This is a genomic window from Kitasatospora phosalacinea, from assembly GCF_000717185.1.
Lineage (GTDB): Bacteria > Actinomycetota > Actinomycetes > Streptomycetales > Streptomycetaceae > Kitasatospora > Kitasatospora phosalacinea_A.
The window spans coordinates 55,102-139,319 of record NZ_JNYE01000004.1 but is presented as its reverse complement, the minus strand read 5'-3'; the positions used below and the strand labels follow the sequence as shown (position 1 = coordinate 139,319).

Sequence of the window (84,218 nt, the reverse complement as noted above, 5' to 3'; positions counted from 1 at the left end):
CGGCCTGCGCGCCCTGGCCCCCGCCCACCTCAAGCACCCGCAGCCCGCCGCGGACGGCCCGCTGCTGGACGAGGGCACCAGCGCCTACGACGACGACCGGAACCAGGGGTGACCGAGCCCGGCCCGGAGCGCCCGGCAGGGGTCGGTCGGCCGTCGTCCCGGTGACGGGCCCGGCGGCCCGCCGGGCGGGGGTGCCGCGGCCGGACGGGGTGCCGCGGCCGGACGGGTGAGCGGAGTGCGGCGGACCGGGGTTCCGGGGGCGGTGCGACGGAGACTGATCGGATGATCAGTTCGGTGCGGGAGTGGGTGCTGCCGGAGCGGCAGCGGCGGTCGGTGGAGGAGCTGCGGGCGGACCTCGACCTGTCGGCCGGTGAGGTGCGGGCCAAGCGGTCGGCGTTCTGGACGATGCTGGTGCTCTCCTCGGTGATCGCCGCGTGCGGGGTGCTGACGGACTCCACCGCGACCGTGATCGGGGCGATGATCATCGCCCCGCTGTCCACCCCGATCATGGGGATCGCGCTCGGTGCGGTGCGGCGCCGGATCGGCGGCGCCGGGTGGTTCGTCCTCGGGGGCGTCGCGCTGGTGGTGGCCGTCGGGGCGCTGGCCTCGCTGGTCGTCCCGTCCGGCTACGACCTGCTGGCGGACAGCCAGATCGCCGGGCGCACCTCGCCCGGCCTGCTCGACCTCGCGGCCGCCCTCGCCACCGGCTTCGCGGGCGCGGTCGCACTGGCCCGCCGGGACGTGGCCGCGGTGCTGCCGGGCGTGGCGATCGCGATCTCGCTGGTGCCGCCGCTGGTGGTGGTCGGCGTCTGTGCCGGGCAGGGCGCGTGGTGGCTGGCGCTGGGCGCGCTGGTGCTGTTCGTCTCCAACCTGCTGGCACTGGTCTTCGCCGGGATGGTGGTCTTCGCCGCGATCGGTGCAGGCGCGGCCGACCGGGGACCGCGCCGCGCCTACGCCACCCTGGGCGTGCTGTTCGCCGCCGTCGGCCTGCTGCTGGCCGCCAGCACCACCGGCACCGTCCTGGTGCACGTGTGGACCAACCGCACCTCGGACGCCGCCACCGCCTGGCTCGCCGCGACCCCCGGCGCGCAGGTGGTCGACGTCCGGGCGCAGTCCCGCACCCTGCACGTCGCCGTCCGCACCCCCGCCGAACTCCCGCCCGTCGCCGACCTGTTGGACGCGCTGCGCGGCCGGGTCCCGGACGGCGTGCCGGTGGTGGTCACCACCACCGAGGGCCGCCGCATCGAAGCCGGACGGGTGGGCGCCGGTCAGTGACCCGGCAGACCGGGCGGCAGACCGGGCAGGCCGGTCAGCGGCCCGCCCGACGCGCCCGGCCCGCCCGACGCGCCCGGCCCGCCCGTCCGAACCCCTGCCTGACGCCCCGCCGGACGGCGGCGACGAGCGCTGCCGCGGTGGCGCTCGCCACCAGGAACAGCAGCCAGTTGCGCAGGTAGGGCAGCGGCAGCAGGGTCGGGTTGCCGTGGTCGTCCCCGGCCCGCAGCACCGCCGGGACGGCCACCGCGCCCACGGCCGCCGTGACCACCAGCCAGCCGCGCAGCACCGGCCGCCCCGTCGCGGCCGCGCCGAGCGCGCACACCAGCGGCAGCCACAGCCCGTCGTGCAGCGCCACCAACCCGGCCGCCCACAGCAGCACGCCGAGCGGCCCGGTCACGTACGGGTCGGTCAGCAGGCCCACCAGGCCGCAGGCGAGCAGGGCGAGACCGCCGAGCAGCAGGGCACCGCGCAGGATCCGCACCTCAGACCGCCTCGATCCGGGCGACCCACTTGGTCTGCAGCACCCCGGGCCGGTTCGGCGCGACGACCCGGGCCGGGAAGCCGTGGTCGGGCGTCAGCGGACGGCCGTCGAGCGCGAGGGCCAGCAGGGTGAGCGGGTCGTCGGCGTACGCGGCGGGCATCTCGGTGACCCGGTACGGGCCGTCGGCCTCCAGCGAGGTGATCCGGACGGTGGAGCCGGCCGGGACCCCGGCGCGGCGCAGCAGGTCGGCCAGGCGCACGCCCGTCCAGCGGGCGTCCGCGCTCCAGCCCTCGACGCAGGCGATCGGCAGGACGGCGGTGGTCTGCGGCAGGGCGCGCAGCTCGGCGAGGCCGATCCGGTAGCCGCCCGGGCCGTCGACGGCCAGCAGCCAGTCGGCGGGGACGGCGGTGGTCCCCGCCTGCGCGGCGGTGCGGTTGACCGGGAGGGAGTCGGTGCCGGTGCCGGAACCGGAACCGGGACGGCGCGGGGCGAACAGGTCGAGGCTCCGCAGCCAGGGCACGGACTGGCCCGCGGTGGTGAGGGTGACCGCCCCGACGGCGGCGGCCGTCGCCGCGAGCACGGCCCGCCGCTCGGTCGGCCGCTCGGTCGGCCGCCCGGTCGGTCGCCCGGGCAGCGGGGCGGGCAGCGGGGCGGAGCGGGTGCGGCGCCAGTGCGCGGCGATCTCCGGTGCCTTGACGGCCAGGTGGACCAGCAGCGCGCCGACGGCCGTCCACGCCGTCCAGTAGTGGGTCTGCCGGAACGGGAACGGCCACGGGTACCACTGCAGGGTGTTCAGCAGCCCGGTGAACAGCTCCAGCAGCACCGCCGCGACCAGCAGCGCGATCGACAGCCGCTCCAGCAGGTGCAGCACGCTGCGCGCGGGCGGCCACGCGAACAGCCGCGGGTACACCGTCCACAACTTCGCGCCCGCCAGCGGGATCGCGGCCAACCCGGCCACCACGTGCAGGCCCTGGGAGAGCCGGTAGCCGTTCACCGGACGGGACGGCAACCGGCCCGCCAGCCAGGACGGCGGGTCCTGGAGCAGGTGGCTGACCAGGCCGGTCGCGAAGCACAGCAGCAGCGCCGCGCCCAGCCACCGGCCGAGCACCACCGCGGTGCGCGGCCCGTGCGCGGGGGAGCGGAACGCGCCGGGACGGAACGGGCCGCGTCGCAGCGCGGCGGGCGGGGCGGGCAGCGGCGGGTCGAGGCGCCGCCGGGCGGGGGAGGGGTCGGGGTCCACGGGCCCATCGAAGCGCGCCCGGCGGCCGCGGCGGCGCTACGACGTGCTTACGGAATCCGAACGGGCGCCGGGGCGGGTCCGGTGTGCTGACGGAATCCGAACGGGCGCCGGGCGGGCCCGGAGTGCTTACGGAACCCGTACGGCCCACCGCGCCACGGCCGTGCGGGCGACCGGCGGTGCGAGGGTGGACCGGTGACCGCACGCCCCGTCCCGCTCTGCGCCCTCGCCGTCACCGCCCTGGCCGGCTGCCTCGCGCTGACCCTCACCACCGGCGGCACCCTCGGCAACCGCCCCCCGCTGTACGGCTGGTACGCCGCCGACGCCGTCCTGTTCGGGCTGTCCCTGCTCGCGCTGCGCCGGGTGCCGCAGCGGCAGGTGGCGCGGCTGGTGCTGGCCGGAGGCGTGCTGGTCGCCGCGGCCGGACTGCTGGCCCCGCCGCGGACCAGCGACGACGCCCACCGCTACGGCTGGGACGGCAAGGTGCAGGCGGCGGGCGTCTCCCCCTACGCGCACGCCCCCGAGGACCCGGCACTGGCCCGACTGCGCGACCCGGGCCGGTTCCCGGTCGGCGACGGCTGCACGGGGTGGGACGAGCGGCGCACCGCCGACGGGGCCTGCACCCGGATCAACCGGCCCGCCGTGCACACGGTCTACCCGCCGCTGGCGGAGGCGTGGTTCCTCGCCCAGCACCCGTTCGGCGACGGCGTCCGGGTCGCCCAGGCCGCCGGGGCGGTGCTGGCGGTGGCGACCACCGGCGTGCTGCTGGCCGTGACGGGCGGACGGCGGCGGGCCGCGCTGTGGGCCTGGTGCCCGGGGGTCGCGGTGTGGGCGGTCAACGACGCGCACGTCGACACCCTGGGCGCCCTGCTGACGGTGGCCGGCCTCGGCTGGGCGGCCCGCGGCCGGTCCGCGGCGGGCGGCGCCGCGCTGGGCGCGGCGACGGCGGTGAAACTGCTGCCCGCGCTGGCCCTGCCGGGCGCGCTCTCCGGTGCGCTCTCCCGCCGCCCGGCCCGCGCCGACCTGGTGCTGCCCGCCACCGCCGCCGGGGTGTTCGTCCTCTCCTACCTGCCGTACGTGGCGGCCTCCGGCACCGGGGTGCTCGGCTACCTGCCCGGCTACCTGCGCGAGGAGGGCTACCGGCAGGGCCACCTGGAGCGGTTCGGCCTGCTGCGCCTGGTCCTGCCCGACCGGCTCGCCCCGTGGGCCGGGGCGGCACTGCTCGCCGCCCTGGTGTGGCGGGTGCTGCGGCACGGCGACCCGGCACGACCGTGGCACGGCGCGCTGACGGTGACCGGCGGGGCGCTGCTGCTGGCCGCCCCCGCCTACCCCTGGTACGGACTGCTGGTGGTGGCCCTGGCGGCGCTGGACGGCCGCTGGGAGTGGCTGGCGGTGCCCGCGGCCGGGCAGCTGCTGTACCTGGCGGGCGGCAGCCGGGTGCAGCAACTCGCCTACGGCGCCGCCCTGCTGGTGATCACGGCGGCGTCCCTCCGGCGGGTCGGCCGGTGGCCGCGACCGGTCGGCGCGCGGATGACGGAAGTCTGACGGATCGCCCGCGCCCCTGGGCAGCGGCGGCTCGGGCTGGTCGAATCCTCCCGTGGACGACGACAACGAGGGCAATGGCAGCGGCACCGGCGGCAGCCGTGGTGACGGCGGCGGTGAAAGCAGCGGCAGCAGCAGCGGCGACCGTGGCAACAGCAGCGGCGGTGAAGGCAACGGCGGTAGCGGCAACCGCGGCAGCGGTGAAAGCAGCGACGGCAGCGGCGGCAGCAGTGGCGACGGCGACGAGGCCCGTGGCGCTCCGGTCGGCCGTCGGGTGGTGCTCGGGCTGCTGGGGCTGGGCGCGGCCGGGGTCGTGGCGGGGCCGTGGTTGCAGCGGGCGCAGGACGCGGTGGCGCGCAACGATCCGACGGGGCTGAGCCAGGCGCTGCCCGGCGGGGGAGGGTTCCGGTACTACTCGGTGACCGCGTCGGTGCCCGAGCGCGGGGAGGCCGACTACACCCTCGCCGTCGACGGCCTGGTGGAGCGGCCCGCCACCCTGCGGCTGGCCGACCTGCGGGCGCTCGCCCAGCGCCGGATCGTCCACGACGTGCAGCGCGTCACCGGGTGGCGGGTGCCCGCCACGCCCTTCGAGGGCGTTCCGCTGTCCGCGCTGCTGGACGCGGCCGGGGTCCGGCCGGAGGGGCGCGCGGTGCGCTTCGGCTGCTTCGACGGCGCCTACACCGAGAGCCTGACGCTGGAACAGGCCCGCCGCGACGACGTCCTGGTGGCGCTGCGGATGCAGGACCGGCCGATCGGCCACGAGCACGGCGGGCCGGTGCGCCTGTACGTCGCCCCGATGTACTTCTACAAGTCCGCCAAGTGGCTGTCCTCGATCACCGTCACCGACACCGTCCGCCCCGGGTACTGGGAGCGGCTGGGCTACGACGTGGACGCCTGGGTCGGCCGATCGAACGGACGCGACGATGCACCCACCAGCTGACCGCCGCCCCCGTTTCGCCCCCGCGCAGCGCCGGGCCCACCGCGTCACCGCGGTGCTGATGCTCACCTGCCTGGCCACCGCGGCCTGCCTCTACCTGCCGCCGCTGGCACAACTCGTGGGCCGCCGAAGGCTGGTGGCCACCGTGCACGAGTGGTGCGGCCTGCTGCTGCCGGTGCCGCTGCTGCTGGCCCTGGCCACCCGGGCGATGCGCCGGGACGCGGTGCGCCTGGGCCGGTTCACCGCCGCCGACCGCACCTGGCTGCGCACCGTGCGCCGCCGCCGGGCCGGGCCCCGGCCGGCCGGGAAGTTCAACGCCGGGCAGAAGCTGTACGCGCAGTGGACGCTCGGCACGATGCTGGTGATGCTCGGCACCGGCCTGCTGATGTGGTTCACCGGTCTCGCGCCCGCGGTGTGGCGCACCGGCGCGACCTTCGTCCACGACTGGTTCGCGTTCGCGGTCGCCGCCGTGGTGCTCGGCCACCTGCGGATGGCCTACCTGGACCCGGAGGCGCGGCGCGGCATGCGCACCGGCGCCGTCGAGCGCGAGTGGGCCGAGCGCGAGCACCCGCAGTGGGCGGAACCGGACTGACCCGCCGTCAGGAACGGGTCAGTGTCAGGAACGAGCGGCCGTGCGAGTCCCAGCGCTCCGCCCGTTCCAGGCCGACGGCCCGGGCCCGCCGCAGCGCCGCGGCGGGCCCGCAGCGCGCCCAGCGGAACGGTGGCCCGGCGCCGTCCGGGCCCTCCACCCGGACGTCCGCCACCTCGTCCACCTCCTGCGTCGCGGTCTCCACCAGCAGCAGGCCGCCCGGGGCGAGCAGCGCGCCCGCCCGGGCCAGCAGGGCGTCCGGGTCGCCGCCGATGCCGAGGTTGCCGTCGGCGAGCAGCACGCCGCCCCAGCGGCCCTCGGCGGGCAGCCGGTCGAAGACCGAGCGGCGCAGCGCGAGACCGCCCAGGCGGGCGGTGTGCTCCACCGAGGCCGCGCAGACGTCCACCCCGAGCGCGGGCACGCCCGCCGCCAGCAGCGCCGCCACCAGCCGACCGGGGCCGCAGCCCAGGTCCAGCACCGGCGCGGACAGGCCCAGGCAGCGCAGCACCAGCCCGTGGTCCGCCCCGGCGGCCGGGGCGCACCAGCGCTCCACCTCCAGCGCCAGCCGCGAACCGTCCGCCCGGCGCAGCCACAGCGGGCCCCGCCCGGCCCGCACCGCCCGCCCGAACGGGTCGTCGACCCACGGCTCGGCGGTGCCGCTGCGCAGGGCGGTGCGAGGGCTCACGCGTCCACCTGCCGGGGAGCGGGGCGCCCGTCCGTCCGGTGTCCGTCCGTCCGGGGCCTGTCCGTCCGGGGCCTGTCCGTCCGGGGCCTGTCCGTCCGGGGGCACGGCGGGCGCACGTGCGCGGTGTCGGCCCGCGGGTGCGGCCGCCGCGGGGCGGTGCCGCTCACCGGGCCGGGCCGGGTGCCGCGGCGAGCTCCCGCAGCCGGGCGGCGAAGCGCGTGCCGGGGGCCAGCGCGGCGACCCGGGCGGCGTCGTCCGGCCCGTCCACGTCCAGCAGCGTCGGCAGCTCGCGGACCGCCAGGCCGTCCGCCGCCAGCCGGTCCAGGACGTGGCGGCCGGTGGCGGCGGTCGACATCGGTACGCCGTGCAGCAGCCGCTCGGCCAGGCGGGCGTCCGGGCGGGCCAGTCCGAGGGCCCAGAAGCCGCCGTCCTCGGCGGGCCCGAACCAGGCGTCGGCGCCCGGGCGCTGCGCCGCGGACAGTGGCGCGGCGAGGACGGCCGGGTCGAGCTGCGGGGTGTCCGAGCCGACCAGCAGGGCCGGGGCGCGCGGGGCGAGCCGGGCGGCGTGGGCGAAGGCGGCGGCGATCCGGCGGTCCAGGCCGCCCCCGCACTGCGGCACCACCTCCCAGCCCGGCGGCAGCCACCGGCCGGGCTCGCCGTCCAGCACCAGCAGGCGGCGGCCGGCCGGGACGAGGGCGAGCGCGGCCAGGGTGTCGGCGAGGGCCGCCTCGGCCAGGTCGGCGGCCTGCTCGAAGGTGAAGGCCGGGGTCAGCCGGGTCTTCGACCGGCCCGGCTGCGGCGCCTTGGAGAGCAGCAGCAGCGTCGGCGGCGGGGCCGCGAGCACCCCGCGCATGTCGCGCACCGCCTGCCGGGTGCCGCGCACCGTCCCGGTCACCTTCGAGCGGCCCGCCCGCGGCCGGTAGTCCACCGGCACCTCGGCGATCCGCATGCCCGCCGCCGACGCCGACAGCACCGCCTCCAGCGGGTAGCCCGAGCGCCGGTCGCCCAGGCCCAGCGCCAGCAGTCGCTCCCGGCGCGCCGCCCGCATCGGCCCGAGGTCGTGCAGGTCGGCGCCCGTCAGCGCGCGCAGCCGACCGGCCAGCACCAGGTTCGCCAGCCTGGCGTGCGGCGGCCACGCCCCGAACGAGACCGGCCGCCGCCGCCCCAGCACCAGGTCGGCCGTGCCCGCCGCGACCGGGCCGACCACCCGGGGCAGCTGCGCCGGGTCCAACGACCCGTCGCAGTCCAGGAAGCAGACGAACTCGGCGTCGGCCGCCAGCAGCCCGGCGTGGCAGGCCGCGCCGAACCCCCGGCGCGGCTCCGCCACCACCGTCGCGCCCAGCTCGGCCGCGAGCTGCGCCGAGCCGTCCCGCGAACCGTTGTCGACCACGATCGCCCGCCAGCCGGCCGGCACCCGGCCCAGCACCCAGGGCAGCGCCCGCGCCTCGTCCAGGCAGGGCAGTACCACGTCCACCGAGGACGGGAGAAGAGGAGGAGTCACGACCGCCACGCTAACCACGCCCGACCCCGCCGCGGCCGAGCCGCGCCCTTACGGAAGTCGTACGGCGCACCCGCCCGGACGGCGGGCCTGCCCGGACGGTGCACCCGCCCGGACGGCGGACCTTACGGAACCCGAACGCCGGTCCGGTGCGGGCCCGCGGGCGCGCCCGCACTCGTATCCTCGGGCGGGTGAACCACAGCCCCGCCCCCGCCGGACCGCCGCAACCCGCGCGCGTCCTGGTCGTCGACGACGACCCGACCGTCGGCGAGGTCGTGGCCGGCTACCTCACCCGGGCCGGCCACCTGGTCGAGCGCGCCGAGGACGGGCAGCGCGGCCTCGACCTGGCCGAACGCCACCGCCCCGACCTGCTCGTCCTCGACCTGATGCTGCCCGGCCTCGACGGCCTCGAAGTGCTGCGCCGCCTGCGCGCCCGCCCCGACCGCGCGGACCGCGCGGACCTGCCGGTGGTGCTGCTCACCGCCAGGGGCGACGAGGCCGACCGCGTCCTGGGCCTCGAACTCGGCGCGGACGACTACGTCACCAAGCCGTTCAGCCCGCGCGAACTCGTCCTGCGCGTCCAGTCGATCCTGCGCCGCGCCCGCACCGCCCCGGCCGACGGTGCCGCCCCGCTGCGCTCCGGCGACCTCGCGCTCGACCCCCGGGCCCGCCGCGCCCACCGAGGAGGACGCGAACTCACTCTCACCGCGCGCGAGTTCGACCTGCTCGCGTTCCTCCTCCGGCATCCCGGGACGGTGTTCTCCCGGCAGGAGCTGATGCAGCGCGTCTGGGGCTGGGACTTCGGCGACCTCTCCACCGTCACCGTCCACGTCCGCCGCCTGCGCGAGAAGATCGAGGACGACCCCGGCGCGCCCGAACTGATCAGCACCGTCTGGGGCGTCGGCTACCGCTACGACCCGGCCGGTGCGGCACCGGACGGTCCGGCACAGGGCGGTGCGGCGTGAAGGACCTGCTGCTGATCGCCCTGTTCGCCGCGCTCGGCGCCGCCGCCGCCGGACTGCTCGGCCTGGCCGCGCTGCGGCTGCTGCGCCGCCGCTCGCTGGCGCTCGGCCTGTTCGCCGTCGCCGTGGTCAGCGTCCTCGCCGTCACCTCCGGGACGTTCGCGGTCGCCCGGGCGATGTTCCTCTCCCCCCACGACCTCGGCGTGGTCGGCACCGTCCTGGTGATGGCCTCGGTGGTCGCGCTGCTCACCGCCGCGCTGCTGGGCCGCCAGGTCACCGCGGGCGGCCGGGCGCTGGCGGTGGCCGCCCGCACCGTCGGCGGCGACGCCGGGTTCGCCCCGCCCGACCGGCCGCTCGGCCGGGAACTGGCCGCCGTCAGCGCCGAACTCGCCGCCACCAGCGCCCGGCTCGCCGAATCCCGGGACCGCGAACGGGCCCTGGACGCCTCCCGGCGCGAACTCGTCGCCTGGATCTCGCACGACCTGCGCACCCCGCTGGCCGGGCTGCGCGCGATGGCCGAGGCGCTGGAGGACGGCGTCGCCGAGGAACCCGAGCGCTACCTCGCCCGCATCCGCACCGAGGTGGAGCGGCTCACCGCCATGGTCGACGACCTGTTCGAGCTCTCCCGGATCCAGGCCGGAGCGCTCTCGCTCAGCCTCTCCCGGGTCTCCCTGCACGACCTGGTCGACGACGCGCTGGCCGGCGCCCACCCGCTGGCCCGGCAGCGCGGCGTCCGCCTGGAGGGCCGCCGCGTCGAGCCCGCCCCGGTCGAGGCCGACCCCCGGGAGATCACCCGGGTGATCGGCAACCTGCTGGTCAACGCGATCCGCGCCACCCCGCCCGACGGTGTCGTCGCCGTCTCCACCCGCCGGGAGGACGACGCCGTCGTGCTCGCCGTCACCGACGGCTGCGGCGGCATCCCCGAACCCGACCTCCCCCGCCTCTTCGAGACCGGCTGGCGCGGCACCGCCGCCCGCACCCCCCGCCCGACCGGCCCCGCGGCCCCCGGCACCCCCGACACGGCCGACAGCGGCGCCGGCCTCGGCCTCGCCATCGTCCGCGGCATCGTGGAGGCGCACGCCGGACGGGCCCGCGTCCGCAACGTCGACGGCGGCTGCTGCTTCGAGATCACCCTCCCCACGGCCCGCCGCGCCTGACACCCCCGCCGGGCGGGGCCGGGGAGGGGCGGTGCTGCGGTGGGGGCGAGGGGGCCCCGGTGGCGGTGGGGCGCGGTGTCCGGTCGGCGGCCGTTCCGTCGTCGCAGGACCGTGCTCCGCGCTGCCGCGTCCCGCCCGGCTGTTCGGGGCGTTCGGCGGGTCCGGTCCGGTCCGGTCGGCGTCGGTGGCCGGGGAGGGGCGGTGCTGCTGCGGGGCGAGGGGACCGGTGGCGTCCGGGCGGCAGTCGTTCCGCCGTCCGTCAGGTGCGTTGCGGGGCCGCTGCGAACTCGGCCATCCCCGCCCCGAACGCGACCCGGGGACGCCAGCCCAGTTCCGTGCGCAGGCGTCCGGAGTCCGCCGTCACGTGCCGGACGTCGCCCAGCCGGTACTCGCCCGTCACCACCGGGGCCGGGCCGTCGCACGCCGCCGCCAGCGCTCCCGCCAGGTCGCCCACGGTGCGGACCTCCCCGCTGCCCACGTTGTACGCCCGGGTGCTGCCCGCCGGTCGGTCGGGCAGTGCCGCCAGTGCCGCCGCGTTGGCGGCGGCCACGTCCGCGACGTGCACGAAGTCGCGGCGCTGGCCGCCGTCCTCGAACACCCGCGGGGCCTCGCCGCGCGCCAGCGCCGAGCGGAACAGCGAGGCCACCCCCGCGTACGGGGTGTCCCGGGGCATCCCCGGCCCGTACACGTTGTGGTAGCGGAGCGTCAGGACCCGGCCGCCGCAGGCCCGGGCCCAGGCGGACGCCAGGTGCTCCTGGGCGAGCTTGGTCGCCGCGTACACGTTGCGCGGGTCGGCGGGGGCGTCCTCCGCGACCAGCCCGGGCAGCAGGGGTTCGCCGCACACCGGGCACGGCGGTTCGAAGCGCCCCGCGTCCAGGTCCGCGGCCCGGCGCGGCCCGGGGGCCACCGGGCCGTGCGCCCCGCAGCGGTACGCGCCCTCGCCGTAGACCACCATCGACCCGGCCAGCACCAGCTCCCGCACCCCGCGCCGGGCCATCGCCGCCAGCAGCACCGCCGTGCCCAGGTCGTTGCACCCGGCGTACGCGGGGGCGTCGTCGAGGTCCACGCCCAGCCCGACCATCGCCGCCTGGTGGCAGACCGCCGACACCCCGTCCAGGGCGGCCTCCACCGCGGCCGCGTCCCGCACGTCGGCGTGCCGGAACTCCGCGCCCGCCGGGACCGCCGACGGCAGCCCCGACGGGTGCACCGCCGGGAGCAGCGCGTCCAGCACCCGCACCTCGTGGCCGCCCGCGAGCAGCTCTCCGACCACCGCCGAGCCGATGAAACCGGCCCCGCCCGTCACCAGGATCCTCATGCCGGCGACGCTACCCGCGCCCGCGCCCGGAAGGCCCCGGCCGCGCCCGGCCGTCAGCGACCGGTAAGGAGCCGCCGGTGCTCAGGACCGCCGGGGCCCAGGACAGTGGGCGCTCAGGACGGTGGGCGCTCAGGACGGCGGGGCGGCCGCCCGGACGGCCTCGCCGACCCGGGCCGGGGAGGTGCGCCAGGGGGCGCCGTGGCCGGGCAGGATCCAGGACGCGGGCAGGTGGGCGATCCGGTCGAGGGAGGCGAGGGCGGCGGCCGGGTCGTCGGTGAAGGGGGCGGGCTGGGGGCCGCGGCGCCCGGTGAGGACGTGGCGGGTGGTCAGCGCGTCGCCGACGAAGAGCGCGTCGGCGAGCGGGACGTGCACGGCGACGCTGCCGGGGGAGTGCCCCGGCAGGCCCACGATCACCGGGCTGCCGGGCAGGTCCAGCACGTCGCCGTCGCCGACCTCGGTGACGGCGCCGAGGTGGCGGGTGCGCAGGCCGTTCTTCCGGACGGCGTAGCCGAGGAAGCCGAGCGCCGGTCCGGGCCGCCAGGGGCCGGTCGCGACGGGCGGCTTCTCGCCGGTGCGGGCGCGGGCGGCGTCGGCGGCGTGCACGAACACCGGGACGCCGTGGGCGCTGCGCAGGCGTTCGGCGAAGCCGAGGTGGTCGGAGTCGCCGTGGGTCAGGACCAGGCCGCGGACGTCGTCGACGGACTTGCCCAGGGAGCGCAGTTCGCGCTGCAGGTCCCGCCAGTGGCCGGGCAGTCCGGCGTCGACGAGGGTGATGCCCTCGGCGGTGTCGACGAGGTAGCAGGCCACGGTGTCGTTGCCGAGGCGGTGCAGGTGGGGTGCGAGTCTCACGGGGCTTCCTCTCCGGGGGAGTTCAGGCCAGCAGGTCGTGCAGCGCGGTGATGACCTCGCGGCCGGCGGGGTCGGTGAAGTCGCGCACCAGGTCGGTGGCGAAGGACGCGACGGAGGTCACGGTGCCGCCCGCGGCCCGGATCTGCTCGTGGGCGGCGTCCTCCGTGCGCTGCGACATGCCGCCGCCCGCGTCGACCAGGACGACCACCCGGTGGCCGTCGGCCAGGGCGTCGAGCGCGGTGTGCAGGACCACGATCTCCGAGACCACGCCGCACAGGGCCAGGGTCGGGCGGGCGTGGGCGGCGACCCGGGCGCGCCAGGCCGGGTCGTCCCAGCAGGACGGCCCGCTGCGCACGAACGGCGTCGCGGCGGGGAGTTCGGCGATGACGCCGGGCCCGCCGGGCCGGGGCGCGGCGGAGACGGTGAACGGGATCTCCAGCGTCCGGGCGATCCGGCCGAGCACTCCGGCGGAGCGCCGGACGGTGTCCGGGGGGTTGGTGCGGCTCAGGGCCACGATGCTGTCCTGCAGGTCGGCGAAGACGATCTGCACGGTGCGGGGGTCAAGCACTGTTCCCACTCCAAATCATTCATGGCTAGAACGGTTTGGTGAAGGTAGCATGCCTCTCGTGAACGATGTCAAGTGGGTCGAGACGCTCACCTTCCGGTTCGGCGTACTGGGCGCGCTGGTCGCCGACCGGTACGCCCGGGCGCTGGCCGAGCACGACCTGAAGCCCAAGCACGTCGGCCTGCTGAGCGTCCTCGACGCGGGGCTCGGCGCCTCCCAGCTGGAGATCGCCAAGCTGATGCGGGTGGCGCCCAGCCTGGTGGTCTCGCTCGCCGACCACCTGGAGGCCGCGGGCGCGGTCGAGCGGCTGCGCGACCCGGCCGACCGCCGCCGCCAGATCCTGCGCCTCACCGACCGCGGGCACGACCTCCTCGCCCGCTGCACGGCCCGGGCGACCGCCCTCGACGCGGAGCTCACCGCCGGCCTCACCCCCGCCCAGCAGGCCGCCCTCGGCGCGGCGTTCGACCGCCTGGCGGCCGCCCACGGCCTCCCGCTGCACGAGGACCCGGACGCGACCCCCCGGTAGCCGCATGCGGACGCGACGGCGTGGGGAGACTCGTACCCGGCGGCAGGTCGGATCCGGGCGGGAGCCCGTACGGGGACGGAGTCGATGCGCGGTGGAACGACGCTTGTCGGTCGCGACGCACTGGGGCAGTTTCACCGCGGTGGTCGACTCCGGCCGCCTGCTGCGGATCGAACCGAAGGAGGACGACCCCGCGCCCTCGCCGATCGGCCCCGGCATGGTCCGGGCCGCCGAGGACGGCGCCCGGGTGCTGCGCCCCGCCGTGCGCAGGGGGTGGCTGGACGGGCGGCCGCGGGAGGGCGGCAGCGCCCGCGGCGCGGACTCCTTCGTCGAGGTCGGCTGGGACGAGGCGCTCACGCTGGTGGGCGACGAACTGCGCCGGGTGCGGGAGCGGTACGGGGACGCCGCGGTGTTCGGCGGCTCCTACGGCTGGGCGAGCGCGGGCGCCCTCCACCACGCGCAGGGGCAGCTCCAGCGGTTCCTGGCGCTCGGCGGCGGCTACACCGACTCCCGCAACACGTACAGCACCGCGGCCCTGGAGGTGATCCTGCCGCACGTGATCGGCGGGCACCCGTGGAGCTACCAGTCCCGGATGCCGATGTGGGACGAGATAGCCGAGGGCTGCGAACTCGTGGTCGCGTTCGGCGGGCTGGCCCTCAAGAACAGCCAGGTCAACCCCGGCGGCCTGGCCCGGCACCGCACCCGCGACCTGCAGCGCCGGTGCCGCGACGCCGGGGTGCGGTTCGTGAACGTCAGCCCGATCCGCAGCGACACCGCCGACTTCCTCGGCGCCCGGTGGCTGCCCGTCGTCCCCAACACCGACACCGCCGCGATGCTCGGCATCGCGCACACCATGCTGGTCAACGGCTGGCACGACGAGGACTTCCTGCGCCGCTGCTGCACCGGGTTCGACCGCTTCGCCGCCTACCTGCTCGGCGAGGCCGACGGCGTCCCCAAGGACGCCGCCTGGGCCGCGGCGATCACCGGCATCGACCGCGGCACGCTCACCGACCTGGCCCGCCGCCTCACCGCGCAGCGCTCCCTCGTCGTGGTCAACTACGCGGTGCAGCGGGCGGACCACGGCGAACAGCCGATCTGGATGTCCGTCGTGCTGGCCGCGATGGCGGGCTCGATGGGGCGGCCCGGCTGCGGCTGGGGCGCGGGCTACGCGACGATGGACGCGACCGGCGTCGCCCCCGGCCGCCCCTCCGTGGCGTCCGTCCCCGCCGTCCCCAACCCCGTCCCGGACTTCATCCCGGTCGCCCGGATCGCCGACGCCCTGCTGCACCCCGGCCGGAGCATCGACTACGACGGCCGGCGCCTCACCCTGCCCGAACTCCGCCTGGTCTACTGGTGCGGCGGCAACCCGTTCCACCACCACCAGGACCTGCACCGGCTCGCCCGGGCCTGGCAGGCCCCCGACACGGTGGTGGTCCACGAGGCCTGGTGGAACACCACCGCCAAGTTCGCGGACGTCGTCCTGCCCGTCGCCACCGGCCTGGAGCGCGACGACTTCACCGCCGGGTTCTGCGACCCGCACCTCACCGCGATGCCGAAGGTCCGCGAACCGGCCGGCGAGTCGCGCACCGACCACCGGATCTTCGCCGACCTGGCCGCCCGGCTCGGCTACGGGCGGGAGTTCACGGACTCGCGCACCGAGGCCGAGTGGCTCCGGCACCTGTACGAGCAGACCAGGGCCGCCCTCGGCGACCCCGCCGCGCTGCCGGACTTCGACGCGTTCTGGCGCCGCACCACCGTCGAACTGCCCGCCCTGACCGGCCCGTTCCCCGGCAGCTTCGCGGCGCTCCGGGCGGACCCGCAGCGCTTCCCGCTGGCGACGCCCTCGGGCCGGATCGAGGTCTTCTCCGCCGAGATCGACTCCTACGGCTACGACGACTGCGCCGGGCACCCCACCTGGTACGAACCGGCCGAGTGGCTCGGCGGCGACCTGGCGGAGCGCTTCCCGCTGCACCTGGTCTCCAACCAGCCCGCCTCCCGGCTGCACAGCCAGTACGACAACGGCGGCCGCAGCCTCGACTCGAAGATCCGCGGCCGCGAGCCCGTGACGCTCAACCCGGCGGACGCCGCGGCGCGCGGCATCGTGGACGGCGCGGTCGTGCGGGTCTTCAACGACCGCGGCAGCTGCCTGGCCGGCGCGGTCCTGTCGGACGACGTCATGCCGGGCGTCGTCCAACTCCCCACCGGCGCCTGGTGGGACCCGGAGGAGCCGGGGGCGGGCGGCACCCTGGACCGCCACGGCAACCCGAACTCCCTCACCGCGGACCGGCCGTGCTCGCGCCTGTCCCAGGGGCCGAGCGCCCTCAGCGCGCTGGTCGACGTCGAACGCCATGACGGGCCGCTGCCCGATGTGCTCGCCTTCGTCCCCCCGCCGCTCGAACGCTGACGCGAACCCCGCGGGCCCACCGGCCCGCGGAATTGCCCCTGCGTGAGCGGACCGGTACGGTGCGCAACCGTGACTGCACTTCGCGACCTCAAGTACGGCCAGTGGTTCAGGGGCGCCGACGTCGACGGCGACGGCTTCATCACCCGGCGGGACGTCCGGATGATGAGCGAGCGCTACGTCGCCGCCCGCGGCGCCGCCCCGGACTCCGCGACCGCCCGGCTGCTCACCGAACGGATGGACGGCTTCTGGGCGAACGTGATCGCCCCGATGGACCAGGACGGCGACGGCCGGGTCGACCTGCGGGAGATGACCGAGGGGTTCCGCCGCGTCCTGACCGACCCCGCCCTGTACCCGCAGCAGGTCGAGCCGGTCACCGAGTGCTTCTTCGAGCTGGTCGACCTCGACGGGGACGGCCGGATCGACCGCTCCGAGTTCCAGCTGATGTTCGACGCGGTCGCGGCCGTCCCCGGCGAGGACTGTGCCGCGGTCTTCGCCGCCCTGGACCTGGACGGCTCCGGCGGCCTGGACCGCGCCGAGTTCCACCGGGCCGTCACCGAGTTCTTCTACGGCGACGACCCGGCCGCCCCCGCCAACCACCTGTTCGGCCGGATCGACGCCTGACGGGGCCGGGCGGGTGGTCGGGCCGCCGGGGTGGGTGGCACCGCCGGCCGGACCGGCCGCCGCAGGCCCGCAGGCGGTAGCCGCCGCGGCCGGTCCGGTCAGACGGCGACGAGCGCCCAGTCCTGGGAGGGGGCGCCGCCGGCCGCGGCCTGGACGGCGGCCGCGCCGTCGTCCGTCGAGCCGCCCGCGGTGTCCAGGCACAGGCCGCTGGAGACGTTGACCAGGCGGACGTACCCGGCCGCGGCCGGGAGCACGGTCCACCACTGGTTGGGGCTGCGGGTGTCCGTCCACTGGTCCAGGGCCTGCCCGGGGGCGGGGGAGGAGCCCGGGTCGTCGAGGACCTTGCCGCTGCGGGCGTTGACCAGCCGGAACGAGCCGTCGTAGCCGGGCAGCAGCCGCCACTGCTGGTTGGCACCGCCGTTCCACGGCCACTGGACGACCGCGGCGCCGTCCCAGGTCGCCTGGTTCGCCACGTCGAGGACCTTGCCGCTGGCCCGGTTGACCAGGCGGTAACTGCCCGCGAGGGTGCCCACGGTGACGGTGGTGCGGGTGCCCGCGGTCAGCGTCAGCGCCCTGGCGTGGCCGCCGAGCGGGGAGGCGGCGACGGGCGCGGCGGTGGAGAGCGAGGCGATGCCGCGGCGGCAGACGAAGGTCAGCGTCTGGGTGGTGTCGGAGGTCAGCACCAGGGTGGCGGTGCGGGCCGCGGTGTCCCAGGCCAGGCTCTCCACCAGGACGCGGCACCGGCCCCGGACGCCCCGGACCGTGCCCCTGACGATCTGCTCGGGCAGCGCGGGCAGGATCTCCAGCACGCCCGGGCGGGTGTACAGCAGGGCCTCGGCCAGGACGCCCGGCAGCGCGTGGGCGGCGTCGCAGTTGTAGGTGGTCAGGTCGGGGTTGTGCGAGGTCACCAGGGAACGCCAGACCATGTTGCTGCCGAGGATCTTGCGGAGGTTGTCGTAGACGCCCGCGCCGTCCTTGAGGCGGGCCCGGGCCAGCGCCCGGTGCAGGCTGCCGTGCGCCGAGTGGTTCTCGTCGCCGCGCAGGTCCAGGGCGCGCCCGGCCGCCCGGACCAGGTCGGGCCGCTCCTCCGGGTTGATCTCGTGCAGCGGCCAGGCCCCGTACAGGTGCTGGACGTGCCGGTGGTTGTAGCGGTCCTGCAGCCCGGGCCAGGACCACTCGGCGAGCGCCCCGTCCCCGTTGACGGTGTACTCGGGCAGCCTGCCGAGCAGCGCCGTCCAGCGGGCCACGCCCTGCCCGGCGCCCTGCTCGACGCCGAGGGCGTTCGCCGCGTCGATCGCGGAGCGCAGGGCGTGCCGGCCGGCCGCGATGTCGCCGGTGGCGTTGACCGAGAGCATCTGGCCGGTGTTCGACGGGGAGTTCTCCATCGAGAAGGACGGGACGAACACCGCCTTGCCGCCGCCGTCCGTGCGGGTCAGGAAGTCCTCGTAGAACAGCGCGAGCTCCATCAGCGCCGGGCCCAGCCGGTCGCGCAGGAACGCGGTGTCGCCGGTGACCTGGTAGTGCTCCAGCAGCGGGTACAGCAGCCAGTCGGCGCCGCCGGTCCAGCACTGGCCGGGGAAGTCGCTGCCGTTGAAGTGCAGCATGCGGCCGTGCTCGCCGTCGGTGCGGGTCGGGGCGAGGAAGCCGCGGGCGCCGTACAGGTTCGCGGCGTTGGTGCGCCAGTCGGCGAGCTGGCCGAGGACCAGCTCGAAGTAGGCGTTCATGGCGTCGCCGGGGTGGAGCAGGTTGCCGCCCGCGACCTGCAGGTTGATGTTGGCGTCGGTGGTGATGTCGTCCGCCCAGGCACCGTCCCAGGAGCCGGTCCACAGGCCGGTCAGCCGGGGCGGCAGCAGGCCGCTGGAGCTGACGAACAGGTAGCGGCCGGAGTCGTACATCCGCTCCAGCAGGGCCAGGTCGACCGTCGAGCGGTCGCCGTTCTGCCGGGCGAGCAGCTCGCCGGTGGACAGCTGCCGGTCGGCGGCGGACACCCCGAGGTCGAGGCCGGAGCCGTCGAACAGCGCCTGGTGCAGCGGCGCGTGCCGCCCGAGCAGGGCGGCGTAGTCGGCGGGCAGCGCGGACAGCGCGGCCTGCAAAGGCTTGGCGTTCCACCCGGTGGCGCCCTCGTACCGGCCGAGCTTGGTCAGCAGCACCACCTTCGCGGCCTTGGCGACCACCAGGCCGCCGCCGCCGACCGTCACGGTGGCCTTGCTGCCGCTGACCACGACCCGGGTGACGCCCTCGAAGCCGTACGCGCCCTGCCCGGCCGGGTAGGTGCCGCGCACGTCCAGGGTGCCCTCGGTGGCGGAGACCCGGGCGGCGGACACTGCGAAGGCCACGTCCGCGGGGAGGCCGTCGAGCGCGGTGTACGCGGTGACGGTGGTGTCGACCGTCCGGCCGGTGGCGGGCAGCAGCTCGTGCACGATCACGTCGTCGGCCCGGGAGGCGAAGACGTGCCGCTTCCAGGTGCCGGCGCTGTCGGTCCAGGTGTGGGTGACCTCGCCGGTGCGGTAGTCGACGATCCGGGCGTAGTTGTTGGCGGTGGTCATCGCCGGGCTGCTCAGCCGCAGCTCGTAGCCGGGGTGGAAGGTCTGCGTCCAGCGCAGCGACCAGCCCTCGGCGAAGGTGCCGGCGGCGCCCCAGTGGTCGCCGGACAGCGCCTGGTCGCGGACGGTGTCGAGGCGGTCGGCGAGGACCGGCGGGGCGAGGTCGCGGGTGCCGTTGGGGAGCACGAAGGAGTGGTGGTTGAGGACGACCCGCTCCAGCAGCGGGCTCCCGAACGGCACCGCGCCGTGGGTGCCGTTGCCGGTGACGAAGCCGTCGGTCCAGGCGGTGGCCTGCGCGGTGTCGTAGCTGCCCCGCTGCGGGAGCGTGACCTGCGGGGGGACGGCCGCGGCGGCGCGGGCGGCGGGGAGCAGTGCGCCGCCGAGGGCGGCGGCCCCGGCGGTCAGGGCGGCGGCCGCGACGAACCGGCGGCGGTCCAGGGAGGGGGGGTTCGGGGGCATGGCGGTCTCTCCTGCTCGGGGTGGGGGCGCCGGGGAGGGGCCCGGAGGAGGACGGGCGTCTGCGGCCCGGCCCCGGGGAGGGGCCGGGCCGGGGGGTTACTCCTCGGTCGGGCCGAGGTCCGGGTGGGGGAGCAGCCGGGCGGTGCGGTGGGACGGGGCGGCGTGCAGCTCCAGCACCGTCAGTTCGTTCGGCCCGGGGCGCAGGGCCGGGCCGGGGACGTACAGCGAGCGCTGGGGGCCGCGGGACCAGTGGCGGCCGAGCGGGAAGCCGTTGACCCAGGCGTTGCCCTTGGTCCAGCCGGGCAGGTGCAGGAAGGTGTCGGCGGGCTCGTCGACGTGGAAGGTGCCGCGGTGGAAGACCGGGCCGGGGACGGGGCCCGCGGTGCCGGTGAAGGAGAGTTCGCCGAGGTCGTCCAGCGGCAGCGGCAGGCTGCTCCAGCCGGTCAGCTCCGCGCCGTTGAGGAGCACCGGCCCGTGCAGGCCCTTGCGGTCGTGCAGGCCCTCGCCGTAGTTGACCCGCCCCTGGTTCTCCACCAGCAGCCGCAGCACGGCGCCGGCCCGCGGCACGTGGAAGGCGATCGCCCGCTCGTGGTCCTCGCGTTCCAGCGCGCCCACGGGCTGGCCGTCGACGAACACCTGGGCGCGGTCGGCGACGGCGCCGACCTCCAGCAGGGCGGGGCCCGCGGCGGGCAGGACCGCCTTGTAGAGGACGAAGCCGAAGTCCTGGCCGAGCTCCTCCATGCGGAGCGGGCGCAGCGCGGGCACCGGTGTGCCGAGGACGGGCAGGTCGGCGAGGAGCGGGGCGCTCTCGGTGAGCTGGACGGCGGCCGCGGGCAGCTTGGGCGCGGCGGCGGGGGCCGGTTCGGCCACCGGCGGCCCGTACTTGGCGAGCACCTCGCGGAAGGCGTGGTACTTGGCGGTGGGGTCGCCGGCCTCGTCGAGGGGCGCGTCGTAGTCGTAGCCGGTGACGGTGGGCCGGTAGGTGTGCTTGTCGTTGGCGCCGTTGGTGAAGCCGAAGTTGGTGCCGCCGTGGAACATGTACAGGTTGACGGAGGCCCCGGCGGCCAGCAGCTCGTCGAGCTCGCGGGCGGCGTCCTCCGGGTCGCGCACCACGTGCCGCCCGCCCCACCGGTCGAACCAGCCGATCCAGAACTCGGCGCACAGCTTGGGCTCCCCGGGCCGCAGCGCGTCCAGCGCGGCGAGGCCCTGGCGGGCGCGGCTGCCGAAGTTGACGGTGGCCAGGGTGCCGGGCAGGGCGCCGCGGGCCAGGTCGCCGGGCTGGTCGCAGGTGAACAGCGGCACGTCCACGCCGTACCGGCGCAGCAGCTCGGCGAGGTGGGCCAGGTGGGAGGTGTCGTCGCCGTACGCGCCGTACTCGTTCTCCACCTGGACGGCCAGCACCGGGCCGCCGCGGGTGGCGAGCTTGTCGGCGACCTTCGGGAGCAGCGCGGAGAACCAGCCCTCGACGGCGTGCAGGTAGCCGGGGTGGTTGCTGCGCAGCCGCACGTCCGGGTCGGTGAGCAGCCAGGACGGCAGGCCGCCGCCCTCCCACTCGGCGCAGATGTACGGGCCGGGGCGGAGCAGCACGTGCAGGCCCTCGGCGGCGGCGAGGTCGAGGAAGGCCGGCAGGTCGAGTCCGCCGTCGAAGCGCAGCTCGCCGGGCCGGGGCTGGTGGAGGTTCCACGGGACGTACGTCTCGACCGTGTTGAGGCCCATCAGGCGGGCCTTGCGCAGGCGGTCGGCCCAGTGGTCGGGGTGGATCCGGAAGTAGTGCAGTCCGCCGGAGAGGATGCGGAACGGGGCGCCGTCGAGGGTGAACTCGCCGCCGTCGGTGTCGAGGACGGGCATGGTGTCGCTGCTCCTGGGGTGCTGGAGGGAGGGGGCCGGTGCCCGCCCGGCCGCGGCGGGCGCGGGCGGGCACCGGCCGGGGGTCACGGCGTGGTGACCTTGAAGCCCTGCTGGTTGCCGTAGTCGGCGATCCGCTTCTGCCAGGCGCTCAGGCCGGCGTTCAGGTCGCCGCTGTTCGCGGACTGGCCGACGGTGTCCTTGAAGACCGAGTTGGCGTACACCTGGTAGGGCAGGTACTGCCAGCCGGTGCCGACGGTGGCGGAGGAGTCGGCGAAGATCCGGTTGGCCTGCTGGCCGCCGAGCGCCTCCAGCGGCTCGTCCAGGAAGCCCGGGTCGGTGAGCAGGCCGGTGGTGGCCGGGAAGAGGCCGTTCTCGTTGAGCGAGCGGACGGCCTCCGGGTCGGAGTTCAGCCAGATCGCGAACGCCGCGGCGGCGGCCTGGTGCTTGCTGGAGGTGGGCACCGCGACGGCCGAACCGCCGTTCTCCGCCGAGACCTTGTCGCCCTTCGACCACTGCGGCATCGGCGCGACCCGCCAGTCCTTGGCGGTGTTCGGGATGGTGGAGGCGATGTTGCCGGGCGCCCACGCGCCGATCAGCCACATCGCGTAGCGGCCGCTGTCCATGCTCTGCCACCACTCGTTGGTCCAGCCGGGCGCGGCGTCGACCAGCTTGCGCTGCAGCAGCGAGGACCACAGGTCGGCGACCTTCTTGCTGCCCGGGTCCTGGAGGTCGACGGCGACGTTCGTGGCGTCCTTCTGCTGGAAGGGGCGGCCGCCGGCCTGCCAGACGAAGCTGTCCAGGCCGCCCGCGTCACCGGGGTCGATGGAGGTGATGAAGCGGTTCGGGTCGGACGCCTTGATCTTCACCGCGGCCTCCTCGAACTCGGCCCAGGTGGTGGGCGGCTGCAGGCCGAGCTCGTCGAAGACCTTCTTGTTGTAGAACATCGCCATCGGGCCGGTGTCCTGCGGGACGGCCCAGACGCCGCCGTTCAGCGCGACCTGCGACCAGGCGGACGGGGTGAACTTCGACTCCAGGCCGGCCGCCCCGTACTGCTTGAGGTCCACCAGCCGCTTGGAGAGCGCGAACTCGGGCAGGGCGAAGTACTCGACCTGGGCGACGTCCGGGCCGCCGCTGCCGGCCTTGATCGCGGTCTGCATCTTGGTGTACTCGGTCGCGGACTGGCCCGCGTTGACCACCTCGACCTTGATCTTCGGGTACTTCTGCTCGAACAGCGCGACGGTCTTGTCGATGTTCGGCGCCCACGTCCAGAAGGTCAGCGTGGTGGGGGTGTCCAGCGCCGCGGCGGGGTCGGTGACCGCGGGGGAGGCGGAGCCGTCCGAGCCGCAGGCGGTCAGGCCGAGCAGCAGGGCCGCGGCCGGGACGAGGGCCGCGAGTCTGCGGCGGCGGGAGGGGGCGGGAGACATGGCGGTTCCTTGCTGTGGAGGGGCGGAGGGTAGGGGGGTGCCGTCATTCCTTGACGGAGCCGGCCGACAGGCCGGACTGCCAGTAGCGCTGCAGGAAGAGGAAGGCGACCACCAGCGGGACGATCGCCAGCAGGCTGCCGGTGACGACCAGCGGGTAGAAGTCGGTGGTGGTGGCGCCGCTGCCCGCGGCGCCGGTGGCCAGGGAGTTCCACTGGTTGAGGCCGACGGTCAGCGGGAACCACTTCGGGTCGCTGAGCACGATCAGCGGCAGGAAGTAGTTGTTCCAGGTCGCGACCAGGGCGAACAGCAGGACGGTGACGAAGCCGGGGGCGAGCAGCCGCAGCGAGACGGTGAAGAAGGTGCGCAGTTCGCCCGCGCCGTCGATCCGGGCGGCCTCCAGCATCGAGTCCGGCACCGCCTCGGCGGCGTACACCCGCATCAGGTAGACGCCGAACGGGCTGACCAGCGAGGGCAGCAGCACCGCCCACGGGGTGTCGACGATCCCGGCCTTGCTGAACAGCAGGTAGGTGGGGACGGCCAGCGCGGTGCCGGGGATGGCGATCGCGCCGAGCACGGTGGCGGCCAGCGCGGTGCGGCCGCGGAAGCGGTACTTGGCCAGGCCGTACCCGGCGGCGGTGGCGATGAACGCCGCGCCGCCCGCGCCGACCACCGCGTACAGCAGGGTGTTGCCGAACCAGCGCAGGTAGATGCCGTCGTCGTAGCTCAGCACGTCGCCGATGTTGCCGAACAGGTGGAAGCCGTGGCCGAACCACAGGCCGAAGCTGTCCATCAGCGAGGCGGTGTCCTTGGTGGCGGCCATGAACAGCCACACCAGCGGGAGCAGCGCGTAGCCCAGCATCAGCGCCATCGCCAGCGTCAGCGCGTTGCTGGCCCGGCCGCGGCGCGGACGCCGCCTCGTGGTGGGGGTCCTCATGCGCCCTGTCCCTTCCGCATCGACCGGAGCTGGACGGCGTAGGCGATCACGGCGGTGACCCCGCCGAGGACCACGGCGACGGCTGCCGAGTAGTTGAACTGCTGGCCGTTGAAGGCCAGGTTGTAGGCGTACATGTTGGGCGTGTAGCTGGTGGAGACCACGTTCGGCGCCAGCGACTGCATCACGTTGGGCTCGTTGAACAGCTGGAAGGTGCCGATGATCGAGAACACCGTGGCCAGCACCAGGGCCGGGCGGACGGCGGGCAGCTTGATGCTCCACGCCTTGCGGAACTCGCCCGCGCCGTCCAGCGCCGCGGCCTCGTACAGCTCGGTGGGCACGGTGCGCAGCGCCGCGTACAGGATCAGCATGTTGTAGCCGGTGTACTGCCAGGTCACCACGTTGCCGATGGACGCGAGCATCCAGTCCGGGCCGAGCAGGTCGGGCAGCCGGGTGCCGAAGAAGTCGCCGATCTGCCCGGCCAGGCCGAACCGGTCGCCGTACAGGTAGCCCCACATCAGCGAGGCGACCACGGCGGGCACCGCGTACGGGACGAAGACGCCGATCCGGAACAGGCCGGGGCGGCGCAGCCGGCCGCTGTCGACGGCCAGCGCCGCCAGCAGGGCCAGGCCCAGCATCACCGGGACCTGCACCAGCAGGAACAGCAGCACCCGCCACAGGCCCGCCCGGAACAGCTCGTCGCCCAGCGCACGCCGGTAGTTCTCCAGCCCGACGAAGACCGTGCCGCCGATCAGCCGGTCCTGGAACAGGCTCAGGTACGCGGCGTAGCCGAGCGGCGCGGCGACTCCGACCACGAACACCACCAGGAACGGTGCGAAGAACGCGAAGCCCCAACCGCCGTGCCGGGCACCGCGGTTGCGGCGGCGCCGGGCGGCGGGGGCGGAGCGGGACCGGACGGTACTGGAGGTGGTGCTCTGCGACGTGCTCACGGAGAAGTGCCCTTCGGCGGATGTTTACGCCAACATGGCGTTGGCGACGAGTGTTGACCCGGTGTTGCCGGGGCGTCAAGCCGTTGTTGCCCCGCGATGCCGCTTCGTGATCGGACAGCGACCCCTCCGCTTCGAGAAATCGGCAGGTCACGGCAGTTACGGCGGGGACGGAGACGGGGGCGGCGCCGGTTTCGGGCGATCGCGGGGCCAGGTCACGACCCGGTATCGGCGGGTCGCCCGGCTTGACTCGGGCCCGTCCCCACCCCTCTCATTGTTGCATCACGTTGAATCGTGTTCGGTTGTCTGTTGACTTCAGTGCGCAGTCTCGCGCCGGTCCGGACTCCTGCGCCAAGGAGCGTCTCCATGCCTCGAACCGCCCCCTCCTCCCGCACCGCCTCGGCCGCGGCCCTGCTGCTCGCCCTCGGGCTCGCCGCCACCGCCTGCTCGACCGGACAGCAGTCCGCGTCCGGCGACGGCGGCGTCGCCAAGGTCGACGGGAAGATCTCGATCACCTACCTGCAGAAGCAGGGCGACCAGGAGTACTTCGTCGGCGAGGCGGCCGGGGCCAAGGCCAAGGCCGCCGAGCTGGGCGTCGACCTGAAGGTCGTCAACCTCGGCAGCGACGCCAACAAGACGGTCAGCGAGGTGCAGTCCGCGCTCGCCCAGAAGTCCAACGGCCTGATCGTGGTCGTCCCCGACCCCGCCGTCGGCCCGCAGGTCGTCCAGGCCGCCCGGGACGCCAAGGTCGCCCTCCTCACCTCCGACGACCAGATCTGCACCGACGGCCCCGACCCGTCCGCCTGCGCCGCGGAGCACCTGGTGCCGCGGATCGGCTTCTCCGGCGCCCAGATGGGCGGCGAGGTCGGCAAGCGCGCCGCCGAGGAGTTCACCAAGGCCGGCTGGAGCGCCGCCGACACCCGGGTGATCTCCGCCTGGAAGCAGGACGTCACGGTCTGCGGCGACCGGGTCAAGGCCGCCCGGCAGGCCTTCGACGCGGCCGTCCCCGGCGTCAAGGCCGTCGACGTCGCCACCGACAACACCCCCACCGGCGCCCAGGACAAGGTCGCCGCCACCGTCACCGCCAACCCCGGCGTCAAGCACTGGGTGGTGTGGGGCTGCAACGACGAGAACGTGCAGGGCGGCGTCACCGCGCTCGCCAACGCCGGGTTCAAGGCCGAGGACGTGATCGGCGTCGGCCTCGGCGCCTACCTGGCCTGCAAGGACTGGAAGAGCGGACAGCCCACCGGCATGAAGGCCGCCCTGTTCATCAACGGCAAGGACGTCGGCGCGCTCGCCGTCCAGACCATGTACGACAAGCTCAAGAACGGCAAGGACTTCCCCGCCGAGGCCTTCGCACCGACCCGGATGGTGGACGCCGCCAGCTGGCAGGACGCCGGCGTCACCTGCGGCTGACCGGACCCGCCGGCCCCGCCCGCCCTGACCGGGGCCGGCGCCCGGACGCCCCCGGCCCGGACCACGACCCCCTCCGGGCCGGGGCCGTCCCCCTTCCCCTCTCCCTCCCCGCGCCGCCCGCCCGCCCGCACGCCCCGAGGTGACCCGCCATGACCACCGCCCCGCCCGACCACTCCCCGCCACCGCCACCGCTCCCGCCCGGCACGGCCGGCGTCGTCGCCGTCAGCAAGCGCTTCGGCGCCGTCCGGGCGCTCGGCGGCGTCACCCTCGACTTCCCCGCCGGGCAGGTCACCGCGCTGATGGGCGAGAACGGCGCCGGGAAGTCCACCCTGCTGAAGATCCTCACCGGCGACCACCGGCCCACCGAGGGCCACCTGCACCTGGACGGCCGCCGCCTCGACCTGCGCTCCCCGGCCGACGCGCACGCCGCCGGGATCCGGATCATCCCGCAGGAACCGGAGATCATCCCGCACGTCACCGTCGCCGAGAACGTCTACGCGGGCGCGCTGCCCCGCCGGGCGGGCCGCCTGCTCGACCGGGCCGAACTGCGCCGCCGCACCACCGCGGACCTGGAGCGCCTCGGCTTCGCCGGGGTCCTCGACCCCGACCTGCTCGGCTCACAACTCACCCCCGCCCAGCGGCAGTTGGTGGAGATCCTGCGGGCGCTGACCGGCGAGGCCAAGGTCATCGCGTTCGACGAGCCGACCTCCTCGCTCTCCGAGCAGGAGGTGGAGGCGCTGTTCGCCCTCATCCGCCGCCTGCGCGCCGACGGCGTCGCCGTCGTCTACGTCTCGCACCGGATGAAGGAGATCTTCCAACTCGCCGACCGGATCGCGGTGCTGCGCGACGGCGAGCTCGCGGGCGTCCAGGACGCCGCCGCCACCGACGAGGGCGCCCTCGTCCGCCTGATGGTCGGCCGCGACCTGTCCGCGGTGTTCACCCGCGCACGCGTCGCCACCGACCGGGTGGTGCTGGAGGTCAAGGGCCTCACCACCGACCACGTCCGCGACATCGACCTGACGGTCCGCGCGGGCGAGGTGGTCGGCCTGGCCGGGCTGATCGGCGCCGGGCGCTCCGAACTCGCCCTCGCGCTCGCCGGTGACCTGCCGATCCGCTCCGGCACCGCCATGCTCAACGGCAAACCGCTGGGCGGCAACCCCGGCCGGGCGATCCGCGCCGGACTGGGCCTCGCCCCCGAGGAGCGCAAGGCGCAGGCGCTGTTCCTGCACCGCTCGATCCGCGACAACACCTCGGTGGCCGTGCTGGAGCGCCTGCGCCGCTTCCGCTTCGTGCGGCGCGGCGCGGAGAAGCAGCTGGCCCGCGAGTACACCGAGCGGCTGCGGGTGCGCACCCCCTCCATCGAGCACGAGGTGCGCAAGCTCTCCGGCGGCAACCAGCAGAAGGTCGTCCTCGCCCGCTGGCTGGCCCGCAAACCCGAGGTGCTGATCCTGGACGAGCCGACCCGCGGCATCGACGTCGGCGCCAAGGCCGAGATCTACCGGATCGTCGCCGACCTCGCCGAACAGGGCGTCGCCCTGCTCGTCATCTCCTCCGAACTGCCCGAACTGCTCGGCCTCGCCGACCGGATCGTCGTCATGCAGGGCGGCCGGACCACCGGCGAACTCGACCGCGCCGACGCCACCGAGGAAGCCGTCCTGCACCTCGCCATGGCCGACGACCTCACGCCCCGCCACCCCTCTCCTGGAGCCACCTCATGACCGCCCTGACCAGCCCGCCCGCCCGGGGCTCCGCCCTCCCCTCGCTGATCGCCCGGCTCGGCGCCCAGCACCTCAGCCTGATCGGCGCCCTGGTCGCGGTGCTCGCCGTGTTCGGCACGCTCAACGACAACTACCTCAGCCTGGACAACCTCCAGGTCATCGCCGAGGCCGCCACCATCACCGGCCTGCTGGCCGTCGTGCAGACCGTCGTCATCATCTGCGGCGGCCTGGACATCTCGGTCGGCTCCCAGGCGGGCGTCGCCTCCGTGGTCTCCGCGATGGCCTTCACCTCCACCGGCTCCCACGCCTACGCCGGGATCGCCGCCGCCGTCGCCGTCGGCCTGCTGATCGGCCTGCTCAACGGCGTCGTCATCGTGCACGGCCGGGTCAACCCCACCATCGCCACCCTGGCCGGGCTGGCCGCCTACAAGGGCCTGGCCCAGCTGCTCTCCGACGGCCGCGCCCAGGGCTACGTGCTCGGCGACCCGGTGTTCGTCTTCCTCGGCCGCGGCAAGATCGCCGGACTGCCCGTCATGGTCTGGCTACTGGTCCTGGTCGCCCTCGCCGTGCACGTCCTGCTGGCTCGCACCGACCTGGGCCGCAACCTCTACGCCATCGGCGGCAACGACACCGCCGCCCGCCTGGCCGGCATCAACATCAACAAGTACCTGATCGCGGTCTACGGCCTGATCGGCGCCGTCGCCGCCCTCGCGGGCATCCTGCTCACCGCCCGCACCGGTTCCGGCCAGCCCACCTCCGGCAGCGAGGGCCTGGAGCTCAAGGCCATCACCGCCGCCGCGCTCGGCGGCTGCGCCCTCAAGGGCGGCAAGGGCGGCGTCGGCGGCACCCTGCTCGCCGTCGCCCTGCTCGGCTGCCTGGAGAACGGCCTCACCGTCCAGGGCATCAACTCCTTCTGGCAGAACGTCGCCCAGGGCGCCCTGCTGGTCGTCGCCGTCGTCGTCCAGCAGCGCCGCAGCGGCGAACGCGCCGTCGGCCTACCCGCCTGAGGCCCCGACAGGCTTCCGTCCCCCCGACCCCGGGCCCTGGTGGGCCGCTCCACGGGCGTGGCGGTCCGGCCCCGGGCCGGGGGACGGAACGGCGGGCCGGCCGTTGAGGGTCGGCCGTGCCCGCCAGGTCACCGCCCCGACTGCTGCGGCAGCCGGGGCGGTGGCTTTCCCCGTTCCCCCGCAGCGCTACCATGTTTACGCAGACATGGAGGAGGAGCGCATGGAGCAGGGCCCGGCGACGGACGGCACCGCCCGCGGCAGGTCGCGGCCGCCGTCCCAGGCCGACGTCGCGGCGCTCGCCGGGGTCTCCTCGCAGACCGTCTCCCGGGTCGCCAACAACCGCAGCAACGTCGAACCCGAGACCCGCGAACGGGTGCTCTCCGCGATGCGGGTGCTCGGCTACCAGCGCAACAGCGCCGCCCGGGCGCTCACCCTCGGCCGCTTCCACGTCCTCGGCGTGGTCACCTTCGACGTCACCGCCCAGGGCAACGCCCGCACCCTGGCCGCGATCTCGCGCGCCGCCCAGCGGGCCGGGTACTCGCTGAACGTGGTCTGCGTCGAGGACCAGACCGAACGCGCCGTGCAGCGGGCCGTCCGCCAGCTCACCGACCAGGCGGTGGACGGGCTGGTGGTGATCGAGGCGCAGATCCTCGACCGGCCCGGCTTCTCCGTCACCTCCGGCGTCCCCGTGGTGGTCGCCGACGGCGACCCGGAACGCCGCTTCCCCTCCGTCGACACCGACCAGGCCGCCGGGGCCACCGCCGCCACCCGCCACCTGCTCGGCCTCGGCCACCGCACCGTCTGGCACCTCGGCGGCCCGCAGGACTCCTACGCCGCCCGCCGCCGCGCCGCCGCCTGGCACGCCGCGCTGAAGGCCGCCGGGGCGCCCGTCCCCCCGCTGCGCTACGGCGACTGGACGGCCGAGGCCGGCTACCGGATCGGCCGCGAACTGGCCGCCCGCCCCGACGTCACCGCCGTGTTCGCCGCCAACGACCACCTGGCGCTCGGCCTGGTCCGCGCCCTGCACGAGGCCGGGCGCCGCGTCCCCGAGGACGTCAGCGTGGTCGGCTTCGACGACCTGCCCGAGGCCGCCTACTACCTGCCGCCGCTCACCACCGTCCGGCAGGACTTCGAGGAGGTCGGCCGCCAGTGCGTGGCCCGGCTGCTCGACCGGATCGACGCCCCCGACGGGGCCGGGGACGCGCCGGTCGTGGTGCCCCCCGAGCTGGTGGTGCGGGCCAGCACCGCGCCGCCGACCCCCCGCGGCTGAACGCTTCCGGCGGGCCGCTTCCGGCTGGACGACGGCTGGACGACGACGGCTGGACGACGACGGCTGGACGACGACGGCGGGCACCACCTGAGGGTGGTGCCCGCCGTCGTGCGCTTCCCGTCGTGCGCTTCCCGTCGTGCGCTTCCCGTCGTGCGCTTCCCGCCGGAGGCTCAGCCGACCAGCAGCTGCTGCCCCGGCGCGGCCGTGCAGGGCCGCTGCACCAGCGCCGCCCCGTCAGCCGTCGAGGAGCCGTCCACGTCCAGGCACTTGCCGCTGTGCCGGGCCAGCAGCGTCACGTACCCGGAGCCGGTGTCGCGCACCGACCACTGTTGGTTCGTCCCGCCGTTGCACGGGTACTGCACCAGCGGCGCGCCGTCCGCGGTGGCCGCGCCCGACACGTCCAGGCACTGGCCGGTGGCGCGCACCACCACGTTGACCTGCCCCGGGCTGCCGCTCGGCCGCAGCGCCCACTGCTGGTCGGTGGCGTTGGCGCAGGTGTGCTGCACCACGGCCGCGCCCGCGGCCGTGGAGCCGCCCGCGACCTCCGCGCAGCGCCCGCTGAGCCGGACCTTCAGCGACCTGTACGCGTCGGCCGCGGCGGAGCCGACCGCCCAGGACTGGTTGGCGCCGCCGGTGGGCGTCCAGGCGCCGACCGGCGCGCCGTCCGCGGTGGACTCGCCGGTGACGTCCAGCAGCAGGCCGCTCGCCCGGTTGACCAGGGTGGCGTGCCCGTCGCCGGTGGTGGACAGCAGCCACTGCTGCTGGGTGGAGCTGCCCGCCGCGACCAGCGAGAGGACGCCGCCGCCGACGCTCAGCGCCTTGCCGCTCTTGACGTTGGTGATCCGGTACGCGGCGGTGGAGTCGTACGTGCCGGCGAGCCGGGTGAAGTTCCACTGCTGGGTGGTGTCGGCGGCGTTGACGGTGCGCTGCACCGCGGCGGTGCCGGAGGCGGCCAGCGCCAGGCCGCTGCGGTCGCTGACCAGCCGGCGGACCTGGCCGGTGGGGACGGTGGCGGCGGCGGTGGCCGTGCCGGTGGCGCCGGGCAGCACGAAGGTGGTCACCGAGCCGGGGCCGACGGTGGCGGTCAGGGTCCTGGCGGCGGTCGCGGCCAGGTCGGGCTCCCGGACGAGGTCCTTGCCGCCGTCGGTGGTCCACCGCTGCACCGGCACCGAGGTGTCGACGCTCTGGAAGCCCGCCAGGTCGAGGGTGACGGTCTGCGCGGCGCCGGTGGAGTTGGTGTACACCGCGACCGCGCCGGTGCCGTTGGGCCGCAGCGCGGCCAGCGTGTCGGTCGAGTCGGTGGCGATCACCCGGGCGCCGGGCCGGACGAAGCGGCTGTAGTTGGCCATCGCCCAGTACTTCTTGTTGCGCCGCAGCGGCTCGTCCGCCGGGTCGGCGGAGTCCAGGTCGACCTGGACCAGGCCCCAGTTGGAGTCCTCGTGGGCGGGCGTCATGTTGGTGTAGTCCTCGACGGCCTGCCACATCACCCAGGCTCCCGGCTCCAGCTCCCGGACGTCGTCGGTGATCCGGTGCGCGAAGTCGAGCGCGGGCGACATGTCGGTGAAGCTCTGCGGCACCGAGCCGCCGAGGTCCACCTCGGACATCCAGGCGGGCAGCCCGGCGCCCTTGGCGAGGTCGCGGACGGCGCCGCGGCCGCCGGTGGAGTAGGTGTGCGTGTTGAGCCTGCCGACCGCGGCGCGGGCCGCGGCCGGGTAGGCGCCCCAGTCGGCCCGGAACAGCTCCGGGCTGGTCTCGTCCATCGCGGCGACGGGCGTGGCCAGGTGGGCCGCGTCCAGCGCGGCGCGCACGCCGGTGACCAGGCGGGCCTGCGAGGCGGCGTCCCAGTGCGAGCCCTCCTGCGGGCCGCCCGCGTGCCAGTACGAGGTGCCGGGCTCGTTCATCGGCGACAGCGAGGAGAAGGTGACGCCGGTGGCGGCCTGGACGCGCTGCAGCGACCCGGCCAGGTAGGCGGCGAACCGGTCGTACTGGTCGGCGCGCAGGTTGTCCTGCCAGCCGTTGACGGCGCCGGAGACCAGGCCGCTGTTCGTCATGAAGTACGGCGCCGAGTTGGAGAACGCCTCGAAGGTGTCCGCGCCGCGGCTCTTCGCGGCGGTCAGCCACCAGCGCTGGGCGGCGTCGGCCTGCGGGTTCCAGTGCGCCGGGTCGCCCGGGTCCCACCAGTTCGGCTGCTCGGTCCACCCGGTGGTGTCGCCGCCGGGCGGCCCGTACGCGGCGGGCCGGTTCCAGTAGCCGGGCACGGCCGCGCCCGGGCGCAGGTAGGGCGCGGTCTCCGGGCTGTCGCCGCCGCCGATGTTGTAGCGGGCCACGGTGAAGCCCAGCCCGTCCGCCCCGTACAGGGCGTCGGCGAGCTCGTTGCGCTTGGCGTCCGGCCAGTCGCCGGTGGCGTTGGCGAACCAGGCCAGCGCGGTGCCCCAGCCCTGGAACGGCTGCTGCTGGTAGCTCGGGTCGAGGCGGACGGTGACGTGCGCGGCGGCCTCCGCGGCCGCGGCGGGCGGGGCGGCGAGGGTGCCGGCGGCGAGCGCGGCCAGGGCGGCCAGCGCGACGGTGCGGGCGGTACGGGGGCCGCAGGCGGTGCGGGCGGTGCGGGCGGTGCGGGCGGTGCGGGCGGTGCGGAGCTGTGGGGACACGGGTCTCCTCCGGGGCGGGCATGCGGAACGGCACGTCCCTCGCCGGGCGAGGACCAGGGACGTGCCGTCGGGTGGGGGCGGTGCGTGGGGGAGCGGTGGGGGTGCGGGCGTGGAGGGTCAGAGCCAGGACGGGCCGCGCCGCCACAGCTGGTTGGAGCCGGAGTTGCAGGTCCACTGCTCCAGCGCGGTGCCGTCGGCGGTGGACTGGTTGGTCACGTCCAGGCACTTGCCCGAACGCCGGTCGACCAGGCGGACGTTGCCGCTGCTGTCGGCCTTCTGCACCTGCCACTGCTGCGAGTTGGCGGTGGAGCAGGTGTTCTGCACCACGGCCGCGCCGTTGGCGGTGGAGTTGCCCGCGATGTCCAGGCACTTGCCGCTGTGCCGGGCCATGATCTGCACGTAGCCGCCGCTGAGCGGCTTGAACCAGAAGGTCTGGTTCGCGCCCCAGCCGCAGGACCACTGGACGGCCTGCGCGCCCGCGGAGAACGCGTAGTTGGCGACGTCGACGCACTTGCCGCTCTGCTGCCCGGTCAGGTTCTCCCAGGTCGCGTTCACCGGGGCGACGGTGCCGGCCGCGGCGTCCACGGTGATCTGCGGGGAGGCGCCCATCGTCATGGTGGTGGCGGTGGGGAACTCCAGCGGCAGCCACACGTACTGGGAGTCGTTGACGGTGCCGCCCAGCCAGTTGCCCCAGCGGTCGCCCATGTACAGGTAGTCGGTGCCGGAGGTGCCCTGGACGGGCAGCACGTACGCGGTCTGGCTGCCGTAGGTCATGCCGTCGCCGATGTTGCTCAGGCCGCTCCAGCTGCCGGTGACGCTGGTGGCGGTGCCGTACATCTGCTGGTTCGGGGTCCAGCCGGTGGCGCCGGAGGTGAGCAGGAAGTACACGCCGTCCCGCTTGAACAGCGCGGGCGCCTCCCGGGAGGAGCCGTTCCACAGGCTCTGCACCTGGGCGTCGATGCCGGTGTAGTCGGCGGTCAGCCGGTAGACGTGCAGGTCCCGGTTCTCGTTCGCGGCCGAGACCATGTACGCGGTGCCGTCGTCGTCGACGAAGGTGGTGATGTCCCGGGACATCTCGCCCAGCGGCCGGAAGCTGCCGCGCCAGCTGTAGTTCCCGTCCACGGTGGAGGAGACCGCGACGGCGGCCCGGGCCTCGCCGTAGTCGGTGGCGCTCTCCTTGTGCATCCACATCACGAACTGGCCGGTGGCCGCGTTGTAGATCACCTTCGGGCGCTCGATGTTGGCCGAGGCCAGCTCTGGGTCGGTGGCCTGGGTCAGCACGTGGTTGCGGAACTCCCAGGTCTTCAGGTCGGTGGAGCGGTACACCGAGACGTACCGGAAGCTGTTGTCGGCGTTGCGGTCCTCGCCGAACCAGTAGTAGTACGCACCGACCTTGATCACGCCGCCGCCGTGCGCCTGCACGGCGGCGCCGGTGGTGTCGGCGAACTGGGTGCCGTTGACCACGGGCACGGGGACGGCCTGGGCCGGGGCGGTGCCGGCGGCCAGCGGCGCACCGAGCGCCAGCAGGGCGCACAGCAGCACGGATCTCGTACGCGACATGGGGGTACCTCGCGGCTTCGGGTGGGGGTGGGGTGGGGGAGTCGAGCATGTTGGCGCAAACAAGCGGCTGGGGGAGAGTCTCGGAGCGGTGTTCGGTTGTGTCAAGGGTTTCGACGGCTTCGATTCGGGACGGCGGGTGGACGGTGGGGAGTTTTCGCAGCTCAATGCCGGTTCGGTGGATGTCTTTCGGGTGGGCGGCGGGGATGCTTCGAGCAGCATTGAACGTTTGATTGTGTTGAATTAGTGGGAGGTGGCGGGAGGGGTGGGCACGGTACGGCGCAGAACCGCACTATCCTGTTGATCCGTGAACCACTTCCGAGCGGTGTGAAGGAGAACCCGTGGCCGACCAGGCCCTGCTCGGCCCCCAGCGCCGGGCGCTGATCCTCGACCTGGTGCGCCGGACGGGCGCCGTCCGGGTCGCCGACTTGGTGGAGCAGTTCGGCGTCTCCGACATGACGATCCGCCGGGACCTGGACGAACTGGCCAGGGCGGGCGAGGTGGAGAAGATCTACGGCGGCGCGGTGGCCAGCGGCGCCCGCGCCGAGGAACCCGGCTTCGAGGCCAAGACGCAGCGCGAGTCCGCGGCCAAGGCCGCCCTGGCCGACGCCGCGGTGGCCCTGGTCGAACCCGGCAGCGTGGTGGCGGTCTCGGCCGGCACCACCGCCCACGCGGTGGCCAGCCGCCTGCTGGACGTCCGCGGCCTGACCGTCGTCACCAACTCGCTACCGGTGGCCGACCTGCTCCGCGAACACACCGCCAAGCACCCCGGCACCGGCCCCACCCTGCTCCTCACCGGCGGCACCCCCACCCCCTCCGCCGCCCTCGTCGGCCCGCTGGCCGACCAGGCGATCCGCTCGCTGCACGTCGACGTCCTGCTCATCGGCGCGCACGGCGTCTCCGAACGGACCGGACTCACCACGCCCAACCTCGCCGAGGCCCAGACCAACCGGGCCCTGATCGCCTCCGCCCGCCGCGTGGTGGCCGTCGCCGACCACAGCAAGTGGGGCGTGGTCGGCCTGAGCGCCTTCGCCACCCTGAACGAACTCGACTGCTTCGTCACCGACTCCGGCCTGGACCCGACCGCCCGGGCCGTCCTCGGCGAACAGGTCGGACGGCTGATCGTGGCCGACGCGCCGTAGCGCCCACGAGGGCGCGCCACCCGCCGCGCCGCTCAGCGCGCCCCGGCGAACCGCGCGGAAGCCAGCCGCCGGTGCGGGCGCGGCAACTCGTGGACCGCGCACCCCGCCGCCTCGAAGCGGCGCACCGTCGCATCGGCCTGCGCGTCGTCCAGCGAGAAGACGAACGGCCCCGGCACCACCACCGCCGAGACCCGCCCCGCCGCGGCGGCGGACAGCAGCGACTCCAGGGCGGCCAGCGGCTCGTGGGAACCGCGCCCGTTGTCCAGGAAGACCGTGGCCTCACCCAGCCCGGCCGCCAGCGCGTAGCGGCTCAGCGCACCCCAGAAGTCCAGCAGGAACCCGGCGTCGTACGGGTAGCAGCGCAGGTAGATGGCAGTGGGACGGCTGGCCGCCGGGCGGGTCCTGGGGTTCATGGCTGCTCGCCTCCGGATGGTGCGGACGGTGCTGGTGCTTCCAGGGAAGTCCAGGCCCGGACCCCGGGGAAGGCACGGAAGTACCCATTCCCGTGACATGGCGGCCCGGGCATAGGTAGTTCCGGATCCCACCTGGGTGATTGCCATTCTCCGGAGGCCCGGAGGCCCGGGGGCCCGGGGGTCCGGGGGTCCGGGGGTCCGGGGGTCCGGGGGTCCGGAGGTCTGGGGGCCCGGAGGTCCGGGGGCCCGGACGCCGTCCGGCGGGGGTGCCGTGCGGCGGGGGTGCCGTGCGGCGGGGGTGCCGTACCGGACGGACACGGACCGGGAAGCGCAGTAGCGTGAGGGCAGGCGCCCACGGTGGCAATCGCGGTCACCGCGGCCGGGAGCGGGCGGCCCCGGGGCCAGGCGGTCAGGAGCGGCAGATGGCTGGCACGGAACGACGCCCGGGACGCGCGACGGAACGGCCCGACTCCGCGTCCAGTCCCGGGTCCGGCTCTGCCTCCGGCTCCCGCTCCGGCTCCCGTTCTGCCTCCGGGTCCGGCTCTGCCTCCGGCTCCCGTTCTGCCTCCGAGTCCGGCTCTGCCTCCGGGTCCGGCTCCGCCTCCGGCTCCCGTTCCGCCGCCGGGTCCGGGTCCGGCTCTGCGTCCGCCCCTGCCCCCACGTCCGGGTCCGGCTCCGCCGCCGGGTCCCGCTCCGCGTCCGGCTCCGGCTCCGGTTCCGCGTCGGCCCCGGCCTCCGCCCCCGTCCCTGCCCCCGCCCCCGTCTCCGCGTCTGCCCCGGCCTCCGCCTCCGCCCCCGTCCCTGCCCCCGTCTCCGCGTCCGCGTCCGGTTTCGCCTTCGTCGGCCGCGCACGCGAACTCGCGTGGCTCGTCGACCTGCTGACGTCCCGCCCGGCCGTGGCGTTGGTGCAGGGCGAAGCCGGGATCGGTAAGACCCGGCTGGTCGCCGAGGCCGCGGACGTGCTGCGGGGCCTCGGGGTCGGTACTGTCACCGGCGGCTGTCACCCGCTGCGCGAACCGCTGCCCTTCGGACCCGTCATCGACGCCCTCGACGCCCTCGGCCCGCTGCTGCCCCCCGAGGCCCGGCTCGGGGCCGCCACCGCGGCGCTCGCCCCGCTGCTGCCCCGTCTCGCGGGCCGGCTCCCCGCGCCGCCCGCCGAACCCGCGGGCCCCGGTGAGCAGCGCCAGGCCGTCCTGAACGCGGCCCGGGCCCTGCTCACGGCCGCCGCCCCCGTCGTCCTGGTCGTCGAGGACGTCCACTGGGCCGACGACGCCACCCGCGAACTCCTCCTGCTGCTGGCCGGCAGCCTGCCCGAGGACGTCGCCCTGCTGCTGACCTACCGCGGCGAGGAGGTGCACGGCCCGCTGCTCGGCCGGGAACTGCGCCGCCCCGCCGGAACGGCCCTCGGCGACCTGGACCTGCACCGGCTGGACCGGCCCGCCCTCGCCGCCCTGGCTGGCTCCGTCCTCGGACCGGACGGCGCCCGGCAGCTCACCGGCGCCCTGTACGAGCGCAGCCACGGACTGCCGCTGATCGCCGTCGAGGACCTGGTCACCCTCGGGGCCCACCCCGGCGCCGACCGCCGCCCCGACCTGCTCGGCGTCCCCCGCAGCCTGCGCGAGGTGCTCGCCGCCCGGATCGAACGGCTCACCCCCGACGCCGCCGCCCTGGTCGACGCCGCCGCCGTCCTCGCCGTCCCCGCCCCCGAGAGTCTGCTCGCCGCGGCCGCCGACCTCCCCGCCGACCGCGCCGCCGCCGCCCTGACCGACGCCCTGGACCGCTCCGTCCTGGTCGAGCACGGCCCCGACCGCTACGGCTTCTCGCACGCCCTGGCCCGCCGCTCCGTCCACGACGCCCTGCCGGGACCGGCCCGGACCCGGCTGCACCGCCGCGTCCTCGGCCTGCTCACCGCCCAGGACCCGCCGCCCCTGGTGCAGATCGCCCACCACACCAAGGCGCTCGGCGACACCGCCCGCTGGCTGGAGCACGCCCGCGCCGCCGCCGACCGGGCCATGGAGGTCGGCGACCTCGGCACCGCCGCCCTGCTGCTCCGCCAGATCGTCGACCACCCCGGCCTGCCCGCCGACGAACTCGGCACCGCCGCCCGCTCGCTGGCCGAAGCCGTCGCCTACACCGCCGAAGCCGGGGCCAGCACCGACGCGCTGCGCCGCATCATCGACACCCCCGGCCTCACCCCGGCCGTCCGCGGCGAGATCCGCGCCCGGCTCGGCAACATCCTCCGGACGAGTCTCGGCGGCTCCCACGGCGTCCCCGAACTCGAGGAAGCCGCCGTCGAGTTGGCGGCCGACAACCCCCGGCACGCGGCCAAGACGCTGGCCGTCATCGCCGCCATGGACACCGGCGACGCCACCGCCGCCGAACGCCGCCGCTGGATGGACCGCGCCCTCGCCCTGCTGGAACGCGTCGACGACCCGGAGACCACCGCCGTCGTCCACACCAACCTCCTGGTCTCCCTCCCCGTCTGCGCCACCCCCGGGATCCCCGACCTGCTCGCCGCCCTGCCCCGGCACGACGACAACCCCAAGATCGTCTCCTACACCGCCATCAGCCTCTCCAACGCCGCCGAGATCGGCTGCTGCACTGGCCACGACGCGCAGGTCCGGGCCTGGGCCGAGGAGTCCGCCGCCCTCTGCGCCCGGGCCGGCCTCGACGGCCTCGCCGCCTACGCCCACAGCTACCCCGTCCTGCTCGACTGGGCGGCCGGCCGGTGGACCCGCTTCGACCGGGCCCTCGCCGCCTACCGGCTGCGCTTCCCCGACAGCCCCGTCGCCGACACCGGACTCCTCGCCGCCGCCCGGGGCCGCATCGCCGCCGCCCGCGGCCGCACCGCCCGCGCCGCCGAACACTTCCGCCGCGCCCTCGACCAGGACGCCACCAGCGTCCTCGCCCTGCCCTCCGCCGCCGGCCTGGCCCGCCTCCACCTCGACCAGGACGACCCCGACACCGCCTGGCGGACCCTCGCCCCCGCGCTGCGCCTGCTGCGCCGCCGCGAACTCTGGCCGTTCGCCTTCGACCTGCTGCCCACCGCCGTCGACACCGCCCTGCGCCGCGGCGACCGGGACACCGCCACCGCCCTCGCCGCCGAACACGCCGCCGGACTCGAAGGGCTCGCGTCCCCCGCCGGGCACGCCGAGCACCACCACGCCACCGGCCTGCTCGCCGACACCCCGGCCGCCGCGGCCGCCGCCTTCCTCCGCTGCCGCGACACCTGGCGGGCCGTCGGCCGCCCCCACCCCGCCGCCCTCGCCGCCGAACGCGCCGCCCTCGCCGGGCCCGCCACCGCCGCCGCCCCCCTGCTGACCGCCGCGACCGACACCTTCGACCGGCTCGGCGCCGTCAGCGACGCCTCCCGCTGCCGCCGCCACCTGCGCACCCTCGGCCCCGTCCCGCGCACCCCCGGCGACCCCGCCGACACCCTCTCCCCCCGCGAACGCCAGGTCGCCGACCTGCTCGCCGAAGGCGCCCGGAACAAGGACATCGCCGCCGCCCTCTACGTCTCCGAACGCACCGCCGAACACCACGTCGCCGCGGTCCTCCGCAAACTCCGCACCACCCGCCGGGCCCTGCGCCGCCCCACCCCCTGACGGCACGCCCCCTGACGGCACGCCCCCTGACGGCACGCCCCCTGACCGCCCCACCCCTGACGGCACGCCGGGGCGGGGCGCCGGGGCGGGGCGACGGAGGGCCGGGGGCGTCAGACGGTGCCCTGCCAGCAGTGCGGGCCGAGGAAGGTCTTGATGTCGGAGGCGAGGCCGTTGTCGGGGTTCACGGTGAAGCCGAGCTCGTAGAGGGTGTTCTTGTCCCAGCCGGTGGTGAGCAGGCGGATGGGGACGTCGCCGGGGTGGGCGAGGAGGGTGGTCCTGAGTTCGGCGACGACGTCGGGGGTGAGGCGGCCGACGGGGGCGGTGATCTGGACGGGGGGCTTGGTGCCGAGTTCGGCGGAGGACATGTCCAGGGTGGTGATCTCCTGGCCGAAGATGCTGAGCGAGCCGTCGCGCTCGTTGAGGCGGCCGCGGACGGAGATGACGTTGTCCTCGACCATCTGGGCGGACATCAGCTGGTAGGCGGCGGGGAAGAACAGCACCTCGATGGAGCCGTCGCGGTCGGCGAGGGTGATGATCGCCCAGGCGTTGCCGGCCTTGTTGATCCGCCGGTCGACGCCGGTGATCAGGCCGGAGAGCCGGACCTCGCCCTCGGTGCGGCCGGAGTTCAGCAGGTCGACGAGCGAGACGTCGCGGTTCTTGGTGAGGATGTGCTCGGCGCCGTCCAGCGGGTGGCTGGAGACGTACAGGCCGAGCATCTCCCGTTCCAGGCCGAGGAGTTGCTTGCGCGGCCACTCGCGGTCGGTGAGCTGGAAGTCCAGGCCGATGGCGGGGGTGTCGTCACCGCCGAGCATCGCGAACAGGTCGTCCTGGCCGATCGCCTGCTGCTTCTTGAGGCCGGTGACGGCGTCGATCGCGCTCTCGTGGACGGTGCTGAGCGAGAGCCGGGTGTGGCCGAGCGAGTCGAAGGCGCCGGCCTTGACCAGCGAGTCGACGGTGCGCTTGTTGCAGACGACCAGCTCGACCTTGTCCAGGAAGTCGGCGAAGGAGGTGTACTTGCCCTTCGCCTCCCGGGTCGCGACCAGCGACTCGATCACCGGGACGCCGACGTTGCGCACCGCCTTGAGGCCGAAGCGGACGTCGCTGCCGACGGCGGTGAAGTCGACGACGGACTCGTTGACGTCCGGGGAGAGGATCCGGATGCCCATCGCCCGGCACTCGGCCAGGTAGACGGCCATCTTGTCCTTGTCGTCGGCGACCGAGGTGAGCAGGGCGGCCATGTACTCGGCGGGGTAGTTCGCCTTCAGGTAGGCGGTCTGGTACGAGACCAGGCCGTACGCGGCCGAGTGCGACTTGTTGAAGGCGTACCCGGCGAACGGCACCAGCACGTCCCAGACGGCCTGGATCGCCTCGTCCGAGTAGCCGCGCTCCTTGCAGCCCGCGTGGAAGGGCACGAACTCCTTCTCCAGCACCTCCTTCTTCTTCTTGCCCATCGCGCGGCGCAGCAGGTCGGCCTGTCCGAGCGAGTACCCGGCCAGCACCTGCGCGGCGCGCTGCACCTGCTCCTGGTAGACGATCAGGCCGTAGGTGGGGCCGAGGACCTCCTTGAGGGGCTCCTCCAGCTCGGGGTGGATCGGGACGATCTCCTGCTGGCCGTTCTTGCGCAGCGCGTAGTTGGTGTGCGAGTTCATGCCCATCGGGCCGGGCCGGTACAGCGCGGAGACGGCGGAGATGTCGGCGAACTCGGTGGGCTTCATCAGGCGCAGCAGGGCGCGCATCGGGCCGCCGTCGAGCTGGAAGACGCCGAGGGTGTCGCCGCGGGCGAGCAGCTGGTAGGTGGTGGGGTCGTCGATCGGGATGTTGTCGATGTCGACGTCGACGCCCCGGTTGGCCTTCACGATCTTGATGCAGTGGTCGATGATGCCCAGGTTCCGCAGACCCAGGAAGTCCATCTTGATCAGGCCCATGGCTTCGCACGACGGGTAGTCGAAGCCGGTGATGATGGTGCCGTCCTTGTCCCGCATGTGCAGCGGGATCAGGTCGAGCAGCGGCGTGGAGGAGAGGATCACCGCGGCCGCGTGCACGCCGGTGCCGCGGATCAGGCCCTCGATGCCGAGGCCGGTGTCGATGATCTTCTTGACGTCCGGCTCGTTCTCGTACAGCGAGCGGATCTCGGTGCCCTCGTTGTACCGCGGGTGCTTCTCGTTGAACAGGTCGGCCAGCGGGACGCCCTTGCCCATCACGTCCGGCGGCATCGCCTTGGTGATCCGGTCGCCCATCGAGAACGGGTAGCCGAGGATCCGGTTGGCGTCCTTCACGGCCGCCTTGGCCTTGATGGTGCCGAAGGTGTTGACCTGCGCGGTGTACGCCGAGCCGTACTTGTCGGTGACGTAGCGCACCATCTGGTCGCGCTGGCGGTCGTCGAAGTCGATGTCGACGTCCGGCGGGTTGATGCGCTCCGGGTTGAGGAAGCGCTCGAACAGCAGGTCGTGCTCCAGCGGGTCGAGCTGGGTGATGCCGGTCAGGTAGGACACCATCGAGCCGGCCGCCGAACCGCGGCCCGGACCGACCGGGATGCCGTTGTCGCGCCCGTACTGGCAGATGTCGGCGACCACGAGGAAGTACGCGTCGAACCCCATCGGGGTGATCACGCCCATCTCCAGCTCGACCCGGTCCAGCACCTCCTGGCTCGGGTTGTCGCCGTAGCGGTGCTTCAGCCCCGCGGCGATCTTCTTGCGCAGGAAGGACGCCTGGGTCTCGCCCTCGGGCACGTCGAACTGCGGCATCCGGTCGACGTACGTGAACACCTCCTGGTACGACTCGATCCGCTCGGCGATCGCCAGGGTGTTGTCGCAGGCCTCGGGGAGCTCGCGGAACAGCTCGCGCATCTCCTCGGAGGTCTTCACGTAGTAGCCCGAGCCGTTGAACTTGAACCGGTTCGGGTCGTCCTTGTTCTTGCCCACGCCGACGCACAGCAGGCTGTCGTGCGCGTCCGCCTGGTCGGCGGTCACGTAGTGCGAGTCGTTGGTGGCCAGCAGCGGGATGTTCAACTGCTTCGCCAGGCGCAGCAGGTCGGCGCGGACGTCCTGCTCGATGGACAGGCCGTGGTCCATCAGCTCCAGGAAGTAGTTCTCCTTCCCGAAGATGTCCTGGTACGCGGCGGCCGCCTTCACCGCCTCCTCGTACTGGCCCAGCCGCAGCCGGGTCTGCACCTCCCCGGACGGGCAGCCGGTGGTCGCGATGATGCCGCCCGCGTTGGCGGCGATCAGCTCCCGGTCCATCCGGGGCTTCATGTAGTAGCCCTCCATCGACGCGAGCGAGGAGAGCCGGAACAGGTTGCGCAGCCCGGTCGCGTTCTGCGCCCACATCGTCATGTGCGTGTAGCGGCCGCCACCGGAGACGTCCTTGCCGCCCTCGCCGTCCGCGCCCGTCGGCCGCTGACCGCCCGGCGACCAGAACACCTGCTTCTTCTCGAACCGCGAACCCGGCGCCACGTACGCCTCGATGCCGATGATCGGCTTCACCGCGGTCTTCGCGGCCGCGTGGAAGAACTCGTACGCGCCGAACATGTTGCCGTGGTCGCTCATCGCGATCGCGGGCATGCCCTGTCTCTCCGCCTCGGCGAACAGCTTCCCGTTCTTCGCGGCGCCGTCCAGCATCGAGTACTCGGTGTGGACGTGCAGGTGGGCGAAGCTGTCGGACACGGCGGGTGCGCTCCTCACGGCTGGACGGACGGAAGCCCCCACCCTAGTGCGGCGGCGGCGCGACGGGGACGCGGACGGGGGGACGGACGGGAGGACGGAGGGGGACGGACGGGGGACGGACGAGGGACGGACCGGGAAGGCCGCGGTCAATGGCGTCCGCGTCACGGGTCCGTCCCGGCCACGGCGGCGGGCAGCCGCGGGCGGCGGCGGGGCGCGACGGCGCGCGGCGGGGCGCGCGGCGGCGTTCGCGCCGGTCAGCGGGGGCGGCGGCGGGTCGCGCGGCCCGGCGGGGGAGGGGGTGCGGCCGGGATTGTCACAGCACGGTCCCGGGCGGGGACGCAGTGCAACGGTTCGCCCGGGCCGGCGGTCCTGGACTTCGTAGACCCGCTCGCACCGAGCACCCGGCACCGCCGCCCGACCCGGAGGAGAACACCATGCGCGCCCGCACCCTCGCCCTCACCACCCTGGCCGTCGCGGCCGCCCTCTCGCTCACCGCCTGCCAGGACGACGGCACGGACACCGCGCAGGGCGCCCCGAGCACCGCGGCCACCGCCGCGAAGAGCGCCGCCGCCGCCCCGAGCACGGCGGCCCCGGCCTCCCCCGCCGCCCCGGCCGGCACCGGCGGCACCACCGGCGGCACCACCGCCGCCCCGGCCGGCACCGGGAAGGCCGCCAAGTGCCGCACCGCCGACCTGACCGTCACCGCCGTGGACGCCACCATCACCGGCGACGCCGAGGGCACCGTCGCGGTCGAACTGAAGAACCACAGCGGCAAGGACTGCACGATCGCCGGGTACGCGGGCGTCGACCTGCAGGCCGCGGAGGGCACCCTGTCCGCGGAGCGCTCCGGCGAGCCCGTCGTCTCCGCGGTCCTCAAGAACGGCAAGTCCACGTACTTCGGCGTCAGCTACCCGGTCAACACCACGGGCGGCACCGGCGTCCGGATCACCCACCTGGTGGTGACCCCGCCGGACGAGACCCACTCCGTCACCCTCCCCTGGCCGGGCGGCTCGCTGCCCGTCACCGACGGCAGCGGCGCCCCGGTGAAGATCGGCCCGGTGGGGAGCGCAGGCCAGGGCGAGTGACGCCGGAGGACTCCGGCCGCCGGGGTCAGGACGCGCTCTCGGGGCCCGCCGTGGACAGGATCGCGGCGAGCTTCCGGTCCAGGTCGGCGGTGAAGCGCTCCTGACCGAACGGCACCAGCCGGTCGGTGCGGGCCAGGAAGGCCAGCAGCGGCGGCGCGGCCGCGCGCAGCAGGGCGTCGCCCCCGGGCGAGCGCAGCACCAGGCAGACCTCGGCGAGGTCGTCGCCGACGGGGTGGACGTGCACGTCGCCCTCCCCGGCGGGGCCCCTCGTCCCGGCGGCCAGCAGGTCGCGGGCGAAGACCCAGGTCACGGGCTCGTCGCCGGGCAGGTGGAAGGTGAAGCGGACGGCGAACGGGTCGCCCGTGTCGTAGTCCAGGTCGACCGCGGTGCGGAAGGAGAGCTCGCCCGACACCGCGAGGTGCATCGTCGTCCGGGCTCGGACCGTGCTGTGCATGCGCCAGTACCTCTCGTCCTGCTCGTTCGGCCCGCCCGCCGCGCCGAGGGGCGCGCCGCGGGTCGGTGCCATCGCCAACGCCGTCGTCGAACGGGGCCCGCGAGCGCGGGCCCGCCGACCGGCTGACCGACAGCCTGCGGGCAAGCGGGCCCGCTCGGTGGCCGGTCGCCCCCCCGGGTCCCCCGTTCGGCTCCCATCGTCCAAGATCGGCAACGGGGCGAACAAGGCGGGCCATTTCAAATGGTGAGCGAACGTCCCTTGCCCCCGTTGCCCCCGTTGCCCCCTTGTCCCCGCGGCTCAGTCGGCGGGAGGACGCAGGTGCCAGGTCAGGGCGAGCAGGGCCGCGTCGTCGTCGGTGCCGCCCGCGAACGCGTGGGCGTCCTGCTGCAGCCGGTCGACCAGCGCCCGCGGGGGCAGCCCCGCGCAGGCGGCCAGCCGGGCGGGCAGCGGGTAGAAGGCACCGCTGCGGTCGCGGGCCTCGGCGAGGCCGTCGGTGTACAGCAGCAGGGTGTCTCCCGGCTCAAGGTGCGTGACGCGAGCCTCCCCGGACGCCTCCGCGGACGCCTCCGGAGGCACCCCCGCGGGAGCCCCCGCCTCGTTGCGCAGCCCCAGCGGCAGGCCCGGCGGCACCGACAGTTCGCTGACGGTCGAACCGTGCAGGAGCAGCGGCGCCGGATGCCCGCACGACAGCCCGCGGACGGTGCCGTCGGAGGCGGCCTCCAGCAGGAACACCGTGGCGAAGGACTCCGGGTCGTCGGTCAGGAAGCGGCGCAGGCTGGTGTCGAGCCGCCCCGCGAGGGCGCCCAGCGACGGCGCGTCCAGCACGGCCTCGTGGAAGGCGCCCAGCACGACCGCGGCGGTGGCCACCGCGTCCAGGCCCTTCCCGCGCACGTCACCGATCAGCGTGCGCAGCCCGGACGGGGTGTCCGCCACCGCGTACAGGTCCCCGCCGATCCGGGCGTCCCGGGCGGCCGCCCGGTACCCCGCGGCGATCGCGTACGGCCCGACCGCGGCGGGCACCGGCCGCAGCACCGCCCGCTGCGCCGTCTCGGCGACCGTCGCGATGCTCACCAGCCGGGCCGCCGCACGCTCCCGGCGGCGCACCACGAAACAGCCGAGCGCCGCGATGCCGAGGATCACCGCGGTGGTCCCCACCGCAGCCCCGGTCCGTCCCGGATCGGAGAGGGCGAACACCCACCGGGTGACCACCGCGACGACCGCCGCCCCGACGATCACCGGCGGCCCGAACGTCAGCGCGGCCACCGCCGGAACCGCCACCAGCACCGACGGCAGGTGCCAGCCGTCCGTCCCGTACTGCAGGCCCACGACGAGCCCGTACAGCAGCACCGCACCCACCAGCGCCGCCGCACGCGCCACCGGCGTCGCAGCCCCGTCGCCGTCCTCCGGCAGGCTGTCGATGGGCGCACCCCCTGGTTCTCCTGCGGCCCGGCCGCCACGAGCGGACACGCCCGACAGTCCATCAGGGAACGCCCCGGCGGGCCACTCCGACACGGGCCCGCCCGGGCACCGGCGCCCGCGGCCTCAGGACCGCCGCAGCCGCCGGACCACCAGCCACACCACCACGCCCACGACCACCAGCACCAGCAGCGACACCACCAGGAACCCGATCAGGGCCCCCTTGGACTTCTTCTTCTTTTTCTTCTTCGACGAGCTCTTCGCCAGCGGCACGGCCTCCCGCACCCGCTGCCCGTCCACCACCCGGGCCCCGCCCACCGGCCCCGCCGCCACCCCCTGCGAGCCGCCCGCCACCACCGCCTGCGCCGAACCCGCCACCGCCGCCCGGGGCACCGCCGCCTCCGCGGCCCCCGCAGCCGCCACGCTCCCACCCCCCGCCAGCACCAGCGCCAACAGCACCCCCGCCAGACGACGTCCCCGCATCGGCCCCGCCCCCATTCCTGCCGGGCCCCCGCGGCCCCGCGACCGGCCCACTGTGACAGCCCCCGCACCCCCGCGACAGGGGGCCGCGCCGGCCCGTTCCCAGACTGTGACGATGCCGCGGACAGCCGGGCGGGGTGGAACCGGCGGTGCGTCAGCCGCGGAGGGCGGAGAGGAAGATGCCCGGGAGGCGGGTGGGGCTGGGGGTGGTGGTGTGGGTGGTGAGGCGGCGCATGGTGGTGAGGGCGGTGCGGTTGGTGGCGTAGTAGGGCGGGCGGGGGGAGAGGGAGGGGGAGCCGGTGAGCAGGCCGCGGGGGGTGGGGGCGAAGGGGGCGCGCAGGACGGTCTTCTCGACGTCCTCCAGGAGGAAGGCGTTGTGGACGAAGCCGGTGCCGCTGCCGATGTTCCGGCGGGTGTGGCCGGGGTGGGCGCCCCAGGGGGTGTAGCCGAGGAGGAAGCCGAAGGCGGACCAGCAGTTGACGCCGAGGGTGCCGTAGCGGAGGTCGGCGACGGCGGTGTCGACGGCGGTGCGGTGGGTGCGTTCGGTGCGGGGGTGGACGAGGAGGGTGGCGCCGAGGGTGCCGGGGAGCCGGTCGTTGGCGAACTCGACGGCGGCGGTGAGGAATTCGGCGGGATCGGCACCGGGCAGCCGGACCACGCCGAGGGCGCTGGCGAACACCTCGTCGGTGAGCAGCGGGTCCGTGGGGTCGGTGACGTCGGGGACGAGGGGGCGGGTGCGGTCGGCGTCGGGGTGGGCGCGGGCGACGGTGGCGAGGCGGTCGGCGGCGCCGGGGTAGTAGTCGGTGCGGGGCGGGAGTTCGCGCAGGACGCGGCGGACCTCGGCGAGCAGCCGTTCGGTGCCGTCCCAGTCGCGGGGGACCAGCAGGACCTGGGTGGCGACGCAGTTGTGGCCGGAGTTGTTGAGCTTGCTGGTGGCGATGTGCTCGGCCTGGTAGCGGAAGTCCGCGGCGCTCCACGGCCCGGGGACGACGATGCACGGGCTGATGCCGCCGAGTTCGCTGGTGACGGGCTTGTCGATGCGCGGGGTGTCCGTGCGGCGGCGGTGCTCGGCCCGGTCGTCGGTGCCCCAGACGATGGCGTCGTGGGTGCGTTCGCTGCCGGTGACGTGGACGGTGTCGATGCCGGCGTGGGCGGTGAGGTGGGCGCCCTCGGCGGCGCCGCCGTCGACGTACCGGACCCAGCCGCGGTCGACGAACTCGCGGAACACCTCCTCGAAGTGCGGGCGCAGGTAGGCGTTGACGGGGTTCATCTTCGCGAGGACGACCTGCCCCTCCGCGTACAGCTTGTGCAGGACGTCGAGCGGGGTGATCGCCGGGACGTTGCCCGCGCCGAGGACCAGGGCGACCGCGGGGCGTCCGGCCCGGCCGCGGTACTCGCCGGCGGCGCGTTCCAGCACCCGGGCGCGGGTGGTGCCGGGGAGGGTCCACACCCGGGCGCTGAAGCCGTTCAGCAGCAGGCGGTCGGAGAGGGTGGCGGGGAAGACGTCGACGAAGGCCCGCCCGTCCCGTTCGCGGACGGCCGAGGCGGGCACCGGGCCGTCGCCGCGGGCCAGGCGGCGCAGGACGTGCAGGTGGGCGCGGACGGTCTGGGCCAGGGCCCAGGGCGCGGTGACCCAGTCCTCGGCGGCCCAGGGGGAGTCGGCGGGGTAGCCCTTGGCGCGGGCGGAGTCGGCGACCATGGCCTCGGCCCGTCCGGCGATCCGGGGGAGCATCCGTTCGAGCAGGCCGATCCGTTCGGCCAGCGGGGTGGCCGTCCAGGACGCGGCGTGCGCGCGCAGTTCGGCGACGGCCCGGTCGAGGTGATCGGTACTCGGGGCGGAGGCAGGGGTGCGGTCGGGCTGTGCGTTCATCGGGGGCGGGCTCCTCAGGGCGGGACGGGCGGTCAGGCGGCGAGCCGGGCGGTGTCCCGGGCCGGGTCGACGAGCAGGAAGGACGCGACCGCGCCCACGGCCAGCAGCAGGCCGGAGACCAGGACGGCGTGCTGGTAGCCGGCCGTCCCCCGGGCGTCGACCAGGGCGCCGACCAGGGCGGGGGCGGCGAGTCCGGCGGCCGTCACCGTCGCGTTCATCACGCCGAGGGAGCCGCCGCTGCGGGCGGGCGGGGCGAGTTCGGCGACGGTGGTGGCGGCGACGGTCGCGTACGAGCCGCCGAAGCCGAAGCCGAGGGCGACCAGCACCGTCCGCGCGCCCTGCCCGTCGGCGAGCGGCACGGCCAGGCAGCACGCGGCGCCGACGGCGAGCAGCACGCCGCCGACCCAGCCGCGGGCGCGGCGGCTGCTGACGCCGCGCCGCATCAGGCGGGCGGTGACCGCGGCCTGGGCCAGCAGCACGAGGGCGCCGACGGCCCAGGGGGCGGCGACCACGGTGCCGGCCCGGTCGGCGGAGTAGCCGAGGGCGTTGCGCAGGTAGGAGGGCAGCCACACCAGCATCAGGGCGACCGTCCAGTAGCTGGTGAAGTAGGCGAGGGTGGCGCCGATCCAGGTCCGGGTGCGGAAGATCCGTCGGTACGGCACGGCGGGAGCGGCGGCGGGAGCGGCGGCGTGAGCGGTGGGGGAGGCGGTGGCGGCCGGGGCCTCGACCGCGTGTCGGCCGTCGGCGCCCAGGGCCTTCCACGCGGCGGCCCACACCAGGCCCACCGCGGCCAGGGCCCACAGGGCGGTCCGCCAGCCGTGGTGCTGGATGACCCAGGACAGGGTGGGCGCGGAGACGATCACGCCGAGGGTGACGCCGAGGGTGACCAGCGCGCCGGGCAGGTTGCGCCGGTGGTCCGGGAACCAGGCGAGGGCGGCGTGCTGGGCGACCGGGAAGGCGGGCCCCTCGGCGGCGCCCAGCAGGACGCGCGAGGTGACCAGGACCGCGAGGCCGCCGCCGATCGCGGCCGGGACCTGGGCCACCGACCACAGGACGGCCATCACCAGCAGCAGCACCTTGGGCGACAGGCGGTCGGCGGCCAGGCCGACGACCGCGGCGGCCGCCGAGAACAGCAGGAAGAACGCGCCGTTGGCCAGGCCGAACTGGGTGGCGCTCAGGTGCAGGTCGGCGCGGATCTCGTCGGCGGCCAGGCCCAGGACGGACTTGTCCGCGAAGTTGACCATCATCAGGGCGACCAGCAGCGCGGTCACCGTCCAGGCGCGGACGCCGCTGCCGCCGGTGGCCGGTGCGGACCGGGCGGGGCGCGGGGAAGCGGTGGACACCTCGGCCATGGGGGCTCCTGGGGGAGGGAGGGGGTGCCTCGGGAAAGGGGGGCCTCGGGAAGAGGGTGCCTCGGGGCGCCTCGGGGAGGGGAGGGAGTGCCTCGGGGAGGCGGAAGGGGTGGGGGCCGTGCGCTCCGCCGGGTGCGCACGGGCCCGGCGGGGTCAGGAGAGCGGGACCCCGGCGATGGCGATCCGCTCCATCACGCGGCGCTGCGGGAAGTAGTCGTTGATCGCGTAGTGCTGGGTGGCGATGTTGTCCCAGACCGCGATCGAGTCGGGCTCCCAGTGGAAGCGGACCTGGTACTCGGGGATGCGGGCCTGGAGCACCAGCAGGTCGAGGAGTTCGCGGTTCTCCTCCGCGGAGAGCCCGACGATGCGGGTGGTGAACGGCTCGTTGACGTACAGGGTGCGGCGCCCGGTGCGCGGGTGGCGGACCACCACGGGGTGCTCGACCTGCGGCCACTGCAGGCGGAAGGCGGCCTGCTGCTCCTCGTTCATCAGGGCGCCCCAGCTCGGCAGCCAGTCGTGGACGGCGGTGAGGCCGTCGATGCGCTCCTTCAGGTCGGCGGGGAGGTTGTCGTACGCGGCGGCCATGTCGGCCCACATGGTGTCGCCGCCCGCGGCCGGGACCTCGACGGCGCGCAGCACCGATCCGAGGGCCGGGTTGACCATGAAGGAGTGGTCGCTGTGCCAGATGTTCTTGTTGCCCGCGGCCTTGGCGTCCTTGGCGAGGCGGGAGACGCCCGCGGTGCCGGTCCTCGGGAAGAACGGGTTGGGTTCGGGCGGGCCCCAGACGGCGGACAGGGCGAGCTGGTGCTCGGCGGTGAAGCCGTGCTGGCCGCGGAAGAACACCACCTTCCACTCGGCCAGGGCCCGCCGCAGCTCCTCGGCGAGCGCCTCGCCGATCGGCCGGGTCAGGTCGACGCCGCCGAGGACGGCGCCGAAGTGCGGGGTGAGCGGCCGGACCTCCAGCAGCTCGTGGCGGGACGGTTCGGCCCCGGGGGCGAGGCGGTCCAGGACGCGGCTCCCGTAGTGCATCAGGGGCTTGTCCAGGACGGGGCGGGGGTGGGCGACGGGGGTGGTCGCGACGGCGTGCATGCGGGTTCCTCCCAGCAGTGGACGCTGATTACGTAACCGGAAGTATCGATATTCGGGCGGGCCGGGGCAAGGGTTCGGGACGGACGTGTTTCTGACGCGGGATCAGGGCCGCGCGCACCGGACGCGGGCATGCCGGAGCGGCGCACCGACGGGTTCGCCTCGTCGGTGCGCCGCTCGAAAGCGCAGGTCAGCGCGGGTCAGTGCAGGTCAGCGCGGGCTCGGCCCGGGCTCGGCCCGGGTGCGGTGCGGGGGCGCCGGTTCATGGCGTCGGTTCACGGGGCGGTGGCGACTGCCCGGGCGATCAGCTCCACCACCGACTCGACCAGCTGCTCGTCGGGCAGCTGCTGCTCGGCGACCATCCGGAACACCAGCGCGGCCGCCACCAGGGTCGCCGCGGCCCCGAGGTCGACGTCGGGGCGGACGTCGCCGCGGGCCGCGCCGCGTTCCAGCAGGTGCCGGGTCTCGCCCATCACCCGGGCCGTGTACGCCTGGTAGGCGCCGGGCTCGGCGCCCGCCTCGGCGGCGGAGCCGATCACCCCGGCGAGCAGCCGGTTGACGCCGGGCTGCCGGTAGGCGTTCATCCGGGCGGTCAGGACGGCGCGCAGCTCGGTGCGGAAGTCGCCCGTGTCGGGGACGGCGAGCGGGCCGATCCGCGACTCGGCGGCGGCGATGAGCAGGTCCTGCTTGGTGGGCCAGCGCCGGTAGATGGCGGGTTTGCCGACGCCGGCCCGGGCGGCGACGGCGTCCATGGTGAGGGCGCCCATGCCGTGCTCGGCGACCAGCTCCACCACGGCGTCGAGCACCGAGGCGGTGACGTGCTCCTGCCTCGGCCGCCCCGGGCCCCTGCGCATCCGCTCCTCGACCATGCGGCCGACCTTAGCCAAGCGGTTCAGGCCCGGGCGCCGGGGGCGGTCAGTTCGGCGCGCAGCACGTGCTTGGTGACCTTCCCGGAGGGGGTGCGCGGCAGCTGGTCGCGCAGCACCAGTTCGCGCGGGACCTTGTAGCGGGCGATCCGCGGTTCCAGCCAGGCCCGCATCGCCGCGGTGTCCAGGGCGGAGCCGTCCCGGGCGACCACGACGGCGACCACGGTCTCGCCCCACTGCGGGTGCGGCCGGCCGACCACGGCGACGTCCAGGACGTCGGGGTGGCCGCGCAGGGCGCCCTCGACCTCCTGGGAGGCGACGTTCTCGCCGCCGGTGATGATCACGTCCTTGATCCGGTCGACGACGGTGACGAACCCGTCCGCGTCGACCCGCCCGAGGTCGCCGCTGCGGTACCAGTCGCCCGCGAACGCCTCGGCGGTGGCGGCCGGGTCGTCCAGGTAGCCGACCATCCGGGTGTCCGAGCGCAGCCAGATCTCGCCGCTCTCCCCGGCCCCGGCGTCGCTCCCGTCCGGGCGGACCACCCGCAGGTCGACGCCGGGCATGCCGCCGCGTCCGATCGCCCCGGCCTTGGCGACCTGCTCGGCGGGGGAGAGCGAGGCCCCGACCGGGCCGGTCTCGCTCATCCCGTACACCTGGTGGAACTGGTCGGAGCCGTACGCGGCCATCAGGCGGCGCGCGCTGTCGGCGTCCAGCGGCCCGGCCCCGTAGATCCAGGAGCGGACGGAGGACAGGTCGTACGAGGCGAGGTCCGGGACGGCCTGCAGGGGCGCGAGCAGGGCGATCGGGGCGCCGAACAGGGCGGTGACGCGTTCGCGCTGGATCGCCTCCAGCATGCCGCGCGGCTCGTACTCGCGCTGGAGCACCACCGTGGCGCCCAGCAGCAGGGTGCCCAGGGTCCAGTTGTTGAGCGGGGAGGCGTGCCAGATCGGCATGCAGACCAGGAAGCGCTCGTCGCGGCGCAGCGGGATCGCGGCGGCGGTGTAGGTGGCGGTCAGGGCGATGCCGCGGTGGGTGTGCACGCAGCCCTTGGGGGCGCCGGAGGTGCCGGAGGTGTAGAGGACCTGGGCGGTGTCGGTGTCCGGGCCCGGCTCGCCGCTCCAGGGTTCGGCGGCGGCCACCAGGGACTCGAAGGAGTCGGCGGGGCGCTGCTCCGGGGCCGCGTCGGGGTGGCTGACCAGCCGGCGGACGCCCGGGTCGGCGCCGGTGGCGCGCTCGCCGACCTCGGCGTCCACGATGACCAACCGGGCCCCGCAGTGGGCGAGTTGGCGGGCCACCTCGGCGGTCTGCAGCTTGTGGTTGACCGGCACCAGCACCGCGCCCGCGTACCAGGCCCCGAAGGCGGCGAACAGGAACGCCGGGGTGTTGAGCGTCATCACCGCGACCCGGTCGCCGGGGCGCACCCCGGCGTCGTGCAGCACGGTCGCGGCGCGCCGGGCGGCCGCGGCGAACTCGCCGTACGTCCAGCGCTGTTCGCGGTAGACGACGGCCTCCTGGTCGCGGCCCGAGCGAACGGCGCCGTCCAACAGGGCACTGAGGTGCATCACGTTCTCCTGACGTGCCGGGCCGGTGGGGCGGGCCCTTGGCGGGAAGCTGTGAATGATGGTTCACTTCTTTCATGGCCTACCGCAAGACCCCAGCCGAAATCCACCGGCTCACCGCCGCCCGGGAGCACCTCGTCGGCTGCGCCACCGAGGTCGTCGCGGAGGTCGGCTGGTCGCAGGCCTCGGTGACGGCCGTCGCCGACGCCGCCGGGATCGCCGCCGGCTCCGTCTACCAGCACTTCCCGTCCAAGGCGGCGCTCGCCGTCGAGGTGTTCCGGCGCGCCGCCGGACGCGAGGTGGAGGTGCTCGGCGAAGTCCTGCACGGCCCCGGCGACCCGGTCGAACGGCTCGCCCGCGGCGTCGAGGTGTTCGCCCGCCGCGCCCTGGAGAACCGCGGCCTCGCCCACGCCCTGCTCGCCGCCCCCGCCGAACCCGCCGTCGGCGCCGAACGCCTCGCCTTCCGCCGCCGCTACCGCGCCCTGTTCGCCGAGGTGGTCCGCGAGGGCGTCGCCACCGGCGCGCTGCCCGCCCAGAACGGCGAGATCACCGCCGCCGCGCTCACCGGTGCCATCGGCGAGGTCCTGGTCGACCCGCTCGGCGCACCCGAGGACGCCGACACCGAGGCCCTGCTCGCCGACCTCACCGCCACGGCACTGCGCTGCGCGGGCGCCCCCCTCGCCTGACACCGCCGGAACCCCGCCCCCTCCCGTACGAACCCCCACACCCTCCCGGAGGCCCCCGTGCCCGCCAGCCACCCCACCGCCGCCACCCACCGGGTCACCAACCAGGCACCGCCGCTGACCGGCCACGACGTCGCCCAGGACGCCGTCCTGCTGGAAGGCCTCGACCGCGAGGGCGCCGGCTGGCACCGCGAGGAACTCCACCGCCTCGGCCGCCTGGCCGGCAGCGAGCAGGCCCAGCACTGGGCCGACCAGGCCAACCGCCACGAACCCGAACTGCGCACCCACGACCGCTACGGCCACCGCGTCGACGAGGTCGAGTTCCACCCCGCCTACCACCACCTGATGGACCTCTCGGTCGGCGCCGGCCTGGCCGGAGCCGCCTGGGCCGACCCCCGCCCCGGCGCCCACGTCGCCCGCGCCGCGGGCTTCATGGTCGCCACCACCCTGGAACCCGGCCACCTCTGCCCCGTCTCCATGACGTACGCCGTCGTCCCCGCGCTGCGCCACGCCCCCGCACTCGCCGCCACCTACGAGCCCCTGCTCACCAGCCGCAGCTACGACCCCGGCCTGCGCACCCCCACCGGCAAGCGCGGACTGCTCGCGGGCATGGGGATGACCGAGAAGCAGGGCGGCAGCGACGTCCGCGCCAACAGCACCACCGCGACCGAACAGCCCGACGGCAGCTGGCGGCTGCGCGGCCACAAGTGGTTCACCAGCGCGCCGATGAACGACCTGTTCCTCGTCCTCGCCCAGGCGCCCGGCGGCCTGTCCTGCTTCCTCGTGCCGCGGGTGCTGCCCGACGGCGAGCGCAACACCTTCCGCATCCAGCGCCTCAAGGACAAGCTCGGCAACCGCGCCAACGCCAGCAGCGAACCCGAGTTCGACGACACCGTGGCCTGGCTGGTCGGCGCCGAGGGCAAGGGCGTGCGCACCATCATCGAGATGGTCACCATGACCCGGCTCGACTGCGTCCTCGGCTCCGCCGCGGGCACCCGCGCCGCCCTCGCCCAGGCCGCCCACCACGCCCGGCACCGCGCCGCCTTCGGCGCCCTGCTGATCGACCAGCCGCTGATGCGCAACGTCCTCGCCGACCTGTCGCTCGAATCCGAGGCCGCCACCACCCTCGCCCTGCGGCTGGCCGGAGCCGCCGACCGCGCCCGGCACGGCGACGGCGCCGAACGCGCCTTCCTGCGGATCGCCACCGCCGTCGCCAAGTACTGGGTGTGCAAGCGCCAACCCGCCGCCGTCGCCGAAGCGTTGGAGTGCCTCGGCGGCAACGGCTACGACGAGGCCTCCGGCCTGCCCCGGCTCTACCGCGAGGCCCCGCTCAACAGCATCTGGGAGGGCTCCGGCAACGTCACCGCCCTCGACCTGCAGCGCGCCCTGGCCCGCGAACCCGAGACGCTCGACGCCCTCGCCGCCGAGATCGACCTCGCCGCGGGTGCCGACCCCCGCCTCGACGCCGCCTGGCGCGACCTGCGCACGGAACTCCGCCCCACCGCGGACAGCCAACTCGGCGCCCGCCGGGTCATCGAACGCGCCGCGCTGGTGCTCCAGGGCTCGCTGCTGGTCCGGCACGCCCCCGCCGCCGTCGCCGACGCCTTCTGCGCCTCCCGGCTGGCCGGCGACCGCGGCCAGGCCTTCGGCACCCTCGCCCCCGCCACCGACTTCACCGCACTGCTCGACCGCCTCCCGGGGGCCTGAGACCGGCCCGCCGGGGGCCGGGTTCGGTCGGCCGGAGGCCCGAGGCCGGTCCGCCCGCCGCGAGGGGCTCGTTCAGAGCCGGTAGACCCGGGTCGCGGTGCCGCCGAACACGGCGCCGCGCTCCGGGTCGGAGAGCTGCCCGGTCAGCTCCTCGGCGGCGGCCACCACCCCGGCGTAGTCCGCCGCCAGCAGGCACACCGGCCAGTCCGAGCCGAACATCAGCCGCTCCGGGCCGAAGCACTCCAGGGCGGCCTCCGCCCAGGGCCGCAGGTCCGCGACCGTCCAGGTGCGCCAACTCGCCTCGGTGGTAAGGCCGGAGAGCTTGCCGCAGGTGTTGGGTCGGGCCGCGAACGCATGCAGCGCCGCCGCCCACGGGCCCAGCCCGGCCGGGCCGGAGGCGATCGGTGGCTTGCCCAAGTGGTCCAGCACGAAGGTGAGTTGCGGAAGCCGGTCGGCAGCCTCGGCCGCGGCGGGCAGCTGGTGCGGCCGCACCACCAGGTCGTACGCCAGCCCCGCATCGGCGACCGCCGCCAGGCCGCGCAGCACCCCGGGCCGCAGCAGCCACCGCGGGTCGGGCTCCGACTGCACCTGGTGCCGGACGCCCACCAGCCGCTCCCCGCCCGGGAGTTCGCGCAGCGCGGTGAGCACGTCGGTGACGTCCGGGGCGGTCAGATCGACCCAGCCGACCACACCCCGCACCAGCGGATCGGCCGCCGCGACGGCGAGCAGTTCGGGCGTCTCCCCGGCCACGGTGACGGTCTGCACCAGCACCGTCCCGCCGACCCCGGCCGCCGCGGCCTGCGGACGCAGCTCGTCGACGGTGAACGCCCGCCGCAGCGGGGCGAGTCCGGGCTCCGCCAGCCAGTCGTGCACGCGGGGGGCCGGATCCCACAGGTGGTGGTGGGCGTCGATCCGGCCCGCGGCCGCCGACGGCCCGCCGGGGGAGGGGAGTGCGGCGTTCGGAGCGGTGGTCACCATGGTCCCCTTCGGAACGGAATCTCAACTGTCCTTGCTGCCAGGGGTATTGAACGCACCCTCCCCACCCAGGGTGTCGCGCAGCCACCGCTCGACCCCGCAGACGTGCACCAGGGCCAGCGCCCGGGCCAGTTCGGCGTCCCGGTGGGCGAGCGCCGCGTGGATCTCGCGGTGCTGCGCCCGGGTGCGGGCGGCGGCGCCCTCCTCGGTGAGGCCGCGCCAGATCCGGGCCCGGGTGGTGGGCGCGGAGATGCCGTCCAGCAGCGAGACCAGGACCGGGTTCCCGGAGCCGGTGGCGATCAGCCGGTGGAACTCCAGGTCGTTGGCCAGGAGTTCGTCCAGCGGGGCGTCGTCGGGGAGGGCGGCGAGCAGCTCGCCGAGGGCGGTCAGCTGGGCGTCGGACATGGCGCGCGCGGCCAGCGCGGTGGCCTCGGGTTCGAGGATCCGGCGCACCTCCAGGAAGTGCAGGACGGTGTCGTCCCGGTGGAAGTCGACCACGAACGCCAGGGTGTCCAGCAGGAGTTCGGGCTCCAGGCTGGTGACGTAGGTGCCGTCGCCCTGCCGGACGTCCAGCACCCGGATCAGCGACAGCGCCTTGACCGCCTCGCGCAGCGAGTTGCGGGACAGGCCGAGGCGCTCGGCCAGGTCCGCCTCCTTCGGCAGCCTGGCGCCGGGGGCGAGCTCGCCGCCGAGGATCATCTCCTTGATCTTGACGATGGCCTCGTCGGTGACTGGCACGGGTCCGCAGCTCCTCGGGGTGATCGGGTCCCTCAGGATAGCCAGGCGCCCGCGGGAGCCCCCGGAGTCGGCGCGTCCGCGGGGAGCAGTCCGGCTTCCGCGAGCTCCGCCCAGAGTGCGGCGGGGACGGGTCGGTGCAGCAACTCGGCGCTGTCCCGGGCCTGTTCGGGGCTTCGGACGCCGACCAGGACGGTGGCGACGGCCGGGTGCGCGGCGGCGTAGTGGAGGGCGGCGGCGCGCAGCGGCACGCCGTGGCGCTCGCACACCTCCTGGAGGGCGAGGGCGCGGGCGAGCACCTCGGGCGGGGCGGGGGCGTAGTCGTAGGGGGCGCCGGGGCGGGGGGCGGCGAGCAGCCCGGAGTTGAAGACGCCCGCGTTGATGACGGAGACGCCGCGCTCGGCCGCGAGGGGGAGGAGTTCGTCGAGGCCGGTGCGGTCGAGCAGGGTGTGGCGCCCGGCGAGCAGGACGGCGTCGATGTCGGTGTCGCGGACGAACCGGGCGGGCAGCGCGGCCTGGTTCATGCCGATGCCGATGGCGCCGATCACGCCCTCGGCGCGCAGGCGCTCCAGCGCCGGGTAGGCCTGGGTGAGGGCCTGCTCGGCGTGGTCGTCGGGGTCGTGCAGGTGGACGAGGTCGATCCGGTCGGTGTCCAGGCGCTCCAGGCTGGCTTCGAGGGAGCGGCGGACGCCGTCGGCGCTGAAGTCCCACACCCGGCGGTGGGTGGCGGGGACGGCGAACTCCGGGTCGGTGCCGGGCTGTCGGTCGGGGACGAGGAGGCGGCCGACCTTGGTGGCGAGGGTGTAGGCGTCGCGGGGGTGGTGGCGCAGCGCGGCGCCGAGGCGGCGCTCGGAGAGGCCGAGGCCGTAGTGCGGCGCGGTGTCGAAGTGGCGGTAGCCGCAGGCGAAGGCGGTGTGGACGGCCTGCTCGGCCTGGTGGTCGGTGACGGCGGTGAACAGGTTGCCGATGGCCGCCGCACCGAACGACAGTGCGCTGACCGGCACTCGGGAGCGGCCCAGGGTGCGGACGGTCATGACGCCGCCGGTCGCAGGCGCAGGCCGTGCATGCCGCCGTCGACGGCGAGCGCGGTGCCGGTGGTGGAGGCCGCGGCCGGGGAGGCGAGGTAGGCGATCGCCGCGGCGACCTCCTCGGCGGAGACCAGGCGTCCGGTGGGCTGGCGGGCGGCGAGGGCGGCGCGTTCGGCGGCCGGGTCGTCGGCGGCGTCCAGCAGGCGGCCGACCCAGGGGGTGTCCACCGTACCGGGGTTGACGCAGTTGACCCGGATGCCCTCGCGGACGTGGTCGGCGGCCATCGCGAGGGTCAGCGACAGCACGGCGCCCTTGGAGGCGGAGTACAGGGCGCGCTGCGGGAGCCCGGCGGTGGCGGCGATCGAGCAGGTGTTGACGATCGCGGCGGTCGCTCCCGGACGGGACAGTACGGAGGCGCGCAGGTGGGGGAGGGCGGCGCGGGTGGTGCGGACGATGCCGAGCACGTTGACGTCCAGCACGCGGTGCCACTGCGCGTCGTCGTTGTCGGCGACCGTCCCGGCCGCGCCGATCCCGGCGTTGTTGACCAGGACGTCGATCCCGCCGAGCGCTTCGGCGGCCGCGGCGACGGCCGCGCGCACCGAGGCGTCGTCGGCCACGTCGGCGGTGAAGCCCAGCGGCGCGTCGCCCGGGTCGAGGTCGAGGACGGCGACGGCGGCGCCGCGCTCGGCGAGCAGCCGGGCGGTGGCCAGGCCGATGCCGGAGGCGCCGCCGGTGACGATCGCGCGCAGGCCCTGGAGGTCCGTCACGTGTTCAACTCCTCTGCCCAGTAGGTGCCGTCGGGGTAGCGGTAGGTGTCGATCGAGGTGCGGTGCACGGTGGCGGAGAAGCCGGGCGCGGTGGGCGCCGCGTAGTGGCCGTTCACGATCACCACCGGGTCGGTGAAGTGCTGGTGCAGGTGGTCGACGTACTCGATCGTCCGGTCCGCCACCGTCCCCGACAGCGCGACGTAGTCGAACATCGACAGGTGCTGGACGAGTTCGCACAGGCCGACCCCGCCCGCGTGCGGGCACACCGGGACGCCGAACTCCGCCGCCAGCAGCAGCACCGCCAGGTTCTCGTTGACGCCGCCGACCCGGGCCGCGTCCAGTTGCAGCACGTCGACCGCCCCGGCCTGCAGCAGCTGCTTGAACACGATCCGGTTCTGCACGTGCTCGCCGGTGGCGACCTTCACCGGCGCGACGGCCCGGCGCACGGCGGCGTGGCCCAGCACGTCGTCGGGGCTGGTGGGCTCCTCGATCCAGTACGGGCCGAAGGGGGCCAGGGCGTTGGTCCACTCGATCGCCTGCGCGACGTCCCACCGCTGGTTGGCGTCGATCGCGATCCGCACGTCCGGCCCGACGGCGGCGCGGGCGGTGCGCAGGCGGCGCACGTCGTCGGCGAGGTCCGCGCCGACCTTCAGCTTGATCTGGGTGAAGCCGTCCGCGACGGCCTGCTGCGCGAGGCGGGTCAGCTTCGCGTCGTCGTAGCCGAGCCAGCCGGGCGAGGTGGTGTACGCGGGGTAGCCGCGCTCCAGGAGCCTCGCCGTCCGCTCCTGCGCGCCCGGGCGGCCCCTGCGCAGCAGCTCCAGGGCCCGCTCGGGGGTGAGGGCGTCGCTCAGGTAGCGGAAGTCGACCTGGGAGACCAGCCACTCCGGTTCGGCCTGCGCGAGCAGCCGCCACAGCGGCAGGCCGGCCCGCTTGGCCGCCAAGTCCCACACCGCGTTGAGGACGGCGCCGATCGCCATGTGCATCACCCCCTTCTCCGGCCCCAACCAGCGCAGTTGGCTGTCACCGACCAGGTCGCGGGAGAGCGAGGCGGGGTCGGCGCACAACTCGGCCACGGGCCGCCCCAGCACGTACGGGCGCAGCGCGTCGATCGCGGCGACCTGCACGTCGTTGCCGCGGCCGATGGTGAAGGTGAAGCCGTGCCCCTCCAGCCCGTCCCCGGCGTCGGTGCGCAGCACCAGGTAGGCGGCCGAGTAGTCCGGGTCGGGGTTCATCGCGTCCGAGCCGTCCAGCTCGCGCGAGGTCGGGAAGCGGACGTCGTACGTGTCCAGCGCGGTGATCCGGGCCGCGGCGGCGTTCACGGGCCCGCTCACGCGTCGACGAAGGTCTGGCGCTGGGTGCCGAGCCCGTCCACGGACAGCTCGACCACGTCCCCCGCCCGCAGGTACGGCAGGCCGGGCAGGCCGAGCGCGACACCGGCCGGGGTGCCGGTGTTGATCACGTCGCCGGGGTTGAGCACCATGTACTGGCTCAGGTACCGGATCAGGTACGCGACGTCGAAGACCATCTCCTTGGTGTCGCCGTGCTGCCGCACCTGCCCGTTGACCGACAGCCGCATCCCCAGCGCCTGCGGATCGCCCACCTCGTCGGGCGTCACCAGCCACGGGCCCAGCGGGTTGAAGGTCTCGCAGGACTTGCCGATGTCCCACTGCGCGGAGAACTCCAACTGGAACTCCCGCTCCGAGACGTCGTTGCTGATCGCGTACCCGGCCACACAGGCCGCCGCGTCCTCGGAGGAGCCCAGGTAGCGGGCCCGCCGCCCGATCACCACCGCCAGCTCCACCTCCCAGTCGGTCTTCACCGAGCCGCGCGGGATCAGCACCTCGTCGTACGGGCCCACCACCGTCGCCGGGTCCTTCATGAACACCACCGGACGGGTCGGGATCGCCGCGCCCGTCTCCGCCGCGTGGTCACGGAAGTTGAGGCCGACGCACACCACCTTCCCCGGCCGGGCCACCGGCGCCCCGACCCGCACCCCCTCGGCGTCCAGCACCGGCAGTTCCCCCGCCGCGAGCGCCGCCCGCACCCGCTCGACCCCGCCCCCGGCCAGGAACGCCCCGTCCACGTCACCGGTCAGCGCGGCCAGCGAACGCACGCTCCCGTCCGCGGCCAGCACCGCGGGCACTTCCTCGCCGGGTGCGCCGATGCGCAGCAGCTTCATGGGGGTCCTCCTGGGCCTGGGGCGGTCGGTCGAGCGGCACGACCCTAGGCCGTGGGTCCGCAGCCCGACAAGTAGTCATCCGATGTATTCACCGATCGCTGGGGGATTTCTGGGTGTTTCGCCGATTATTTTCCAACGCTCTCCCCGTTGCCTTCATCTCTCCTCCGATGAATGGGGCGGTGGCGCTGCGCGGGGCGGTCAGGACCAGGACGGCGCCGAGGAGCGCCAGGGCGGCGAGGGCGGCGGCGAAGACGGTGGCGCCCGTGGTCAGGCCCACCGCGTCGCTGAGGTACCCGGCGGAGACGGGGAGCAGGCCGGCCGGCAGGTAACCGCCCACGTTCAGGGCGGCGTTGGCCTCGGCGAGACGGCGCGGCGGAACGGCGGAGTTGAGCAGCGACAGGCCGCCCAACTGCCCCAGCCCCTGCCCGGCCCCGGCCAGCAGCGCGGCGGCGGCCAGCGCGGGAGCCGATCCGGAGCGCACCGCGACGGCCGTCGCGGACCTGCGGCTGGAGGAGGTGATGGGTGCGCTCAGCTCCTCGCTGCGGCTCACCATCGTCCGCAAACTCCTGCTGGAGTCCGAGGAGTTCGACCACTCCTGCCACTGGTTCGGCCTGGACCGCCCGAAGTCCTCGCTCACCCACCACTTCAAGGCGCTGCGCGAGGCCGGCGTCACCCGCCAGCGGCAGTACGGCCTCGAACGCCGCAGCCAGGTCCGGGTCGACGACCTGAACGCGCGCTTCCCGGGCCTGCTCGACCTCGTCGCCGCCTGGACCCCGCAGCCCTGAACTCCCTTGCGCGGAAGTGGAAGTGGCGGCGGAAGCAGGAACGGGCGCGGGCCCGGCGGGAGGAAGGTGTCCCCCCGCCGGGCCCGCGCCCGGTGGTGTGGTGGTGCGGTGGTGCGGTCAGCTGATGGTGCGGCAGACCGTCCCGTTCAGGCGGAAGACCGTCGGGGACGGGTTGGCGCCGTTGTTGTTGCCGACGAAGCCGAAGTCCGCGGAGTTGCCGCCGTTCGGCACCAGGTGGCCGTTGTACTCGCCGTTGGTGACCCGGACGTGCTGGCCGGTGCCGACCACGTTCGCGTTCCACCAGGAGCCGACGGACTGCCCGGTGGAGGGCCAGTCGAAGTCCAGCGTCCAGCCGTCGATGTCGGCCGGGCCGAGGTTGTTCACCACGACGCTGGCGACGAAGCCGTTGCCCCAGCCCGCGGTGACCTGGTAGGTCACGGTGCAGGTGCTGTCGCCGGGGGTCCCGGTGGTGAAGGTCAGCGGGGCGGACGGGCGGGAGAGGTGCCCGGCCTGGTCGCGGGCCAGCACGTTGACGGTGTGCCGGGAGCCGGGCGGCAGGTTGTAGAGGGTGGCGGAGGTGCCGGTGGACGAGCCCAGCAGCTGGACGGTCGTGCCGAGCTGCTCGTACACCTCGTAGCGGTCCACCGCGCCGGTGGCCGCCGGCCAGCTGAGCGCGACGGTGTTGGCGCCGACCGAGGTGGTGCGCGGCGTGCCGGGCGCGCCCACGGTCGCCGCGGACGGGCCGGTGCCGGGCTTCGGGTGCACGGTCAGCACGGTGATCGAGTACGGGGCGAGGGTCGCGGACGCGGCGGTGGCGGTGGCGGTGCCGGTCGCGTCGACCAGGCCGTCGTCGCCGGGCGCCCAGCGCCGGACGGCGGGGGCCGAGCCGTCCGCGGTGAAGCCCCGGTAGCGCAGGTCCACGGTGTGCGCGGTGCTGGAACTCTTGTTCAGCAGCAGCACGCTGAGGTCGCCGTTGGCGCGCAGCACCGCGTGCGAGGAGACCTCGGCACCGGAGGCCGCGGAGGCCAGCATGGTGTCGCCCGGGTCGCTGAGCGCGCCCAGCGCCTTGATGCCGTGGTACGGCGCGAACGGGGTGTTCACGGCCGGCTCGCAGACGCTGCCGTTGCAGCCGCCGCTGGACAGCAGGCCCATGTCGCCGTAGTCGGTCTCGCCGTTGACGGTGGTGATCGGGCCGACGCCGTTGTGGGTGTCCCACCAGTCGACGCTGAAGACGCCGTTCTCCAGCGCGGTGCTCATCGCCTCGGCCGCGAACAGGCCGTTCGGACGGCTGGTCAGCGCGCCGTTGCCGGACTCCGAGTTCACCTCGGTCATCGCGATGCCGATGCCCGCCGAGTCGGCGCCCGCGTACCGGTCCAGCAGGTTGCGCACCTCCCGCAGCTGGCCGGGCAGTTGCTGCACCGCGGCCAGCGCCCCGTCGCCGCCGCCCGCGTTCGGGTACCAGTGCACGCTGACGAAGTCGACGTCGTGCGCGACGGCCGCCAGCACGGTGTGGTTCCAGTCGCCGCTGTCACCGGACGCGACGATCCCGTCCGGCCAGTTGCCCGGCATGGTCAGCACCGCGCCGATCTTGACGGTCGGGTCGACGGCCTTCATCGCCGCGGCGTACGCCTTCACCTCGCGGGCGTACTCGTCCGGCGACTTGTCGGCGTGGGTGTCGTTCTCCCAGCCGTTGCCGTAGACGCCGTTGCCGTAGACCTCGTTGCCGATCTCCCAGTACTTCGCCCCGTACCCCTTGGTGACGTTGGCGTACCGGACCCAGTCCGCGGCCTCCTGCGGCGTGCCGGAACCGTAGTTGGCGATCAGGATCGGCTGCGCGCCGGACGCCTTCACCGTCCCCATGAACGCGTCGAACCCGGTGCCCGGGGCGACGTAGCCGCCCGGCGCGGTGTGGTCGACCCAGTGGTAGATGTCCGCGTACGAGCCGCCGGGGTAGCGCAGCGCGCCGATCCCGGCCTCCTTGTACAGCGACACCACCTCCGGGTCGTTCATGTGCGAGTCCCAGATCGCGGCGTTGACGCCGAGCGCGTCGGGGCTGACGGTGCCCAGGCCCGCGCTCGCGTTCACCGTCACCGTGGTGTCGCCCGCGGGGGCGGTGTCGGCGGCGGCAGCGGTGACGGGGGCGGACAGCGGCAGCGCCGCGGCCGCGACGGCCAGCACCGCCGAGGCCGCCGCGCCGAGCGGACGGGTGCCGGAACCGGCTGGTCTCCTGCGGAACAGCATGGGGGGTCGTTCCTCCCGGGTGGGGCGCCCGCCCCGCGGCCGGGTGCGCCGCGGAACCGGACGGGTGGACGGGGAACCGAACTGTGCGGACTGCGACCGTGCGGCAGTACGGTGCCGCGCGGGCAGGTGGGGCTGCGGACACGCTCTGGGAGCGCTCCCATGGTGGGAAGCGGGCCCCGAACATGTCAATCACCCCACCCAGCCCGCCCCCGCCCCCACCCCGGTCCGCCCAGCTCCGGGCCCACCGCCCCGCTGAAACGTTCGCGCCCCGGGAGCCGGGCCGGGAGCCGTCTGTCGTCGGTGAGCGGGTGATGACGGCGCAGGTCTGCTGTGGCTGGAGCCGGCGGGTGTCCGCCCAGGGTTCCACGGCCGGCTCCAACGGTGCCGCGCCGTCGTCCGCGGGAGCCAGTTCTCGTCCGTGTCCGTCACGGCCGCCGTCCTCCGGCAGGACGGCCCGCTGCGTCAGCCGGAATTCGGGTGGTCCGGGGGGACGGTGAGGGGCCAGGAGGCGATGTCGCGGTAGCGCAGGGGGGTGGGGGCCTGGAGGGGGGTGCTGCCGACGAGGTGGAGGCGGGGGGTCCACCAGGGGCGGCCGGTGAAGTCGGTGAGGGTGGCGGCGCTCGCGGGGATGCCGAGGGGGTCGTCGCGGCGGGCGCGGGCCAGGGTGAGGTGGGGGTGCAGGGGGCGGTCGCGGAAGCCGAGGCCGTGGGTGCGGAGCAGGGCGCGGACGTCGGTGGCGAGGCGGTGCAGCCCGTCGAGGTCGCCGTCGATGCCGCTCCACAGCAGCCGCCCGTCGAAGTGTCCGCTGCCGCGCAGGCCCAGCCGCAGGGCGGGTCGCCCGGCGGCGCGGTCGGCCAGGGCCGCGTGCAGGGGCGGTACGGCGGTGGCGGGGAGTTCGCCGAGGAAGGCGAGGGTGACGTGCCAGTCCTCGATCCGGTTCCAGCGCAGCCGGGGGTGCGCCTCGTACGCGGGTCGCAGGGCGCGGGCGAGTTCGTCCTTGGCCTCGTCGGGCGGGGCCAGCGCGACGAAGACGCGCAGGGTCGGGGGCGCGGGGTGGCCGTCCGGCGCGGGGTGGCCGTCGGGCGGGGGGTGTTCGTCCACCAGGGATTTCTAGCACCCGCCGGGGACCGGGGGCCGCCGAGGTCGGTCGGCCCCCGGCCGGGTGGTCAGCGGCGCATCAGGGCGAAGACGCCCCAGCCCAGGTGCTCGCGTTCGTACCGGACGTAGGAGACGGGGGCGGTGGTGAGCTCCTCCCGCATGGCGGGGGCGAGTTCGTCGTCGGGGTTGGCGTCGAGCCAGCGGCGGATGTTGAGCCACTGGGCGGCGCGGTAGCGGTCCCAGCTGTCCTGGTCGGCGAGGACCATCTCGACCACGTCGTAGCCGAGCGCGCCGAACTCCGCGACCTGCCCGTCCAGCGACGGGAAGTCGTCGACGGAGGAGGCGTAGCAGGCTTCGACGGCCTCCCGGGTCTCGGGCCTGCGGCGCCAGTACGGGTGGCCGATCAGCATGGTGCCGCCGGGGCGCAGGCTGCGCTCCAGCAGGCGGACGGTGCCGGGGACGCCGCCGCCGATCCAGGTCGCGCCGAGGCAGGACGCCAGGTCGACGGGCTCCGCGGAGACGTGCTCCGCGGCGTCGCCGTGCAGGAAGGCGACCCGGTCGGCGACGCCGAGCTCGACGGCCCGGGCCCGGGCGTGGGCGGTGAAGACCGTGCTGATGTCCACCCCCGTGCCGACGACGCGGTGGTCGCGGGCCCAGGTGCACAGCATCTCGCCGGAGCCGCTGGCCAGGTCCAGGACGCGCGCGCCGGGCTCCAGCCGGAGCGCGCGGCCGAGGGCGGCCAGCTTCTCGTCGGTGAACGGGTTGTGGATGCGGTGGCCGCTCTCGCGGACGGTGAAGCTACGTGGGAGATCCACTCCGGGGGTTCCTTCGGTCGGAAGAGGTCATGGCGTCTTCTCGCGGCTCCTCGAACTCAGCCGCGTCGACCTGGACCGTCATCCAAAACACCCCGCAGTCTCGTGGGATCGGTACTGCGGCGGAATCTACGCGGCACGGCCTCCCCGCGTCCACGGGTTTTCCCGCCACCGGACGGTCGGGCGCGGACGGCGGCGACGGTCTGCTCCCGCTGCCGCCCGCTCCGGGGCAGGACCAGGGCCAGGGCCAGGACCAGGACCATGGTCAGGACCCGCGTGACCGCCCGGTCGCCGAGAATGTGCTCCGGTACGCACGGCCGAGGAACGGGGAGAGGCAGATGGAGTTCGTGGGGATCGTCGGCAGCCTGCGCGCGGGATCGCTCAACCGGCAGGTGGCGCTGGCCGCCGCCGAGCTGTGCGGCCCGGGAACGCGGTTCACCCTGTACGAGGGGCTGGCCGGGCTGCCCTACTTCGAGCACGACGTCGAACTGGCCGGACCGCCCGCGCCCGTCCTGGAGCTCCGGGCCCGGCTGGCCGCGGCCGACGCCGTCCTGATCGCCTGCCCCGAGTACGCGGCGGGCATGTCGGGAGTGCTGAAGAACGCCCTGGAGTGGGTCGTCGGCGGGGGCGAGCTCGTCGACAAGCCGGTCGCCGTGGTCACCGCCTCCCCGGCCGTCACCGGCGGCGAGCGCGCCCGGGCCTGGACCACCGAGACGCTGCGGATGATGGGCGCGGACGTCCTGCCCGAGTCGATGTCCGTCCCGAAGGCGGGCACCAAGCTCAAGGACGGCCGGGTCGCCGACGGGGCGCTGCGCGAGCAACTGCGCGGCGTGCTGGCCGCGATGGAGGCCGCGGCGCTCCGCAGGGCCGCGCAGCGGGGGGAGTAGGGCCCCACGAGGGGGCCCGCCGGGGGCCCGGGGAACGGCGGGGCCGGGGCTGCTGCGGATGCACTGCCGGTGCGTGCGGTGGCTTCGGGTTGGCTTCGGGTTGGCTTCGGGTTCTGTCCGTACGGCCCGGAGCAGCGCGGACTTTCCGGTGGGCTCCGGCCGTCAGCAGCTCGGCCCCGCCGTTCCCCGGGCCCCTGACGGGCCCCTTGTCAGGTGACGGGCGGTCGGTCGACGCGGGCGAAGCCGGAGCCGGAGCCGGTCCAGGCAACTCCCGAAAAACGCATCGCAGTTCCCTCGCGGCCGGTCGCGGCCCGACCGCCGCGAGAACGGTCAGGTAGCTTTCCGAGCAGACCCTGTTCCGTCGACTTCCATGATGGAGAAGGAAGCTGATGGTGTACCAGCTGGTTGCCCCGGGGCGTCAGTGCTCCAGGTCGGCGCGCATCAGGGCGAACTGCTTCGCCGCGTCCTCCGGGGAGCTGGCGGGGAACAGGGCGACCGCGGCGGTGGAGGAGTCGACCCAGCCGCACAGCGCGTCGGCGCCCAGCGGGAAGCACTCCAGGTTGCCGCCGAGCGGGCCCGCCGGGTACGCGACGGACTCGCCGGGGCTGCCGGTGGAGCCCTCGCCCGTCGCGTAGTCGATCAGGCCGCGCCACAGGTGCTCGCGGCGCTTGCTCGGGTCCTCGGGCACGTTGTCGACCCCGGCGAACAGCACCGGACGGTTCGAACCGCCCACCTCCCACTGGTAGTTGGCCTCCACCAGGTTCATCCCGTCGCGCATCTCGCCCGGGTCCACCGGCACGTCGCTCAGCTGCGCGTCCCCGGTCGCCCGGGCCAGGCCGCCCGCCGTGGCCGCCTCGGTCAGGGTCCGCTTGCCGGCCGCGGCGGCGGACTTCGTCGCGGCGGGCGAGGACTTCGGCGCCGCCGGGGCGGAGACGGGCGCGGTCGTCGCGGCGGGGGCGGCGGTGTCGCCGTCCGTCCCCTCCGGGTCGCAGGCGGCCAGGGCGAGGGTCGCGGCCAGGGCCGCGGAGGCGAACAGGGCGCGGGCGGCGAGCGGTTGGCGTCCGGTCATGGCGATGGTTCTCCCGAGTGCGTGGTGATGTGCGTGGTGACGTGCGCGGTGACGTGCGTGGTCAGGGCGGTACGGACGGGCTGCTGGACCCGGGCGGCGCCACGGGCAGGAACGCTACGGGTGCCGGGCCCGGCGGAGGGGCGAAGACGCCGATTCCGGACCGCATCGGGACCGGACGGTGACACGTCGACAATGCGGTCCCGGACGAACGGTCGCGGCGTGCGGGTCGCGGAAAACCGCTTGGCCCGGCGGCGCGCCGCGGCGATGATCGGGCGGGCGCGCGCCCCGGCGGCCGCCGGAACGCCGCGCCCCGACACCCCACCGCCCCGGACCGACCGGCGCCGACCGGGACCGACCGGAACACGACCGGGATCGACCGGCGCCGATCCATGACCGATCCATGACCGACCCATGACCGACCCAGGAGGACACTGCGTGCACCCCGATCTCACCAAGGCCCACGAACTGCTCGACGCGGGCGACCCGCAGGGCGCCGTCCGCGAGCTGAGGGCCCGCGCCGACAGCCTGACGGCCGCTGAACTCGCCCCCGCCGTCAGGCAGTTGGCCGAAATGGTGGGAATCGACGAGCTGGCCGCCGCGGCCGCCGCGCTGACCGCCGACCCGTCCGGCCCCGGCGCGCTCTACGCGTACGGGTACGCCTGCATCGAGCACGGCCTGTCCGAGTTCGCCGTCCAGGCGCTGCGCCAATCGCTGGAGGGCGCGCTGCGCGGCGACACCGCGCCCGAGGCCAAGCGGCGCCTGTTCGGCCGGGCCCGCCCGGCCGAGCGGGCCGTCAACCCCCGGCAGGTGCTGCTGGAACTCGCCGTCGCGCTGGAGGACGGCGAGCGGCACGGCGAGGCGGTCGCACTGCTCCAGGAGCACCGGGACACCACCGGCGACTGGCCCGACCGCTACCTGCTGGTGCACAACGCGCTGATGGCCGGCCGGCTCGACCTCGCCCGCGAGGTCTTCGAAGGGCTCTCCGCGCCCGACGACACCTGGCGGCCCGCCGCCGACCGGATCCGCCGCACCCTGGCCCGGGCCGCCGCCGTCCCGCCCACCGGCCCGACCGACCTGCGCGGCTGGCACCACGTCCTCACCGGCGGCCTGCTCGCCACCCTCTCCCCGTACGGCCACGACGCCGGGATGGCGGGCCGCTGGGCGTACCTCCAGGACAACTGGGACAACTGCCGGCTCGGCCTGGAGCGGCTGCGCACCGTCCTGGCGGCCACCGGCCGCCGCCCCGCCTCCGTCGCGCTGCTGCCCGACCGCGGCAGCCGGGCGCTCGGCCTGGCCGCCGCCGAACTGCTCGGCCTGCCCGCCGCCCCGTACCGGCCGGGCACGCCCGACGCGCTGGTCCTCGCGTACGACCTGAACGAGGTGGACGGGGAGGTGCTCTCCGCGCTGCACGAGCGGGCGCCGGGCGAGGTGCTGTACGAGCACGCGACCTGCTGGACGGACACCCCCGCGGTGTCGGCGGACGTCTGCGGCCTGCTGGTGCAGCGGATCGTCGCGCCCTGGGAGCCGCGGATGGTCGTGGGCGAGGACGGCGGGGTCACCCGCGGCCCCGCGGACGGGCGCCCGGCCGAGGAGCTGGCCCGGGAGGTCCTCGCCGCCTCCGCCGAACCCGACGAGGGCGACGGGCGGACGCCGCCCGACCCGCCGGAGGAGCTGGCCCGGTTCGCGGCCCGCGCCGCCGCCACCTGGGCGACCGGCCCGCGGGACCGGATCCGCTCCTCCGGCCCGGTCCGCAGCTCCCGCTTCGCCTGACGACGCACGGCCCGGCCCCTCCGGGAGGCCGGGCCGGGCCGTGCGCCGTACGGGCTACCTGCTGGTGCGTGACCTGCTCCAGGCCGGGGCGACCAGCCCCACGAAGAGGACGGCGAACCCGATCTGCAGGAGGTGCCTGATCCAGTCGATCCCCCCGGTGTGCCGGACGCCGATCCAGCCGGACACCAGGTTTCCGACCAGGGCGCCGGCCGCACCGAGCAGCATGGTCAGCCACCAGGGGATGGACTGCGGCCCGCGCAGGATCAATTTGGCGAGTAGGCCCAGGACGAGGCCGATCAGCAGAATCCAGATGATTTGGAACATCGATACCCAGCCTTTCCGGTCGGGCGCCGGCGGTCTGCGGCGGTGGACCGTGCACGGCCCGCCGACGGGACGGTCCGCACCTGCCATGATCGCGCGCCCCGCGCGCTCCGGCATCTCGACGGGCCCCTGACCGGCAGGTTTGCACAAGCCGGGCAAAGGGTACGCAGGCGACCCGGTCCGGGGCCCTGGGCGATTGCGCCGCGACGCGGTGTGATGGGATAAACGACCTGAGCGGATGTCAAGTCCTACGGGGGGACACGGAATGGCAGCGGGCTTCGGCTACGAACTCGGTGAACTCGCGAAGATCCAGCAGGACTTCCGGTCGATCCAGCAGCGGATGGGCGAACTGTCCGAACGGACCGGCCGGATCAAGGGCGTGATGGCCAAGGCCGTCGCCACCGACCTCGCGGCCGGTGCCCTCGGCAACGTCGTCGGCTTCGGCGTGGTGGTCGCCCGGGTGCGCGAGCGGGTCGAGGCGGTCCAGCAGCGGATGGCGACCCTGGAGGCCGCCAAGAACGAGCTCACCAGGAACCTCGGCGCCGACGTCGCCAAGCTCGGCAGCATCGCCAAGCAGTACGCGGAGGCCGAGCGGCGCGCCCGCGAGGGCCTCGCCAAGCCCGGCGGGGGCGCCCGCCCCGGGCAGCCGACCGCCCCGAAGAAGCCCGGCGGCGCCGCGCCCGCCCCCGCGCCCACCGGCCCGAAGAAGCCCGGCGCACCGACGCCCGCCGCCCCGAAGAAGCCCGCCGGTGGCGGCCACGGCGGCAGCGGCGGCCACGGCAGCGGCGGCCACGACCCGGCGCCGACCGTGTCGCACGAGGGCGCGATCAAGGTCGGCCAGGTGACCTACGACGGCGCGGGGAAGTACCGCAGCGGCGAGGCCGCCTGCCGCGAGTACATCTCCCGGGCGCTGGACGCGATGGGCGTCACCGACCCGAAGGCCCGCGCGGCGTGGACGGAGGGCATGCTGACCATCGCCTCCCGCGAGTCCACGTACAACGCGCCCGGCTCGCAGGTCAACGCCTGGGACAGCAACGCGCGCGGCGCGACCGTCGGGGACGGCAAGCCGGCCGGGTGCTCGCGCGGCGGCTGGCAGTGCGTCCCGGAGACCTTCGCGGCCAACCACGTCAAGGGCACCTCCACCGACATCTACGACCCGGTGGCCAACGTCGCGGCGGCCATGACCTACATCCGCAGCACCTACCGCGTCGCGGCGGACGGGCACGACCTGAAGGCCAAGGTGCAGCAGGCCGACCCGAACCGCCCGCACGCGGGCTACTGACCCACCCCGGGCGGGTCCGGTGTGCGGCGGGGGCGCCGCCCACCGGCCGCCCACCCCTTCCACCGTTCTCGAACTCCCCAGGGATACACGTGCGTTCGCTCCGTCTCGCCGCCGCCACGGTGGCCTGCCTCTCCGCTGTCGCCCTCCTGTCGGCCTGCGACCCCGAGGGCACCGACACCGGTGACTCCGCTGCGTCCGGCGCGCCGACCGCCGTCCCCAGCGCGCCCGCCGCCGCGAAGACCCCCGCCGCGAAGACCCCCGCCGCCTCCGAGGCCGCGGCCACGCCGGGGAAGGCCGGGCGGCTGCCCGCCGGGGTGTGGGTGGACCCGAAGGCGGTGCCGCTGAACGCCGCGCTGCACTGGAGTGCGCCCGGCCCCGCCAAGGTGCTCGGCGAGCAGGGCAAGCTCCAGATCGAGACGCTCTGCCACACCCGGCGCGACGAGTACCACGCCGAGGTCGCGATGGTGGAGACCGCCTCGCTGGGCGGGGCGAGCGGCGACTGGAAGGCCGACGAGACCATCGCCAGCTACGGCTCCGGCGCGGACAGCAGCGGCGTCATCCAGACCACCTACGCCCTGATGGGCGTCTTCGCGCAGGGGGTGAAGGACTGCGCCGAGACCGCCCCCGGCGCCGAGGTCACCGTCATCGGGGAGGACGCGGACCACCTGTTCGCCGACGTCACCCTCCCGCAGGCGGACGGCAGCACCGTCGTGGTGCACGAGTTCCTGGTCAGCAACCGCGGCTCGATCGCCGAACTCACCCTGCGCGCCGACCTCCCCGCGGGCGCCCGCCCGAAGACCGCCTGGACCGCGCCCACCGACCGGCAGGCCCTCTCCGACGCCCTCGGCAAGCCCGCCTGCACCGCGTTCAAGGACTGCGTCTGACGGTCGCCGCCCCCGGGAGTGCGGGGCACAGGCTCCGGCGCTCCCGGGGGCGTCCCCATGGGCGCTATGTAAAATATCACATGTCATTGAGGGTGGGGCGGACCCCCGGACCGGCCGCCCCGCCCGCCGCGAACAGCGTCGCCAGCGCCCGCTCCACCCGGGCCCGCTCCGCCGCCCCTCCCGGCGGCACCAGGCGCAGCGTCTGCCGCATCCAGGCCGCCACCCGGGCCGCCGGAGCCTGCAGGAAGGCGTCCCCCTCCGGCGAGCACAGCATCAGCGTCACCATCCGCCGCCCGTCCACCACCGCCGGCCACACCCGTACGTCGCCCAGCCCCGTCGGCCGCAGCAGCCCCTGCACCAGCAGCTCCCGGGCGAAGAACCAGCCGATCGGCTGCGCCGAGTCGACGTGGAAGGCGACGTGCACCGCGTACGGGTCGTCGGGGGAGTACGCCAGCCGCGCCGGGACCGGGAAGGCCTCCTCCGGCGACAGCAGCAGATCCATCACCAGGTCCAGGCGCAGGTCGGCGGGGCTCTCCATCACGGGTGCCTTCTCCACTCGGTCCGGCCCGGCGGGCCCGGGCTGGTCTGAGCAGGAGACTAGAGCCGCCCGGCGCACCCGCGGGCCCACCGGGCGCCAACGCTGTCCGGACGAACAGCCCCGCCCCGCCCCCGCCTGTGGGCCGCGACAAAACCCTCCCCCCAACGGCCCGACGCACCGTCAACACCCGCCCCCGCCCTCACCCGTGGAACGGCCGTGCGGTCACCGCCCGTCCCGGCACCCCACGGCGTACCCGCCCCGCCCCGCGCCCCCGCCCCGACCGGACGCCCCGCCCCGCGCGCCTAGGCTCGCCGCATGGGCACCCGACTCACCGACGCGCCGGTCGACTCGGCCGCGCGACTGGCCGGCCACCTGCTGGACCGGCTCGCCGTGCTCACCGAGGAAACGGTCCGCCGCATCCGCGACACCATGGCCGTCTACCGCAGCGCCGGGCCGCTGCCCGCCGGGGACCTCGCCGAATCCGTCCGCAGCAACCTCGAGTTCACCCTGCGCCGCCTCGCCCACGAGGACGGCCTCTGCCTGGAGGCCCCCCGCCGCACCGGACGGCTCCGCGCCGAACAGGGCGTCCCCGCCGCCACCGTGCAGTCCGCCTTCCGGATCGGCTTCGCCCACCTCTGGGAGACGATGGCCGCCGAATCCCTGCGCCACGGCCTCGCCACCAGCGAGGAGCTCGTGCAGATGGCCACCGACGTCTGGCGGTTCAACGAAGAGTCCACCACCGCCATGATGAACGCCTTCAACGAGACCACCGCCCTGCTCATGGTCCGCCGCGACCAGGAGCGCTCCGCCCTGGTCGACGTGGTGCTGCGCGGCGGCATGGGCAACCCCGGCTCCGTCCTCGAAGCCGCCGACATGCTCACCCTCCCGTACGACGGCACCTTCGCCGTCGTCGTCGCGCACGCCCCCGGCCTCGCCCGGCAGGCCCTCCCCGACATCGAACCCACCCTGCGCGAGCACGACATGGGCTCCGCCTGGCGGCTCACCCCCGACGCCCACATCGGCATCGTCTCGATGCGGGCCGCCGCCGCCATCGACCTGCTCGTCGACACCCTCCGCAGCCAGACCGTCCGCCGGGCCGGCGTCAGCCCCTGCTACACCCGCCTCGACCAGACCCCGCAGGCCCTCCACCTCGCCCAGGTCGCCCTCGCCAGCTCCGCCCGCCCCGACGAGACCGTCACCCTCTTCGACGCCAATCCGCTGCCGATGCTGGTCGCCTCCGCCCCCTCCACCGCCTCCCGGATCGGCAACCAGGTGCTCGGCGCCGTCATGGAGCTCCCCGAGGGCCAGCGCGAACAGCTCCTCACCACCATGTCCACCTGGTTCGCCGTCGACGGCTCCGCCGACAAGGCCGCCAAACTGCTGTACTGCCACCCCAACACCATCCGCTACCGGCTCCGCCGGATCGAACAGCTCTCCGGCCGCTCCCTCGAACGGCGCCTGGACTCCGCCGAGTTGTACATCGCGTTGCAGGCGGTCCTGCACCTGCCCGAAGTGGTCCGAGACCCGCTGGAGTGACCCGCGGGAGTGACCCGCGGGAGTGACCTGCCGGAGTGACCTGCCGGAGTGACCCGCGGCGGCCCCGCTCAGGCGCCGCCGGTCGCGTACCGGGCGATCGCCCCCCGCAGGTACAGCTCCACCTGCTCGCGGGAGAAGCCCTGGTGCCGGGCGGTGTACTCGGCGATCAGCCGGGACTGGAACACCACGGCGTCGTTGACCGGGAAGCGCGACTCGCCCGGCGGCGGCGCACCCGGCCCGATCTGCTCCCGGACGAACACCGCCATCGGCTCCGGCTGCAGGACCCGCAGCTCGGCGGGGTACGCGCGCTGCAACCGGACCAGGTAGGCGCTGATCTCCCCGACCGGCTCGGAGCCCTCGAAGACGAACTCCATCACGTTGCGCAGGAAGGCGTTCAGCACCCCCGGCAGCGCCGGACCGGCAGCCGCCACCTCGGCCGGGAGGTCGCGTGCCCGACCGCCCTCCACCACCATGTGGTGCAGCACCCGGTGGGCGGCGGTGGCCGCGGCGAGGCGCGCGCGCTCGGACGACTTGCCCATGGGACCCCCGTGTCCGGCGACCTGACGTCGCGTCATGAGACGTACTGTCAGGAAAGGATCGCACAGGGACGGGAGCTCGAACAGGGCCCCCGCGCCGCCGCCTCCGGACGCGCCGCTCAGCCGGGTCCGGAGGGTTGCCGGCCCGGGTGGGCCTCCTGCCAGGCGGCCATCGAGGCGTCCCAGTCGGCGGCGGTCAGGGCGATCAGCGAAGCCGGGAACAGGCCGTCCTCCTCCTTCGCGATGTGCTCGCGCAACTCCGCGAACGCCGTCAGCAGCGCCGCCCGGTCCGTCGGCGATGCCAGGTCCGTGCCGGCCAGCAACTCCGCCAGTCCGCGGTGCTCGGCCTCCAGGGCGTCGATGTACGCGGCGAACTCCGGATCCCCGCGCATCACCCGGAACAGCCCCTGCTCCTCGCCCCGCCAGTGCGAGGCCAACTCGGCGGCCAGCGGCGGCAGCAGCGCCCCCGCGGCAGCGAGGTCGCCCGCCTCCAGCAGCCGGGCGACCTCCCCGGTCAGGTCGGTGGCGGCCTCGTGCTCCCGGATGAAGTCCTTGATGAGCGGAATCTCGCGGCACCCGCAGTAGTGGCACATCCCGCCAGTCTCACCACCCGCCCCACCCCGCCCCGGCGCGGCACGCCGACGCGGCACGCCGACGCGGCACGCCGACGCGGCACGCCGACGCGGTGGCCCTGGTTGTTGCGGAAAGATCTTTCGGTGAGTGGGGTGGATTTCCGTCGAATCGTCCGCCAATGAGCGGCGTCAGGGAGTCTTTACAGGCAGGTCATGCCTCAGTAACCTCCTGGAAGCTCTTGCAAGTTCTTGCGCAAACTCCCCCACCCATTCCTGCCGCGAGGCAGTTCCCCACCGCCCGCGGCCCCAGCACCGAGGGACACCCCCTTGACCAGACGAGCACGGCACCGACGGCGCCCCATCGCCGTCGTGCTCACGGCAGTGGCGGCACTCACCGCCGGCCTGCTGTCCACGGCCCAACTCGGCGTCACCGCGAGCGCGGCGACCGGCACCACGGCCGGCGGTAGCAACACGGCCACCGTCTTCTACTACACCAAGACCCGCAACTGGACGGCGTACGACCTCCACTGGGCCCCGGACGGCGGCAGTTGGACCACCGCGCCGGGCGTCGCGATGGAGGCGGCCTGCACCGACTGGGTGAAGAAGACCGTCGACCTGGGCGCGGCCACCGGGCTGCAGGCGACCTTCAACAACGGCTCCGGCACCTGGGACAACAACGGCGGCAAGAACTACGCCCTGGGCACCGGAACCGTGGTGGTCAAGGACGGCGTGATCGCCCACAGCGACCCGTGCGGCACCGACAACGGCGGTACCACCAGCCCGAGTTCGAGCCCCAGCCCGAGCCAGTCGTCGACCGGTGCGAGCGCGACCGTCTACTACTACACGAAGACCCGCAACTGGTCGGCCTACGACCTGCACTACGCCCCCAACGGCGGCACCTGGACCACCGCGCCGGGCGTCGCGATGGAGGCGGCCTGCACGGACTGGGTGAAGAAGACCGTCGACCTGGGCACGGCCACCGGGCTGCAGGCGACCTTCAACAACGGCTCCGGCACCTGGGACAACAACGGCGGCAAGAACTACGCCCTCGGGACGGGCGTGGTGACGGTCAAGGACGGCGTGCTCGGCAGCACCGCCCCGTGCGCCACGACCACCAGCCCCAGCCCGAGCGCGAGCGCCAGCGCGTCCGCGTCCGCGTCCCCGTCCCCCTCCGCGTCGGCCAGCGCGAGCGCCTCCGCGTCCGCCAGCCCGTCCCCGTCCGCGAGCAGCAGCACCCCGGCCGGGAAGAGCGCCACCGTGTTCTACTCGACCGCCGTGGTCGGCTGGAGCATCGTCAACCTGCACTACGCCCCGGCGGGCGGGGCGTGGACGGCGGCGCCGGGCATCGGCATGACACTCGCCTGCCCCGGCTGGTACAAGCGCACCGTCGACCTGGGCTCCGCGGCCACCATGGCGGCGACGTTCAACAACGGCAACGGCACCTGGGACAACAACAACGGCGCCAACTACGTCGTCCCGGCGGGCGTCAGCACCGTCCAGAACGGCAAGGTCACCGGCAACGCGGCCGACCCGTGCGCGGCCGTCGTCCCCGACACCACCGCGCCGAGCGTCCCGGCCGGGGTGGAGGCCAGTGCCACCGACACGTCCATCGTGCTGACCTGGGAACCGGCGAGCGACAACGTGGGCGTGACGGGCTACCAGGTCACCCGCAGCGGCGGTACCAAGGGCACCTCGGTGATCAACGTCGGCTCGACGGTCTACTCGGACAGCGGCCTGGAGGCGCGCACCGTCTACACCTACACCGTCAAGGCGCTGGACGCGGCCGGGAACGTCTCCGCCGCCTCCGCCGCCGCGGTCGCCACCACCGGTGACGCCCCGCCGGCCGCCGCGCCCGGCGAGATGATCGGCACCGACCCGCGCAAGGACCCGATCTACTTCGTGCTCACCGCCCGGTTCTACGACGGCGACACGTCCAACGACCGGGGCGGCAACCAGGACGTGAAGTCCGGCAACGCGGCCAACAACGACCCGATGTTCCGCGGCGACTTCAAGGGCCTGGTGCAGAAGCTCGACTACATCAAGGGCCTCGGCTTCTCGGCGGTATGGATCACCCCGGTGGTCCTCAACCGCTCCGACTACGACTACCACGGCTACCACGGCTACGACTTCTACAAGGTCGACCCGCGGCTGGAGTCGGCCGGCGCCTCCTACCAGGACCTGATCAACGCCGCCCACGCCAAGGGCATCAAGATCTACCAGGACGTGGTCTACAACCACAGCTCCCGCTGGGGCGCCAAGGGCCTGTACGTGCCCACCGTGTACGGCGTCCGGGACGCCCAGTGGTCCTGGTACTACGACGAGAAGCAGCCCGGCTTCGAGTACGACGGCCTGACCGTCGAGCCGAAGAGCGGCAAGTCGTACTACAACGGCGACCTGTGGTCGACCACCCAGCCCAGCGGCCAGACCTGCGTCGGCTGGGGCACCCCGACCCAGTACAAGAGCCCCGAGGGCTACACCATCTACAACTGCCAGTGGCCCAGCCCGACTTCGGGCATGTTCCCGTCGAAGTACTACCACACCTGCTGGATCGGCAACTGGGAGGGCGAGGACTCGCGCTCCTGCTGGCTGGCCGACGACCTGGCCGACTTCAACACCGAGAACGCCGACGTCCAGAACTACCTGATCGGCGCGTACAACAAGTACATCGACATGGGCGTGGACGGCTTCCGGGTCGACACCGCCGTGCACATCCCGCGCGTCACCTGGAACCGGCGCTTCCTGCCCGCGATCCAGCAGCGGGTCACCCAGGACTGGGGCCCGGCCAAGGCGCAGAACTTCTTCGTCTTCGGCGAGGTCGCCGCGTTCGTCAACGACAAGTGGAACCGCGGCTCGGTCAACCACTCCGCGCAGTTCTACACCTGGAAGGAGCGCAAGGACTACACCGCCGACGACGTGCAGGCCGCGCTCGACCAGTACAACTACGAGGAGCAGCTCGGCACCGGCAACCAGCCGACGTCCACCAACGCCTTCCTGAACGGCAACACCTACCACGCGCCCGACCACTCGAAGTTCTCCGGCATGAACATCATCGACATGCGGATGCACATGAACTTCGGTGACGCGCACAACGCGTTCGGCAACGGCAAGGACTCCGACGACTCCACCAACGACGCCACCTACAACGTGGTGTACGTGGACAGCCACGACTACGGGCCCAACAAGTCCAGCGTGCGCTACACCGGCGGCACCGACGCCTGGGCCGAGAACATGGCCCTGATGTGGACCTTCCGCGGCATCCCCACCCTGTACTACGGCTCCGAGATCGAGTTCCAGGCCGGGAAGCAGATCGACTGCGGCCCGTCCTGCCCGCTCGCCACCACCGGCCGCGCCTACTACGGCGACCACGTCGAGGGCACCGTCACCGCCCCCGACTTCTCGGTGGTCTCCTCGGCCAGCGGCGCCGTCGCCACCACCCTGCAGCAGCCGCTGGTCAAGCAGGTGCAGCGGCTCAACCAGATCCGCCGGGCGATCCCCGCCCTGCAGATGGGCCAGTACTCCACCGAGGGCGTCAGCGGCGGCATGTCCTTCAAGCGCCGCTACACCGACGCCGCCAGCGGCGTCGACTCCTTCGCCCTGGTCACCGCCACGGACGCCGCCACCTTCACCGGCATCCCCAACGGCACCTACAAGGACGCCGTCTCCGGCGACGTCCGCACCGTCACCAACGGCACCCTGTCCATCGCCGCCCCCGGCAAGGGCAACCTGCGGGTCTACGTCCTCGACCTGGGCGGCAAGAACGCCGCCCCGGGCAAGATCGGCACCGACGGCCCGTACCTGAAGTAACGCGCCACCAGCGCGTTCCACCAGTAAGCGCCACCAGCGGTCGGCGGCCCCCGGGCCGTCGGCCGCTGCTAGCGTTCCCGGCATGGACGCGACCCGGCACCTGACCGACGACGAGGGCAACCCCGTACGCCTGCCGCCCGCCGTGCGGCGGGTGGTCTCCCTGGTGCCCTCGCTCACCGAGGCCGTCGCCACCACCGCCCCCGGCCTGCTGGTCGGCGCCACCGACTGGTGCACCCACCCCGCCGGGCTCGACGCCGTCCGGATCGGCGGCACCAAGAACCCTTCGCTGGAAGGCATTCGCGCCCTCCGACCCGACCTGGTCGTCGCCAACGAGGAGGAGAACCGGGCCCCCGACCTGGCCGCGCTGCGCGCCGCGGGCCTCCCGGTGTGGACCACCCGGATCCGCGACCTGGACCAGGCCCTCGCCTCCCTGCACCGCCTGCTCGTCGACGCCCTCCAACTCCCTTGCCCCGACTGGCTGGTGGCGGCCCGACAGGCCTGGTCCTTCCCGGCGCCGACGCCCGCCGTCCGCGCGATCGCCCCGATCTGGCGCCGCCCCTGGATGGTCCTCGGCCACGACACCTTCGCCGCCGACCTCCTGCGCCGCCTCGGCGTCACCCTCCTCCCCGCCGGCCACCCCGACCGCTACCCCCGCCTCACCCTCCCCGAACTCCACGCCCTGGAAGCCGAGTTGGCCCTCCTCCCGGACGAGCCCTACCGCTTCACCGCCACCGACGGCCCCGAAGCCTTCCCCGCCCTCCCGCACGCCCTCCTCTCCGGCCGCCACCTCACCTGGTACGGCCCGTCACTGGCCGAGGCCCCGACCGTCCTCGGGGCGGGCCTGCGCGCGCGGTGAGAGGCGGCCGTACGGGCGACTACCCCCGGCACACGTCGTTCGACCGCCGGTCCAGCTCGACGATGCCTCCCGGATACTGCTCGGGCCTCCACCCGTCCTGCCCGCAGAGCGCGATCAGGGCCTCCTCCAGGCCGCCCGGTTCCGTACCGGTGCGCTGCCGGGCGAGCGCGATGACCGCATCCGCGTCGTGCACGTGCAGGGCGTGGTTCTCGACGATCGAGAACCAGGTGGGACCGTCCGGTTCGTTCTCGGTGCCAAGGTCGCGGGGGTCCTCGCCGGGCGCCCCGTCACCAGGAGCGGCGGGCACGACACCGGCGAGCGGGTTCCCCCAGCCGGAGCCCGCGGAAACGGCCTCGCCGTAGGCCACGACGAGGCGGCGGATCCGTTCGGCCGCCTGCACGACGCCGGCCGCATCGTCCGGAGCGGTCTCGCACAGCCTCGCGTGCTCCAGGACCGCCGCGTTCAGTTCGAGGGCAACTGCTCCGATCACCGGGTGCGCTCCGATCGTTCGTTCTCCGGCCCGTGCCACGGGCGCTGCCAAGTCTCCACGTTCCGGCCCTTCGGCCGTCAGTCGGCGCAGTGCGGGTTGACCGCCCAGAAGTAGAGGGTGTCGCTGTCGGGGTCCAGCAGGAAGTGCGGTGCGCCGGAGGGGGATCGGCCGTCCAGGGCCGGGGTGCGGAGCCAGGTGGGGACGGGGCGGTCGAGCAGGGCGGCCAGTTCGGCGGGGGGTCGGTGGTCGGCGGGGGCCCAGGTGGCGGTCGTGCGCAGGCGGGCCGCCCCGTCGGGGGTGAGGCGGGCGAGGCCGTCGAGGGCGCGGTCGGTGGGGCCGGGGACGCGGGAGTCCTGGACGCCGAGGGTGCGGTACGTCCAGTGGACGCTGTCGGCCTCGGCGGGGAGGGCGGCGCACTTCGCCAACAGCTGGGCGTCGGTGCGGACTTCGGCGGTCTGCTGCTTCGGTTCGGCCGTCCCGCAGGCCGTCGCGGCGAGGGCCAGGAGGAGGGCCGTTCCGGCGGGCAGGAGCGTTCGGACTGCCTTGCGCACGGGTGTCCTCCCGGGGTGGTCGGTCCGGCGGTGGTGCCGGTCTCTCCCGCGGGGGCGTACCTGCCGGGCGGTCGACTTCATTGTGCCGCAAGGGCCTTGTGGGTTCGACGGCGGCCTCGCCGAGGGCGGCCACGGCGTCGGTGAGGTGGGCCATCTGGGCGGCGATGGTGCGGCCCGGGCCCGCCGCTTCGGCTTCACCACCACCGCCGAAGGCGTCGAAGGGCTCCTCGCCCTCCCGGAGTTCGCCGAGATCGGCATCGTCCTCGACGCCACCTCCGCCGAGGCCCACCGGCACAGTGCGGCCCTGCTCCAGCCCCTCGGCAAGCGACCGGTCACCTCCCCGGCGGCCGGGTGAACACGCAGTCACCGCACAGCCCGCCGGACGGCGTCCGGTAGTACAGGCAGCACGACGCCCGGCGGAACCCCAGCGGCCCGCCGGGCGCCGACACCGCACCCGTCGCCGCCAGCGCCGGACGGGCCAGCAGCCCGCGCGCCAACGCCGCCGCCGGGCCCCGCAGTTGCGGCACCGACCCCAACTGCCGCGCCGCACCCACCAACGCGGACGCCGCATTGCCCGCCAGCAGCCCGGGCGCCACCGGCGCCACCGCCCGCACCGCCCCCGCCAACGGCGCCAACTGCCCCTCCAGCACCACGACTTCCAGCGCCTCCACGGTGACCGCCGGGCCGCCGCCCACGGACGCCACCCAGAGGTCGAACGGCCCCTGCGGCGGCAACGCGAACCACGCCCCCGCCAGGTCCGCCACCCGCCCCGACACCACCGCCGCCCCCAGCGCCACCGACCACAGCCGCGCCGCCAGCCCCAGGTGCGCCGTCGACGCCGCCACCCGCGCCTCGCCCGTCCGCAGCACCCGCGCCACCTCGGCGACCCGCGCCCCCAACGGGCCGTCCGCTCCGTACAGTTCGGCCAGCGGCCGGAACCCCGGCGGCGGGGCGGGGTCGGTGCGGACGGCGAAGTACGGGCCGAGGGCGGAGAGCAGCCGGGCGGCCGTCATCGGCGGCACGACGCTTGCGAATCACGGGTGAGGGACACAACGCGGAGTGTAATGTGGCAAGCCGCCCGAACCGGGCGGCAGGTGGAGGGGAAGGGGCGGACGATGGACCCGATTTCGCTGGGCTTGCTGGCGGCACTGGCCGGGGGCGCGGGCGGAGAACTCGGCAAGCAGAGCTGGAACGCGCTGACCGCCCTCATCCGGCGGCCGTTCCAGCACGCGGCGGCCGCCACGGTCAGCAGCGGCGAGGCCGAACTGGTGGCCCTGGAACGCGACCCGCAGAACCCCGAACTCGCCGGACGCCTGAACACCGCGCTCGCCGTCCGGGCCGCGCTGGAACCGGAGTTCGGCCCCGAGCTGGAGCAGTGGCACGGCCGGGCCCAGTCGGCCCTGAAGGGCGACACCCTGCACAACGTGATCAGCGGCGGCAACTTCACCGGTCTCACGATCCAGGGCAAGGTCGAAGGCGGCACCCACACCCACTACCACGGCGGCGCCCAGCCCCCGTCCGCCTGACCCGACCGCCCCGCCAGCGCCGCCGCGACCGGCCCCGCCCAGGCGAGCAGCCGCTCGTCGCAGCGGGCGGGCGCCGCGCACTGCAACCCGAGCGGCAGCCCCCCGCGGCTGCGCCCGGCGGGCAGCGAGAGCGCGGGCCAGCCCGCCCAACTCCAGGGCACGCACGGGGTCGGGTCGCCCGTCGCGTCCAGGCCGCGCGGCGCGGGCCCGGTCGCGGACGGGGTGATCCACAGGTCGACCCCGGCGTCCGCGGTGCGCCCGGCGAGCCGCTCCCGGAACTCCGCCCGCCGCCGCAGCGCCCGCGCGTGCTCCGCCCCGGTGAGCGGCAGGCCCTGCCGGACGAGGGCGGCGGACTGCGGCCGGTACAGGTGCCCGTAGCGGGGGAACCAGGCGGCGTGGCTGCGCGCCGCCTCGTACCGGGTGACGGTCCACAGGGCGGCCGTCACCTCGTCGAAGTCGTCGGGGAACGGCACCCGGCGGACGGTGAACCCGGCCTCGGCCAGGGCGCGGACCTGCGCCGCGAAGGCGGCCAGGCTCTCCGGTTCGGCCCGCCGCAGGAACGGCCCGTCCGGCACGCCGAGGACGGGCGCGGGCAGCGGGTCGGGCGTCCGCCAGCCGTCGCACAGGACGGCGGCCGCGGCCGCCGCCAGCGGCAGGCCGTCCGCGAGCAGCCCGACCGCGTCCAGGGACGGCGCGTACGGCACCACCCCGTCGAGCGGGATCCGGCCGGAGGTCGGCTTGAACCCGACGACGCCGCAGTAGGCGGCGGGCCGGATCACCGACCCGATGGTCTGGGTGCCGAGCGCGAGCGGGACCAGCCCGGCGCCGACCGCGGCCGCGGAACCACTGCTCGACCCGCCGGGCGTGTGCTCCGGGTGGTGCGGGTTGCGGGTCGGCCCGGGCGCGCTCATCGCGAACTCGGCGGTGACGGCCTTCCCCGCGACCAGCGCCCCGGCGTCGCGCAGCCGGTCCACGGCCGCGGCCTGCGGGCCCGCGAACACCCCGGCGGGCAGCGCGGACCCGGCCCGGGTGGGCAGCCCGTCGACCCGCAGCACGTCCTTGACCGCGACCGGCACGCAGAACAGCGGCAGCCCCCCGCCCGGCGAGCCGACCCGTTCCCGGACGGCCCGTTCCCGGACGGCCCGTTCCCGTCCGGCCTGTTCCCGGACCGCCCGCTCCCCCGCCCCG

71 protein-coding genes and 1 pseudogene (1 of these 72 running past the window's edge) are annotated in these 84,218 nt (G+C 75.0%); 28 read left to right on the top strand and 44 right to left on the bottom strand.

The window, feature by feature from the left end; translation table 11 throughout:
* The first annotated feature begins 282 nt into the window (after window positions 1–282).
* On the top strand, window positions 283–1,275 hold the full coding sequence (locus OO57_RS03270) for a DUF389 domain-containing protein (RefSeq protein ID WP_033250695.1): 993 nt from the start codon (window positions 283–285) through the stop codon (window positions 1,273–1,275).
* Window positions 1,276–1,309: 34 nt separating this feature from the next.
* On the opposite strand, the gene OO57_RS03265 is transcribed toward OO57_RS03270, so the two are convergent.
* Window positions 1,310–1,756 (bottom strand): hypothetical protein, encoded by a 447-nt coding sequence (locus OO57_RS03265; RefSeq protein WP_033250694.1) that lies wholly within the window; start codon window positions 1,754–1,756, stop codon window positions 1,310–1,312.
* 1 nt (window position 1,757) lies between these two features.
* Window positions 1,758–2,951, bottom strand: a complete 1,194-nt coding sequence (locus tag OO57_RS03260) for a molybdopterin-dependent oxidoreductase (RefSeq protein WP_418909871.1) — start codon at window positions 2,949–2,951, stop codon at window positions 1,758–1,760.
* Window positions 2,952–3,188: 237 nt separating this feature from the next.
* On the opposite strand from OO57_RS03260, the gene OO57_RS03255 reads away from it, so the two are divergent.
* The 3 genes from OO57_RS03255 to OO57_RS03245 are packed head-to-tail and all read left to right on the top strand — an operon-like array spanning window position 3,189 to window position 6,064.
* On the top strand, window positions 3,189–4,538 hold the full coding sequence (locus tag OO57_RS03255; protein WP_051776456.1) for a glycosyltransferase 87 family protein: 1,350 nt from the start codon (window positions 3,189–3,191) through the stop codon (window positions 4,536–4,538).
* A 52-nt stretch (window positions 4,539–4,590) separates the two neighbouring features.
* Window positions 4,591–5,475, top strand: a complete 885-nt coding sequence (locus tag OO57_RS03250; protein WP_081973425.1) for a molybdopterin-dependent oxidoreductase — start codon at window positions 4,591–4,593, stop codon at window positions 5,473–5,475.
* Window positions 5,459–6,064, top strand: a complete 606-nt coding sequence (locus OO57_RS03245; protein ID WP_033250693.1) for a cytochrome b/b6 domain-containing protein — start codon at window positions 5,459–5,461, stop codon at window positions 6,062–6,064. The genes OO57_RS03250 and OO57_RS03245 overlap by 17 nt, the downstream gene beginning before the upstream one ends.
* Before the next feature lie 7 nt (window positions 6,065–6,071).
* Here the strand turns inward: OO57_RS03245 and OO57_RS03240 are convergent, their stop codons facing one another.
* The 3 genes and pseudogenes from OO57_RS03240 to OO57_RS44535 all read right to left on the bottom strand — a co-directional run.
* On the bottom strand, window positions 6,072–6,746 hold the full coding sequence (locus OO57_RS03240) for a methyltransferase domain-containing protein (RefSeq protein ID WP_106973884.1): 675 nt from the start codon (window positions 6,744–6,746) through the stop codon (window positions 6,072–6,074).
* 163 nt (window positions 6,747–6,909) lie between these two features.
* On the bottom strand, window positions 6,910–7,599 hold the full coding sequence (locus OO57_RS44540; RefSeq protein ID WP_199811188.1) for a TIGR04282 family arsenosugar biosynthesis glycosyltransferase: 690 nt from the start codon (window positions 7,597–7,599) through the stop codon (window positions 6,910–6,912).
* A pseudogene (locus tag OO57_RS44535) lies at window positions 7,573–8,220 on the bottom strand (glycosyltransferase family 2 protein); the annotation flags it as partial. The gene OO57_RS44540 and the pseudogene OO57_RS44535, both read right to left, overlap by 27 nt.
* Before the next feature lie 215 nt (window positions 8,221–8,435).
* Between OO57_RS44535 and OO57_RS03230 the strand changes: the two are divergent.
* Complete coding sequence (locus OO57_RS03230; protein ID WP_158715006.1) at window positions 8,436–9,209, top strand: response regulator transcription factor; 774 nt, start codon at window positions 8,436–8,438, stop codon at window positions 9,207–9,209.
* Window positions 9,206–10,363: a sensor histidine kinase gene (locus OO57_RS03225; RefSeq protein ID WP_033250692.1), complete on the top strand. Its 1,158-nt coding sequence runs from the start codon at window positions 9,206–9,208 to the stop codon at window positions 10,361–10,363. Before OO57_RS03230 ends, OO57_RS03225 begins: the two co-directional genes overlap by 4 nt.
* 259 nt (window positions 10,364–10,622) lie before the next feature.
* On the opposite strand, the gene OO57_RS03220 is transcribed toward OO57_RS03225, so the two are convergent.
* The 3 genes from OO57_RS03220 to OO57_RS03210 form a co-directional block, all read right to left on the bottom strand.
* Window positions 10,623–11,678, bottom strand: a complete 1,056-nt coding sequence (locus OO57_RS03220) for an NAD-dependent epimerase/dehydratase family protein (RefSeq protein ID WP_033250691.1) — start codon at window positions 11,676–11,678, stop codon at window positions 10,623–10,625.
* 129 nt (window positions 11,679–11,807) lie between these two features.
* Window positions 11,808–12,527: an MBL fold metallo-hydrolase gene (locus tag OO57_RS03215; RefSeq protein WP_033250690.1), complete on the bottom strand. Its 720-nt coding sequence runs from the start codon at window positions 12,525–12,527 to the stop codon at window positions 11,808–11,810.
* A 22-nt stretch (window positions 12,528–12,549) separates the two neighbouring features.
* Entirely contained in the window at window positions 12,550–13,104 is a 555-nt protein-coding gene (locus OO57_RS03210; protein ID WP_234337200.1) for an isochorismatase family protein, read from the bottom strand.
* A gap of 40 nt (window positions 13,105–13,144) precedes the next feature.
* Between OO57_RS03210 and OO57_RS03205 the strand changes: the two genes are divergently transcribed.
* From OO57_RS03205 to OO57_RS03195, 3 genes are all read left to right on the top strand, one after another.
* Window positions 13,145–13,618, top strand: a complete 474-nt coding sequence (locus OO57_RS03205; protein ID WP_033250689.1) for a MarR family winged helix-turn-helix transcriptional regulator — start codon at window positions 13,145–13,147, stop codon at window positions 13,616–13,618.
* A 103-nt stretch (window positions 13,619–13,721) separates the two neighbouring features.
* On the top strand, window positions 13,722–16,019 hold the full coding sequence (locus OO57_RS03200) for a molybdopterin-dependent oxidoreductase (RefSeq protein WP_234337199.1): 2,298 nt from the start codon (window positions 13,722–13,724) through the stop codon (window positions 16,017–16,019).
* Window positions 16,020–16,088: 69 nt separating this feature from the next.
* Complete coding sequence (locus OO57_RS03195; protein WP_033250687.1) at window positions 16,089–16,640, top strand: EF-hand domain-containing protein; 552 nt, start codon at window positions 16,089–16,091, stop codon at window positions 16,638–16,640.
* Between the two features lie 98 nt (window positions 16,641–16,738).
* Here the strand turns inward: OO57_RS03195 and OO57_RS03190 are convergent, their stop codons facing one another.
* The 5 genes from OO57_RS03190 to OO57_RS03170 form a co-directional block, all read right to left on the bottom strand.
* On the bottom strand, window positions 16,739–19,642 hold the full coding sequence (locus OO57_RS03190) for a glycosyl hydrolase family 95 catalytic domain-containing protein (protein ID WP_033250686.1): 2,904 nt from the start codon (window positions 19,640–19,642) through the stop codon (window positions 16,739–16,741).
* A 96-nt stretch (window positions 19,643–19,738) separates the two neighbouring features.
* On the bottom strand, window positions 19,739–21,490 hold the full coding sequence (locus OO57_RS03185) for a glycoside hydrolase family 35 protein (RefSeq protein ID WP_033250685.1): 1,752 nt from the start codon (window positions 21,488–21,490) through the stop codon (window positions 19,739–19,741).
* An 83-nt stretch (window positions 21,491–21,573) separates the two neighbouring features.
* Window positions 21,574–22,914: an ABC transporter substrate-binding protein gene (locus tag OO57_RS03180; protein ID WP_033250684.1), complete on the bottom strand. Its 1,341-nt coding sequence runs from the start codon at window positions 22,912–22,914 to the stop codon at window positions 21,574–21,576.
* A gap of 43 nt (window positions 22,915–22,957) precedes the next feature.
* Window positions 22,958–23,848, bottom strand: a complete 891-nt coding sequence (locus OO57_RS03175) for a carbohydrate ABC transporter permease (protein ID WP_033250683.1) — start codon at window positions 23,846–23,848, stop codon at window positions 22,958–22,960.
* Window positions 23,845–24,795: a carbohydrate ABC transporter permease gene (locus OO57_RS03170; RefSeq protein ID WP_033250682.1), complete on the bottom strand. Its 951-nt coding sequence runs from the start codon at window positions 24,793–24,795 to the stop codon at window positions 23,845–23,847. The genes OO57_RS03175 and OO57_RS03170 overlap by 4 nt, the downstream gene beginning before the upstream one ends.
* Before the next feature lie 363 nt (window positions 24,796–25,158).
* Between OO57_RS03170 and OO57_RS03165 the strand changes: the two genes are divergently transcribed.
* The 4 genes from OO57_RS03165 to OO57_RS03150 all read left to right on the top strand — a co-directional run bounded on the left by OO57_RS03165 (window position 25,159) and on the right by OO57_RS03150 (window position 30,203).
* On the top strand, window positions 25,159–26,208 hold the full coding sequence (locus OO57_RS03165) for a substrate-binding domain-containing protein (RefSeq protein ID WP_033250681.1): 1,050 nt from the start codon (window positions 25,159–25,161) through the stop codon (window positions 26,206–26,208).
* Between the two features lie 149 nt (window positions 26,209–26,357).
* Complete coding sequence (locus OO57_RS03160; protein WP_033250680.1) at window positions 26,358–27,926, top strand: sugar ABC transporter ATP-binding protein; 1,569 nt, start codon at window positions 26,358–26,360, stop codon at window positions 27,924–27,926.
* Window positions 27,923–28,933, top strand: coding sequence for an ABC transporter permease (locus OO57_RS03155; protein WP_033250679.1), 1,011 nt, complete (start codon window positions 27,923–27,925; stop codon window positions 28,931–28,933). Before OO57_RS03160 ends, OO57_RS03155 begins: the two co-directional genes overlap by 4 nt.
* A 220-nt stretch (window positions 28,934–29,153) precedes the next feature.
* Complete coding sequence (locus tag OO57_RS03150; RefSeq protein WP_051776454.1) at window positions 29,154–30,203, top strand: LacI family DNA-binding transcriptional regulator; 1,050 nt, start codon at window positions 29,154–29,156, stop codon at window positions 30,201–30,203.
* A 170-nt stretch (window positions 30,204–30,373) separates the two neighbouring features.
* On the opposite strand, the gene OO57_RS46640 is transcribed toward OO57_RS03150, so the two are convergent.
* Window positions 30,374–32,851: an RICIN domain-containing protein gene (locus OO57_RS46640; protein ID WP_081973423.1), complete on the bottom strand. Its 2,478-nt coding sequence runs from the start codon at window positions 32,849–32,851 to the stop codon at window positions 30,374–30,376.
* A 117-nt stretch (window positions 32,852–32,968) separates the two neighbouring features.
* The gene (locus OO57_RS03140; RefSeq protein ID WP_033250677.1) at window positions 32,969–34,411 is read right to left on the bottom strand and encodes an RICIN domain-containing protein; all 1,443 of its coding nucleotides are present in this window, start codon (window positions 34,409–34,411) and stop codon (window positions 32,969–32,971) included.
* Between the two features lie 338 nt (window positions 34,412–34,749).
* On the opposite strand from OO57_RS03140, the gene OO57_RS03135 reads away from it, so the two are divergent.
* The gene (locus OO57_RS03135; RefSeq protein WP_033250676.1) at window positions 34,750–35,550 is read left to right on the top strand and encodes a DeoR/GlpR family DNA-binding transcription regulator; all 801 of its coding nucleotides are present in this window, start codon (window positions 34,750–34,752) and stop codon (window positions 35,548–35,550) included.
* A gap of 32 nt (window positions 35,551–35,582) precedes the next feature.
* On the opposite strand, the gene OO57_RS03130 is transcribed toward OO57_RS03135, so the two are convergent.
* The gene (locus OO57_RS03130) at window positions 35,583–35,963 is read right to left on the bottom strand and encodes a recombinase family protein (protein ID WP_033250675.1); all 381 of its coding nucleotides are present in this window, start codon (window positions 35,961–35,963) and stop codon (window positions 35,583–35,585) included.
* Window positions 35,964–36,385: 422 nt separating this feature from the next.
* On the opposite strand from OO57_RS03130, the gene OO57_RS03125 reads away from it, so the two are divergent.
* On the top strand, window positions 36,386–39,568 hold the full coding sequence (locus tag OO57_RS03125; protein ID WP_051776452.1) for an AAA family ATPase: 3,183 nt from the start codon (window positions 36,386–36,388) through the stop codon (window positions 39,566–39,568).
* Between the two features lie 110 nt (window positions 39,569–39,678).
* On the opposite strand, the gene dnaE is transcribed toward OO57_RS03125, so the two are convergent.
* Window positions 39,679–43,230, bottom strand: coding sequence for a DNA polymerase III subunit alpha (dnaE, locus tag OO57_RS03120; RefSeq protein WP_033250674.1), 3,552 nt, complete (start codon window positions 43,228–43,230; stop codon window positions 39,679–39,681).
* A 434-nt stretch (window positions 43,231–43,664) separates the two neighbouring features.
* On the opposite strand from dnaE, the gene OO57_RS03115 reads away from it, so the two are divergent.
* The gene (locus OO57_RS03115; RefSeq protein WP_033250673.1) at window positions 43,665–44,315 is read left to right on the top strand and encodes a DUF4232 domain-containing protein; all 651 of its coding nucleotides are present in this window, start codon (window positions 43,665–43,667) and stop codon (window positions 44,313–44,315) included.
* Window positions 44,316–44,340: 25 nt separating this feature from the next.
* On the opposite strand, the gene OO57_RS03110 is transcribed toward OO57_RS03115, so the two are convergent.
* The 8 genes from OO57_RS03110 to OO57_RS03075 form a co-directional block, all read right to left on the bottom strand.
* Window positions 44,341–44,769 carry an SsgA family sporulation/cell division regulator gene (locus OO57_RS03110; RefSeq protein WP_033250723.1) on the bottom strand — a complete coding sequence of 143 codons (429 nt, stop codon included), beginning with the start codon at window positions 44,767–44,769 and terminating at the stop codon, window positions 44,341–44,343.
* A gap of 297 nt (window positions 44,770–45,066) precedes the next feature.
* Window positions 45,067–46,236, bottom strand: coding sequence for a PP2C family protein-serine/threonine phosphatase (locus OO57_RS03105; protein WP_234337197.1), 1,170 nt, complete (start codon window positions 46,234–46,236; stop codon window positions 45,067–45,069).
* A 75-nt stretch (window positions 46,237–46,311) separates the two neighbouring features.
* Entirely contained in the window at window positions 46,312–46,668 is a 357-nt protein-coding gene (locus tag OO57_RS03100) for a hypothetical protein (protein ID WP_158715005.1), read from the bottom strand.
* A 151-nt stretch (window positions 46,669–46,819) separates the two neighbouring features.
* Entirely contained in the window at window positions 46,820–48,535 is a 1,716-nt protein-coding gene (locus tag OO57_RS03095; RefSeq protein ID WP_033250671.1) for an aldehyde dehydrogenase family protein, read from the bottom strand.
* Between the two features lie 32 nt (window positions 48,536–48,567).
* A complete protein-coding gene (locus tag OO57_RS03090; protein ID WP_033250670.1) occupies window positions 48,568–49,887 on the bottom strand; it encodes an MFS transporter in 1,320 nt (439 codons plus the stop codon).
* Between the two features lie 153 nt (window positions 49,888–50,040).
* On the bottom strand, window positions 50,041–50,976 hold the full coding sequence (locus OO57_RS03085; protein WP_033250669.1) for a TauD/TfdA dioxygenase family protein: 936 nt from the start codon (window positions 50,974–50,976) through the stop codon (window positions 50,041–50,043).
* Between the two features lie 272 nt (window positions 50,977–51,248).
* Window positions 51,249–51,842, bottom strand: a complete 594-nt coding sequence (locus OO57_RS03080; RefSeq protein WP_033250668.1) for a TetR/AcrR family transcriptional regulator — start codon at window positions 51,840–51,842, stop codon at window positions 51,249–51,251.
* A 23-nt stretch (window positions 51,843–51,865) separates the two neighbouring features.
* The gene (locus OO57_RS03075) at window positions 51,866–53,401 is read right to left on the bottom strand and encodes a class I adenylate-forming enzyme family protein (RefSeq protein ID WP_033250667.1); all 1,536 of its coding nucleotides are present in this window, start codon (window positions 53,399–53,401) and stop codon (window positions 51,866–51,868) included.
* 74 nt (window positions 53,402–53,475) lie between these two features.
* Here OO57_RS03075 and OO57_RS03070 point away from each other — a divergent pair, with 74 nt between their 5' ends.
* Together OO57_RS03070 and OO57_RS03065 are read left to right on the top strand one after the other, a co-directional pair.
* Window positions 53,476–54,084, top strand: coding sequence for a TetR/AcrR family transcriptional regulator (locus tag OO57_RS03070; RefSeq protein WP_033250666.1), 609 nt, complete (start codon window positions 53,476–53,478; stop codon window positions 54,082–54,084).
* A 57-nt stretch (window positions 54,085–54,141) separates the two neighbouring features.
* Window positions 54,142–55,788, top strand: a complete 1,647-nt coding sequence (locus tag OO57_RS03065) for an acyl-CoA dehydrogenase family protein (protein WP_033250665.1) — start codon at window positions 54,142–54,144, stop codon at window positions 55,786–55,788.
* A gap of 72 nt (window positions 55,789–55,860) precedes the next feature.
* Here OO57_RS03065 and OO57_RS03060 read toward each other — a convergent pair whose 3' ends face one another.
* From OO57_RS03060 to OO57_RS40610, 7 genes are all read right to left on the bottom strand, one after another.
* The gene (locus OO57_RS03060; RefSeq protein WP_081973421.1) at window positions 55,861–56,766 is read right to left on the bottom strand and encodes an amidohydrolase family protein; all 906 of its coding nucleotides are present in this window, start codon (window positions 56,764–56,766) and stop codon (window positions 55,861–55,863) included.
* Window positions 56,767–56,787: 21 nt separating this feature from the next.
* Complete coding sequence (locus tag OO57_RS03055) at window positions 56,788–57,501, bottom strand: FadR/GntR family transcriptional regulator (protein ID WP_033250664.1); 714 nt, start codon at window positions 57,499–57,501, stop codon at window positions 56,788–56,790.
* Window positions 57,502–57,533: 32 nt separating this feature from the next.
* Entirely contained in the window at window positions 57,534–58,532 is a 999-nt protein-coding gene (locus tag OO57_RS03050) for an aldo/keto reductase (RefSeq protein WP_033250663.1), read from the bottom strand.
* Window positions 58,529–59,293, bottom strand: a complete 765-nt coding sequence (locus OO57_RS03045; protein WP_033250662.1) for an SDR family NAD(P)-dependent oxidoreductase — start codon at window positions 59,291–59,293, stop codon at window positions 58,529–58,531. Before OO57_RS03045 ends, OO57_RS03050 begins: the two co-directional genes overlap by 4 nt.
* Complete coding sequence (locus OO57_RS03040) at window positions 59,290–60,612, bottom strand: L-fuconate dehydratase (protein ID WP_033250661.1); 1,323 nt, start codon at window positions 60,610–60,612, stop codon at window positions 59,290–59,292. Before OO57_RS03040 ends, OO57_RS03045 begins: the two co-directional genes overlap by 4 nt.
* 8 nt (window positions 60,613–60,620) lie before the next feature.
* The gene (locus tag OO57_RS03035) at window positions 60,621–61,472 is read right to left on the bottom strand and encodes a fumarylacetoacetate hydrolase family protein (RefSeq protein ID WP_033250660.1); all 852 of its coding nucleotides are present in this window, start codon (window positions 61,470–61,472) and stop codon (window positions 60,621–60,623) included.
* 88 nt (window positions 61,473–61,560) lie between these two features.
* A complete protein-coding gene (locus OO57_RS40610) occupies window positions 61,561–61,881 on the bottom strand; it encodes a hypothetical protein (protein WP_418909870.1) in 321 nt (106 codons plus the stop codon).
* On the opposite strand from OO57_RS40610, the gene OO57_RS03025 reads away from it, so the two are divergent.
* A complete protein-coding gene (locus OO57_RS03025) occupies window positions 61,859–62,257 on the top strand; it encodes an ArsR/SmtB family transcription factor (RefSeq protein ID WP_418909869.1) in 399 nt (132 codons plus the stop codon). The two genes, OO57_RS40610 and OO57_RS03025, sit on opposite strands and share 23 nt — an antisense overlap.
* A gap of 117 nt (window positions 62,258–62,374) precedes the next feature.
* Here OO57_RS03025 and OO57_RS03020 read toward each other — a convergent pair whose 3' ends face one another.
* From OO57_RS03020 to OO57_RS03010, 3 genes are all read right to left on the bottom strand, one after another.
* On the bottom strand, window positions 62,375–64,498 hold the full coding sequence (locus OO57_RS03020; RefSeq protein WP_033250657.1) for a cellulose binding domain-containing protein: 2,124 nt from the start codon (window positions 64,496–64,498) through the stop codon (window positions 62,375–62,377).
* Between the two features lie 462 nt (window positions 64,499–64,960).
* The gene (thpR, locus tag OO57_RS03015) at window positions 64,961–65,599 is read right to left on the bottom strand and encodes an RNA 2',3'-cyclic phosphodiesterase (protein WP_051776450.1); all 639 of its coding nucleotides are present in this window, start codon (window positions 65,597–65,599) and stop codon (window positions 64,961–64,963) included.
* Between the two features lie 65 nt (window positions 65,600–65,664).
* The gene (locus OO57_RS03010) at window positions 65,665–66,411 is read right to left on the bottom strand and encodes an SAM-dependent methyltransferase (protein ID WP_033250656.1); all 747 of its coding nucleotides are present in this window, start codon (window positions 66,409–66,411) and stop codon (window positions 65,665–65,667) included.
* 335 nt (window positions 66,412–66,746) lie between these two features.
* Between OO57_RS03010 and OO57_RS03005 the strand changes: the two genes are divergently transcribed.
* Complete coding sequence (locus tag OO57_RS03005) at window positions 66,747–67,295, top strand: NADPH-dependent FMN reductase (RefSeq protein WP_033250655.1); 549 nt, start codon at window positions 66,747–66,749, stop codon at window positions 67,293–67,295.
* 418 nt (window positions 67,296–67,713) lie between these two features.
* On the opposite strand, the gene OO57_RS03000 is transcribed toward OO57_RS03005, so the two are convergent.
* Window positions 67,714–68,364 carry a hypothetical protein gene (locus OO57_RS03000; RefSeq protein ID WP_051776448.1) on the bottom strand — a complete coding sequence of 217 codons (651 nt, stop codon included), beginning with the start codon at window positions 68,362–68,364 and terminating at the stop codon, window positions 67,714–67,716.
* 435 nt (window positions 68,365–68,799) lie between these two features.
* Here OO57_RS03000 and OO57_RS02995 point away from each other — a divergent pair, with 435 nt between their 5' ends.
* Complete coding sequence (locus OO57_RS02995; RefSeq protein ID WP_234337196.1) at window positions 68,800–70,134, top strand: hypothetical protein; 1,335 nt, start codon at window positions 68,800–68,802, stop codon at window positions 70,132–70,134.
* 54 nt (window positions 70,135–70,188) lie between these two features.
* Here OO57_RS02995 and OO57_RS02990 read toward each other — a convergent pair whose 3' ends face one another.
* Window positions 70,189–70,458: a GlsB/YeaQ/YmgE family stress response membrane protein gene (locus tag OO57_RS02990; protein WP_033250653.1), complete on the bottom strand. Its 270-nt coding sequence runs from the start codon at window positions 70,456–70,458 to the stop codon at window positions 70,189–70,191.
* Between the two features lie 262 nt (window positions 70,459–70,720).
* Here OO57_RS02990 and OO57_RS40605 point away from each other — a divergent pair, with 262 nt between their 5' ends.
* Window positions 70,721–71,737 carry a transglycosylase SLT domain-containing protein gene (locus OO57_RS40605; RefSeq protein ID WP_051776445.1) on the top strand — a complete coding sequence of 339 codons (1,017 nt, stop codon included), beginning with the start codon at window positions 70,721–70,723 and terminating at the stop codon, window positions 71,735–71,737.
* Window positions 71,738–71,826: 89 nt separating this feature from the next.
* Window positions 71,827–72,621 carry a hypothetical protein gene (locus OO57_RS02980; RefSeq protein ID WP_033250652.1) on the top strand — a complete coding sequence of 265 codons (795 nt, stop codon included), beginning with the start codon at window positions 71,827–71,829 and terminating at the stop codon, window positions 72,619–72,621.
* 76 nt (window positions 72,622–72,697) lie between these two features.
* Here the strand turns inward: OO57_RS02980 and OO57_RS02975 are convergent, their stop codons facing one another.
* Window positions 72,698–73,159, bottom strand: coding sequence for an SsgA family sporulation/cell division regulator (locus OO57_RS02975; protein ID WP_051776443.1), 462 nt, complete (start codon window positions 73,157–73,159; stop codon window positions 72,698–72,700).
* Between the two features lie 315 nt (window positions 73,160–73,474).
* Between OO57_RS02975 and OO57_RS02970 the strand changes: the two genes are divergently transcribed.
* A complete protein-coding gene (locus OO57_RS02970; protein WP_033250651.1) occupies window positions 73,475–74,695 on the top strand; it encodes a PucR family transcriptional regulator in 1,221 nt (406 codons plus the stop codon).
* 68 nt (window positions 74,696–74,763) lie between these two features.
* Here OO57_RS02970 and OO57_RS02965 read toward each other — a convergent pair whose 3' ends face one another.
* Together OO57_RS02965 and OO57_RS02960 are read right to left on the bottom strand one after the other, a co-directional pair.
* A complete protein-coding gene (locus tag OO57_RS02965; RefSeq protein ID WP_158715004.1) occupies window positions 74,764–75,270 on the bottom strand; it encodes a hypothetical protein in 507 nt (168 codons plus the stop codon).
* Window positions 75,271–75,350: 80 nt separating this feature from the next.
* Window positions 75,351–75,824 carry a hemerythrin domain-containing protein gene (locus OO57_RS02960; protein WP_033250650.1) on the bottom strand — a complete coding sequence of 158 codons (474 nt, stop codon included), beginning with the start codon at window positions 75,822–75,824 and terminating at the stop codon, window positions 75,351–75,353.
* A gap of 348 nt (window positions 75,825–76,172) precedes the next feature.
* On the opposite strand from OO57_RS02960, the gene OO57_RS02955 reads away from it, so the two are divergent.
* Both OO57_RS02955 and OO57_RS02950 read left to right on the top strand, forming a co-directional pair.
* Window positions 76,173–79,607, top strand: coding sequence for a carbohydrate binding domain-containing protein (locus OO57_RS02955; RefSeq protein ID WP_418909868.1), 3,435 nt, complete (start codon window positions 76,173–76,175; stop codon window positions 79,605–79,607).
* Between the two features lie 82 nt (window positions 79,608–79,689).
* Window positions 79,690–80,463 carry a helical backbone metal receptor gene (locus tag OO57_RS02950; RefSeq protein WP_234337195.1) on the top strand — a complete coding sequence of 258 codons (774 nt, stop codon included), beginning with the start codon at window positions 79,690–79,692 and terminating at the stop codon, window positions 80,461–80,463.
* Window positions 80,464–80,482: 19 nt separating this feature from the next.
* Here the strand turns inward: OO57_RS02950 and OO57_RS02945 are convergent, their stop codons facing one another.
* Both OO57_RS02945 and OO57_RS02940 read right to left on the bottom strand, forming a co-directional pair.
* Window positions 80,483–80,953 (bottom strand): hypothetical protein, encoded by a 471-nt coding sequence (locus OO57_RS02945; RefSeq protein ID WP_033250648.1) that lies wholly within the window; start codon window positions 80,951–80,953, stop codon window positions 80,483–80,485.
* Between the two features lie 77 nt (window positions 80,954–81,030).
* Window positions 81,031–81,504, bottom strand: coding sequence for a hypothetical protein (locus OO57_RS02940; RefSeq protein WP_033250647.1), 474 nt, complete (start codon window positions 81,502–81,504; stop codon window positions 81,031–81,033).
* Between the two features lie 145 nt (window positions 81,505–81,649).
* Between OO57_RS02940 and OO57_RS02935 the strand changes: the two genes are divergently transcribed.
* Window positions 81,650–81,859, top strand: coding sequence for a hypothetical protein (locus tag OO57_RS02935; RefSeq protein WP_033250646.1), 210 nt, complete (start codon window positions 81,650–81,652; stop codon window positions 81,857–81,859).
* Here the strand turns inward: OO57_RS02935 and OO57_RS02930 are convergent.
* Window positions 81,837–82,517 carry a (2Fe-2S)-binding protein gene (locus OO57_RS02930; RefSeq protein ID WP_033250645.1) on the bottom strand — a complete coding sequence of 227 codons (681 nt, stop codon included), beginning with the start codon at window positions 82,515–82,517 and terminating at the stop codon, window positions 81,837–81,839. The two genes, OO57_RS02935 and OO57_RS02930, sit on opposite strands and share 23 nt — an antisense overlap.
* Before the next feature lie 102 nt (window positions 82,518–82,619).
* On the opposite strand from OO57_RS02930, the gene OO57_RS02925 reads away from it, so the two are divergent.
* Entirely contained in the window at window positions 82,620–83,030 is a 411-nt protein-coding gene (locus OO57_RS02925) for a hypothetical protein (protein ID WP_033250644.1), read from the top strand.
* On the opposite strand, the gene OO57_RS02920 is transcribed toward OO57_RS02925, so the two are convergent.
* Window positions 82,997–84,218: the 3' portion of an amidase gene (locus OO57_RS02920; protein WP_063737481.1), read on the bottom strand. It continues 104 nt past the right edge of the window; 1,222 of the gene's 1,326 nt are visible here — the last part of the coding sequence; the start codon falls outside the window, past its right edge — the gene reads right to left on this strand; the stop codon is at window positions 82,997–82,999. The two genes, OO57_RS02925 and OO57_RS02920, sit on opposite strands and share 34 nt — an antisense overlap.

Excerpts from the sequence above, each read along its gene's own strand:
- OO57_RS03005 (WP_033250655.1), top strand. The coding sequence starts at position 66,747 with ATGGAGTTCGTGGGGATCGTCGGCAGCCTGCGCGCGGGATCGCTCAAC.
- OO57_RS03080 (WP_033250668.1), bottom strand. The coding sequence starts at position 51,842 with ATGGTCGAGGAGCGGATGCGCAGGGGCCCGGGGCGGCCGAGGCAGGAG.
- OO57_RS03150 (WP_051776454.1), top strand. The coding sequence starts at position 29,154 with ATGGAGCAGGGCCCGGCGACGGACGGCACCGCCCGCGGCAGGTCGCGG.
- OO57_RS02970 (WP_033250651.1), top strand. The coding sequence starts at position 73,475 with ATGGGCACCCGACTCACCGACGCGCCGGTCGACTCGGCCGCGCGACTG.
- OO57_RS02925 (WP_033250644.1), top strand. The coding sequence starts at position 82,620 with ATGGACCCGATTTCGCTGGGCTTGCTGGCGGCACTGGCCGGGGGCGCG.
- OO57_RS03130 (WP_033250675.1), bottom strand. The coding sequence starts at position 35,963 with ATGAACCCCAGGACCCGCCCGGCGGCCAGCCGTCCCACTGCCATCTAC.
- OO57_RS03100 (WP_158715005.1), bottom strand. The coding sequence starts at position 46,668 with ATGCGGGGACGTCGTCTGGCGGGGGTGCTGTTGGCGCTGGTGCTGGCG.
- OO57_RS03110 (WP_033250723.1), bottom strand. The coding sequence starts at position 44,769 with ATGCACAGCACGGTCCGAGCCCGGACGACGATGCACCTCGCGGTGTCG.
- OO57_RS02965 (WP_158715004.1), bottom strand. The coding sequence starts at position 75,270 with ATGACGCGACGTCAGGTCGCCGGACACGGGGGTCCCATGGGCAAGTCG.
- OO57_RS03060 (WP_081973421.1), bottom strand. The coding sequence starts at position 56,766 with ATGGTGACCACCGCTCCGAACGCCGCACTCCCCTCCCCCGGCGGGCCG.
- OO57_RS40605 (WP_051776445.1), top strand. The coding sequence starts at position 70,721 with ATGGCAGCGGGCTTCGGCTACGAACTCGGTGAACTCGCGAAGATCCAG.
- OO57_RS03205 (WP_033250689.1), top strand. The coding sequence starts at position 13,145 with ATGCCTCTCGTGAACGATGTCAAGTGGGTCGAGACGCTCACCTTCCGG.
- OO57_RS03220 (WP_033250691.1), bottom strand. The coding sequence starts at position 11,678 with ATGAGGATCCTGGTGACGGGCGGGGCCGGTTTCATCGGCTCGGCGGTG.
- OO57_RS03050 (WP_033250663.1), bottom strand. The coding sequence starts at position 58,532 with ATGACCGTCCGCACCCTGGGCCGCTCCCGAGTGCCGGTCAGCGCACTG.
- OO57_RS03245 (WP_033250693.1), top strand. The coding sequence starts at position 5,459 with ATGCACCCACCAGCTGACCGCCGCCCCCGTTTCGCCCCCGCGCAGCGC.
- OO57_RS03185 (WP_033250685.1), bottom strand. The coding sequence starts at position 21,490 with ATGCCCGTCCTCGACACCGACGGCGGCGAGTTCACCCTCGACGGCGCC.
- OO57_RS03115 (WP_033250673.1), top strand. The coding sequence starts at position 43,665 with ATGCGCGCCCGCACCCTCGCCCTCACCACCCTGGCCGTCGCGGCCGCC.
- OO57_RS02930 (WP_033250645.1), bottom strand. The coding sequence starts at position 82,517 with ATGACGGCCGCCCGGCTGCTCTCCGCCCTCGGCCCGTACTTCGCCGTC.
- OO57_RS02990 (WP_033250653.1), bottom strand. The coding sequence starts at position 70,458 with ATGTTCCAAATCATCTGGATTCTGCTGATCGGCCTCGTCCTGGGCCTA.
- OO57_RS03155 (WP_033250679.1), top strand. The coding sequence starts at position 27,923 with ATGACCGCCCTGACCAGCCCGCCCGCCCGGGGCTCCGCCCTCCCCTCG.
- OO57_RS03085 (WP_033250669.1), bottom strand. The coding sequence starts at position 50,976 with ATGCACGCCGTCGCGACCACCCCCGTCGCCCACCCCCGCCCCGTCCTG.
- OO57_RS03125 (WP_051776452.1), top strand. The coding sequence starts at position 36,386 with ATGGCTGGCACGGAACGACGCCCGGGACGCGCGACGGAACGGCCCGAC.
- OO57_RS03020 (WP_033250657.1), bottom strand. The coding sequence starts at position 64,498 with ATGCTGTTCCGCAGGAGACCAGCCGGTTCCGGCACCCGTCCGCTCGGC.
- OO57_RS03095 (WP_033250671.1), bottom strand. The coding sequence starts at position 48,535 with ATGAACGCACAGCCCGACCGCACCCCTGCCTCCGCCCCGAGTACCGAT.
- OO57_RS03165 (WP_033250681.1), top strand. The coding sequence starts at position 25,159 with ATGCCTCGAACCGCCCCCTCCTCCCGCACCGCCTCGGCCGCGGCCCTG.
- OO57_RS03190 (WP_033250686.1), bottom strand. The coding sequence starts at position 19,642 with ATGCCCCCGAACCCCCCCTCCCTGGACCGCCGCCGGTTCGTCGCGGCC.
- OO57_RS02950 (WP_234337195.1), top strand. The coding sequence starts at position 79,690 with ATGGACGCGACCCGGCACCTGACCGACGACGAGGGCAACCCCGTACGC.
- OO57_RS03035 (WP_033250660.1), bottom strand. The coding sequence starts at position 61,472 with ATGAAGCTGCTGCGCATCGGCGCACCCGGCGAGGAAGTGCCCGCGGTG.
- OO57_RS02975 (WP_051776443.1), bottom strand. The coding sequence starts at position 73,159 with ATGGAGAGCCCCGCCGACCTGCGCCTGGACCTGGTGATGGATCTGCTG.
- OO57_RS03090 (WP_033250670.1), bottom strand. The coding sequence starts at position 49,887 with ATGGCCGAGGTGTCCACCGCTTCCCCGCGCCCCGCCCGGTCCGCACCG.
- OO57_RS03175 (WP_033250683.1), bottom strand. The coding sequence starts at position 23,848 with ATGAGGACCCCCACCACGAGGCGGCGTCCGCGCCGCGGCCGGGCCAGC.
- OO57_RS03000 (WP_051776448.1), bottom strand. The coding sequence starts at position 68,364 with ATGACCGGACGCCAACCGCTCGCCGCCCGCGCCCTGTTCGCCTCCGCG.
- OO57_RS03270 (WP_033250695.1), top strand. The coding sequence starts at position 283 with ATGATCAGTTCGGTGCGGGAGTGGGTGCTGCCGGAGCGGCAGCGGCGG.
- OO57_RS03140 (WP_033250677.1), bottom strand. The coding sequence starts at position 34,411 with ATGTCGCGTACGAGATCCGTGCTGCTGTGCGCCCTGCTGGCGCTCGGT.
- OO57_RS03070 (WP_033250666.1), top strand. The coding sequence starts at position 53,476 with ATGGCCTACCGCAAGACCCCAGCCGAAATCCACCGGCTCACCGCCGCC.
- OO57_RS03075 (WP_033250667.1), bottom strand. The coding sequence starts at position 53,401 with ATGCACCTCAGTGCCCTGTTGGACGGCGCCGTTCGCTCGGGCCGCGAC.
- OO57_RS03160 (WP_033250680.1), top strand. The coding sequence starts at position 26,358 with ATGACCACCGCCCCGCCCGACCACTCCCCGCCACCGCCACCGCTCCCG.
- OO57_RS44540 (WP_199811188.1), bottom strand. The coding sequence starts at position 7,599 with ATGCGCGGGGTGCTCGCGGCCCCGCCGCCGACGCTGCTGCTGCTCTCC.
- OO57_RS03180 (WP_033250684.1), bottom strand. The coding sequence starts at position 22,914 with ATGTCTCCCGCCCCCTCCCGCCGCCGCAGACTCGCGGCCCTCGTCCCG.
- OO57_RS02960 (WP_033250650.1), bottom strand. The coding sequence starts at position 75,824 with ATGTGCCACTACTGCGGGTGCCGCGAGATTCCGCTCATCAAGGACTTC.